The sequence below is a fragment of the Parapedobacter pyrenivorans genome (assembly GCF_014636865.1).
In the GTDB taxonomy this organism is placed as follows: domain Bacteria; phylum Bacteroidota; class Bacteroidia; order Sphingobacteriales; family Sphingobacteriaceae; genus Parapedobacter; species Parapedobacter pyrenivorans.
In genome coordinates, this window is record NZ_BMER01000007.1 from 6,921 (window position 1) to 119,225 (window position 112,305).

The following is a 112,305-nucleotide window of genomic DNA, read 5'->3' on the forward strand; positions in this document are numbered from 1 at the left end:
GGGTGCGCTGTTCGACATGGGCGCGGACTTCCAGTTCCGGCCGAGCGTGCTGGTGACGTACGCGGAGAGCCTGCGGCCGCAGGCGGAGGCCTCGGCGCTGGTGTTCATCAAGCGGACGTTCGGCATCGGTGCGAACGTGCGGAGCTACGGGGAGTTTGCGGGGATGGCGCAGTTCCACTTCGGGGGCTTCGGCCTGGGCTACAGCTACCAGTTCAACCCGGGCAATGAGCCGCTGAACCGGCGCATCGGCAATACCACCCACGAGATCGGCCTGCAATACCGGTTTGGAGGGGCCGTAGGTTTACTTTAAGCGAGGTGTAGACACCGCCACGTGTGGCAACGCCTCTTGCTCGCATATATTAAGCCATCCACATCGGGTGGCTTTTTTTGTGCCCATTAACTTCCTTTTTTCCAAACCATAGCAAAGACCTTTTGTTAACCTATTACTACCCAGCATGTTTAATACTTACCTATGATAAACATCGGAATCATTGACCCTGATTACGCTTCGCGGAAATGCATCCGCACCCTACTTACGAAGCAAAATCAATATGAAATTGTGATCGCATTCGAGGTTGACCGCATCACGTTGCCGCTTCGGATTGATATCAGCTATCCGCCACACCTGATTCTCGTCGACTTTAAGGGACATCCACCACGGATTATCCGAAAGATCAAAGAACAGTTTCCGCATGCGAATATGTTAGTTTTGAGCGACAATCTCCAAATGGATGTGGTGCAGGAAGCTATCCGCAATGGGGCCCTTAGTTACCTGTGCAAGGCTACGTGCTTGCCGAACCTTCTTCTAGCGGTTTTGACCGCAAAGGACGGTGGCTCCGTGCTGAGTCCACCGATTTCGAAACATGTTTTAGGTCGGATATTCCGGGCAAACTTGGATGAAGAGCTCCTTACGGCACGTGAGCTACAGATTGCAAGGGGAATCGCCGCAGGCCTAAGCTACCAGGGCGTGGCAAGTGAGTGCCAAATCGCCCTCGATACCGTGAGGGCTTATGTGAAGCGGATCTATCGTAAACTGAATATAAACAGCAAAGGCGAACTCATTGTTAGGTTCCGCTGGTCGGTCCAGGCCGGTGGTTGATGGCAAATCAGCGAAACAAATGGCCATGGTATGGTAGGAGCTATTTCTCGTTTTTGGATTCCCCTGTTTGCGCTCACCTTACTCATCTGCCCAACCAGCATGTATGGGCAAGTTGGTTATGGCGTGACATACCGATTTGAATCCGATACGGTAGCGGTGAAAGCGGGCGAAACCTTCAGCAACCGTCTATGGATTCACAACCATACCAACGCCACGGTCGCTTTGGCGTCCAACGGCGGTGATTCGGTATCGGCCCTGATCGGACTTCCGTCGACCTTAACAATCGATGCAGGCGATCGCCGATCCTTTCCGGTGAAATATTTCGCAGATGCGCGCACGTTCCGGTCGCACATGCAACGGTTCCCGGTGGCCTTACGCGCCGCCGAGCCACATGTTACCGTGCAGCCGCAAGCTGCCTTCTATGGGAAGCTTGAGGACGAAGGAACACTTCGGCTGGACACCGAACAGCCGATCTATTATTTCGATCAGGGCGCTGACCAACTGCAGCTTATGCTCATATGCGCTAATACCGGCATTGTGCCGGTTCAGTTTCGGCTTCAAATCACGGATCTTCCTGCCGGATTTGAATTGATTGGTGAAAAGCTGACCATCTCGCTACCGCCGCGAGGGGTGCGCCAAATACCGTTTACGATCCGTAAACAGCGTAATGGTAGGCAACGTCTGGATTTTCGCCTCACCATTCGGGGCGTTGACGATGCGGGCAATATACTGGCGGCAATCAGCACACAGGTACAGACGCTAAGTAGCGTCGGTAACTTCATGAACACAGCACCTTTCGGTGCGGTGCCGAACAATGCGGCGTCGCTTCGCCTGCTCAACATCAACGGATTCCATACGATATACCAACTCCATTCAAACGGCAAGCTGCCTGTACACGATGGGCGCGAGTTGCAATACCAAGTGAACCTCGACTACTACAAGCAGTTGCAGGGATTTAATCTGTATGACACCTACATCGATTACACCACCAACCGGATCGGGGTGAAATTAGGCAACATTTATGAAAATATAGATTATCCAATGAGCGGGCGAGGCGGAAAGATCAGCTATTTTCCAGGCGAGGGAAAGGAGCTGAGCGTATATGCGTTGCAGAATAATTACATGTTGGCCAGTCAGGTATACCAAGGCATACCCGGTGAAAATATCCTTGCGGCAAACTACACGTTCAACCGCGATGAATTGCCCGCCAGGGTGACTTATCTGTATAGCCGCCATGGTTACCATGCATTAGAAAGCCAGCAGTTCAGCGCACAGCTGCCCATTCGCCTAGAGACCGATCAACGCTTGGTATTCGAGGCGGGTTATAGCCGCGAACGGTTTGATGATGCCGCGCATGCGGAAGATGCCGCAGCTTTTGGCATGGACTACGTCTACTCAGGAGAGGGGATTGATGTTACTTCAAGTCATTACATCAGCACTCCCTATTACACGGGAATGCGGCGCGGCATCTTGCAAAGCGACACCCGCGTAGCCCGGACGGACGGCGACCGGCAGCTCGCTGCCCGAGTGAGCCTGTTGGATAATCAACCCAAATTTCAAGGGCGTTGGTACGATGGCTTTACCCCGTTTCGAAACAGTCTTTTTATCGGCGAGCTTGGGTACGGTAAGCGTATAGGAGGTTGGCACGTCGAAATCAAGCCCTATTTTTTGGGTCAGCAACTGTCGGGTATCCGGTTGCCGCAGCATGCAGACCAGGGAAGCAGATGGACATCCGCTTCCCTTCGCTCGCAGGTGAACGTGAACTATACTACACCTATTCACAGCGTTTATGTGCAGGCGGACTACGGCTATACGTACAGAAATACGGTTGCGATACCTGCTAGGGCGTTTCACTCGGTACGGATGAGTTGGAACTACACATCACCGGTTGTCGGCGTTATTGGTTTTATGCAAGTCAATCCGTATTACTTGAGCGACGTGTACTCCATTGTGCCCGGAGCATCTTATACATTGGTTTCCATTGGCCCTAACAAACGGTTCACCGTGTTCAATGGAAAATTGACCGGACAGCTAAGCGCTACGTACAACTACTACGGATTTTCGCGCAACCACACCTATGCTGCCACCGGCAATTTGCGGTGGAATTTCGGTAACCATTGGGCGCTTGCTGCCGATGGCTTTTATACGCTTTCCCACCTCCGGGCCGCCGGTGCCTCGCCCGGCAGGGGAGCCCCAAGCGCATTCTACGATACAAGGCAACTGCGGGTGGGCATTGAAAAGCAGTTTGCCGGAATGAGCGGCCGGCGCGAGCGGCGGCTAAGGTTGTTTTACTACGAAGACCTGAACAGCAACGGGGTGCACGACGCCAATGAGGCGCCGGTACCAGGTGTGCGGGTAACCATTGCAGACAAGTCCGTTTACACCGACAAGGATGGCAAGGCCGAGTTTCGGCGGATGCCACAGGATGGTTACCGCATAGATCATGTCGTGGCAGCTGGCGGGCGCTACGCAGCACCGGTAACTATTATGCTGGATAAAAACATGGCCCTTGAGATACCATTGATGAAGATGGAGACCGTGAAAGGCCAATTGATCGCTGTGGGCCAGCGCTATGCCACGACTGCACCAAACCTGTCGGGGATTCGCATCCAGGCTGTCAACGGCGAGGGCAAGCAATATGAGGCGCTAACGGATGCAAGTGGCCATTACATGCTGTTCCTTCCCCATGGAACGTATCAGTTGTCTGTTGCCTCGGATGAGCTACCGCTTGCTATCGAGAATAATCGACAGCAGCTGGATATTACGGCGCAACAGGTGCCGTATACCGTCGACTTCAGGTATCGCGATGAGCGCAAGCGTGTGCATATACGTCGTTTTTAAAGTGCGGTGAAGCTATAAATCACTTCTGCCGTATACACACCGGGTGGCTGGCCAAGTAATTGGGATACCGCTGCCGCCGGAATACTGTAACGTAATCCGATAGGCCGGTCGATAACGGGATCGGCGCTGGTCACCAGGCGTTGCGATGTGGTAGAAAGCGTGATTGTGCCCACGCCGGTCTGCGCGGCCGTTGGACCAATCCGCAATACCCCGACCGGAAACTCTCCGGACGTGGACGTGAAATTCGAGCCGGTGGCGCGCACGTAGATGTCGTAAGGTGTCGTTTTGCTCACCCGAAGGTGATTCGCCATTTCAACCGCCACTCCCTGCCGGTAGTCAGCGGCGGCCGTGAAAGCCAGTGATACCTGCTGCTGGTTGGCGGCCAGCTCGCTCATATCGCTTACTACGACCTGCAGCGTGCTCGTGCGCGGTACCGTGATGGGCGTATTTGTCGGATAGGCCGACGGCAATTTACTCCATGTAAAGGTAATGGGGACGGTATACGTTCCGGCTTGCACGAAGCCCGTTCGGAGGTTGGTCTGCGAAATGGAAAAGGCTGCGGTTAGCGTTTGGTTATTGGCAGTTGGAACAGCGATACCCCCGGCGGGCGACAGCGACTGATCGGTACTGGACAACGGAATCGTTCCGGCCGACGGAATATTCGGCAATGTGCCGTTTACCAAATTCACACCGGTGGTGGGCAGCTGATTATAGGCTGTACCCGTGGAAAAGCTGAATTGAGCGGTGCCTGCCCGCAACTGGAGCTGATACGGCACGGTGGTAGAGACAGCAATGGCCGTATTCGCAACGACACCTGTTGCCGCTCGGAACATCGCTAATGTATTGATGGGAATGCTCACGACCGGCAGGGTGGCCTGCGGGGCAATAAACGCCGGCACTGATAACACCAAGGTTGGCGTAGTAGGCGTGAGCTGATTGGGGCTCAAGGCCCCCGTCCTGAATTGGATCGGCGTGCTGAAGATGCCGGCATTCCAGGTGTGGCTGCTGGTTACAACCCGGTAGTCGGCCGTCACCGCGCCACCACCGAGATTGGCAAGTGCCGTGTATAGTGTGCCATAGGTCGTACTGAGCGTTACCTCGTTGCCTAACCCCACCAACGAGAGCGAACCGATGCTACGCAGCCTGATGCGTACGGCATTCAAAGGCACCGTTGCGCTGGTCCCTACCGTACTGGAGAACGCCGCTGTGTTTGCCCGTACTGAAAACGTAGGGAGCAGCGTTACGATGCTCGAGTAGGTGCCACTGGCAAGCGTGGCCGTGAAATCGGTACGGGCGCTGATGTTGGCCTGAGGCAAGTTGATGGTGATTTGTGCGGTGACGATCTGCACGCCCAATAGCCAACAAAGCAAGCAACCGCAGCGGCGAAGCTTAATATGTGAGTTCTTTTTCTGCAACTTTCAAGTCGTAACTGCTCCCGGCATCTAGTATCGCAACGGCCAGGTAGCGTCCATCCAGGCCAGCATCCGCATCGATGTATACCCACTGCTCAGCGCCCGGCAGCATTGCGATCGGAACGGTGGATACCGGCAATTCTTCGCCCGTAGTCATGTCGGTGAGCTCAAAACGCAGGTGGGCGTCCTGATTCAGTTCCCCGCTATTCTTGATTTTAACGCCCAATCGTCTCACCGGCCCGCTCGCCGCTGTCGTAATGCCGAAATCTTCAAAAGCAATGAAGTTTAGCTCGCCTACGGCCAATGCACCGGGATCGTGGTAGGCTTGCACGCCCAATTCAAGCAATACATTCACCCCGAGTTGCGGGGTCTCCGATATGGTGGATTGCCGGGCCTTCGTTTGTGTGAAAAAAACCATGCTGTTGGTCAGCCGTTTCGGCACGCCCTCGGGCACCGTCATCGTGAGCATCACCTCTTGTGTAGCACCCGGCTGTAAGGTCACTGTGCTCGTGGAAAGCGTGATCCAATTACTGTTTGAATGCTCCAGCGTCGCGGCCGGAAAATAAACTTTTCTGCCCAAACTGTCGCGTTGCCAGTCTTTGATGGAAGCACGGAGTGTAAAGGGCATGTTGGACGTGTTGGAAAATGTGAGTGCCTGTACGACCGTTTCGCCGGGAGCTCCTTCAAAGAACACGCGGGAAGGACTGACAGCGATGCCTTGCGCCTTTGCCAAAGGTGCGAGTAATATCAACCCGAGAACCAATGCTAATAGATCGACCCGGCGTCTCAAAGCTGTGTGGCTGTATAAACAACGGTTGTGGAATACACCTGTGGGAATTTGTCCAGCAATGGCGTTGCATCCGGGATGGTATAATTGATGTTGTATAGCGTAGCTGTAGTCGCCGGTGCATCGGTAGCCAGGATGGTCGCGTCGCTGGCCGCCGTGGTAAGCGGCACGATCTCGGTGGTCCCGGCGCCTGTGGTGGAAGGATCGACCGCTACCTGCACCACCTCGAGCGGAATGGGATCATCATTTGCCGCATTTACCGTAAACTCGCCCTGGGCAACTACAGAAATTTCATAGTCCTGATTGCTTACCACCGTAAAATGGCCAGGTTTGTTTACCACCTGGGGCGTAGTGTAATCTTCAGGCGAGTCGTATACAAAGGTCACATTGGGATCTGCGCCGAGCGTGATGGAAATTACGGGTGCCGTCAGATCGATCGAAACGGTGACGGGGGCCGTAGAAACCTGCGCAAAAACGTGATTGACTGCCGATGTGGCAATGAGCGCAGAAATGCCAACTAATAAAATGAGCTTCTTCATAGGATGTTACAGATATGTTAGACCATTGCTTGCATGTCATTGCAAGCGTTGCAATGAGATAACACTTGCAGCTAGGTGGCTTGTCACATACTCATGTTATAAATTCATTTGATGCCATTTATCTGGATTAGTGAACGACTGCGGAAATGCGATGTTAATAATTGTCGCCCCGGGTTGGCTGGACCAAATAAATGGACGTTTGCGGATCGCTGGTATTCCCTTCCTTCACGACGGAAAACTGCCCGTTTGGCTCCATGACAACCGCTTTAACTTCGGATAAATGCGCAATACCCTGGCTGCGGATGACCGATCGCACTTCTTCCTCCAGCAAACGCTCCTTTTTCATCGACTCTGGCAGGAACTGACCGTTGTAGAACAGGAGGGATGGAGAAGAGCTGCTCAGTTGCTGAAATTTCTTTGATTTTAGCGACAACCGCGCCACGAGCATCTGAAGCAGTACCAATACAAGAATGGCCAATACGCCTTCAATCAGGGCAATGGTTTTATCCAGTATCACGGCAGACAATGCAGAACCCAGGGCTACCGAAACGATAAAGTCAAACTCCTTCATCTGTGAAAGCGTGCGCTTCCCGGAAATCCGGAGGATGGCAATCATGATCACATATGCGAACACGCCGATAATCAGTATCCGTAGCAGTGCTTGCCAGTTGTTGAATAGTATATTTTCCATACGCAGGACGATTATATGCCACGAAACAAGCCGTAACTTTTTTTATATACTAACGGAATAAGGCGTTGTAGGTTTGAACTAGTCGCTTTTAAACACAAAACAGGCCATCGCGAGCGGCATTGCCAAGGATGTGCTGACGGAAATTATCGAGGACGGCTTAATTTTTCAGCGAATTTTGGTATATCCCTTGATTAGTACCGGTTTTTATTCGACATAGACTTTGACAGAATCGGTGTTGAGCCGCGATCGGAACCATCCTGCCAGCTTTTCCTGATCGGCAAGCGTCTTGCTACGGTTGGATGAGGCCAAGAACAGCGCTAAATACCGATCGGCTTTTAACGAATCATCATAAATCACCTGTTCGGCAGCCCCACAGGCGGTTATTTCCGGATATAACGGCCTAAGTTCCTGCAGCAACTGCATGCCGAGTTGCTTGCGTTGGGCGGCGCTGTCTTGCACCTGTAGGGTGCGGGCTAGCTCAGCACGCAACCTATTGATCTCAGCCTGCTGCGTATTGATAGCCAACAGATTTTCATTGGCGTCTTCATGGTCGAGCGAGAAGCCTTGTTGGATACTGATTTCGCTAGTCGGGAGGTCGTAGTGCCTCGCTTTGGCAATCACCTCCGCTTTGACATTGTCCGGAATCAATCGACCCCCATAGATTAAGCGAATGGTGCGCTTCGCTGGGTCTACCTCAGTTTTCAACAGGTAGTCACCATCGATGTGTGTTTCATTGCGAATGTAAGCAGCGGCGTTTCTTGCAAATCGCTCTTGCTGAACCAAGATATAACCAAAATAGATACTCGGAAGAATGGTAATCGTGGCGATGATGCTGACCCACCTGTTTGCGGTCTTTTTCATGTTTTCATCAACGCCCTGCCAGATCGGATATTTCAGGAAGCGGACTATGAGAAGCGTAGCCACCGCAATAAATACCGAATTGATCGTAAACAGGTAAAAGGCACCAAAAAAATAGTTCCACGTGCCCGTGGCAAGCCCATAACCCGCTGTGCATAATGGTGGCATGAGCGCAGTGGCGATAGCCACCCCGGGGATGACGTTCCCTTTCTGTTTGCTCGAAAGTGCGATAATTCCCGCTAAACCACCAGCCAACGCAATAATTACATCGTATATATTCGGTTGAGTGCGGGCCAACAGTTCGGAGTGGGCTTCCCCAAGCGGCGTTACCGAAAAGTATACCGTTGATGCTACCAAGCCGGAGGCTACGGCAAACCCGAAATTGACCAAGGATTTGCGGAACAACGTGAAATCATAGGTGGCCAAACTATACCCTATTCCCAAAATAGGCCCCATAAGCGGTGAAATCAACATGGCGCCGATGATTACCGCTGTGGAGTTAACATTTAGGCCTACGCATGCGATCAGGATGGCAAAAATCAGGATCCAAAGGTTGGTGCCTTTGAAAAATATGCCCTTTTCTACCGTGTCGTGGATAACATCGTACGCCTCTTGTTCAGACCGGATGTTAAATTTCGCCGTGAGTTTTCGCAAGTCCATGAAACGAAAATAGGATAATTCTGATAATGTAGGCAAATGATTTTTAGGTTTTGGGCGAAATGTTTTTATAACCGGTCAGTTCTTTTTATTTTGCGGCCGAACTATCATTTCTTTAGGAAAATCCCAAATTTTTATGTTTTTATTTGGAAAGACTAAGTCTGTATCATTATTTTTTCTCGCTTTGCTCCCTGGCTTACTGCTGCCAAGCCCCGTTTGGGCCATCGGCATTGATAAGCAGATCGACGAATGGTTCACACCGGTTGCTGACTGGTGGGAACAGGTCGTCTTCTTTACCATCCCCTTCACCGATGATATTGCCATTCCTTTCGTACTGATTTTATTGGTATCGGGCGGTGTTTTTTTTACAGCCTATTTCAGGCTGGTTAATATCCGAAAGATACCGGTCGCCCTGCGTACCATACGTGGTAAGTACAATGCGATAGAACAACGGCCTGCTGCCGACGGAACGCCGGCTGCCGGCGAATTGACACATTTCCAAGCGTTGACCGCCGCGCTCTCCGGCACGGTCGGGCTGGGTAATATCGCCGGGGTTTCCGTGGCTATTGCCATCGGTGGTCCGGGAGCTACCTTTTGGATGATCGTTTCTGGCCTGTTGGGTATGACCACGAAATTCGTGGAGTGTACCCTCGGGGTGAAATACCGCGACGTGGGTGAAGATGGCCAGACTTATGGCGGCCCGATGTATTACCTCACCAAGGGTTTCAAGGAGTTGGGCGCAGGCCGCCTGGGGAAGGTTTTGGCGGTGATATTTGCGCTTATGTGCGTGGGCGCATCATTTGGTGGTGGGAATGCGTTGCAGTCCAATCAGGCGATTGCACAGCTTACCTCTACGATGGGTATTGAGGGCAGCTTTGTGAAAACCCTGCTTGGCGTTGTTTTGGCCCTGCTGGTCGGTGTCGTCATCATCGGGGGCATAAAGCGTATCGGCCAGATTACGGAAAAGCTGGTGCCTTTCATGGGGATAATCTATCTGCTGGGTAGCCTTGCCGTGGTGGCGGCGCACTACGAATACGTCGGCGATGCATTTGGTTTGATTATCGGGCAGGCATTTTCGCCCGTTGCTGGCCTTGGCGGATTAGTAGGGGTTTTGATCACCGGATTCCGGCGGGCCAGCTTTTCTAACGAAGCAGGAATCGGCTCCGCGGCGATCGCACACTCGGCCGTAAAGACGCAATACCCGGCAAGTGAGGGGCTGGTGGGCCTGCTGGAGCCCTTTGTCGATACCGTGGTGGTTTGTACATTGACGGCATTGACCATCATTTTCTTCAACAGTGAAGGCATTTTTACATATGGTGTGCAAGATCAATGGGGAAACGTACTGATTGGCCAGGAGCAAGAAGCCGTGGGCGGTGTTGAGCTGACCAGCAGGGCGTTTGAAAGCGTTATTCCCCATTTTTCGGTGGTGCTTACTGTTGCGGTCTTTCTATTTGCATTCTCGACGATGCTCTCTTGGTCGTATTACGGCATCCAATCCTGGAAATTCCTGTTCGGCCGGTCGAAGTGGGCGGATATGTCGTATAAAATCTTGTTCTTGGCGTTTGTTGTTATCGGAGCAGCCGCCACCCTGGATTCCGTAATCAAGTTTTCGGATGCGATGATTTTGGCCATGGCGTTTCCGAACATGATCGGTTTGTTTCTCCTGGCGCCAAAGGTAAGAGGCGAGCTGAGGCGCTACTTGAATGCGATCCGTGTGCCGAAGCAGAAAGCGGCGGCACAGGCAGGCGACGATTTGAACGGGTGACAAGTTTGCAGCAAACCCGTCGTTGACAGGCGCGACTGACATATTTGCGGTTTCTCTTTCCGGAGTTCCAATTGAAGGGAGATAGCCGTGTTTACTGCATTCAGACATACCCAAGAATACGACTCAGATTTCCAGTTAAACTAACAATCTGTCAACGATTGGCATACCTGCATGAAGGTTGTGGCAATTAGGGCGAACATTAATTTTTTTAAGCTAAAAAAAAGAAAAAATGAACGTACTTGTAATTGGCGGAGGTAACATGGGAATGACGTATGCAGCGGCGATTGCCACGTCCAATTTTTTAACCGATGGAAGTTTGATGATTTTTGATAAAAGCGAAGAAAAGCTCAATGAGTTGCGCAGCAAGGGGCTTTTCGATGTGCATGATCAGCTCGCTACCTGTCTGCCCAAAGCCGATGTGGTGCTGATTGCCGTGAAGCCGGTGCATGCGCCGGGCCTGATGGCGGAGATGAAGCCCATGGTTTCGGATGAGCAGCTGTTTGTATCGATCATGGCCGGGGTAACCATAAAAACGATCAGAAAGGGGCTTGGCGTGGGAAAAGTGGTGCGTGCCATGCCCAACTTGCCGGCATTGGTGGGGTTAGGGATGACTTCCTTTACCGCGTCGGAGCAGGTGTCGCGGCTGGAACTCGCAGCCATCGAACGGCTGCTGGATACCACTGGGCGCTCCATTATGCTGCCTTCCGAATCCAAGATCGATGCCTCTACGGGAATATCAGGCAGTGGGCCAGCGTATATTTTTTATTTTATGCAAGCCTTGATGGACGCAGCAACCAAAATGGGCTTCCTGGAAGCTGATGCACGCCTACTGGTCAGTCAGACATTCGCCGGGGCTGTGGAGCTGTTCAATTCATCGGCCTTGAGTCCAGAAGACTGGATGGCCAAGGTGGCCTCCAAAGGTGGTACCACCCGTGCCGCACTGGATTCGATGGACGGCAACAACGTCAATGCACTCATTCAAGAGGCGGCTTATGCCGCTTTCCGCCGTGCAGAAGAACTGGGGAAGCAGAGCGAAGGTAAGGAGGTGTCGCATGCTTAAACAGGCGTTGAAAGGCAAACCCGTACAGCGCATTGTCATCAAAGTCGGCACCCACGTGATTACCAATAAAGATAATCGCATCGTGGGTAAAATCCTGGCGAAGCTTGTGGAACAGATTGTCTACCTTTATGAACAAGGAATAAGCTCGGTACTGGTTTCGTCTGGTTCGGTCATCGCCGGCAAGGAGGTAATGAGCCGCGGATTGAAAGCTTCGGATCCAATTACCCGCCGGCAAGTATTCTCGGCCATCGGGCAGCCGCGCATGATGCGGCACTACTACAACTTGTTTCAGGATCACGGCATGCGCTGTGCTCAGGTATTGGCTACGAAGCGCGATTTCGACCTCGGTAAACACCGCGACAACATGGTGAACTGCTATGAGGGGCTGTTGGCCGAGGGCGTTATCCCCATCGCCAATGAAGATGATGCGGTGTCGTTATCGATGTCGACCTTTACCGATAACGACGAACTCGCCAGCCTGGTGGCCGAGCTGGTCAATGCCGACCTACTCATTCTGCTGACGGATATCGACGGCCTGTACGACGGCCATCCGGAAGATCCAAACAGCCAATTGATCCCACACTTCACGGTCGATGACCCGGTGGAACAATACATCCGAAAGACCGACAAGGGAGAAGCGGAGGGCCGCGGGGGCATGGAGTCTAAACTCCGGGTGGCCAAACAAGCCGCTAGACGCAATATCCCGACGTTTATCGCGAACGGAAAAAAGGACAACATCATTACCGATATCGTATTTGGTGTGCCAACGGGTACACTGATTACCCTTTAAAACAGCAAGTAGTTATGGAATTACTCAAAACAGCTCAGAAAGACAGTGTGCTGTCATCGATGATAACCATCATCGATGGTAGCCGAAAAGCCATATTGGACGCCAACCGACTCGATCTGGAGGCATTTGAACGCGACGACCAAGCGCTTTACGACCGCTTGGTGCTCGATAACGCTAAAGTGGATGGAATGATTGCAGCCATCCAGACCGTAAAAGGCCAGCCCGATCCGATAGGCCGGGTACGGTCATCGGGCGTGCTCGACAATGGGTTGCGTATCGAAAACCGGACAGCCCCGTTTGGTACCATTTTAATCATTTACGAATCGCGGCCCGATGTAACCATCGAAGCTGCGGTACTGGCGTTCAAAGCCAATAACAAAATCTTGTTGAAGGGTGGGAGAGAAGCGGTGCATACCAACCGGGTGCTTGTAGACTGTTGGCACCGGGCGCTTGAAGAAAACGGCTTGCCGGCGGATTGGATACAGCTGATCACGCTGGACCGCCAGGCCACGCGCGATTACCTGAAAAATCCACCCCAACCCATTGACCTGATCGTACCCAGGGGCGGTGAAAAGCTCATCAGTTTTGTTAAAGAACATGCGAGATGCGCCGTGTTGGTGAGTGGCCGCGGCAATAACTTTGCCTACATTGCTGCCGATGCCGACTGGCAGCAGGTATTGCCCATTGTGATCAACGCGAAAACCGATAAAATAAGCGCCTGCAATGCCTTGGATAAAGTGTTGGTTGATGAGGCGACGCCCGGATTGCCTGCGAAGCTGCAGCAACTGGGCGAGGCGTTACGTGCCAAATCCGTGCAGCTACTGGCCGAAGATCCGCTCTTGCCGCTATTGGAAAGTGCGACGCCTATCGCGGATGAGTCTGTGTGGTATGAGGAGTTCCTTGCTCCCAAAATCTGCTTCGGCCAGGTTGCCGGCCTAGAGGCTGCGATAGCCAAAATCAACGCGTACAGCGGTGGGCACTCGGCCGCTATCCTGACTTCCGACGACGCTAAGGCGTTCGTCTTTATGGAGCAGGTAGACAGTGCAGCGGTTTACCACAATGCATCAACCCGCTTTACCGATGGCGGCGCCATGGGCGTCGGCGCCGAATTGGCCATCAGCACCGATAAGCTGCATCACCGCGGGCCGTTGGGGTTGGAACAGTTGGTGACAAATAAATACTACGTGTATGGCGACGGGCAGATCCGGACAATTTAATTAATTGAACAGGCATTTTTTATAACACATTACGGCGTTAAACTTGTTTGCTATTCATGCGGAAACTAGCAAGAAATACTACATTCAAGAAAGGAGTGGTCGTACCGAGCCTGGTGTTTATCCTTTCTGTGTCTTTCATTTCGAGTTTTTTTCCAAACCGAATGGCTGCGTTGCTCAGTCAGGTTCAAGGATTTATATTTACCAATCTCAATTGGGTTTATATCTGGACAGTCACGGTCTTCGTGTTTTTTTTGTTTTTCCTGGTGGTGAGCAAATACGGCTCGATAAAACTGGGTGACAACGATGAGAAGCCCGAATATTCATTTTTCTCCTGGGTGTCCATGCTGTTTGCGGCGGGCATGGGTATCGGACTGATGTACTTCAGTGTGGCTGAACCGATTTCTCATTTTTCGGAGCAAGCATTCGGGCAATACGACGAAATCCGGCGGGCGAAAGACGCGCAGCTATATACGTTTTTTCATTGGGGCATTCATGCCTGGGCAATTTATGGCGTGGTGGGATTGTCGCTGGCCTATTTTACATACCGGTATAAATTGCCCCTTTCCTTGCGAAGTTGTTTTTACCCGATCCTGAAAGGCCGAATAAACGGGTATACGGGTGATATCATTGATACGTTTGCGTTATGCAGTACGTTTTTCGGCATCACGACGACACTGGGGTTTGGGGTAGTTCAGCTGAATGCGGGCCTTGTTGAGGTCGGCGTCATGGCTGGCCGGGGCTTCGGCTACCAGATCGCCATCGTGGCGGTGATCATGGCGATTTCGATCATTTCCGCAACGTCTGGAGTAAACAAGGGCGTGAAATTTCTGAGTCAGACCAATATCGTGGCTGCCGTGATATTGATGTTGTTTGTGTTGGCGTTGGGGCCGACTGTGTTTGTACTGGGGTCGTTTTCCGAAGGATTGGGGAACTATATCAATGAGTTTTTTGACCTGACATTCAACACGCATGCCTATGAGCCCGGGGTGCATCCCTGGTTTTTTAGTTGGACCATCCTATATTGGGCATGGTGGATCTCTTGGTCGCCGTATGTCGGCTTATTCATCGCTAAAATATCGCGTGGCCGCACGATCCGAGAGTTTATTGGTGCCGTGCTCATTATCCCTACTGCGTTCAATTTTCTTTGGATGTCCGTATTCGGTAACAGCGCCACCTGGTTGGATCGGAACCGGTTGAATGGTCTGCTGAGCAGTATGGCCGATCGGACCGACGAATTGCTGTTTCGGTTTTTGGAATTCTTTCCGGCAGCAGGGGTAACCCAGCTACTCGCTATATTTATCATTTTTATTTTTTTTGTGACGTCGGCGGATTCGGGGATTTTTGTGATGAACAGCATCGCGACAAAGAATGCGGTCAGGTCTCCTAAGTGGCAGTTGGTTTTCTGGGGGCTTTTGCTAGCCGTCTTGGCGCTGGTGTTGCTTAACGCCGGTGGCTTGAGTGCCCTTCAAACCATGACCCTGATTACGGCGCTTCCTTTTTCCCTGCTCATGCTGTTGTTTTGTTATAGCCTGATGCAGGGCCTGATCGCTGATAGCAACTACTATGGAAAGGGATTTTCGCCCGCGACCATCAATTGGTCGGGTGTGCGCTGGAAAGAACGTCTTCATCGCATCTTATCGTTCAAAGACCGGGACGCCGTAGCGGATTTTATCCGGAATACGGTCGACCCGTCGCTTCGCGAACTCGCCGAGGAGTTTAATCGACGGGATGTAGCCGCCAGTGTAACCGCGGCCGGCGACCATACATGGGTGGAGCTGATGATACGCCATGAGCGCATCGACAATTTTAAGTATGGGGTACGCTGCCAGCAAAAAGAAGTGTCTGATTTTTTAGTTAGTGAGGAAAACCTCCCCGATCTCGATAAACACCGCACGTACATCCCTGAATCGTATTTTGGCGACAACCGAATTGGTTACAACATGGAGTATTTTGTTCAGGAAGAAGTGATCGCTGATGTGTTGCGGCAGTATGAACGCTTTCTGGGGCTCGCCGCAGAGGTCAAAAACGAACTGTTTACGGACAATAGTTTTAAGAACACGCCGGATGACGAATGAATCCGAAAAAATAATATGAATTGCTTTACCGGTGTTGCTTTATATTAAAAGTCTTATCACATCAGCTAAATTATTTAAATCAACTGTAGGGTGCTGTGCAGCCATCGCTTTCGGAATCCACACCAGTCGCAATGAAAACTCGCCCGCACTCAGGAATGGGTATGAGCTCGATGTAGAGCCCTGATAGACGATTCCGAAATAATAGGTGTGGAAGGGGGTTCTGTATACCATAGCCGTAACCATGCTCGCTGTTGGGGTATTATACCAAGTCGGTCTCTTCATCGAGTGCCGGTGCCATGCTGGCCAACCTCACGCCAAATTCCTCAAAAGAGGAAATGGGCGCGATCTCTTTTACGTGGACTGTTTCTGTGGGCATCATGTTAATGATTGATAAGCGGACACCATCCAAGCCATGCGTACCGAATAACAAACTTAGTTTAAAAAAGCAATCTCCGCAAGCGAAAATAATGCGGTATATGACGGCCTGAGCTCTTATAGCGACTGCGTGCCCAAGTGTTTCTGCTGGTTTTCCCGTGGTACAATGAAAAGCGCTGTTAGATGCCTTTCTTGAAAAATGGCAAGCGCACAGATGGATTCGGGACAAATCGGTAACTCATCGGGAACTATGGGTAACAGGCGCGCGGTCTTATCGTGCGATATTTGTCATACTCAGAAAGGAGAACTATAGTATGTACAACAAACAACTAACCGGAATGTCCTTGATCGCGCTGCTGGCACTGGCCACATCGTGTAAAAAAAGCGGTGAAGACATGACCGGAACAACGACAATGATTACCGTGGAAAATGTGTTGGATTCGAGGCCGCTTGTGCAGACAGGAACCTTTCAGAACACTGGAGAAGTACCCGTTATTTTACCGGGTGCGTCTATTTCTTTTCAGTTTTCAGCGGCGAAAGGTCAGGCGGTGAGCTTTGCCACGATGTACGGATGGTCAAACGACCTGTTCTTTGCGCCCGCAAACCCGGGTATCGCCTTATACAACGAAGCGGGGATGCCGATGGAGGGGGATGTTTCGTCTGCGATTAAGCTGTGGGACAACGGTACGCGCATCAACCAGGCGCCCGGCGAGTCGGTGAGCCATCCAGGCATGGCGGAAAGTGCGTCAAAAAACGTGATGGAAGTGAGCGGAACAGATGCGCAGGGAAATACCTACGCACAGGCATCAGCGATGATGAAAGCCACGCTGAAATATGACGGCAACTCGATGTTTACGCTGACGATCGCCAACACGTCTGGCAATACGGCCAATGCAACACCCTTCAGCCCCGGGGTATGGGCGATCTCTTATATCGCCGGGAGCGACCTGCTGAGCCCGAACCCGCTTTATGAACCAGGAAAACCTACCGCAAATGGCCTGACCGAGCTGGCCGAAATGGGTGATAATAGCACTTTAGGGGACTATCTGGCGGAGCAAACCGGTATCTTTACACCGTTTTCGCCGATCTTGGTTGTGGTGTATAAAGGGGCGGAAAATCCACTGTACAAAACCGGTGAGAAAGACCGTGGCAAGGGGTTGAAGGCGTTGGCACAAACGGGAGACGCAGCGATGCTGGCGGCTTACCTGAAAACGGTGGACGGCGTACGTGATGTGTACGTACTGCCCGCGGAAAACACCATGGTATTGCTCCCCAAAATCGGCGGCCAGCCGGGAAGCAGTGTTTCGCAGCAGCTGCAGGTAGCCAAGGGCGATCGCTTGGCCATCGCAACCATGTACGGGTTTTCGAACGACTGGTTTTTTGCATCCAAGGATAACGGGGTAGATGCAACCCAGAAAGGCGATATATCGGAGTCCATCGGACTGTTTGACAACGGAACGGCCGTGAACCAGTTTCCGGGTGCTGGGATCACCCAGGTCAATTTGGCCGGAACGCCACTGGAAGAAAGCAAGGCCATTGAGGCGGTGCCGAATCCGAATGCGTTTACCACACTGCCCGAAATTGGGGATATGTTGAAAGTAACCCTTCATTAAAATGAACAAAAGAACCTTAATGTATGGGATAGCGGCTTTAGTGATGGGCCTGCTATTCATAAATGGTTTGCATGCGCAGCAAGCGGGTCAGCACGTGGTGCAACGGCCGGAAGACATCAGCCCGCTGCTGTATGGTGAGAAGATACCCCAAGCAACGTTGCAGGGTGCTTCGGCTAAGGAGGTTGACCTGCTCGAAACCGTAGCGGCCAAGCCCACCGTGCTGGTTTTTTACCGCGGGGGGTGGTGCCCGTACTGCTCCCTGCAGTTGGCGGGATTGCAGGAGGCCATGCCCGAACTGGAAAAATTGGGGTATCAGCTACTGGCAATCAGTACCGATAGCCCTGAGGCGCTCCGGGAGTCGGCCGTGAAGGAAAAATTGGGCTATACCCTGCTGTCTGATGCGGACCTGCAATTGGCCAAGCAGTTTGGCATTGCCTACAAAGCGCCGGAAGCCTATTGGAGCATGCTGCCGAAGACAACCGGTGGCAAGAATACCGATTTATTGCTTCCGGTTCCGTCGGTTTTCATCGTTGATCAGGCCGGCGTCATCCAGTTTGAATACGTCAATCCGGATTTCAAGCAACGGCTGAGCGCTGCGTTGCTCTTGGCAGCGGCCAAAAGCATCCGTAGTGAACGCTGAGGTAGTAAGGTCGTGGGAATTTCGGCACGGCTGTTGACGTAATTTGGTTGCTTATCACCACATGAACCAAAAGATGGTCCGGCAATACTTGGAAGAAACGACAAACGGGTGCTTTGTGATGCACAGCGGCAACAGCCTGTTTTCGGGGCAAGGCTTAAGCAATCCCGCCCCGCACCCCATCAATACCTTTGTTTTCAATAAAGGCGCGGAACAAAGCGTGGTCATTGACGAGATTCCCTATACGATGCCTGCGCAGAGCATCCTGCCCTTGGTATCCAACCAGCATTTCGTATTTGAGCATCCCGAAGCGCTGGTTGCCTGGCAGTTCAACCGCGAATTTTACTGCATCGTTAATCACGATGCCGAAGTGGGGTGTGTGGGCTTCCTGTTTTATGGTATCCACCATCCGATGTTCATCCGGTTGGATGCAGCGGATGTGAGCGACATAACTTATATGGAAGGTGTTTTTTCCACGGAGCTGATGCTCCGGGATAATTTCCAGGGTGAAATGCTGCGGACGTTGTTGAAGCGGGTGATTATCAAAGCGACACGGATGGCGAAACAGCAATGCGAAAGCTATCGGCTGTTTCCGGATGAGAAAATGGACCTGATCCGCAATTATGCGTTGCTGGTAGAAATGCATTTCAGGCGGGAGCATGAGGTTAGTTTTTATGCGGATGCATTGAATAAGGCGCCCAAGACACTGAGCAATGTTTTTGCATTGCTGAAGCAACCCACGCCTTCCACGGTAATCCGCAACCGGATCCTGCTTGAAGCCAAGCGGTACTTGCATTATACCGACAAGTCGGCCAAGGAAATCGCTTATGAGCTGGGTTTTGAAAACCCGGCGCATTTCAGCCGGTTTTTCAAGGCTAACGCCGGAAAGAATATTTCGGAATTTATCAAAAAGAGTTGCACACCCGCTTCGTTATGATGTTGTACGGGGACTCAGTAGTTGAAAGCTGGGTATTAAACGATTGGATTGATGCAGTTTATTTCTGCTATCCGTTCAAAATCTTTTAAATTGCGGGTATATAAATCCAAGTGATGTATAATTGCTGTTGAGGCTATAACGCTGTCGCCCAACTTTAAGTTATATTGCTGTCGTATGTCAATCGCTTTGTCGAAAATTGCATTATCGGGAGCAATGATAGAGACGTAGCTAAATACGTCCAAGAAGTACTTTTTATGAACATTTTTCAAACCATGGTAACCGAGCACCTCAACACGGGATATTTCAGAAACATGGCAAGAATCTTCTACCAGTAAGGCTCTTAGATATTGAAAATCTTCTGAAAGTGAATAGATTATAATATTACTATCGATAAGAAATCCCATAAGATGGTCTAGGAAAAAGGCAATTCACGGTCTTCCCGCTCATTTCGTTCCCACTCAGCTGCATCGCCAAATGGATTTTCGCTCTTCGCTTTAAACTTTAAAATCCGGGTCTTTAACGCTTTTCGTTCTTTGTCGTCTGCACTGACCTCTCTGCGCTCAACACTCATATTCAATTTCTTTGCTAAGGCTAAGACTTTGGCAATACTCTGCTCGTTGCTGGATTTCAGAATTAATTCCATAGCTTTATCTATCGATATTTACAAAAGTAAAAAATGCGACTAACAAAAGCAAGGCTTTAATACTCTGGACTTACCCCGAAATTTAGAGGGCCGGGGTTTTGAAAACCCGGCGCATTTCAGCAGGTTTTTCAAAGCTAATGCCGGAAAGAATATTTCGGAATTTGCCAGAATGCAACATAAACATGTACGAGTTTCTGGTATATTACACATTTTTATGTACGAGTTTGGTTGAAGGTTTACGCCATCCCCGCCATCGCACCAGACAGCGAAGCAATCAGGTAGTTTGCCGCGTATAGGGCAACCATGATTACCAAAGCAGCTGGCGGCTCACTGCCGAACGTAATCCCGAAATCGTAGTTGAGGTGATTCCAGTTGATTTTCGGATCAAACGCAATCAGCTGTTCGCCATCCCGGTTTTTGACGGTGTACGTATCGTGGAGGATGCCCTGGGCTTTGAGGGTATACGCCTGGCCGTCATGGAACGCAAACACGATCCGGCCGCGCCAGTCCATGTGCAAGGTGGCTATTTCCGCCCCGCCTTCCGATATGCTGATCCGCGTGCCGAAAATGCCGACCGGTTTGATGGCATACACGCGGGCGTCGGCGAGCTTGATTTCGGCGCTCAGGAATAGCCGGTTTCTGTAAACCAGTTCGCCTAGCGGCTGGCCGTCCGCGGTAAGGCGGAAGGTGGTGCTGTCTGTTAATTTTACTTCCATGGTTATGCTTCGTGTTGTAAGGTTTCCATTTCGGCAAGGGTGCGCTTCAGTCTGCTGAATACACGGCCGTACATCAGCCGCACATCCCATTTGTAAATCCGGTCGGAAAACCAGAACATGAGCAGGACGACCGCTCCGGCGATGGCCAGCGCAGCGATGGGCACATTGCCGATAACGGTTAGCTCCGGAAACTTCTCACGGATTTTGGCGCCCGGTCCCTCCGGTCCGTTCCATGCGGACCAGACTATGCTTAGGGCAATCAGAAAATAGAGCGGATACGAGAAGCGCGCTACTTTCACGCTCCGGGCCAGTACGTCGTTGAGCCATTGATCGAATGCCCGGAGGTATGCCAGGCTGGTGGCGCCCTGATCTAGCGTGGACAGGCCACGGAGCTGCCGGTGGTTGTACCATGCCGTAAGCAGCAGCAATGCAGACACGGCAAGCCCCTGCCAAAGCGCATGCACCGCATAGGAGATGACGGGCAACACAATCGCTAAGACGATGATCAGCACAAAGTTGATGCGGAACATCCGTTTCACCCGGTCAACGACATGGATGGATTTCCGGTTGTACAGGTCGTTTATTTGCGGAGCGACCAGCTGCTTTTCATTCAGAAAGCCTTCTTTCCAAATGGTTTCAATCGAATTCTTCATGGAGTATTTTCTTTAAACGTTCTTTAATCCGGCTCACGCGGACACCGATATTGTTTGCATTGGTGCCAAGCACCTCGGCGATTTCCGGATACGATTTTTCATCGAGATACAGCAGGATCAATGCCCGGTCGACTTCGGACAATCGCTTGATGGCCGCATACAATTGGTTGAGTGGCTCGTTGTCGAAAGCCCGGTTATTAACGGTGGCCACATCCGGCAGCACATCCGGAGTAATATACCGCCGCGCGTTGGTTTTCTGTTTTTTGAGTAGCGTGAGGCACACGTTTAACGAAACGCGATATACCCACGTAGACCAGGTGCACTGTTCGCGGAAATTAGCCTTGCTCCGCCAGATTTGCAGGCATACCTCCTGGTAATAATCTTCAAAGTCTTCCTGCGAATGCGTATATGCCCGGCAGATCTTGATGATGATGGCGGCGAAAGGTAAAATCGATGTTTGGTAAAAATCTGTACTCACGTTGTTTGCTGCTGCATGCTTTCCTTAGTTAGTGGCTCCACCTGATCAAACTTTACACTTCCTTTGTTTTTTTCCTTTCCCGAGCCGACGCCGTTTTAAAGGGATAAGCTGATCCAATACTCAAGATACATAAACTTGTACGCGTTTCTTGAATTAATTTTTCATGACTACCTTTGAGGGTGATGGAATTCCACAGATTCGCTCCAATACCGCCGCTAGTTCCTTATGTGCAGTATTTCTGGACATTGGCCAATGCTGACGAGATACCGGCACCCTACACCTTTACCACCATTGCTGATGGCTTACCGGGGCTGATTTTCCATCGGGGTACCCCCGAAATTGTTTTCACGGATTTGTCAATTTCAGGCCGCCATGCAGCAATTTCGCGAAGGCGGATCGAATCGATTTACCGACTTGGCGTTTGCACATGGCTATGCCGACCAGCCGCATTTCATCCGCACATTTAAGGCCTTTGTTGGTTACTCACCACGGCACTTCGCACGTGCTTTCGCCGAACAGCTACCCAATTTCCCCCATTTAATCAGCTGAGTTTCCCACGGTGGTAAACTAAAAGAAAAACTTGCGCAAGTGAATGCTTGCTCTTATATTTGCAAGTATATACTTGCATATTATGGAAGCCCGAAGGGATGTTTTTCAAGCCATAGCTGACCCGACACGCAGGGCAATCATCGGGATGATTGCCAAGCAACCGACCAACGTGAATACCATCGCTGAGCAGTTCGACGTTAGTCGCCAGGCGATTTCCCTGCACTTAAAGATACTTGCCGAATGTGGCCTGTTGGCGATGAAGCAGCAGGGACGCGAGCGCATCTGCGAAGCCAAGTTGGATAAGCTTGCGGAGGTAAACGAGTGGATAGCACAATACAGGCAATTCTGGGCACAGAAACTGGACGCCCTGGAAAATTACCTGAACGGCATTAGTGATAGTAGTCATGCGGACGATAAACTAAAAATACGATGAAAGCTCCATTAGGAAAATTAGCAAAGGAAAAGGACGGCTATCAAGTCGTTTTCGAACGGGTGTTCAATCACCCCATTGAAAAGGTTTGGAATGCCATCACCAACCCTGAGGAACTGAAATTCTGGTTTACGGATATCAAACTGGATTTCCGGCCGGGGGGTGCCATCACGTTTCAGTTCAGGGATGAGGAAAAGACCGCGTCTTATGGCGAGATCGTGGTCATTGAACCGCCCAACCGGTTTGCGTGGACATGGGAGGGTGAGCTGGCCGTTTGGGAATTGGCCGCGCGGGACGAACACACGACACGGTTGGTCTTCACGTATAGCAAGCTGACGGCAGATTATGCGGTAAACGCCCCTGCTGGTTTCCACGACTTGCTTGATCTGCTGGCAGAACGGCTTGATGGTAGCGAAAAAATGTACCCATTTGGCGTAGCGGATACGGCTGGTGAGCACAATAAGGCGCAGGTCCATTATGCCGACGCCGCCTATGCGGCCTATCCTGAACTCCTGAAACATCAACCGGTAGTGGTTGAAAAAGTGCTTGATAAGCCTGTTGAACAGGTTTGGCGGGCCATTGCCGACAAAGCTCAGCTAAAACAGTGGTACTTTGATCTAGATGACTTTAAACCCGAAGTCGGTTTCCACTTCACGTTCCCGGGCCAGGGCCATAAGGGAGCACAGTACATCCACCGGTGTACCGTTACCGAGGTGGTTCCCCAAAAGAAGCTGCAATACAGCTGGCAATATGAAGGGCATCCCGGTTATTCACTGGTGACATTCGAACTGGCTGAAATGGGAAATAAAACGAAGCTGAAACTTACTCATCACGGACTGGAAACCTTCCCGCAGGACAATGCCGATTTTGCATGGAAGAGCTTCACGGGGGGCTGGAATGAAATCATCGGCAAAATGCTGCCGGATTTTTTGAATAACGTAAATAGATAAAGTCATGGAAAATACGAAGTTACCGATGGTAGAAACCCAAATGATGATCAGGAAGCCCGTCGCAATCGTTTTTGAAGCATTCATTGACCCGGCTGTAACCACCAAATTCTGGTTTACCAAATCCAGCGGAAAACTGGAGCCGGGCAGGACGGTTACCTGGGGATGGGAAATGTACAACGTAGCTAGTGATGTGCGGGTAAAGGAAATCATTCCCAACGAGAAAATCTCCATCGAATGGGACAACACGCCAGGTACCACAACCACGGTTGATTTTGAGTTTACGGCCCTGACCACTGACACCACCTATGTGGTGATCAAAAATTACGGCTTCCATCAAACCGGTGATGAACTGATCGAAGCCATCAAGGACAATACCGGCGGATTCACCACCGTACTGGACGGACTGAAAGCCTGGCTGGAATTCGGTATCGAATTGAGCTTAGTAAGGGACAAGTTTCCCAATACGCCACAAAAATGATGGACATGAAAAATCAAATCGCTACATTACTGCAACTACGGATGCAGTCCGAGATTCGTTTGGATCTCCAATAAAACCCACTGACACCCAGCTTTCCTGAAGGGTGTTTATGCAACATAGTTGCGAAAGTTGAGAAAATCATTGTTGTTTTAAAAGTTTTAATGCAACTTTGATGCAAAATTTATGAGGCGTTATTTTCAGCTATCGGAAGTATTGATGCGTATCGTTGCGATGGCCGTACTCGTTGCGGTTGTCGGCATTTCGCTGATGCGGGCCACGCATACGCATGCTCACGAAAAAGAACAGGTTGAAGATCATAACCATCACAACCCTGATCATACGTCGGATTGTGATTTTTGTGCGTGCTACGTCCATTTCGCCCCAAAGGAAGCCGGTGCCCGCGTATCCTTTACGTTTTCCATCCCTGCTCGTTCGTTCGTTGCGCAGCTAGGGCAGCTTAGCCATAGAAAGATCTGCACTGGGCCCCGAAACCAATACATCAACAAGGGACCGCCAGCCAGTTCCAACCTGATTTAACCATTCCCCGTTAATCAGTACATCAAATTCTTATCGGTCGTTTTTTCCGACGTGACCATAGCTAGGTGACGGCAGGAGAGATGTGTCCATTAGTCAATCCATTATCTCACAATAAAAATCAAATTACAAATGAAAAAGCAAAACAAATTAGTAGCATTTGCCTGGGTAGCCTGTGCGTTCTTTTTACTGGCATCCTGTAACAAAGACGACGGCGGCGAACCGATCCCCGGGGGCATCCAACGGGCGGAATTGATCCTCACCGAAGTGAGCGGCGAAACGGTGGAAGCGCACGGCGACCATTTCCATGGCCTGGATGGCGGCACGGAGGGCGAATCGATCGTAATCAAATTTGACGGAAACGGCACCGCCACGGCCAACGGTCACCTGCACCTGGAGGTCGACGCTGCCTACAAAATTGAGCTGAAAGCGTGGGATTACACCGGCAAAGAGGTACAGAATGATTTCATTGCGAACAAGGCGACCGCCGACCTGCACAAAGCGTTTCTGATCGGCGGGGATTTTATCCTGAATCCGGATTCTGACGACGAAAGCGGGGCCATCTTCCAGCCGCGTGAACAAACCTACGGCGATGGTGCTGCCGTGGAGGGGAAATACGAAACGACGGGTATCCTGAGCTACTTTACCATTGGGCATGACAACGAAGGGCCAACCAAGGCGGTGACCTACGTGCTGCGCAAGCTGAACGCGGGTGTAAAGGCAACGATTGAACGCACGGACTGGAACCGCGACGATTACGCATCGGCTTTTGCGGGCGAAAATGTGCTTGAACTGAAATTCGAGATCCATGCCGAACACGGGCACGATCACTAATTGACTGTTGTGTGTTTGTAGGGGTGATGGATGTTTTTTCTATCACCCCTTTTTTATATCCTCGAAGCTGCCCGTCTTAGCCACGGCTTGGAAAGACTCGAACAGATCAAGTATGCCGTGCTGGAACGGGACGGGCAGATTTCGATCATCCCCGAATAATGCGTACGCCTACTTTCTGAAAACGAACCAGAAGATGAGGAGTGTTAAATTTACAAGTACCGAAAATGCGTTTGAGAGTATAATCGGGATTTCATTTTGCAGGAAACCATAGTAAACCCATAGGCTGACACCGGTTATCAGCACACAAATCATGGTGATAGACAGGTCAGCTGTTTCTTTGGTTTTTATCACTTTAATCAGCTGGGGTAACATGGCTGCAGAAGTAAAGGTCCCCGCTGCAATCCCAATTATCGTTTCGTAAGTCATTGATGATAGTTAATGGCCGTTACTCACCAGTGCCGGATCAGCCCGCCAAAGGCGTATGTATTTATTACAAGTAATAAACCAACGGCCCGCTGTTTTGATTTGAGTTTTTTCCAACAATTCCAGGTGTTTGTTGTCATTCTTGAATGAAACCAAAGCAGCAAACACCATGGAAATCGCTAATCACGTGAAAATGCCGTTGTATGTGATGTTGTTACTGGCAACATCGCTGCTCTTTTCGTGCGGCGAGCGCCAGACAGCCGACGACGCTGAGCGGCACGAGCCCAAAGAAACGGCACAACCGCAGCTAACCGCGGACCAGATTGCGCTGACCAAAGCCATTTCGTACAACCGGTATACGCTGGAAGACGAATACGCGTATGAAGATACTGTGCGCGTATTCCAATGGGATAAGATCAAGGAACAGCTGGCGATCATTGAAAATTTACAGCTGGACAGCAAGCGCTTCGCCGTATTGCAAAACTACAACAACATCAATGGGAAAGCTCCCGCAGTGGCCACACCCGTGCAGGATGACCATGATCGGCTTTCGGATACGCTGGGCACCGCACGCGACCAGTCGATACCCTTATATAAGCCGGGAAACAGCGATGCTCCCCTCATCTATGGCCGCGACGGATGGCTCGTGGAGCTGTTGAGCAGCGATACCGCGGCCCGCATAAAGGTGGCCGGCCCGTCATTCGATGGAAGCTGGGAGGTACCCAAACAGTACGTAACCCCGCTGAGCGACAGCGCACGGTTTGACCAAGTGGTGGTTGTGGATGTCACCAACCAAAATATCGCCACCCTCGAACGTTCCGATGGGGGCGCTTGGCAGATCTTGAGTATGAATCCGGCCACATCCGGCAAGCACGACCCGCCCTATGCGATGGAGACGCCGCTGGGCATCTTTGTGCTCCAGGAGAAAAAGCCCAAAATGCTGTATACGGAAGATGGCACCAAAGTCATCAAAGGTTATGCTCCGCATGCCAGCCGCTTTACGAATGGGGCTTATGTACATGGTGTGCCGACAGAGGATCCGGAAGGTGAAATCATCGAACATAGCCCGACGCTTGGCACTGTGCCCCGGTCGCACATGTGCGTACGCAATGCGACATCACACGCTAAATTCATATACGATTGGGCAAAAGCGCTGCACGCCTTGGTCATTGTGATTGAATGACATTTATTTAACACTTTGATTTTCAAAATATTGGTATCTTTGCAGCGGAGCAGAGAAAAGTGCGTATGAAAAAGTTATTATTGGTGATGATTGTTGCGGTGCTGACGACCTTAGCGTTCCATCCCTTACCCATAAAAGAAAAAGCAGTCGCCCAGCCGACGGATTCCATCGGCACGCGGCTGCCAGAAGTGTCTGAAACCAAACAGCTCTACGATAGCCTGAAGCTTCAATCCATCCTCAAGTACGAGGCGTTTGAACAAGCAATGGTGGGCTACGCAGCGATCCCGGCGGCCAATAAAAACCTGCTTACTGTCATCGACTTCTCCCTGCCGTCTACCGAAAGGCGTTTATATGTGCTAGATATGAAGCATAGAAAGCTGCTGTTTCACACCATCGTATCGCACGGCCGCAACAGCGGCGGTAACTACGCCACCGAATTTTCCAACATAAACGGCTCGTTGCAGAGCTCACTGGGGTTTTACCTCACCGATGCGACCTATCAGGGGCGCAACGGCTATTCCCTTCGCCTGGCGGGCCAGGAGCCCGGCATCAATGACCAAGCCATGGCCCGGGCCATTGTGATGCACGGTGCGGATTATTGCAGTGAAGCGGTTATCCAAGCTACAGGCAGACTGGGAAGAAGTTATGGCTGCCCCGCATTGCCGCGTGCGCTAAACAAACCGATCATCGATACCATCAAAGGCGGCAGCCTGCTATTTATCTATGCGGATAATGAAGATTATCTGGCAAAAAGCGCGATCCTGAAAGACCATACCGCGCTGCCTGAGATGTTACTCGCTCAAAAAGGGCAGTAGCATGCTTACATGTACTCCCGCTTAAATGCTGTGGGGGATTTGTTGGTCCATCGCTTGAAAGCCCTTATGAATCCACTGACTTCCGCATAACCCAATGTGTCGGCAATCTCTTTTATCGACATGAAATCATTTCGCAGGTATTGAATCGCTAACGATTTACGCACATCTTCTACAAGCTCGAAATAAGTAAGGTGTTCTTCTTTTAATTTCCGTTGAAGGGTTCGTACACTGATATTGAAATTATTGGCCACGGATTCCATTGACAATGTGTAAAGGTAGGAATTACTGAACAGGTAATTATATATCGTAGTAGCGAATGCGCCCTTGTTGGAAACCCGTTCCTTCAATAGGGGAATCTGATCCAAAAAGGTTTTTTGCAATCCATAATTTGCAGTGATAATTTTCGTATCCAGGTATGCATTGTCAAATTCCAGTAAATAGCGATCTCCCTTTCTTACAGGGCCTTGTAAAATTTCGTCATATTGGTTTGCAAACGCTTTATTATAAGTTGGTAAGGTTACAAGAATCGGCTTGGGCCGCTTAACGAGTAATCCCCGCAGTTCATGGAGCGTAAAGGCTGTCAAAAAGTCGCCCATTTGATGATTGGCGTTGATCAGGGTTTTATGCCTTTCATTTCTTGTGTAGCTAATCTTGAATGTCTTTTCGCCTTCTTCGATACGCATGGTATAAAGATCGGTAAAGAGGTGTAATAACGAACTGACCATCATTAACGCATCCCTAACCGTGTTGCTGGTTAAAATGACCTGCCCGACGAGGTTTAACGCGGCTACTTGCATGGTGTATCCGAATTGAAGCCCGATAGCCTCATTGTTTGAAAGTTTGACGATGTTCTTCCACAACGTTTCTGTTTCGGGGTCAGTCAGTGTGAAATTACAGTCGGAATACAGGTCGCGCAAGTCAAAGCCGGAACTTCTTGCCAGGTAGGCCGGGTCGATATTCCTTTCTTCGCAAAATATAATTAGTGCCTGAAAAAAGGTTTGTTTGTAATTCATAGCTACAAACTTAACTAAATTTTTCTTCGCTCCGCTGCCGCTGAAAGACGACGCGTTTGTCGTAAGATGGTAATATTTTGTCGCAAAGTGAAAAAAGCGAAATCGTTTTTCGGGGATACCTTTGAAAAAAAACAATTGCTATGAAACTAAAGAACATTTTGCTTTTAAACGCCATCAGTTCAGGAATCACCGGTTTACTTTTGGCTGCAGTACCCCGTGTATTTGCCGACATCTTCCAACTGGTAAGCCTGGCGCCATTTACAGGTGTCGGGATATTCTTGGTACTCTATGCACTCCTCGTCGCTGTTACGGCGTTGGCAGTGCCCATTCGAACGGTATGGGTGCGGGTAGTTATCGCACTGGATATGATTTGGGTAGTGGCGAGTGTGGTTTGTGCGGCAGCGGTGTTTACCATGATTAGCTTGTGGGGTACCCTGTTTATCCTTGGAGTAGCGGCATGGGTAGGCGCAATGGCTTACCTGCAAAACAAGGCATTGATTACCGGGCGATAGAAACTGGCGAACGGGTAGAAATCGGTTGAATATGCATGATTTTTCAAACATCTGTGCCTTAAGGTTGTCTTTAACAACAGATAACTATGGCGTATGGATATTCTTTTGAACGACGGATATGAAAGCCCGACTGATGTTTACCGCAATGCGGTGACCCTGCTGCGTGACTGTGGCTGCGAATTTATGATAGGCGGTGGCTTTGCGATATCGTTTTATACCGGCATACATCGCGATACGAAAGACCTCGATATCTTCTGCCAGCCAAAAGATTATCCGCAATTACTAAAATGCTTTGCCGATAACGGGTACCGGGTGGAATTGACGGATTCGCGGTGGCTGGCCAAAGTATTTAAAGGGGACCATTTCATAGACATTATTTTCGATACGGTGAACGGGATATGCAGGGTTGACGAATCCTGGCTCGATCACGCTGAAGAAGGCGACTTCTTTGGTGTGACGGCACCTTTCATGGCTCCGGAGGAGTTGATTTGGTGTAAAAGCTACGTGCAGAACCGTGAACGGAACGACAGCGCAGACATCAACCACATGTTCCTGAAAACGGGGCATCGCTTGGATTGGGAACGGTTGTTGCAGCACCTCGATGCGCATTGGCACTTATTATTGGCACAATTGCTCATCTTCCAATTCGTCTACCCGTCCGATTACCGGTGCATCGTGCCCGACTGGCTATTCCAGGAGCTGATGAAGCGCGCAAGTGCGCAGTATGAGTTGCCCCCGTCGGTCGAAAAGGTATGCCGGGGCCCGCTCATCGACCAAACGCAATACGAAGTGGATATCAAAGAATGGAATTACAAATCATACACCATCAAGACGGTGTGAAGAGAAAATAAGGATGGAAGAAAAAAAAGAACAGATACGGATAGCGGCGGTGGGCGATTTACACGTCCGTGAGACGGACCGCGGAAAATGGAAGGAATATTTTGCTGCGATTTGCCGGGAAGCGGATATATTGGTGCTGGCCGGTGACCTCACCGATACCGGCGACGAAGATGAAGCCGCATTGCTGGTGGATGAGCTAAAGGGATGCACCATCCCCATGGTAGGGGTATTGGGCAACCACGATTATGAAAAGGGACGCCAGAAAATCATCAAAGAGACGCTGGCGCATGCCAATATACAAATCCTGGATGGTGAATCGACCATCATCAACGGGGTGGGATTTGCCGGAGTGAAGGGCTTTGGCGGTGGCTTCGATGCGGCGATGCTTTCGAAATTCGGCGAAGAGATGATGAAACTATTCGTACAGGAGGCAGTGGATGAAGCGTTGAAATTGGACCGGGCATTGGCGCGCTTGGGGCAACATGGGGGCGAAGTGCATAAGATAGCCATTATGCATTATGCACCGATTTCGGCTACCGTAGAAGGGGAGCCGTTGGAAATCTACCCCTTTCTGGGGTCGTCCCGGCTGCTGGAACCCGTGCAACGGCATAAGGTCGAAGCGGTATTTCACGGACATGCCCATAAGGGTAAACGGGAGGCCCAGACACCCGATGGAATTTCTGTATGGAACGTTTCATTGCCGCTATTAGCCCATCAGGATAAGCCTTATCCATTCCATCTACTGGAATTGGAAGCCACTGATTTGCAACATTCATCATAACGAAACACGTAGAACATGAGCCGCAAATTCGCCAAAAATGTGAGTACCAGCGAACGCATAGTATCCGTAGCGCTGGGGTCTTACCTGTTGTACCAATCGTTGCGTACCATCAGGCATCGACCGTTTATAAAGTTGGGCACCGCTGGTTATTTATTGGCTAGGGGGATAGGGGGCTATTGCCCGGTTAACCGGTGGATGGGAAAGAAGGGAACCCATAATCCGGCCATCAATATTCAAACCATCGTAACGGTGAATAAGCCTCGGTTTGAAGTGTATGGCTATTGGCGGAAACTGAGTAATCTGCCGAATTTCATGGCCCATCTGTTGAAGGTGGAGGAGCTGAGTGATAAGCGGTCGCACTGGCTGGCAAGGATGCCGGGCACAAGTGGGACGATTGAATGGGAGGCCGAAATTGTAAAGGATGAGCCCGGCTACCTGATTGGTTGGCAATCTGTAAGCGGGTCGCCCGTCGAGAACGCAGGAAAAGTACAGCTGTATGATGCACCAGGTCGCCTGGGTACGGAAGTACGTGTGGTATTCAGTTACCATCCCCCAGCGGGCGGCTTGGGAACCGGCGTGGCCAAATTACTCAACCCGTTTTTTAAGCGTGTGATTGAAGAAGAGATCCGCAATTTCAAACGGGTGATGGAAGCTGATTTAGTTTCCCCGAATGCATCTTCGACGTAACGGTCTGAAGAATAAGTAATCGCCTTGTTCCAGATTTTGTCAATCAATCGTCGTCATCCAAATTGCCCGATGCGGTGCCGGCTAAGTCACCGCCTTCACGATCCACCTCATTGGGATCATTGGTTTCACGGATGCTCGCGTCATCATCATCCGAATTGTCATATTGCTGCTGCCGATCAAAGGCCTCATGGCCGGCCCGCTCGTTTTCGGCAATTCCTTTTTCCATGCGCTCCGGGTCGACCGGCGGCTGTTGTTTTTTGTTGTTCGTCATGATGAATTGTCCTCCTTTTTTGTTAGTTCAGTACGACTCTCGCCGCTATGATTTTACCTCAGCGGTAATGCCGCTTCCGCTTCGTGCATGTTTTGCGAAACAGGCCAATAAATAATCCCAACCCTGTTCGCCGTCCATCGCGTCGCTGTATTTTTCATATCCTTCTCCGTGGTTTTCGAAGTGGTCATGCCGGAGCTCAATCCGGGTTTGTCCGTCGGTAATCGTCCGGAAGCCGATCGTCACCTCGCTCGCCTTGTCTGGATCAGGTTCGGGCACACGGAAGGGACTGATTTGCCACATGACCGTGATATACTCACCATGTTTTACGGCTGAAACGGTTCCCCAGTCGCATCGAAAATCATTGGGCCCTTTTTCTGTGCAGTGCCCTCCGGGTATCGGGTGTATGCTGATTTCCACTAATTTATCTTTTGACCATGTATATGCTTTAGGCCACCACAGTGCCAGTTCGCTGATAAATGCATTAAACGCCTGCTCACTGGATAAATCTACATCGATCTGTTTACGTATTACCTTTCCCATGTTGCCGTTTTATCTTTGATGAGTACCATTGTATAATTAGATAACAGGTAGGGGAAGCGTATTGTTTGATTCCGTGGCATTACGCAGATGCTGACTTTAAGGCGTGGGATGCTCCATAAGTTGACGATGAATGATCTGGCAGAGATTGGAGGCGGCCGCCGCAATGATCTGCTGTTCGTCACCGCTAAACGTGCTACGGTCTGATACCTGCCAGTTTTTGGCTTTGATCGCCGTAAACATTGTTCCAACGGGCTTCTCCGGCGATTCGCTACCCCCGGGCTTCGTGAGCCCCGTGATGCCTACGTGGATGTCTGCGGAAATCATATGCGCCAGGCTTTCGGCAATGGCCGCCGAAACCTCCTCCGATTCCGGTGTAAAGCGCTCGAGAAGTGACGGCGATACGTTTAATACGTCTTCTTTTACGCAGGCGTCATAGCAGGTAACGCCCCCCTTCAACACGTCACCCGATCGGTTTGCCAATGAAAATAAAAAGGAGAGAAAGCCTGCGGTAGCACTTTCCGCAAAGGCGATGGTAAGCCCATGCTGGGCGAGGAGTTCACTACATTGCCCAACCTCGGCTTGCGCGTGCGCCAGGATTGCTGAAAATGGTGTGTCGATCATATGTTGACAGTTGCTTTGCTGTTGCTTTGTTGAGTTTTAACCGTCTCTGTACCAATTGTTGACAAGCAGCTCATTGCAGTCGCTTGAATGGAAACTGACCAACAATTTGCGTGTTGAGGTAACGCCCTTTCGACCGCGCCTGCCGCAAGCCGATGTACACAAATTCCGGAACATCGTAGTAATGGTATACAGCACCTGTTTGAAACGTGATTTTGAGTGTATTGCTGTCTTCCTGATATTCCATGAATTTAATGACGCTCGATGGCATATCGCTGTGTGATATCGCTATTAATTGGGCAGATCATCGGAGTGCTTATCCCAAGTGCTGGGCAATTCATCCATCGCGTCCTCGCTTTCTTCAAACGAATCCAAAATATGAATGTACCAGTCCTTGGCCTCCTCAAACACCGTAGCCAAATTGTCAGACACGTAACGGTGCACGATGAATACAAACCTGTCGATTTCGCCGTATTTGTTGATACGCTCCCATTCATATCGAGGGCTGATAGATGGCAGGAGCGGACTTTGAGCTTCCAATAGCTCAAGAACGGTATGCGTGGGAAAGTGGAAAATAACCACCCTGCCATTTAACGAATCCGGCGGAACCGCAGCCAGCAATGTAAAGTCGGGGATATTAAATTTCACAATTCCTTCCTTTCTATGCAAATCGGTTTGCATCTCTTTGAGGTTAACCTTACGATGGTCAAGTTTGTTTGGGTATATTCGCTTCAGAGCTACCCTAGTTTTTTTTGCGCGCGTTACCTCTTTTGCCTTTGGGTTTTCCATCGTCATCGAAAAGCAGTGCGTCCGCCGAACCTGGAGCACTGGCTTCAACGCCTTCGCTGGCATCGGCGCTCCCTGCGCCCGCATCTAAGCCGTCGACCGCTTCTTTCATGGCGTTTGCCGTCGACTCGGATTCCGTACCGATGCTACCGGTATCTGGCGGTGGTGACTTCTCTTCTGCCAACGGTTCGATACCTGCCGCTGCGTTGATGCCTTTCTCGGCCAGTTCGGTCAGGATACCATCAGTCTTTTTCTCTTCGGCCAGCGTCTGTTCGAACAGGCCAACCGCTGCTTCGCAGCCCAACGTTTTAGCCAATGTGCGCAAGCTGCCATAAGTGGCGATTTCGTAATGTTCTACCTTTTGTGCGGCCACGATCAATGCGGCATCGCGGTGGGCCGAGCCCGCTTCGGTTTCATCAATTACCTGCCAGCCTTCATCAAACAGCCCTTGCATTCCTAGGCAAAACACGGGCTGCGCACCCATGTTTTTCTGGTGAAAAATCTTCTCCAGTCGGCTTACGTGATCGTTCGTTTCCAAGCGATGGGTGTGGAATGCCGACTTTAGCTCTTCCGTACCCGCGCGCTCCGCCATGGTCTCCAACACATCGCGTAAATGGAGTTCACTCCAGTAGATTTCCTGCAACGTCCGCCGGAAAAAGAGTTCCAGAGCGGACGGTGATTGTTGTTCTTGAGTTGCCATATGTGCAATTTTTAGTTTTTTTGTTACTACCGTCGCCTAAGCTGGGCGACAGCAAATCCACCGACGACGGCCACAGCCGCGGCCACGGAGAAAATCAATGTGGCCTTGGGTAGACCCTCGGCGGCCGGAAGCCGCTTCACGCCTCGTTTATTGATTAGGGCCGGCCGACGGACGTACCTGCCGCTGGATGGCACAGCTACCGTTTGAAAGTTTCGGATCAAGTCGGCGAGCCCTTCGGTCAGTTCGCGACCGGCAAACGGCTTTCCATGCCCTGTAACCGCGATGGCCGGATTAAGCTCCTGAAGCTTTTTAACGGATGTCTTTGCCGTTTCCCAATCGTAGGTGAAATATTTCGGAGGACCGGACAGTTGTTTTCTTTGCAGTAAAACAGAAAAGGCCGATTCCTGATGGGTCGCCACGAAGGCGTCGCCCACGATAAGGACGCCATCGGCATCTCGGAATAGCGAAATGTGCCCAGGAGCATGCCCCGGTGTATGGATATACCGCCATTTTGTAAGGAAGGGAATGCTCCCATCTTTTGCAAGCGCTTGGACGTCATTATTTAAGTTTACGGGCTCGTTGGGATACAGAAACGACATCCAGCTCATCATCCCGCCGCCGGCACCCGGGTCAGGCGGGGGGTACGCCGCATGTCCCGTCAAATACGGTAATTCCATGGAATGCGCATAAACTTTGACATCCCAGATGCGAAGTAAGGAGGGCAACGACCCGATATGATCGAAATGGCCATGGGTGAGGATAATAGCTGCGGGCGGCTTATCCCCGAATAATTGGTTGGCCGTTTTCGCGATCTTGGCTGCCCCACTCTTGAGTCCGGCGTCTATCAATACCCATTGATCATCGTCCGTTGCCACAAAATATACATTCACAAAAAGTATCCTCAGGCGCCAAACGCCGGTCGCCACCTGCTCGCATCCCGGCGGAACGGTAGTCAGTTGTTTCGTTTCATGTTGATTCATCGTATCTCTTTTTTGTGGTAACCGATGGCAAGGCAGTTTGTTTTGGAATTCGTTAACGGCGGACGCTCCGTTTAATTAACAGGACGATTTATACGGTTTTCGCAACACCGGTATGTCGCATTTGTACAACAAATCCAACAAAAGTGGCCGGCAGCCAGCGCATCGCGATTGGATTGATTTGTGTAACGGCTATAGGTGTGACTATAACTGAACTGCAAACCGCAACATATGGGAAAACCACAAAGCAGCATATCGCCCTGGGCTATCCACTTGGCCAACGAATTGACAAGCCAGCGCGCATCGACCTGCTCAGAAAAGCAGATTTCTTCGAAGAACGTACAGGTAATCCTCACAGCAGACTCGTTGGTCATCTGCGTGAGCCGGATGGGAGGCGTGAAGCTAGCCTTTCGGGCGGCCTATACACCAGCCTCGGATTTTGAGGTTACCGATAGCGACAATTCGAAAGAAACACTGAAATATAAGCTCAATTCGTCGCTCGGCACCTACCGGGTGGCTATATGGCTAGACGAATACGAACAACTTAGCGGGCTGCATTATACCACACATTTTACACCGGCTGAAGATGTACAAATCCCATTCTGGCCGAAGGATATTGTGGCACTCAAGGATGACGGTATACTGGCAGACGGCGATGTGGACGTGCACGTAGCGCAAGAGGGGCTCCGCAGCGGGCTGGTGTATGTCAGCAGGACAAAGCCGGAGACTGGAGCAATGCTGTATTTTCAGAACCTGACGGCATTGAGCGACTACTGTGCGGCTACGGAAACTTCCGTAGCCAATACGGTAAACGGCGGGTGGCCGGAATTTGGCTTTGCACTGCCGGTAGCAGAGAAGAAGCCCATACTCCGGGGTAATGAATATACGCTGACCGATGCTTTCGTGACGTTTGCCGATGATGCGCCGGCTGACCAGTTTGAGACGGCTAAGCAGTTTATGGATATGCTGGCGTATATCTACCTGCAATTGCCCAAACCTGCCGTGCGCTATCACGATTATCCGGATATCGCAGCAAAGGCGCTGCCCGAATTGGCTAACCACAAAGGATGTTGGACACACCACCGGGGCCACAGCTACCTCAACGCCTACGTGTGTGACTATAAAACGCCGCCCGAAATCATGGTGCAATTGGCGGTAGTGCTGCCGCTGAAAGAATACGAGGAATGGACCGGGCAAGCGATCCCCCTGATCGCGGAACTTGAAGCCGGGCTCACCGCGTTCTACGATGAAGATATCGGTACCGTGCAGCGTTGGTTGCCTGCTGCCGAGCAGCAACTGGACGGCGAGGAGGAGCAAAAGAAACCACTGATCATGGATTCGTGGTACCTCCATCACCCTTTGCTCAACCTGTCCCGGATGGCACTCCATGGCAATGAAATGGCAAAAGACCTCTTTCTTAAGTCGCTGGATTACACGGTTAAAGTAGCGCATCATTTCAATTACAAATGGCCGGTTTTCTATAAAATGGATACCCTGGAGACGGTAAAGGCCGAAACCAAACCAGGAGAGGGCGGCGAAAGGGACGTGGCCGGTATTTACGCGCTGGTAATGATGCAGGCGTGGGAGCTTACCAACGCGGATAAATACCTGGATGAAGCTAAGAAGGCCGCGAAATCTGTGGCTTCGGATGGATTTAAATTGTTTTATCAGGCCAATAATACCGCCTTTGCAGCAGGGGCCATGCTACGACTGTGGAAAGCAACCCAAGACGAACTGTACCTTGATTTGGGCTACCTCTTCTTGGCCAACGTTTTCAGGAACCTTGCACTGTGGGATGCCCGGTACGGACATGGGCTGCATTTTCCGCTTTTCTTTGCGGTATTCCCGCTGAACGATGCACCATATACCGCCGTTTACGAAGAAGTGGAAGTTTTTTCGGCTATTTATGAATTTCTGGAACAAGCAGACGAAACGCCAATCCGGCGCTCCTACGCATTGCTGCTCGCCGAATTTGTGCGCTATGCGCTGCATCGGATGGTCTATTACTATCCGACGGTGTTGCCGCGACATATGCTCGCCGACGAGGTGAAAACCGGAGAAGTAGATCGAAAACTATGGATTCCACTGGAAGACATCTATCCCGAATGGGAAAAATCGGGGACGGTGGGGCAGGAAGTATATGGCGCCGGGTTTCCCTTTGCCGTTGTTCCTCGGCACTTTATCCACATCGCGGATGCCACCTATTTGCTTTTTATTGACTACCCCATTTCCGAACTGCTAGTGGGAAGTCAAGAAGCGCGCTTCAAGGTGTTGGGCGACGGGCAGCTGGCCTGCAAGCTGTATGTCATGAAGACGGGCAGCGGTGGGCCATTGGAGGTTACGGTTTCCGGAGAGCGGCAGGGTGCCATCGATCCGCAATCCGTTGACGGCGAACGGCAGTGCTTCGAGGTAACGGGCGACCAGCACGTGGTGCTTAATTGGAGTTAAGGCAATCGGATGATCAGTGGTTGAACGATAAAAATAGAAAGATGGAAGCAGTCAAAGCAATATACGAAGAGAAACTTATCCAACCAGTGAAGGATAGGCGGATACTGATTACAGGTGGAACCACTGGCATCGGGCGGGCAACAGCGCATCTGTTGGCCCGTGAGAACCACGTCATGATCATCGGGAGGCATCAACCGGAAATGGATGACGCACTCGACAGTTTTGAGGGTCACCAAGCCGGAGGCCGGTTAATGGGCGCGTTGGGTGATTTGGTAAATCCGCAGGATATCGATGCGCTGTTCCAGCGCGTAGATGAGGAGTTCGGTCAACTAGATATATTGGTCAATAACACCGGACTTGGCTTTAACGGTATCGCCGAGGGTGAATACAACGATTGGGAATACATCCTCCGCGCGAATCTGTTGTCGTACCTCGCATGCAGCCGGCAGGCGATCGATCGGATGCGTACGCGCGGCAGCGGGCATATCGTCAACATCGGCTCGATGAGTGCCGATGTGCGGGAAAAAGACAGCTCGGTCTACGTCGCCACCAAATCCGGCATTCAGGGATTTTCGGAGTCGCTCCGCAAAGAAGTCAACGAGCTGGGCATCAAGGTAACGTTGATCGAACCTGGGGCCGTTGGAACAGACATGCAACCCCGTGAAGGGCAAGCCGAAAAAGAAGAGAAGCTAGAGATGATGAAGGCGGAAGACATTGCGGTAGCGATATACTACTGCCTGTCAACGCCGCCGCGATGCGACGTGGTGGAAATGCGGATCAAGCCTCATAGGCAGCCGATATAAACCGTAACAACAGTTGATTAGTAGTGGATGATTAAAATAGATCGTTATGTTAGCAATGAATTACCGAGGTCCGCGCCGTGTACGGGTGGATCATAAGCCTTACCCCGAAATCCTGCATCCCAATGATGCCATCGTGCGTGTAACGCGCTCCTGTATCTGCGGCTCGGATTTGCATCTGTATCACGGAATGGTACCAGACACACGCGTTGGAACGACGTTTGGCCATGAATTTATCGGCATTGTTGAGGAGACGGGGCCTTCCGTGCAAAACCTAAAGAAGGGCGATCACGTAATTGTACCATTTAATATCGCTTGTGGCACCTGTGCATTCTGTAAGCAGGAGCTGTATGGCAATTGCCACGAATCCAATCCGGAGGCGACTGCTGTAGGTGGGATATTCGGTTATTCGCATACGGCAGGTGGCTATGATGGCGGGCAGGCGGAGTATGTACGTGTGCCATATGCTGATGTCGGGCCTACGGTTATCCCGGAGGACATGGATCCCGACGACGCGGTAATGCTTACGGACGTGGCGCCCACCGGCTACCAGGCAGCGGAGATGGGCGGCATTCGGATCGGGGATACCGTGGTGGTCTTTGGCGCAGGGCCGGTGGGCATCATGGCCGCCCGGTGCGCATGGCTGTTTGGCGCGGGGCGTGTCATCGTTATCGACCATATCGAATACCGACTGGAATTTGCGCGCCACTATGCACCATGCGAGGCCTATAACTTCCGCTCATTGGAAGATCCGGTATTGTTCCTGAAAAAGGAAACCGGCTGGTTGGGTGCTGATGTGTGCATCGATGCTGTTGGAGCCGATGCGGCCGGAAGCGCCCTGCACACCATTACCGGTAAGAAGCTGATGTTACAGGCAGGTTCGGCGATCGCGCTTCATTGGGCCATAAATTCGGTCAAGAAAGGTGGTATCGTGTCTGTAGTAGGCGTATACGGCCCTACGGGCAACCTCGTACCTATTGGTAATGTAGTGAATAAGGGGATCACCATGCGTGCAAATCAAGCCTCAGTAAAGCGTTTGCTTCCGCGGTTGATTAAGCACGTTGAAGACGGCTATATCGACCCCAAGGCACTGATTACCCATCGCATGCCGCTCGCAGAGGCCGCCGATGCGTACCACATTTTTTCGTCCAAGCTTGATAATTGTATTAAGACCGTACTCATTCCGTAAACGGCAGGAAATTAATAGGAGGAACCATCATGAAAAATAATCGATCAGAAAATTATTCGCGCATCAAGGGGTGGGGAGTGGATGCCGACCCGGAAAATGACCCTACTTATCCCATGAAGCTTTATTCGGGCGATGATCATCAACGGTTCAATTGGAAGCGTCCTCCGCAGCAGCCAGAAACTGTGGAAGTGCTGCATTCCAACGAGCGGCCCAGGGTGTCTGCTGTGTTTGGTACATCAATTCCGCCGTCGGGATTAAGCGGTGTCATACGCCGGCAGGCATTTAAATACAGTGAGTCGAGGTTTGGCCATTGGTTGCCGCTGCTTTTAGCGGATCGCGTGAATGTCGTGGAAGGCTTCTTTGATGACCTCCGTCGCGGCCATATCCCCAACATTTTCGCCGAAAAAGGCTGGAAGGCTGCCTGGAAGCATAATCGCAAAGGCGTGCTGATGCGGCTCGCGGTCGGTACGGTATTGGCGGCGGGTACTGTCGCCCTGTTACTCGCGAGAAAGGCCAAAGGGAGGGCGTGAGTACAACGAGTCCTTTAAGAAGTATTGCAAGTCTTCGATAGATTGGATCAATTGCATGCGGCGGGTGCCGTAGTTGATAGCATAAACTTCGCTGTCGCCCGCTTGGCTGGCATCGGTGGGTAAATATTCCTCTACGCCAAGCCATGGCTTGGCGTAGAGGATGAAAAACCGGTACATCCGGCCATTGGAGAAGCATGGGCCTTCCGGCGGACTAAATCCCATCGATTCAAGTTGGTACCTATCAAGCGTTTTCATAATGTTGCTGGCTTGTTTGGATTTGCTGATTATGCGGGCACCTTTCGTGGTTTTTCGCGGTCCCAAAAGCGATGGCTGGCTATCGCCTTCTTGAATTGCTTAACCAGCTCGGCACTGGTCGATTCCAAGATGATCCCCTCCCGCTCAACGGTTTGGGGCGCATTGTCCGCGGGGAGCTTGTAGGCAAAATAGGTTGCATCAAGCACTTGCCGCGCCCCTGCATCAACCGCGATCGCCTTGCAATGTTTGAAGGCCTCATTCAGGAAGTGAATTGCATCCGGCTCGCCTTCGATGGTCGCTGCACTGTTAGTCCCTCCCGGCACATATACCGCATCGTATAAGACGGAAGCTGCTGTTAATAGGCTATGGTCCACGGCGATTCTTACATCGTTTGCGGAGATCAAAAATCCCTGCCTGGGCGCAATGATTTCCACGATGGCACCCGCGCTTTCCAATGCTGCTCTTACCGCGTTCAAAGCGACGTCATCTACTCCATCTGCGGCCAGCACGGCAATTTTCCGGGTGGCGATGGTATCTTTGCGTGTGCCTGCCATGCTCAACGCTTCTGATCTGGTCAGCGTAGCTTCTACTTGGATAGGCTGGTATTCGGCTGGATCAGCGTCTGCCGGAAAACTATGGTTTACCGGTTGCTCCGGTGCGTCCGGCACCGGAAGCCGTAACGCATGAGCCACCGCAGCAGCCAGTGATCGGTCGACCAGCGATAGGATGCCAATCATCCGCTGACGTACTGCTACCGTTTTTACTTTTCCCAATTCAAAACTGAATGCATCAATCAAGTGATTTTTCTCCGGTTCAGACTGGCTGTAGTAAAATAATCGCGCTTGGCTGAAATGGTCGAAAAAGCTCTTGCTCCTTGCCCGTATTTTGTGCGCATCTATCCGCTCCGGATAGGAGGTAAAGCCACCGTCTGCAGCAGGTGCCTGTGCCGGGTAGCCACCCCCCAAACTGTTGGGATCGTAGCTGGACTTGCCCTTGTTGATAGTCTGCCGCATATATCCATCCCGCTGGTTGTTGTGTACCTGGGCGATGGGGCGATTGATGGGGATTTCCTGAAAATTCGGCCCACCCAGACGGATCAGCTGGGTGTCGGTATACGAGAACAGCCTTCCCTGCAAAAGCGGGTCATTGGTAAAATCGATACCCGGCACCACATGGCCGATATGAAATGCGGCCTGTTCGGTCTCAGCAAAGAAATTGTCTGGATTGCGGTTGAGCGTCAGTTTGCCTACCCGTTGCACCGGCACAAGCTCTTCGGGGATGATCTTCGTGGGATCAAGCAAATCAAAGTCAAACCGGTGCTCGTCTGCCTCGGGTACCACTTGTATCCCCAGCTCCCATTCCGGAAATGCGCCGCGTTCGATAGCATCCCACAGGTCACGGCGATGGAAATCGGGGTCTTTGCCCGATATGTTCTGCGCTTCGTCCCACGCCACGGCGTGTACGCCCAGAAGCGGCTTCCAATGGAATTTTACAAAATTCGATTCACCCTGTGCATTTACAAAGCGAAAGGTGTGTACGCCAAACCCCTCCATCATCCGGTAGCTGCGCGGTATCGCCCGGTCACTCATCAACCACATGACCATGTGGGTAGACTCGGGCATTAATGAGATGAAATCCCAGAAGGTGTCATGTGCGGAAGCAGCCTGGGGTATTTCATTATCTGGCTCAGGTTTCACGGCATGCACCAGGTCCGGGAATTTCAGCGCATCCTGGATGAAGAAAATTGGCATGTTGTTGCCTACCAGATCGAAATTGCCTTCGCGGGTGTAAAATTTGACGGCAAAGCCCCGCACGTCCCTCGCCAGGTCGGTAGAGCCCCGCGAACCCGCAACGGTAGAAAAGCGGACGAATACAGGGGTTTCCAATTCCGGATGTTGGAGGAAATCTGCTTTGGTTAAATTCGAAAGTGATTCGTACACCTTGAAAACACCGTGTGCGCCGGATCCCCGGGCATGGACTACCCGCTCGGGGATGCGCTCGTGGTCAAAGTGCGTAATTTTTTCCCGCAGTATAAAATCTTCCAGCAGTGATGCGCCACGTGCTCCTGCTTTCAGCGAATCCTGATCATTGTTTATCCGCACGCCGTGGTTGGTAGCCATAAATTCGCCTTCGGCGAACTCGCGGTTCATGTCCATCTCCTTGGTCTTTGCATTCTCGGGTTGTTTCGCCTGTCTTGTTTTCGTTTTCTTTGCCATTTTTTTTGTCTGTTACTGGGTTTCGCTAAGCTATGAATCCGGCTCAAGCCTTTTTCGATTTTCCCATAAGTATACTGGTCGCCATTTCCGAAAGCAGCTTATCGGTACGCTGTTCTTCCGTTTGGGTTTTCTGCAATAGGGTAGCTACGTTATTGAACCCTAAAGTGCTTGCCAGGAGATGTGCTCCGGTGTAGCTCGCAATCTCGTAGTGTTCTACCTTTTGGGCGGCGAAGATAATACCAGTGTCTCTGGCGCGCGTTCCCTTGGGTGTAGTTTCGATGACCGACTCACCTTCTTTGGCCAGCCCTTCCATGGCATCACATTTTTTGGCAATCGCCTTTTCACCGAGTTCCTCGAAAATTTTTTCCAAACGGTTTACGTGTCCTTCGGTTTCTGAAAGATGCTTGGCTAGGGCTTTTTTCAGCACCTCGGATGAAGCCGACGCAATCATTTTGGGTAACGTTTTCACCAGGTGGTTTTCTGCCCAGTACAGGTCGCGAACCGTATCCCGAAAGAAGGTATAAAGTTCAGGTTCCGCTGGATTGGGTGATGTTGCTTTGGCCCCTGCTTGAGCCTTTGTTTGCTGTTTCATGCGTTGTTTTTTGCTGGGTAATCGGACTATACTGCGTGATAATTGGACAACAATGCGTAAAGTCATTTGTTTTGACGGTTTTTTTGGTCTTTATTTACGCGGCTTCGCCAAACTTTTGTAGCCTATCGTTGGTTGTTTCGTTAGCAACTTGGGGTTTATGGAAAATTTGAATGAATACCTGATTTCGGCAGCCCGGCAAGGCCTTACCGAAGTGATTGAAGAACTAATGAAGCAAGGTGCAGACGTCGACACGCAAACGAAAGAGGGTTACACACCACTGATCCTTGCTTGTTATCACCGTCATTATGACGCTGCAAAATTTCTTTTATCCGCAGGCGCAAACGTTAATGCCAAAGACCATGGTGGCAATACCGCGCTGATGGGTGTATCGTTTAAAGGTTATGCAGATTTGGCAGCTTTGCTGATAGCGCACCATGCCGACCTGGATATGCAGCATGGCAATGGCGGCACCGCGCTGATGTTTGCCGTATTGTTCGGGCGAAACGATATGGTCAAACTGCTGTTGGAAAGCGGCGCAGATTATACAGTATGCGATGTGCGAGGCTTTTCTGCAGCCGACCTGGCCGCGCAGCAAGGCAATACGTTGGCCGCGGAATTGATTGGGTCGTATCCCTGATTTCTCTGTGGCGGCTTTTACGATTTATTAACCGGTTCTTGCTGCTTTCGCATATTATCGGTCGCTTTGCTATCGGGCGTCACATTGCTCATCGCAATCTGCACTTTATTTTTGAATCCGGAAACGACCATGTCCTTGCCCGCCATCATGGCATCATACCCATCCTTTGCCACATCTGCTGGGTTGGCTAGATCGCCTTCCTGAACAATTTTTGCAGCCTCCATATCCGCTTTGTTGAAAAAATCGGTGTCTGTTGCACCGGGTAACAAGGAGGTAATCGTGACGTTGGTTTTCCTAAGCTCATTACGGACGGCCTCACTGAAGAAATGGACAAAGGCCTTCGTACCGTGGTACACGGCCTGATAGGGCCCCGGTACTTTTCCGGCGATTGATGATACATTAAGGATTCTGCCCGTATTAAATGCGATCATGTCTTTTAGGAAAAACTTGGTCAGCATGATGCAGGCGTTGATGTTTAGCCGAATGATGGCCAGTTCCCGCTCCAGGTCGGTATCCGTGAATTCGCCGTAAACACCTTGGCCAGCGTTGTTGATCAAGATGTCGATGGTAATGCCTTTAGCTTTAAGGGCTTCAAAAACTTCACGGGGCGTCTCGTTGTCCGATAAGTCTTTTTGGATCGTGAGCACTTCGATTGGGTATTGCGTGGTAAGCTCACTGCTGACCTGATCGAGTTCTTGTTTATCACGCGCGATAATGACCAGGTTATAGCCATCTGCGCCGAGCAGCTTGGCCAATTCCAACCCGATCCCGCTGGTGCCTCCTGTTACCAGTGCAAATTTTTTTGTATTTATCATATGGACCTTTCATTAACCTAACCTTGTCTTGCAAATAACACACCACGTAGCGCGACGCCGGATATACGTCAGCAAATGTTACCACGATCCACTTTTCTAAACACCGACTCCTATTATGACGACAAGGCGAACCGTGAAGCAGGTAGCTGCCATACGCCGGAGCTATAAAAATTATTAAACAAATAAAGTGTTACCGCTGTTAGCACAGTAAAATTTGACCATGAAATCCAATCCGATGATCGACAGTAAGTCCCACCCCTCAAGAGACGGCGTGCTGCCGAGCCTATGGCAAGAGCACCGCGCCGCCACCATCTTAACCGCCAACGATGAGCGTGAAATTGCAGACCAGGTATGGGATGTTATCGTAGTGGGTGGGGGAATAACCGGCTTGACCACAGCACTTCGCCTGCAGGAGGCCGGAAAGCGGTGTATCGTCGTGGAGGCGTATCAAATCGGGTTCGGTACCACCGGAGGAACAACGGCGCATATCAATACCATGCTAGATACTCCGTACCATACCATTGAAAGCGATTTTGGCGCTTCGGGTGCTAAGTTGGTGGCAGATGCGGCACGTGCAGGTCGGGATATCATTGCCCGCAATGTATCGGCCTATCAGATAGGGTGCGATTTTGAATATAAGGATGGGATTTTATTTGCTCAAACCGAGCAGGAAGAAGCAGAACTGCAAAAGATATTTGCGGCTTCTCAACGTGCGGGCGTGGAGGTTTTGCCTGCCGAGGCGATACCGGTGCCCCTGGATTTCCGCATGGCTATCAACTACCGCATGCAGGCGCAGATCCATCCGCTGAATTACTTACTGGGGTTGGCTCAGGCATTTACGGCAGCGGGGGGCATCATCCTGCAACATACTCCCGTATCGGACAGTAAGCGGCAGCAGGGTGTCCATGAAGTGGAGACGGCGGGGGGAACCATCCGGGGGCATCAGCTGGTGTACGCCACCCACATCCCGCCCGGTGTAAATGTACTCCATTTCCGGTGTGCGCCCTATCGGAGCTACGTACTGGGCGCGCAGCTCGCCACCGATTTGTACCCAAACAACCTCGCCTATGACATGCAGGAACCCTACCATTACTTCCGGACACACCAGTTGGATGGTAAACGCTACCTGATTTTTGGCGGTGCCGATCATAAAACCGGCCATGGGGATCCCGATGCGGCATTCCGGGAGTTGGAGGCTTATCTGCACAAACACTTCGACGTGGCATCCATTGATTACCGCTGGTCTGCGCAATATTTCGAGCCGGCAGATGGATTGCCCTATATCGGGGAGCTGCCGGGCAGCGAAGAGCACACGTATGTGGCCACCGGATTTAGCGGAAACGGCATCCTGTTCGGTAGTTTTTCAGCCTTGCTGCTCACCGATCTTATCCTTGGAAACGAGAGTCCTTACGAGAAGCTGTTTTCGCCGCTACGCATCAAGCCGATTGCGGGCTTCACGAATTTCATTAAGGAGAATGCCGATGTGGTGTACCGGTTCGTGGCGGACCGGTTAAACGTGGACAGGCTTGAAGCATTAGTGGAACTGGCCCCGGAGACCGGGGCGGTGGTCAGTTATGAAGACCAGAAGGTTGCCTTATATAAATCGTCTGAAGGGAAGATAAGCGCATTAAGCCCGGTATGCACCCATGCAGGCTGCATCGTTGCCTGGAACAACGCAGAAAAAAGCTGGGATTGCCCATGCCACGGCGGCCGTTATGATATCGCCGGAAAAGTGCTTACCGGGCCCCCGCGAAAGGACCTGGAAGCCATTTCGCTTGGTTAACCCATTTATTGCGACCGATAGTGGAGATTGACCACGTCGATAACGTCATAGATGTCGAACGGCTTGCGGATGTAGGCATTCGCTCCACATTCTTCGGCTATTTCATCGACGTCTTTCAACGCTGAAATGAGCACGACAGGGATGTCGGCCGTTTCTTTATTGCCTCTTAATGCTCGGCATAGATCGCTCCCCCAGCCCCAGCTTAGGTTTTCGTCCAACAGGATCAGGCCAATTTCGTGCTGCTCCAGTTTTTTTTGAATGGTTTTGCCGTTGTCGGTTATTACCTCATAATCTTCAAATTGCATAAATTCCGAAACGATATCCAGCATATCGCCATCGTCTTCCGCATAAAGGATTTTCTTTTTCATCATGGCTATTCATGTAGTTTTACTGACATGATCACCCACAAATATAATACTTATGCAGCTTATTTGCGTAGCAAGAGAAAATATGTTTTTTTTACATGGAAAGATGGGGGATTTTGCAAGAGACCGCTGTATGCGCTGATCAGCTTGGCTGTCAGTTGATTTGTTGCTCTATTCGCGTAACAAAGTTGTCGATGTCAAATGGCTTGGCGATAAAATCTTGCGCATCACATCCGGTAGGAAGCTGATCGGAATGCGCCGACATCACGATAATGGGGGTTTCGCGGGTGGCTCGCTCAGCCCGCAGCTCTTTGCACAGGTCGATCCCGTTGCCATCGGGAAGCATGACATCCAATAGATACAGATCGGGAGCGACCTCGTTCATGGAAGTACGGAAGTTGCTGGCGGTACCAAACGAGATGACTTCAATTTTGTGATCTTCTAAGATATATTCGATCAACTCCCTGATACTGCGATTGTCTTCAACGACGACTACTTGTTTTTTCATAGTACATGGGTTTGGGGCCGCCTCGTACCACGGCCCGTTCGCTGTTTATCCCTGCACAGCTATTCCTGTTTCTTTGGATAACAAAGGAGCATGTTTTTTTGTTGGCATGTTTTGACGGATATTTCTGTGAATTTTCGGGTATATATGTAAGTTTGTATGAAACATGGTTACCTAGATGGAAAATAATGACGACTCCGTTCTAGCGGCGAGTCTCGAATCCAGTTTATTGGATCTGCGGCGTGCCGAAGAAACGATCAAATACCAGCACCGGCAACTCTACCGGATGGAAGTGCGGTATAATGAGTTGTTTAATTCACTTGGAGATGCGTTTTGTGTAATCGAAGTTCTGTTTGACAACGACGACCATCCGATGGATTACCGGTTCCTGAAGGTCAATAGTGTCTTTGAAGAGCAAACAGGTATCAAAGACCCGCTCGGAAGAACGATGCGTGAAATTGCCCCCGAGCACGAGCAGCACTGGTTTGATACATACGGTCGCATTGCGCTGACGGGCGAATCGCTTCGCTTTGAACACCGGGCCGAAGCATTGGGCCGTTTTTATGATGTCTACGCCTTTCGTATCGGCGACCCCAAGGACGCGCAGGTTGCTATATTATTCAAAGACATCGCCGAACGCAAACGACGGGAAGAACTACAGGCATACCTGCTTCGCTTAAGTGATACACTACGTTCGTTGTCTGACGCGGTACAAATTCAGGAAGCGGTAACCCAACTGGCTATGGATCAGTTGGCGGCCGACCGGTGTTATTATTGTGAAATCGAAAATGGAAACGCGATTATCCGGAGTAACACAGTACGCAGTAATCTGCCGTTGTCATCCAATGCCCCGTTCAGTAATTTCACGATAGTAACGAATGCGATAAATGCCGGACAGCCATTTGTTGTTTACGATGCACACACCGAACCGGCATTGGATGAGGTGTCGAGGCAAGCCTGCATCCAATTTCAAGCAATATCGCTTATCGTCATTCCGGTAGTAAAAGAAGGCAAGCCTCGGGGTGGGTTGGGTGTAGCGTGTTGTGCGCCTAGAAAGTGGGATGCGGGAGAAATAGAGTTGGTAAAGGAGACTGCCGAGCGCACGTGGATTGCTGTGGAGCAAGCCAAGGCGGGCGAAGCCTTGCGCGAGTCCGAGGAAAATTACCGATCCATCGTAAACCAAAGTATAGCCGGCATCCTGAAAGTTTGTCTTAGTGGAAATATTATGTTCACCAACGACCAGTTTAGCAGCATGCTGGGATATAGCGGCAGCGAACTGCTAAAACTGAACGTTAACGACCTCATTTATGCCGAAGACCAAGAACGCAACCGATTAGCTTTTACGGCGCTGGTGTCTGCAGGCACGGCGTATGAGATCGAAAAGCGATTGGTGCGGAAAGACGGTGGAATGGTGTGGGTGAACAACCATATTTCGCCCATTTTTGACAAAAGGGGAAAAGTAGAAGCTGCTACCATCGTCTCCATAGACATCAGCCGGCAGAAAGAGCTGGAGCGGCAAAAGGACGAATTTATCGGTATTGCCAGCCACGAGCTAAAAACACCCATTACCAGCATCAAAGCCTATGGCGAGATTTTGGCCGGATTGATGGACAAATCTACGGCACCGATAATCGTACAGCTCGTTACAAAGATGAACGCACAGGTAATCCGCTTGGTTAAGCTCATTTATTCGCTCTTGAATACGAGCCGGATATCGGGCGGGCAGCTGACGCTGCAGCTTGAACCCGTTGACCTTAATGCATTGCTCGGCGAACATGTGCTTCAGGGACAATTGACCACCTCGAAACACCATATCGCGTTTGTCGAACAGCAGCTTCCATTAGTGTTTGCCGATACAGAGCGATTGGGGCAAGTGGTGGATAACTTGCTGTCCAATGCAATCAAATACGCTCCAAAGGGAGGGGATATCTTGGTGCGGACGGAAAGCCGAGACGATTATGTCCGCGTGAGTATAGTGGATTTTGGTATGGGTATACCGAAAGCGGCGCAGGAAAAAATATTCGATCGGTTCTACCGTGTTAAGGAAGCATCCACCGAGGCGGTTTCGGGTATCGGACTCGGGTTGTATATTTGTCGTGAAATCATTGAAAAACATCAGGGACGTATGGGCGTGGAAAGTGTCCAAGATGAAGGTTCTACATTTTATTTTGAATTGCCGATATATAGGATAAGCGAATAGCCTATGAAGACTATTTTTTTTGTTGAAGACGATGAAAGCCTGCAGGATATTGCCCAGTTGGTGTTTAGTAAGCCGGATTTTGCCCTTCGTGTTTTTAACAGCGCGGAAGAGCTGCTGGACGAAAGCAAGTATCCGCACGTATACGTGCTGGATAAGCAGCTGCCCGGAATCGATGGGCTGGAGCTGTGCCGCATCCTAAAATCCAATGCGCAGACAAAAAATATTCCCGTAGTGATGGTGTCTGCCGATCCGGATATCAAAGCCCTCGCCGCATCCGCCGGGACAGATGCAGTACTCGAAAAGCCATTTTCAATCCATGAACTGATGGCGGTTGTGACGGAAGCTGCCATGTAATCCTATTTCAGTTAACCACAGGCAACACGACAGACATCGTGGTGCCACCGCCCAACACGCTTTCGACTTGGATGGTGCCGCCGTGGTCGCTGATGATACGTGCAGCGATATAGAGCCCCATGCCCAAACCACTATGTGATTTGGTGATCTGAGTGGCCCGGAAAAACTTATCGAAAATATGTGATTGGGTGTCTTCAGACATACCCATCCCTTCGTCGATGACGGAGATCGTCAGAAATCGTTGGTCTGCTCTGGCTGTTATTCTCACAGGCCCGGATTCGGAATATTTCACTGCATTGGAAAGCAGGTTGTTGATCACTTGCTCCAGGCGGATGGGATCGATCAGCAGGTTGCACGCACAATCGACATCGAGGATCAACTCATGTGTAGGGAAGAGCAAGTGTCCGGCCTCCATGCATCCCCCAAGGAAAGCCGACGCCGAAGTGACCTCTTTTTCATAAGTTAGTTTTCCGTTTTCAATCTTAGAAATATCTAAAAGCTGGCCAATGAGCTGTCCCAGTTTGATAGACTGAAGTTCGATTTTCGATAAGTATTTAGTGAGCGGCCCGTCCTTGCTTTCTCGTAAGGCGATTTGTGCGTAAGCGCGTAATATCGTTAGCGGCGTATTGAGCTCGTGGCTTGCAACGGAAAGGAATTCATTTTTTTGCTGGTCTAAGTAGGTTGCATTCATCAATGCCAATTCTTGTTGTTGGCTTTGGCGAAACAGTGCCGCATTTCTGATTTTGACTTCCTCATATGCACTGATAGGCCCCTCTTCGTCCATTTGCTTATTCACGGCTGCTATTTTAGACTGATCTACGCGTGCGGAATGAGGGATGCCCAGTTTCAAAACGATCTCCAGACCGCTTTCACCAAGTAGGATGTCCAAGACGGGCACCAGCTTTTGTGCATATTCGATACCCGTAGCGTTGCGGGGAAAATCGTCTTCTACCCGGGCGGTAATCGATGCGGTGATAAAATAACGGTTATCAATCTTCGTTGTCCCTAAATGCAGGAGGCCATCAAACGCTTTGTCGATCACTTCCCGGCACACCTCGGAAACCGCAGTGGCGAACGCAGTCTGCGTGGATTTGGTAAGCCCCAGCAATTCAGCGGTACGGATGGAACGCTTGTATGCTAAGGTGAGGTCCATCTCATTTTCGAGGGTGATCGTGGCGAGCTCCTTCATGGAATGAACCTTGCTATTAATACTGCCATATCATCGGTGCGCCTACCAAATTCCTTATAGACTGCCGCCGCTTGTATACTTAGGTCGTGGCGCATAAGCGCAGCGATTTGGTTGAGGTCCCAACGGGACCGTATTCCATCGGAGCAGAGCATGAGTTGTTGGTAGGCGTCAAAGTCGAATACTTGATCGCGCATGGTACCAGGGATGTTGTGCCCGATAATACCGTTGTAGGAAATCGGACTTCTTGAATGGGTAGCACCGACTAATCTTGCCGAGATATTGCCGACACCAGCGATATGAAGCTGTTTCAGGTGATCATCAATGACTACCATGGTGGCTACGAGCCCGCGGGTTTTCCGAACCTGCGGATGGATGAAACGAATGATCTCAACCGGCGACAGGTGAGGACATTCCTTAAACGCATTGATCGCCTCATTTGTAGCAATATTGGCCTCGATACCGTGTCCCAGCCCATCGGCGAGGATAATTTTGGTATAGCGATCTGAACAGGTTGCATAGTAGCCGTCTCCACTGTGCATTTCTTTGGGTTTTGCTACAACAACCGGTCTGATCTGGGTGTGCCGCCGCGGTGTACCTGCTGCCGGCTTGCCGTCGCGAAAAATCCGCACGAGCAGTACGGTGCCCCAGTCTTTCAACGAAAAGATATCAAACGTGTCGGCAAGCCTTTTGATGCTTCCCAGTCCGTGTCCCAATGTGTTTTTTGTGGAATAACCATCGGCCATCATCCGGTTGAGGTCTGTCATGCCGGGTCCTTGATCAACGCCGATTAACTCGATGTAGACCAGCCCTTCTTCCCGGAAGCAGCCGGCCAGCACTTCGCCGCCTTTGGCATGTTTGTAGAAATTAGAGGTGATTTCGGCCACCACGATGTCGAGCTCTGCACGGCGCTTTTCCGTAAATTGAGCGGCAATGGCGAGCCGCTGCATTTCCCTTTTTAGGATTGCATGATGACTCCTATCCGAAGCGTCGAAACTTTTATGTGTCGCGTCAACCATTTGCCCATCTGATAATCGTTACGCTCGTACCCTTGCCCGGTTCGCTGGCAATCTCAAATTCATTAACCAGTCGTTTGGCACCCGGCAACCCTACACCCAGACTACCGCCGGTAGAAAAGCCGTCTTTTAACGCGAGGCCCACATCTTCAATTCCCGGTCCTTGATCTTTAAACATCAGTCGTATACCTGTTTCCCCGTCCCGTTCGATCGTTTCGATGAGTACGATGCCACCATCGGCGTACTTTAACATATTACGGGCCAATTCGCTTGCAGCCGTAATTAAATAGGTTTGATTGACTAAACCCATTTTGATGCCGGCTGCGCATTCCTTTACCCGGTAGCGAAAGGGCACCACATCCTCCTCACGCAATATGGACATGTGTTCCGTAGCCAGTAGAATCGCCGTTTTAATCATTGTTGGGGTCGGTTTCACCAGCTATCCCCGCTATCTTTGACCTCAACAACGCCATGCCTTTTTCCACATTCAAGGCCGTATGAATACCGTTCAACGGTAATCCAAGCTCCACCAGGGTGATGGCCACCGCGGGTTGCATACCGACCACAACAGTTTCGGCAGCTATCAGTTTGGCCATCGCACCGATATTACTTAAAATACGACCCATGAACGAATCGACGATATCCACGGCAGAAATATCAATTAAAATTCCACGGGCGCCGGTTTTGCTTGCCGTTTTTACCAGATCAGCCGCGAGATCAAGCGCTAGCCTATCGTATAAATCTATTTGAATGGTTACAAGCAAAAACTGCCCCATTCTCAATATTGGGATTCGCTCCATACCAGTTGTTATTCGGGTTTAACATGGGATGCGTTGGCAGGGGTACGCTTGTAGACTTCGAGCCGAAGCAACTGGAACGCATGTTGTAGGGCGCTTGCCATGGTAGATTTGGTAACGATCGAGGAAAGATCAATCCCAAGGTGAACAATGGTCTGTGCGATCTCCGGCCGTATACCGCTGATGATGCACGTTGCGCCCAACAGTCGCGTGGCACTGACGGTTTTCAACAGGTGCTGCGCTACCATCGAATCGACGGTAGGGACGCCGGATATATCCAGGATTGCGATGTCACTGCTTGATTCCACGATTTCAGTCAATAAGGCTTCCATAATGACCTGCGTTCGGGCACTGTCTAACGTGCCGATAATGGGTAGTGCCAATATACCGTCCCACACGCGTATCACGGGGATAGAGATCTCTGCAATTTCATCAGTTTGTGCTAGGATGACTTCCTCACGCCCTTTGATATAGGTTTCAAAGGTAATAATCAAAAGGTTGTCCATGAGCCGGTGGATTTTTAAGCTCAGGTCAACAAGCTGCCGAGGATCTTTTACTTCTTCTTGAATAACAGCAATAAGCACCTCTTTGAGACCAACGATGAATAATCCGGTTTCACGTGGGCTAAATCCCTGTTTTGCGCGAGAAAAAGAGATGCTGCCCAGCAATTCGGTGATGGGGTTGAAATCTGCAGAATCTGTGTCGTTGAGACTTTTTTCCTTCAGATTGCTTACCAAAGCGGTGATAAGCGCTACAGAATCTGCACGCAGATCGTCGCTGCTGATTAAGTCTTCGCGCACGCGCGCAGGTGTTAATTGGTTTTCCATCCAGCGTTCGAGGATGATAGCCTGTTTGTCCTTTAAAAGTTTGATAATTTCGGTTGCCATATTCTTTAAGAAATAGCTGGCCCTAACTCAGCTCAGCGACTTTTCGTGAATCCAAATCGTACAGATCGGCCCTAATTGATCACATCAGTTTCTGTGAGCGCGATTACAAAGCATGACCAAACAAGAAGAGCGACATGTCCATAAGAAATGCCGCTCCTGTACTAACGGGGAGCATTAGCTGCCCTTCGCATATGTTTTGAGTTTTTTCTTCAGTTGTTGTCGCGCAACGTGGATTCGGGTCTTCACCGTGCCAATCGGAATCTGAAAATGATGGGCAATCTCATGGTATTTGTAACCCTCGTAATACATGGTGAACGGCTCGTAATATTCGGCGGAAAGTTTGGAGAGTGCATGCTCGATGTCATTCATCACAAATTTACCTTCGGCACCGTTCCGGAATGAACTCTGATACAGGTCGGCTGACGAAATCGAATCGGTCTTGATGATGAGGGCGTTTGTTTTGACCTGCTTCCGATAATAGTTGATGAACGTATTCTTTAATATCGTATAAAGCCATGCCTGTAAATTGGTGCCCGCCCTGAACTTGTTGTAGTAAGAAAAGGCCTTGACCATGGTATCTTGGACTAAATCATAGGCATTTTCATTATCCCGCGTGAAATGGAATGCATAATTGTTCAAAGAAGCTACTTCTTGTACAACCTTGTTACTAAATTCAACTCTGTTCATAAATAACGATTAAGTGATGGCGCAATAACGTTTTAAAGTTACATAATTTTTATTCTTAAATGCGATGTGCATTAGCTAAGCATATCTGGTGTAAGGACGACAAAAGAGGTGGAAAATTGTTTTAATTATTTTAAAAAAGTGTAATAGGCACGATCATACCAGGCACGATGTGGTTACCGCATCATTGCACGTAAGCGGGGTGCGGGGTATTATGGAATTCTTCAAACAAAACCTTATGGGTCAATGTTGACTTTTGAACAAGTAATTAAATATATATAAAGGAGGAACTAATGGCAAGGAAAAATCAGAATGGCGAAATGCCTAATGCCCATCTTCATGAACTGTTTCTGGATGAGCTGAAAGACATTCTCGGTGCGGAACGGCAATTACTCAAAGGGTTAAAAAAGATGGCGACCGCTGCCAAAAGCGACACCCTGAAATCGGCGTTTGAAATGCACCATTCCGAGACGGAAGAGCACATCAATCGGCTCGCAACCGTGTTTGAGTCGATGGGAATGGCAGCGCGTGGTAAGAAATGCAAAGCGATGGAAGGACTGCTGAGCGAAGCGGACGAAATCATGGAAAGTTTTGAGGGCGACCCGGCATTGGATGCTGCATTGATTGCGGCAGCCCAAAAAGTCGAGCATTATGAAATTGCGTCCTATGGCTGCTTGGTTACCTACGCTGAACTCATGGGGCATAACGAAGCAAAGGAGACACTTGGCGCCACATTGAATGAGGAGAAGGACACCGATGTGAAGTTGACGGAAATTGCGTTGACTGAGGCGAACGTTTCAGCCTAAATAGAAGAAGCCCGGCCTAGGCCGGGCTTCTTCTATTTGTTTAAACAGGCGGTGGAAATCACTAATTTGCTATATTCGAATAGGTCTTCAATTTTTTCTTCAATTGCTGGCGGGCCACATGAATCCGGGTTTTGACCGTTCCGATCGGAATGTGGAAATGGTCGGCAATTTCATGATACTTGTATCCTTCGTAATACATGGTAAACGGTGAATAATACTCTTCGGGCAGTTTAGTCAATGCGCGCTCGATGTCGTCCATCACAAATTTGCCTTCAGCGGCGTTGCGCAACGAACTCTTAAATAAATCCGAAGAAGAAATGGTGTCGGATTTAACAATAATGGAATTGGTCTTGGCTTTTCTCCTGTAGTAGTTGATAAACGTATTCTTTAATATCGTATAAAGCCAGGCCTGAAGATTTGTACCCTCTTTGAATTTGTTGTGGTAGGAAAATGCTTTTAATACGGTGTCTTGTACCAGATCATTGGCGTTCTCTTCATCGCGTGTAAAATAAAACGCATAACCGTTTAATGAATTGACTTCTTTTACAACCCGGGTATTAAACTCGATCTTATTCATAATCCACAGAATTAATCGTTTACATGCTCCATAGTGACGTTACTGTCTCTTCGATTTAATGACGGACTGTTGTTTTATATCTGGATCGTTTAATAATTAGGGTACCTGTTTCGTTGAGGTGCTAACAAAGGGGCGTCTTTTTTGTTTGAATTATTTTAAAATTAAATCCTATCCTCCATTATCAATCGTATAATAACAACGCTTATAGGCGATTATTATGCGCTAACCTGCTATTTGTAACTGATTTATTACTTTTTGGCAGGTGGGATATATTTCAATTCCTTTTCGGTTTCGCGCTCTTCGACATGTACGGCAAACTCTGCAGGGGCGATCCGCGACCCCTTGAATTCCGCGTACGCCCGGGTAAATGAAGCCCCCATGTAGAGAATTGCTGCTGTATAGTAAATCCATAGCAATAGAATGATAATGGAACCTGCTGCGCCATATGTCGACTCCTGGCCGGTGGTTTGAATATAAAAGCCGATGACAAACCGGCCCAACATGAACAATATCGCCGTGAAAAACGCACCTGCACGGACATCTTTCCAACGGATGCGTACATCGGGAAGAAATTTAAAAATGACGCCGAATAGTGCGCTGATGACCGCAAAGTTGATAACCGCATCGAGCGCAACGGATAAATAGACGGCGAGGTCTGATAGCATTCTTTTTACCAAGTCCATAAAGATCATTAACAGGCCATTGATGATTAACGATACAATCAATAGGAATCCCAGCGATAAGATAAGCGACGAGGAAAGCAGGCGGTCTGTGATCAACTTTACCCATCCGCGCTTTGGCTTTGGTTTGATTTCCCATATCCTGTTGATGGAATGCTGCATGTCGCCAAAGACGGTGGTAGCACCGATCAGCAGCGTGCCAATACCGATCAGGAGCGCGAGCGTGTTGTCTTCCTGAAGTCGGACATTCTTGAGCATTGTTTGGATCTGTGCAGCGGCGCTATTGCCCACCAATCCGTTAATTTCTTCAAATACTTTTCCTTCGGCCGCCTCCTGGCCGAAGAACAGTGCCGCTAACGAGATGGTAAGCACAAGCAATGGTGCCAGAGAGAAGACCGTATAATACGCTAACGACGCGCTGAATTTAAGCCCGCGTACATCCATAAAAATGGTGAATGTATTTTTCAGGATGGTAAACCAACGGGAAAAAAAGCCTTTTGATTTTATGTTTTTAGTGTTTTCCATCATTGTTCCAACAGTTAGCTGCGTGGTTTGTTGGCATTTTTTGCTGTCGTCAGCGAAGTATCCAGCCGCGCAGGGGCTGCTCCACCATCAGGAAATCCTTGTACTCAGCAGTGACGTTGGTGCGCTGGCCGCTTTCCAGTTCGGTGATTCGGGCGGCCATTGTATCCGGCTGGGCATATACGATACGCGGTTTGGTGAGTTGCATGGAGCGTAAATCGGTTAATGCGACCAGTTGCCGGGGCTTTAGTACGTGCCTGCTATCGTCTGGGAGGACCACGCGATAACCGCTGGCGGTTGCAGCCTCCACACGCACCGGGATATGGCGTGATGCGTCGGCAAGGAGCGGCTGTACAGTACGCAACGTGTCGCCGATCCGGTTTACATTTGCCGAAATGTCCGGCGGTACCGATTTGCCGGGGCGGACAAACGGCATCGGATCGACGGCTCCGCCGATTCCGTAGATTCCGAAATGAAGATGTGGTGGCGTGGTGCGCGCATTGCCGGTGTTGCCCATGAGGCCCAATGTATCACCGATGACTACCTGCTGGCCGGGAGCCACCAGCTGGCTATCGAGGTGGGCATAATATAAGTTGATATCGCGGCCTTTGGGCCGTAGCCACACCACTTTTCCGCCCAACCGGTTATCTCCTACACGTCCAACTGTGCCATCTGCCGCGGCAACAACCGGCGTGCCGTGCGCGGCAAAAATATCAATCCCTTCGTGTTTGCGCCCTCCGCCGTCACGCGCATCTCCGAATACACTTCCGATATGCTGCTTGGCGGCCGATGCCACCGGGTTGGCAAGCGATGGGTCTCCGGTGAGCCGGAGCACGAATGAAACTTCGGCTAGCAGCTCAGGCTGTATGCGAAGTATGTAGTGCCCATCTTTCCGGAAATCCCAGGTAAGGGCTGTGGTCCCTGTATCGGCAGAGGCCACGTGCTTGTATGCGGCAGCGGTATCTAATGGTGCCTCAAAGAGGTCGATGAACAATGCCACGGTATCTATACTTTGGGTGGTGACTTCGACCTGAAGCCGCTCACCTTGCCGCGCCGGAAAAATATAACCGATAGCGGTAGGTTGGTCGGGGGGCATATATGCCGTCTCCTGATGCGGAATACGGATAGCCGTTGGGTCGGAAAGGCTTCGAACGGCGGCTTCCTGCCATTGCCGGTAGAGGGCAGTACGCTCAATGCCGGCGTTATCGAGTTGCTTTGAATACCGTTGGTGTGGATACTGGCCTTTGAACAGTGTGCGGGTGAATTGGTCACTGCACGCGACAAACAGACTTATTATCGCGAGTGCGCACGGCATGCCATATAAATGCTTCTTCATATGCTTAGTGACAAGTATATCGGTTCATTTGTTTGTTTATCCAACAATTCAAGGCCTGAATTGTATGTTTTTACGGACAACTTAATGATGATGGAAAACACCACAGTAACTTTTGTCGGTTGCGGCGATGCCTTCGCAACAGGCAAGCGACTACATACTTGTTTATACCTTAACGCACCGCATTCGGGCTTGCTGATAGACTGTGGGGCAACCGCTTACTACGGATTGAAGACGCATGGCATCAATATTCGGGATATTGATACGATCGTGATTTCCCATTTTCACGGCGACCACTATGGCGGAATTCCCTTTTTGCTATTGGAGGAAGCTGTACAGCAACGGCAGCAACCATTGACAATCATCAGTCCGCCAACGGGGCATGAGCGGATAGCCCAGCTCCTTGATCAGCTCTATCCGGGCAGCGACGTATTGGGTAAACTTAATATCCTATTTAAGACCTATATTCCGGGCAGCATGCTAGCGGCGGACCATTTCGAGATTATGGCCTTTCCGGTAGCACATGCTGCGGAAGCCTTGCCCCATGGGCTTCGGATAGCGGTTGGCGGTAAGGTAATCAGCTTTTCGGGCGATACGGAGTGGACACCAATATTAATCGAATTGGCACGGGATGCGGATCTATTCATCTGTGAGTGCAATTTTTTTGATTCGGAAGTGGAAGGCCATATGAATTACAAGGCGTTGCAGGCATACGATGACCAGCTTGATTACAGGCATATGATTTTAACGCATCTGGGTCCGGAAATGCTGCGGAATCTTAACCGCATAACGCATCAATGTGCGGAGGACGGACTGGAGATCGTGCTCTAAATCAGTTGATCCGCTTGGTATCGATGGCCTTTACCCATTCGTGGTGCTGACAGCGCTTGCATTCGTGACGACCGGTCTGCAATCGATGCACGGTACCGCAATAAATACAGGCATATAGATCTTCGTCCGTAATGACCGCTGTGTTTTTATTATATGCCTTTGGAAGAATCGGCAAGCCGTGCTTTACTTCTTCGTTGGGGAAGAAAAAGACACTGATACTACCATCTGTTTCCAGGATAGCAACTCTTACCTGGCCAAGATGCTCCACGCCCTTTTCACGCAGTTCGGCAAAAAATTCATATTTGGAGAGACTATCCTTGCTATCATCCTTAACCGTTATTACGCTATCTTCTACGATGTACATCGGCCGGCCTTCCAACGCCTTTTCAATCCGCTCATTTTTTGTGGTCAACCACGTAATGCCACGGTACAAGCCGATGGCTGTAAAGCAAACGATCACCGCCGTAAGAATGCCGACATCCTCATAGAACATGGAATCGCCCACAGCAGACCCCAAGCCTATGATAATCGCTAATTCAAAAATGGAAAGCTGGCGAATACCCCGCTTGCCGGATAGCCGAAGGACAACCAGAATCACCGTAAACATGACTGCGGTGCGAAAGATGATCTCCAGGACGTATAGCCCATCGAGTTCATCCAATACTATTTTTTCCCAATCCAATGTATTTGTTTTTAGTTGCGAAATAATTGGGTGACCATCAATCCATGGACACCGCCATCCAGTACACCGATACCCACCCTTCCGAATGCCGGACGGAGGATGTTTGCCCGATGCCCCGGCGAATTCATTAAGCCCTCGTGGGCCAAAGGAAGTGTCTGGGCGATTGCCAGATTTTCTCCCGCCGTGAAAAAGGTGATGCCAGCTTGGCGGATACGATCGAAAGGCGTACCCCCTTCTGGGGAAATGTGCGAGAAATAGCTTCTTGCAAACATATCCGCCGAGTGTCGCCGAGCCACAGGGGTCAGTTCCTGATCGTGCTTCAATGGAGGGAGATCGGCTTTCGCCCGTTCTTCGTTGACCAGCTGGAGCATCTCGCTTTCCAGTCCGGGCCGGGGGTCGGCGTGGGCAACAGCGAAGGGAAGGTCAACGCGTGCTGACGATTCCGGTGCAATCGTCATACGGTTGATTGAACGATTTACAGCCTCCAATGCGGGCGCGAAAGGCCGCTCAACCCGCTCCAATTCCATAGTGAGCCGTTGTGCAACCGCGCTTTCGCGTGTATGTGCAGTAACGGTATCGGATATCGGCAATAGCAGTAACAACGCGGCGGCAATGGCCGCATACAGCACGCCGACGACGGCACCGGGTACCACCCCCAAAAGTTTATTTAGCTGATTACGATGGATGCTGTGGGGAATGGCATAAATGACTTGGTTTGCCAGCAAGGACAACAGCGAGCCGACGAGCAGCAGCGTAATCAGGAACGACAAGGGGACCGCCCATACGTTGGCCATGATCGTAGCCGTTAAAAATTCCGCGATGTGACGATACAGCCAAAACGTGAGCAAAAGGCCCACCAACCAGGAAATCAGCCCAGCCACCCCCACGATGAAGCCCTTGGATATGCCGCTCCATATCGCGAATAAAATAATAAGGATGAGTATGATGTCGACTACGTTCATGGGGCTCCGATCAATAATACAATCCACGCTCGCGAATGTTTTAACGCGAAGAGTCAACAATTGACGGGGATGGCTGTTAGCGTTAATAGAAAGGCCGTGTGTGTAGCCGGCTTACTAACGCATAAAGAGATATATTATGGCAGCAATAACAGCAAAACAGCTGGATCGCATAGGGGGTGATCACAAACCGCCGGTTTTTTCGGTGTATATGCCAACCCATCGCAAACATCCCGACAATGCCCAGGATCCTGCTATTTTTAAGAAGCTGGTTCAGGAGTTTGAACCTGTGAGAAGCGAATATGTTGGCGACGAAGCCATTCAGGCCATATTCGCTAAGTTTGAAAAATTGGCCGACGATTTCCAATTCTGGCAGCATACAAGGGAAGGGCTCGCTGTTTTTGCAACACGGGAGTCGTTTGACGTATACCGGCTGACAAGACCAGTCAAACCGCTTGCGGTCGTAGCTGATAGCGCACATACCAAGCCGTTGCTGCAATACCTGCAAACCAGCGATAGATACCACCTGCTGGTTTTGTCGACCAATACGGCACAGCTTTATGAGGGCGATCGATACCAATTGGATGAAGTTGACCTATCCGAAGTGGATGTGCCCGAATCGATGATCGATGCCTTGGATCATGAACTGCGCGACTTGCACGCTACGCTGGCTGCCTATCGCACGGCTACCAATGAAGATTGGAATGCCCGCCAAAATCATGGATTAAAGAAAACCGATATTGATAACGATATTGAACAGTTTTTTAGAGCCGTGGACCGGGCTGTTACCGTAAACTATTCCATCCCTTCGCAGCTTCCGCTCATTCTAGCCGCATTGCCTGAGCATCATCACCTGTTTCGGCGTGTAAGCCGCAATAAAAAGCTGGTAACTGATGGCATAAAAACCAATGCAACAGGTTTGCCTAAGGACGAACTTCGGAAGCTGGCTTGGGAAATCATAGAACCGCACCACACTGCGCGGCTGAACGATATCATTCAGCAGTTTAGGCAGGCGGCCACGCACGGGGTGGGCGCTGATCAAATCGAAGCGATCGTCAAAGACGCCTATGACGGTAAGGTAGGCGTGTTACTGCTTGAAGCAGATCGCTTTGTCCCCGGGCGCATCGTTGGTCGAGATCATGTGGTATTCCATACCGAGAAAGCCGATCACCTCGTAGACGACGTACTGGATGACCTGGCAGAACTGGTGCTCCGTCAGGGTGGCGAGGTATGGATAATCCCGAGGGATAGGATGCCCGCCAGCACGGGGGTCGCGTCAATCAACAGGTATTAGGTGCTGGATCGAACCCCATGCCCCGTAGAAGAAAAGTCAACCGAAACGACTTTATCCCGAATCACAAAGTACGGTTACTTTTGGGAGGTAAGGCGTATTTTGATTTGCTTATTGAGTTGATCGAGCATGCGCAGGAGCATATTCATTTGCAGATTTACATTTATGAGGCAGACGCGACAGGTCAACTGATAGCGGATGCACTCATTGCAGCTTCGAAGCGCGGTGTTGCGGTGCACATATTGGTAGACGGGTATGGCTCGCAAGACTTGGATAAATCTTTTATTGCTCAATTCAAGGAAAATGGGATCCACTTCCGCGTTTTTGAGCCCTTGCTGCGGAGTAAGAAATTTTATGTTGGTCGTAGGATGCATCATAAGATAGTGGTCATCGATGCACGGTATGCAATAGTCACGGGTGCCAATATCGGTGACAAATACAACGACCTGCCCGGCCAATCTGCGTGGCTTGATTTTGCGCTATGTATAGAGGGGGAAATCGCAAACCGCCTATGTAGGGTTTGCTGGATGACATGGAAGAATTTTCAGCCACTTAGGCGCGTACCTGATAAATGGTGTACACCGACGCGTACGGTAGTTGATTTTGGATACGAGAACAGCTGTGGCGTGCGGATGCGTCGAAACGACTGGGTACGGCGTAAGTACGAGATTACCCGCACGTACAGAGAAATTTTCAGACAGGCCAACGACCAGGTAATCTTGGTTTCCAGTTATTTCCTGCCGGGCCGTACCGCAAGGAAATGTATTGAAACAGCGATCAGGCGGGGCGTGGTAGTGAAACTGGTTATTTGCAGCCGCATGGATGTGCCGCTAGTTAAGGACGCCGAGCGATTTATGTATGATTGGCTCCTGCAATTGGGTGTAGAAATCTACGAATATGCCGGAACCATGCTGCATGGTAAATTGGCTACTTGCGATGGACGCTGGATGACGATTGGCTCATTCAACGTCAATGATCTCAGCGCCCGCGTGAGTATTGAGCTAAACCTGGATGTAAAGGGCGATACGTTTGTACGGCGGACCATAAATAAATTAGAGCACGTTATGAAAAACCAATGCGTGCGTATAAAAAGCGAAGATTTCGAATCTCAAAACAGTCCCTTCAATCGAATGAAGCGTTGGGCATCATTCAGGATTTTACGGTTCATTTTCTTTCTGGGCACATTTTATATGAAACAGGAGAAGCGGGGACGCGATTGATGGAACGCCTATTCAAAATTTCTCAAACAATCATCGGGGTCGATTGTCAACACTGTAAGAATGGACGCCCGAGGATGGGATCCGAGTAGTCAACAATTATTTATTAAAAAAAGCATAATCATGGAAGATTTAAAAAAAACAGCAGAAGTATTGAATGACCTGATTAAGATAAACAACGACCGCATAGCCGGCTATGAAAAAGCAATTGCGGAACTGCCGGTTGCAGATGTAGACCTTAAAGCCCTGTTTAGTGGGTTGATTGAGCAGAGCACACAACTTAAATCAGAATTGCAACAACACATCAGCGGTTGGGAAGACCGTGCCGGTACGGAGACAACCACATCCGGAAAAATATACCGTGCGTGGATGGACATCAAACAAACATTTGCTACCAATGATCGCAAGGCGATTCTAGAAAGCTGCGAGTATGGGGAAGACGCGGCACAGAAAGCTTACCGCCAAGCGGAGCAGGCAGATGACATATCAATGTCGGCCAGAGCACTTATTTCCAATCAGAAAACGCAGTTATTAGCTTCTCACGATCAGATCAAGCAATTGAGAGATCGAGAAAAAATAGGATAACTTCTTGCTGTAAGTAGCAAATAATCAACATATCAGTTATGGAAAACCTAGCAATAACCATGGAATGCCTCCGCGATTTGGTGGCATTCCATACCGAGCGAATAAGCGGTTATGAGGCCATGCTCAACGGGCTGACACCGGATGAGCAATACTTAAGCACATTATTTAATGCCTTCATTAGGCAAAGCGCTAATATGAAAGGTGAATTACTCCAAATGGGGACGCTTTGGGGTCTGGATGAAGAACAGTTGCAGCATCCTGGCCGATATGGCTTTGCATGGGCAATGGTAAAGGCGGTCTTCAGCAGCAGAATGCCCAGCTACCCGTTGGATAAATGTAAGTCGGGTGAAAACGCCCTTTTAATCGCCTATCACAGTGTTGAAGGCACCCAGGGACTGCCGAATCCTGTCAGACTCTTGATTAACAGGCAGAAACGGGAGGTGATAGGAGCAAGGGATTGGATTGCACATTTTGCAACGCTCCCGGGCCAAACCGAACGCACGCAAGAGCTGGTGGCGGTCTCTTAATATTTCATATGGTTATATTATTCTCATGAATGTGAATCTGACATTGGAAGTGCTCAATGACCTGATCGAGATAAATGGGCTGCGAATATGGAATTATCAATTCATTTTTGAGCGACCAAACCGTGAAATTAGTGCAGAATTGTGTACACTATTTAGTCAGATGATCGACCAAGGGCAACATTTACAAAATGAATTGGAATTGTAGTTTGTGGAAATAGCCCAAGACCTTCCGCCCGGAGGCTGCTCGCCCGGCGTAATTCTCCGCGTGTGGGCGGTGGTCAAATCTGCTTTCCCACACGATGGCGCAATGCCGCTCAGCGAATTTCTTGACAAAGGCGAACGCGCAGTTCTTAAAGCCTACGATTATGCTGTTAAACTGCCTGATATCATAAAGACGTGCCGCGAAACCCGCCCGCCTACTTCCCCATAGTGGTTTGTACAAGCATTTGATGATTGGCAAAACAATCGTAATTTTGCTTTTCACCTCAGGAAGGGAGCACTTATCCTCAAGATCGCTATATGTTTATGGACGACGTGCCTGAGTGAAAAGATTAGCGATGAGATGGATAACCGTATTTTCGAAGAACTATTTTCGGCATCGCCAATAGCGAGCTATATCTGTGACCAAGAGGGCTATATTGTCGCATTTAACGACGCTGCGGCCGCGCTATGGGGGCGCAGACCTGAACTAGGTAAAGAGAAATGGTCGGGCGCATATGCTACGTACGGCCCTGACGGCCGCTCCATCGAATTGGAGGAGACGCCGATGGCTTTAACCGTACGGCGACAAGAAACGTCTAGCGGACAGGAACTGGTCTTTGAGCGCCCGGATGCTACGCGCCGGACCATCTTGGTATTCCCTAAAGTTATGCGAACGGATGCGGGTGAGATAAGGGGTGGTCACAACACGTTGGTAGACATCACCGCTTATAAGCAATTTGAGGAAAAGCAAGCCATACTTTCTGAAATTGTACAATCGTCCGAGGATGCCATCGTTAGCAAGGACTTAGATGGTATCATTAGGAGCTGGAACCGCGGCGCGGAGCGGATTTTCGGTTATGGCGAGGCGGAAATCATCGGTAAATCAATTTATACCCTGATACCGTCTTACTTAAAGACGGAAGAGGAATCAATTATCCGGGAAATCAAGGAGGGGCGGAAAGTAGACCATTATCAGACCATTCGGCTTACCAAGTCCGGAAAGGAAATACCGATTTCGCTTACCATATCGCCCATGCGGAACAAGTTGGGCCAAATCATTGGAGCTTCTAAAATCGCGCGCGATATTTCGGATAAAATACAACGTGAGCAAACCATCCAGTTTCATGCACAAAAACTGGAAACGCTACACGCGATTGGAAAGATCATATCCGAACAATTGGATACGCCCTCGATCATCCAAACGGTTATTGATTCCACTACGCACCTTGCGGATGCCGATGTCGGTATTTGTTTTTATCGGGTGTCCGACGAGCAGGGTCGGACTAGGTTATCTGTCGCGCTGGCGGCGACCCGGGAAGAGGCGGCCGATTACGATAACCTTCATTTGGAAGAAGGCGCAATCCATACGATTTTCGCAGGTGAAAACTCCATGAAATTCGAAAATGTATGTGAAGTCCCGCACATTCTTTCACTGTTCCGTACGCGGGATGGGTCTAAAGCACCAGAGATAAAACATTGCCTTGCGCTCCCCATCCGTTCTGCCGATAAATTATTGATCGGTGCCATGTTTTTCGGGTATACGCAACCTGAGGCCTTCATTGCGGCTGATGAAGATACAATGCGTAGTATCGTCTCATTGGTAGGGGTTACCTTGGATAATGCACGATTGTTTGAAGAGGTGAGTACATTAAACCAAAGGAAGAATGAGTTTATTGCGCTGGCCAGCCATGAATTGAAAACCCCCTTAACCACTACGAAGGGATATCTCCAGATCCTGGAGCGCTCCGAAATCGATCAAGTAGGCCGACGGTTTCTGACCAAGGCGCTGAAGCAATTGGAACGGATTAATTTACTGGTTGCAGAATTGTTGGATATTTCAAAAATCGAGGCGGGTAAGCTGAGTCTACATTTGGAGGCATTTGACATGAGTGAACTGGTGCTCGATGTTGTAGAAACATTTCACATCAGCAGCCGGACTCACACGATTTTCGTTGACAACATCCACGGCGATTACACCGTAGAGGCCGATCGGCAACGGATTGAACAGGTGATCATCAACTTGATTACCAATGCAATCAAGTATTCGCCCGAGGCAAATCGCGTACATATTTCTCTTGAATCGTCCCCTTTTGAAGTAGGCGTACAAATAATCGATGAAGGAATGGGAATGAGCCGCGACCAACAGCAAAAAGTATTTACCCGATTTTATCAGGTAGAAGGAACCTCAAAGATGGCCGGTTTGGGTTTAGGCTTGTATTTGAGTAAGGAAATCGTGCAACGCCATGGCGGCCATATCGGCTTGAATAGCGAATTAGGAAAAGGATCTACGTTCTATTTTTCTATCCCTAGAAATCCCCCTGCAGATTAGCCGTGATTTAATCAGCGCCCCCGCAACGATTATCTGGTTGATGCCAGATGGTCGGCAATTGCTTCACCCACTTGTTGGATGGAATGGACAGACAAATCTCCCCACAGCTGAACCCATTCGCCCGAAGCCTCCTGCCGCAACTGGCTAATGGATGAGCCGTCTAGGAAACAATGATAAATGGGCACGCCATCCGTGGTCTGTTCCGGCCGGACAACCAGTTGCTTTCGCAGTGACCCTGTTCCTGCTCCCAAGGTGACTTCAAAAATTCCTTCTGAGGTTTTCATTTCCGTTCTAGTTATATCAGTTTAACACACCTTGCTGGAGTGCCATCCGGATAACGGTGCCAATATCCGGTGCTCCGGTCTTTTGAAGTAAGTTTTCACGATATTTCAAGATCGTACGTTTGTTGGTAAAGAGCTGGTAAGCAATTTCCTGATTAGAATAGCCTTCCAAGATAAGTTTGAGGATTTGCTCTTCCCGCTCCGAAAACTCTACAGTCTCTCCCTTTCTTCCGACATCCATGGCGGCGATAGACTCCAGCACCTTTAGGTATAAGGCCGTACAGATGTAAGTATTGCCGGCAAGGATGTGCTTGATTGCGAAGATAAGCTCATCTTTGTTGGCCTCATTGACAATATAGCCATCTGCTCCCGACTTCATTAAGCTCAGGATATCTTCGTCATATTCGATTCCCGATAAAACCAACACCTTTATAAGCGGAGCGATTTCCTTTAACATCGGAAGATACCGTTGGTTATCGGCAAGGAAAAGGTGGTCAACTACCAATAGATTAGTTGAAGGCTGTATTGAAAGCGTAGGCACGATGTCTTCCCACGTAGAGATTGTTTCTGCAAAAGTAAAATCGGGCTCTTGCTCCAAAAGTGCGATAATACCGTCACGGGAAAGGGATGGGGGAGACGCCCAAATAATTTTTGCTGGATTTTCCATAGTCTTGCTTTTCGATTTCAAATGGCTACTCTTTTAACCGTTGAATTGTAGAGAATACGTTTCAACCATTGGAAAAGTTTTGCTTTTTTTGAAATACTTTCCTTTTATGGACATTCCGTGCTGTTTTTAGTACAGCTCGTATAGCAGACTGAACCTCCCGACTACGCGAGGATTTTAGTAAATGTGGCTGGATACCAGGCTTAACGTTGCAATTTGCCGCTGGCGGATCGGTCTTTAATCAAAAAGAATGTTAACGCAGTAAGAAACAGACATTGGATAGCAGCATCCAATAGGTAAATACGGTTAATAACCTGACTTGCAACATACGTAATATCCATGACAAGGAAACTCACCGAGGTAGCATAACCGAGAACGAGGGGCAAGCGTTGCTTACGCAAGCTAGCTACCAGGTAAGTTAATCCGATCGAAGCAGACAAAAGCCCTACCATCTCAACCAACCAAGTATCCTGCTTGGGCCCGGTAGCGGTAATGAAGCTTGCCATATTAAGTACAGGCCATATGCCAGTAACGACAAAGTATGCTCCCTGAAACAGAAAGATAGTTGCCAGTGCTTTATTTTGGGCGCGGTTAGCCATCAGTAATCCTTTCCGATAGTAAACGCATAGACAATGCCATGTTTGATCAGGGGTCTGTATTTTCCTCGGTAGCGTAAGGTAGGTAAGCTTTTTGCAACATACCATGTGAAATATCGATTATTTATGGAATTCGAGAATTTTTATGAGCGTTTGGAGAGTTGGCTTGTCCATCAGGCACCGCGCGTGCTATTGGGTATCCTTATCCTTATCGCAGGAATGTGGCTGATCCGACTTTTGGTACGTTGGATCAAGCGAAAAATCGACCAAAAGGATTGGGATCCCACCTTGGAAGTGTTTATCTCCAATCTGATTGTAATGGCGCTACGCGTACTGCTTATCCTATTGGTGATTCAGGTAATGGGTTTGCAGATGACCCTATTTGCCGCACTGGTAGGTGCATTTGGAGTGGCGGCCGGTTTGGCATTGTCGGGTACGTTGCAGAATTTCGCCAGTGGCGTGCTCATTTTGATGCTCAAACCTTTTCGGGTAGGCGATCAGATCCTTACGCAGGGACACGAGGGGGAAGTAGTTTCCATTCAGCTGTTCTATACCGTGCTCCTTACCCGCGACTACCGGACGGTGATTGTTCCTAATAGTAAGCTATCGAACGAAGTGATTGTTAATATGAGCCAAGCGGGCAAACGCCGGCTCGATATCGAGTTAAAGGTAAAATATGAGGTAGATTTTGAGCATGCGAAAAAAGTGCTTACCGATGCACTCCAGCGGTCGGGCGACTTGCTGGTCAGTAGGGACTACCTCATTGGCATCAGCCTGTTGGAACCAGACGGTTACCGGATTTCGGTTTCGGTATGGGTTGATGAGGGAGGTTATCCCGATACACGTTTGAGCGTGCAGGAAAAACTCCTGGATGCCATCAAACTGCTTTATTGAAGTGTGCGGTTTTGCAAACACCTATACTACTATAGGAAACAGCGGTGTCTACAATAGTTGAGGGACGACAGCTAAATACAGGGGAAAACAGCTGATTGCCTTGGATTGGGCCAAAATTAAATGACTGGCGTAATATGTGAAGTTGATTAAGGGATTAAAAAGGTAAATCATGATACGAAATACGAAAAACCCACCGATCATCCCTTTGGATGATGGAAGTACCGATGAAAGTAGGGAGCCCACAGGAGAAGACCTCAAGTTTAACGAAAACGAAAACAGCTTTGAGCTTGATGTCGAGAGTGAGGATGACGAATATCAGCATCCTGAGCCCTATGATACCGCTGCACCAAACGGCGAAGATGATAACTCAACCTATGATGAGGAAAACCCCTACACACCCAACGAGTATCGCGATAAGGAAAGTGAATTGAAGGGTGAGCTCGAAGAGCTCGATGGGACGGTTGAAAACGATAACTTAATCCTTAATGAAAGAGACGAGCGATTGGCAGAAACTCCTGAGGATGGACGTGGGGACCTGGACGAAGAAGGCTATCCACGGCGCGATGACGCCGGTGGCGACGACAACCCCATTTTAGTAGGTCCGGATGAAGACGATGAACCAATGGAAGACGACCCATCGGAAGTGGAAGTACCGCCGTATGAAGACCCGAGGCGAGCCGATGATGAGCCCGTTGGGGATGACCCTGATCGCCCGATTCTGCCAGAAGAAGTGCCGCCTGTAGACGAACGTGACCCCTTGGGCGACAAGCAGATCCAATCAGACGACCCGACAGAGACTACAGGTTAATTTGGCTTAAGTAAAAAACACGGCAATGAATAGCAAAACAGCTGCATCACCCTCAATACCCCCGCAACATACGGGCAAGCAGGTTGATCTAGAATCACGGATTATGTTGCCTGATGAGGAGAGCGCCAAAAGCTTCCTTCAGTTGGCGAGGGGTCGGTTATTAGATGTCAATAACTGGTACGCAACGGCAGAGATACCTGCGGCTTCCTTTGTACTTGCGGATGAGCACGGTGGCGAAGCCATTAGATCCGTAGCCGCCAAAGGGGATAAAATAAGGATCGATATTCCAGGGCCTGGACCTGCTTCAGGCGATGGCTATGATTGGGTTGTTGTAACCGACATCACAGAATTGGCTGATCAGTTGTATTCGATTACACTTCAGCCAACGACTAATCCCTTGAAATTGAACGATGATACTGCTCATTTTTTTAAGGATGTAGCGAGTTCGACATTGGTCGTAGAGCGAAAAGGAAAAGAAATTATTGCGCGGTATCATGGAAGGAATGAAACGGTAAACACTGAAACGGATTCTACGATCGACAACGTAAGAAATGCATTGGTAGGCGTGGGTGCGAAACTTGGGCTTTCCTATCCGCAATGGAAAAGTTTAGTGGAAGGTTTGGTGAAGCGGCCGTGAATGAAATTGGATAATGAAATTGGATATCATAGATTAATTCAGCAAACTTAAATTGAAACATTATGAAAGCGTTACATTTTTTTACAGTAGTAGCCGCCTCGGCAGCGTTTGCCGTGGCCTGTAATAACCCGCGGACTGCCGACAACAGTGTCGATCAGGCACAGGATGTAAACGATACCACGGCAATGACCAACGAGGATGATGCCGACTTCGCCGTTAAAGCGGCAGATGCTGGCCTAGCCGAAGTTGAATTGGGTAAATTGGCACTAGAGAAGGCTACCGATCAGCGGATAAAGGATTTTGCGAAGAAGATGGTCGATGATCACCAGCGGGCCAATGATGAGTTAATGACTATCGCCACTCGCCATAACATTACCTTACCTCCGGTGATCAGTGAGGAACATGTCAATAAGCAAAGAAAACTTATGGAAAAGTCAGGCAGTGAATTCGATCAGGAGTATATCGACTTGATGGTAAAGGACCATGATAAAGTAGTGTCGATGTTTGAGGACGCGTCGGATGATGCGCAAAATGCAGATTTAAAAGCGTATGCCGCAAAAACTCTTCCGGCCTTGAAGATGCATCATGAAGAAGCTCTGGCGCTCCGGGATTCAATAAACCCAACGGATACGACTACAATTCAGCGAATTATGCCCTAGGGTTATCACATTGTCTATACAGCAAAAAAGCCCGCGGACGGATGTTTGCGGGCTTTTTTTGTATATAGGGATGTCATATTACTTCAATTCAAGTGTATTCCACGTCATCGTACGGCTAAGGGATGACTTGACCTGCATGAGGGTGCTTTCAGAAAGCAACGGGGCTTCTTCTTCTTTGACATGGTTTTTGAATAGCTGTCCATATTGCTTGCCGATTTTTGGCCAACGGAGCGAGCACCCATACTTAAAGGCATTCTGCTTAAGTTTTTTCCATTCCGTAGGGTTATCCAACAGCCTGTTAATAACGACCGAAAGCTGTTGGTGATCGTTAAAGTCAAATAGCATTCCACGGTTGTTCTTCAGCAGCTCAACGGCATGCCAGTAAGGCGTAGAGACGACAGCCGCTCCAGCACCCACCGCATAGGATAACGTGCCGCTGGTGATCTGTGCTTCGTTCGGATATGGGGTGACATAAATATCACATGCCGATAGGTAATTATGGAGTTCTTTTTCGCTAACGAAGTTTGAGATGAAAACCAGATGATCTTCCACGCCGAGTTGCTGGGCGAGCCGTATCAGGCTTTCCCGGTAGCTCTCGCCGGAGTTTTTAAAAATACCCGGATGGGTTTTTCCTAAGATGACATATCGTGTATCGGGATGTTTTGCACAGATTTCCGGCAGCGCTTGTATGGTGGTTTCCAGCCCCTTGCTAGGGCCGAGCAAACCGAAAGTCAGCAATGTTTTGCCTTTGGGAAGACCAAGCCGTTGTTTGGTGAGTTCAGCATCGGGCTTTTCGAAATCGGGTACGCCATGTGGAATACATTGCACACGGCTTGTGGGGATTCGGTAGATGTCACGTAACATCCGAACTGCTTTTCGACTCATTACCACTACTTTGGCGGCTTTGTCGGCCAGTTTTTTGGTGATGGAAAACTGTTCTGGGTTTGGCGAGAGAAGTACAGTATGGAAGATAATCGTGTAAGGAACCTGCAATGCGCGGACCAAAGCGAGCAAATGCATACCATTTGAACCGCCGTAGATGCCAAACTCATGCTGGATGCAGCACATCTCCACACCGCTGCTATTAATGAACGACGCCGCAGAAAGGTAATCCGAAACACGCTCTTGGCTGATGACGAATTTTACGCGATCGTCATAATCGTATTGGTACTTGTCTTCCGAATCATTGAGCGCTACGATAAAACTCCCTGAGCTGGAAAACGGAATGTAGTGGTCTACTGCTTGAATTAAATTTTCGTTGAATGTGGCCAATCCGCATTTGCGCGGCTGGCAGGTGGATATATATGCAATTCTCATTTAACTATGTGTATTAATCGTAACGCAAAGTAGGTCGCGGTCTATCTTCCTCCAACCGTAGATGCTAACAGTGGAATCAGGATTATTGTTTTGCCCGGAACGGGGACCGATGGCGGAATGTGAAAAATATACGATAAATTTGGGTGATATCGCCCTCGGAAATGGCACATATCTAAAAAACGACAATGTTATGACGATGAATACAGACCACCGACCCGACCTGCTGTCGCTATACCAACGGATGTTTCCGGCGGTGGCGCGCCATGTGGCCAAATGGGGCGGCACCGTGGAGGAGGCGAAAGATATTTTCCATGATGCCTTGATTGTCTACTACGAAAAGGCCACGCTTGGAACGATGGTACACTGCCGTAACAACGAGGCCTACGTATTCGGCGTAGCACGGCATCTCTGGATAAAGCGGTATGCCCAAAACCAGCGTCATGCCTCGCTCGATCAACTGATGGCCGGGTACGAAGTGACGGATATCGGTTTGGATTGGCAAAGTGATGGTGCGGAGGAAGAAATGACCGCGACTACCGGCAAACAAATTATGCAGGTATTGCGCGCTGCCGGTCAAAAATGTATGGAACTGCTCACTGCTTTTTACTATGAAAAGTTGGATATGCAGACTTTGGCGGACCGCTTTGGGTTTTCGGGTACACGTTCCGCGACCGTCCAGAAGTTTAAATGCCTGCAAAAGGTAAAAAAGGTTGTCAAAGAAAAATCATTACAGTATGAAGACTTCGTTGGATAGCATGCAGGCAATGGAAGCTTGTTTGTTGGGGCAGGCATCTAGTGAACAGCGTTTGCTTTTCGAGGCCAACATGCTGTTGGACCCGATGCTTCGTAAGGATGTCCATTGGCAACGACAGACCTATCGTATCATCCGTGAGTACGGTCGCGAGCGGCTGCGGAGTGAGTTGGAACAAGTACATCAGACGCTATTCACAGCTTCGCAACATCGTAAGTTCCGTAATAAGATACTGGCTTTTTTCCGAACGTAACCACTGATTTCCTGTTCAAAAGTAACGAATGACATGCCCTTATCGCGGGTGTGCAAGGATGGCTGTGTGTAGTTTTTAGTAATCATTAACATTGAAATTATTAAGCGTATGAATATCAACAGTAATGAATTCCGGCAATATGCTGTGAAAAATCACGGCATCAATGGCATGTATGTAGACCAGTATGCATCTTGGATACCGAGTTATGCAGTGCCCACCGCCATGACACCTTACATCACCGAAGAGCGGCAGCTCAACGTGGCCCAGATGGATGTTTTTTCGCGTCTCATGGTAGATCGTATCATTTTTCTCGGAGAGCCGGTAGACGACCGTGTGGCCAACATTATCCAAGCCCAGTTGCTGTTCCTTCAATCGGCCGACCGGAAGAAAGACATCCAGTTGTACATCAACTCGCCGGGCGGCTCGGTATACGCCGGACTGGGTATCTATGACACGATGCAGTACATCGGGCCAGACGTAGCGACCATATGTACAGGAATTGCCTTGTCGATGGCGGCGGTATTGCTGTGCGCTGGTGCCAAGGGAAAGCGAGCAGCATTACCCCACGCGCGCGTGATGATCCACCAAACCTCAGGCGGTATGCAGGGTACGGCGGCCGATATGGACATCAGCATCCGGCAGACGCTGAAGATCCAGGAGGAGCTTTACCGGATCATTGCTGTCCATAGCGGGCAGGACATTGGGTTAGTAGATAAACTGTCTGACCGCGACCATTGGATGACCGCTCCGGAGGCCAAGGAATTCGGTATGGTGGATGAGGTGTTAGGGGGGGAGTAAGGCTTCGAACAGTTGTCCGGTAAAAATGCAGCTTGGTGCACTACTTTTTCTTACTTTTGATGCACCGTTGCAACTGCTTTGTCGCCGATGGTTGATACGAATGCGCCTATTACATTGGATTTTTATGCTGTGTTTACCTTGCTTGGGATTGCACAGGCGCTTTTTCTATCGCTGTTTTTCCTTGGTACAGGTAACCGGGATAAGCCTTTTAATGTATTTCAGGGGGGTATGCTGGTCTGTATGGCGCTCAGCTTGGTAGAAATTTTCCTGTTGTATACCGGTTATATTGTCAATGTATTGTTCTTGGTGGATTTCTCTGAAACCCTCAGCTTGTCGATCGCGCCGCTGTTTTACCTATCGGTTAAGTCGCTTTTGAGGGGTAAGATTAGCAGGAACGAGGTCATCGCCCACTTGGTTGTACCTATTCTATATTTTTTATCGTCCTTGCCCTACCTCCTTTCTTCGGAAGATGTCAAATTCAATGCATGGGTAGTATCGTATCAGCTAAACCTTCCCCTACTTGAATTCGACCTACCATGGTGGTGGTCTTCCCCGTTCTTTCGTCTCACACTCTTCCATACAGACATCCTGGTGGCTTTTTTCTGCCTATACTTCGTGATGGCTGCTTGGTTGCTGGTAGTGGCCTTCAAGAATAGGAACGAGCGACTGTTCGCGCCGAAAACGCAGGCCCTTAAAACAGCCCGGGCATCGGCTATCCAGTTTTTCGTCTTATTGTTGATCGTCATTACGGTAAAGTTGTTAAACCCTAATGATACGGGCGACCAATTCATTGCAACCTGTATTTCCCTGAGCATTTATTTTACCAGTTTTATCGTGGTGAAGAATTCCGGCTTTTTCAGACAGGTTCCGCTTACCGAAGAAGGGAAATATAAAAACTCCAATTTGTCTGCTGATGATAAGAAGCGGATAGCGGACCTGCTATCCCGGATAATGGAAGAGGGAAAATTGTTTACTGCGGGGGATGTCAGCCTGACTAAGCTCGCTACCGAAATCCGGACGACACCCCACGTGGTCTCGCAGGTTATCAACGAACAATTTGGTAAGGGGTTTTTCGAATGGATCGGTGAATACCGCATCGAGGAATCCAAAGTGTTGCTCAAACAATACCCCAACTATAAGATTGAGGAAATAGCTGACCGGGTAGGATATAGTTCTAAATCGTCATTCAATACGGCCTTCAAGAAAATTACCGGTATGACGCCCTCTCAATACCGACAGCGCTAGAAAAGCGGTGTTCGACTTTATAAATCCGTACGCCTTGCCGATAAAATCGTTCTTCCCCAGCGAATGGAAGCATTTCCTTTGGTGAAAAATTAAAGGAAAGATGCAAACTACAATTACACTTACACGGCGGCACGACCTGGATTGGTTGAGGTTTCTGGCCATTTTGATTTTATTGTTTTTTCATACGGGCATGTGGTTCAATACTTTTGGATGGCACGTGAAAAATACGGAACTGAACTCCACCTTTGACTACTGGATGATATGGTTGCATTTCTGGCGCATGCCCTTATTGTTGTTTATCTCCGGTGCGGGAACGTACCTGGCATTGGGGAAACGGTCGCCCCGCCAATTCGCCGGTGAGCGTGTCAGAAGGTTACTCATTCCATTGGTGTTCGGCATGTTTGTCATCGTCCCGCCGCAGATTTATTTTGAACACATCGACCGATACAACAATTATTGGGATTTCTATCAAACCGTGTTCGATTTCGTTCGCTATCCACAGGGCAACTTCAGCTGGCACCACCTGTGGTTTGTCGCTTACCTACTAGTGTATAGCCTGGTGGCATTGCCTTTACTCGTTTTTGTGAAATCACCGCAATCTGCTGGATTTAAGGCGATGCTTTACCGTGTGCTCGGCACGCCATGGGGAATGGTTACGGTGCCTGCCTTGTTCATTTTGTCGACCCAGGTCGTGTTACGGCCTTATTTCCCGGAAGAAACACACGGATTGATGAATGATTGGGCCTTTTTAACGCTCTATGGTTGCTTCTTCCTTTTCGGCATGGTATTCTATGCCACGCCCAAGCTGTGGGAGGCTGTGCGACTGAATCGTTCCTATTTATTGGTTGCGGCTTTGTCGATGTTGATTCCTTTCTATGGGTGTTTCTTCGGGATGCGGGAAATCATGGTATTGCCCTTCACTTTTCAGACGACGGAAGTGGTGTTTGACGTATCGGCTATCTTATTGAGTTGGTTTACGGTGATGGCTGTTGTGGCGTATGCGCAGCAATACCTAAACCGACCCCACTCTTGGTTGAAATACGTGAATGAAGGACTCTATCCATTTTACATCCTCCACCAAACGGTTATCATCTGGATCGGCTATTATATTTGCCAATTCGATTGGAGCATTTTTGCGAAATTCTGGGCAATTAGCCTTTTGACGTTGTTCGCATGCCTAGGTTTTTATCTGCTATGTATCCGGCCGGTCAATGTGTTGCGCTTGTTATTTGGTATGAAGTGGAAAAAACGCAACGGCAGGTAGCCCTTGCCATGATTCACCTGGTGCATACCGATTTCCGGAAAACGATAGTCACCGTAAAAGATATGAAAAAACTAGCTAACGAGCGCGAGCATTAAATAAAAAGGGTGTCCAAAATGGACACCCCTTTTAACAGATTTTTCAATCCGGTTTAGTTAGTTTGCCAAAGAATCCAGGGAGTCGATAGCAGCTTCACCGATAGAATCGATAGAATCAGTCACAGAATCAACTTGAGCTTCGATTTCAGTAGACAACGAATCCGCAGTTTCTTCACTTTCGGAAGTAGTGGTGTTGCAAGCAGCGAAAGCTACTGAAAGCGCTAAACCTAAAAAACCGAATTTAAATGCATTTTTCATGTTAATTTTCTTTTTTGGGTTAAAACAAACTTGTTTAATTTAACAACCTTAATACATCCCCATAAAGAAAGGTAACCCAAAAAATAAAAAAAAATCGAGATAAAAAAGAATGCCGTATCTTGTGAACCATGATAAACCTGGAGTTTAACCAAAATGAGGACCTGAACAAGCAGGCGGTATCCGAATTAAAAAATCGGTTGAAAAAGGTGCGTCTGGGAGGAGGGCCAAAGGCTTCGGAAAAGCAAAAGGCTAAGGGAAAAATGCTGGCGCGCGAGCGGATTAATTACTTGTTGGATGCGGACACGCCGTGGCTCGAGATCGGGGCAACGGCTGCGGAAGGGATGTACGCGGAACAGGGTGGATGCCCTGCTGCCGGTGTGGTGGTTGGCATCGGCTATGTGGCTGGTAGGCAATGCGTGGTCGTGGCCAACGACGCGACGGTAAAGGCAGGGGCCTGGTTTCCGATGACAGCCAAAAAGAACCTCCGTGCGCAGGAAATCGCAATGGAAAACCGATTACCGATCATCTATTTAGTGGATTCTGCAGGCGTGTATTTACCTTTGCAGGACGAGATTTTTCCCGACAAGGAACACTTCGGCCGCATCTTCCGTAATAACGCTCGGATGAGCAGCGAAGGAATTGTTCAGATCGCCGCCATCATGGGCGCTTGTGTGGCTGGTGGCGCTTATCTGCCCATCATGAGCGATGAGGCCATGATCGTAGCGGGTACCGGCTCGGTATTTTTAGCCGGATCTTACCTGGTCAAGTCGGCCATTGGTGAGTCGGTTGACAATGAAACATTGGGGGGAGCAACCACCCATTGCGAAATATCGGGGGTGACCGATTACAAGCACCAGGATGACCAGACTTGCTTGGATTCCATCCGCAACATCATGGGGATGCTTGGGAAACCGAAAGATGCGGGCTTCGACCGTATAAAGCCAGCCGCCCCGAAATTAAATGAACAGGAAATCTATGGCATATTACCCGCATCGCGGGAAAAGCCCTATGACATGCGGGAAATCATCCTTCGGTTGGTCGATCATTCTGAATTCGAGGAATACAAAGCACGGTATGGCCAGAGTATCATCTGTGGTTTGGCGCGTGTTGATGGGTGGGCCGTGGGCTTCGTGGCCAACCAGCGGAAGGTTGTAAAAAGCGCGAAAGGGGAAATGCAGTTTGGCGGTGTGATCTATTCGGATGCTGCTGACAAAGCCACCCGATTCATCATGAATTGCAACCAGAAGAAAATACCGCTGGTATTCCTCCAAGACGTAACCGGCTTTATGGTGGGCAGTAGGGCCGAACAGGGTGGCATCATCAAAGATGGTGCGAAAATGGTCAATGCCGTCGCAAATTCGGTGGTGCCTAAAATCACGATTGTGATGGGCAATTCATACGGAGCAGGCAACTACGCGATGTGCGGTAAGGCTTACGACCCGCGACTGATCTATGCTTGGCCTTCGGCGAAGATTGCGGTGATGGGCGGGGGGCAGGCAGCCAATACACTGCTTCAGATCCAAAAGGCATCCCTCCAGGCAAAGGGCACGGAAGTTGGTACTAACGAAGAAAAAGCGTTACTTAGGGGAATTACGGAGCGATATGAGGAGCAAACCACCCCATATTATGCAGCCGCGCGACTTTGGGTGGATGGCCTCATTGACCCATTGGATACGCGGAAAGTCATCTCCATGGGGATTGAGGCTGCAAATCAATCACCCATCGAAAAGCCGTTTAACGTAGGGGTGATACAGACCTGATTAAGGAGTTGCTGATTTGCCAATTGGATGCGTAATTGGACGAATAGCAAAATAGCATAAGGCGAAAAGCAGAAGAACAAAAAGCAACGATATGTTTTCAAAAATCAGAAAAGCCTATCAATTGTTCAAAAGCATTGATTTTGAGCAACTGGATAAACTCTCGAGAAAGGTAGACCTACCGAAAGTAATGGATTCCTTTTCCAAACTGGATGAAAAGCAGCTCAACGGTTTAATGAAGATGCTGGAGGGAGGCAAGCCGAAACGGGAATTGCCACCGATCAATGGCGATTTCTACGAATTGCATCTGCGGTTGAGTGAAGAGGACCGTGCATTGCAACTTAAAGTGCGCGATTTCATGGAGCGGGAAATACGTCCCTTGGTCAACCATTATTGGCTGCGCGATGAGTTTCCGTTTGAGATCATCCCCAAATTGGCCCAGCTGAATATTTGCGGGTTAACCTACGAGGGGTACGGCTGCGCAGGTAGATCCTCGTTGATGGAGGGGATCATTGCCATGGAGATTGCACGGGTAGACGCCTCTGTGGCTACTTTCTTTGGCGTACAGAGCGGTTTGGCGATGGGCTCGATATACCTGTGCGGTTCGGATGCACAAAAGCAGGAATGGCTACCTGCTATGCAGCAGATGAAGCTGATCGGCGCATTCGGCCTTACCGAACCCGAAGTGGGCTCGGGTGCGGCAGGCGGACTAACCGTTACCGCCCGTAAAACGGAAAAGGGCTGGGTATTGAACGGACAGAAAAAATGGATAGGCAACGCAACGTTTGCCGACGTGACCGTGATTTGGGCTAAAGATGTGGATGATGGCGAAGTGAAGGGGTTTTTGGTACGGAAGGGCACGCCGGGTTTTGAAGTGGAGAAAATCAAAGGGAAAATGGCATTGCGTATTGTCCAGAATGGGCTGATTACACTGACGGATTGCACGGTAGACGAAAGCGACCGACTACAACATGCCCATTCATTCAAGGATACGGCAAAGGTACTGCAACTGACGCGGGCGGGTGTGGCTTGGATGGCGGTAGGATGTGCAAGGGGAGCTTATGAAAACGCCCTCGATTATACCCGCAAACGCAAACAATTCGGTAAACCGATTGCTTCTTTCCAGTTGATTCAAAACCACCTGGTAGAAATGCTGTCGAACCTGACGGCCATGCAGACGCTGGTATATCGCCTTTCCGAACTACAGGATGCGGACATGCTCCGTGATGAGCATGCTTCGTTGGCCAAAGTGTTTTGTACGCTTCGTACCCGCGATATCGTGAGCCAAGCCCGGGAGGTGATGGGCGGCAATGGTATCTTACTGGAATATGACGTAGCCCGCTTTTTGGCCGATGCGGAAGCGATTTATTCGTATGAAGGCACGAAAGAAATCAATTCCCTCATCGTTGGCAGGTCCATTACCGGCTTCAGCGCATTTGTGTAAATAATAGGTCAGTATAAATAAAAGAGTATTTTATCTTTTATTAATCATTTACTACCTTTGTACCCATATTAATCCATCAGATGTTTTCAAAAACGTGCGAGTATGCAATAAGGGCTATGATTTTCATCGCGCAGCGGTCGAAAAAGGGGGAAAAAGCGGGGATTAAGGAGATCAGTAAAGAGATCGATTCACCCGAAGCCTTCATTGCCAAGATTTTGCAGGACTTGGGCCGGAGGGGATTGGTATTATCGACCAAAGGACCTAACGGCGGATTTTACCTGGACGATAAATTGCTGGATGGTTCTTTAGCTGCGATCGTGAAGGCCGTGGATGGTGAAAAGATTTTTTCCGGCTGTGGGCTTGGCTTGAAACAGTGTTCCGAAGTACATCCTTGCCCGATACATACTGAATTTAAGTCGATCAGGGAAAGTATGAAACGGATGCTTGAACAGGCTAAACTTGGCTCATTTACAATGGAATTGGAGAAAAAGCTAACCTTTCTAAGGCGGGCTTAAATTTTTTGGAATAATAAAAGATAAAAAGGTATTAATATAGTTTAATGGTATGGGAAGTAAGCTAGTCAAAACCACATCTTCAGTGGGCGGCGTTGCTTTGGCACTGTGGCCCGCTGTGCTTGTTGCGCAGGGAGAGATGCGTCCGTTCACCTTTGCGTTTGATGTTAACGCATTGGTTATCTTAATTTTGTTATCCATTTTGGTGCTAATGTTTTTTTTGGCCATTTGGTTGTTGCACCGTATCGAAGCCATCAAGCATGTTTGGGGTGGTAAACGGAGCGAGGGACGCGACGCGAAGTATGGCAAGTACATCCAGCAGCTCGATGCATACCAAATTGACCGATTGATTACGGCTATCCGTAAAAAGCGCGTGGCCAAAAGGAAACGTGGAAGTGGCGCTTTACGTAACGTGCCATTGGTCATCTTGTTTTCGGCTATAAGTATTACTACAATGGGGCAGCGGCTGGATGGGAATAAGGTGGTCGGAACGCTATGGGGCGAAGCCGGGATTATCATTACGATTGCATTGCTTTTGATACCGATCTTGGCGGGGTTCTTCATCATGGTAGGGAAGGCTTCACGTATACTGAAGCAGTATAGGCAAAAAATGCAAAGCGGGGAAGCGGAGGCATTTGCCGATTACCTTAGCCATGTGGAAGATGAAAATACCGAGGGCGAACTGCTTGAGCGAAAACAGGCGCTGGATTACCGGCTGACGAACGCAGAATTGTCTGGAACGGAGACAGCGGCAGATCGGATGGGGATCATCAATATCCGGGAAAGCTCCGGACTGCCATTTGTGGCGGTCAAGAAGAAGGCACAGAAAAGGCCTAATATCGATCCGAAGTTGAGTAAATTGATCGTTTGGTACCTGGTTGCGGCGACTTTCTGGTTGCTTTTCGGTACCACAGTGGGGCAATACCTGGGCATCAAGTTTGTTGCCCCTGACATAGACCAACTCAGTTGGCTCAGTTTTGGCCGATTGCGCCCGGTGCATACCAATATGGTTTTTTGGGGGTGGGCATCTCTTGGGATGCTGGGGCTGGGATACTACGTGGTGCCCCACGTGAGTAATGTGGGGATATCGAGTCTGAAGAAAGGGTGGTACAGCTTTTACTTGATTAACGCGGCCGTTGTACTGGGTACCCTCTCCCTGATGGCCGGTATCAATAACGGGGGCGGCGAATACCGTGAGTACATATGGCCGATCATGGCGTTGTTTGGTATCGGCTTGATCATCACCTTGCTTAATTTTCTGCAAACGGTGGCAAAAAGGACCACTCGTGAAATCTATATTTCCAATTGGTACATCATATCGGCAGTGATTTTTGCATTGGTGATCACGATCGTAGCCTACGCACCCTGGTGGCAGGATGGACTGGGCGAAACGATCATCCAGGGGTATTACATGCATCAGGGTGTGGGCATGTGGTTCATGCTGTTCATGCTGGGAGTTGTCTATTACCTGCTGCCTCAGCAACTAAACAGACCCATTTACTCCTATAGCTTGGGTATCTTGGCTTTTTGGACGCAGATACTCTTTTATACCGTTATCGGTACACACCATTTCGTATTCAGCGCCATCCCGTGGTGGTTGCAAACCGTGGCAATTGTGGGGAGTGTCGGAATGGTGATTCCTGTTGCAGCAGGAACGGCTAATTTCCTGATGACCTTCAAGGGGGCTTGGTATAAGATAAAAGATAGCTACACGCTTCCCTTTTTCCTGATCGGGATCGTCTTCTATTTCACCGGTTCATTGCAGGGCACGGCCGAGGCCTTCAGGTATACAAATCTGCTCTGGCATTTTACAGATTTTACAGTAGCGCATTCGCACTTGACGATGTATGGCATCATCAGTTTTTTCCTATGGGCGGGTATCTATGCACTGGTGCCCAGACTTACCGGTCGCGAGGCACCGCAATCGACCGTCGGAGCACACTTCTGGCTAGCACTGATTGGGCTGATGTTTTATACCATACCCTTGATGTATGGCAGTACATTGAAGGGGATGATGTGGATGGATGGCAAGCCATTTATTGACGGCGTATCGATGATGATGCCGTACTGGCTATGGCGGGCCATCGGTGGCAGCCTCATGTGGCTTTCACATCTGTTTTTTGCTTACAACATGTATAAAATGCTGGTGGTAGACAGGGCATTGGATATCAGGGAAGCGGCCATTCAGCAGGTGGCGAAAGACGACAATAAAACGAATTAACATACAGCTCAATACTACAGCGATGGAATTTCTGAATAATCATAAAAAGCTATTTACCGCGGCATTTCTGTTCTTTTTGTTGCTGACAGTGTGTGTAGCTATCATGCCCGCGATAAACAATCAGCAGCGGAATGCTCCCTTGCCGGGTTATACCCCGTTGAGCGATGACGCCAGAAAAGGTAAGTCACTCTTCGTTGCCAATGGCTGTGTGGCCTGCCATACCCAGCAGGTGCGTAATGTGGATATGGACCGGCCTTGGGGCCGCCGTCCGAGTGTGGCGGCCGACTATGCAGGGATGACCCGGATGGACTTCTGGCGTAATACGGCCACCCTGATGGGTACGGGGCGGACCGGTCCTGACCTGACCGACGTCGGTAACAGGCAGCCTAGCTTGGAGTGGAATCTCGTGCACTTATTTAACCCGAGGATTGTGGTTGAAGCTTCTATTATGCCGGCATATCCTTGGCTATTCCAATTCAAAAAAAAACCTACCGAAGCGGATGTGGTAGTCAACGTGCCCGAGGCATACCTCAAGGGCGGCGAGGGTAAAATAGTGGCTACCGACGAGGCATTGCAACTGGTAGCCTATTTGCAGTCGCTTAAGCAGGTAGCACTTCCTGATGGCCGCCCGACACCTGAATTCCTTTATGCACGGGAGGCAGCCAAGAAAGAAGGAACCGCTAGCGAAGCGATGGATGGAGCACTGCTCTACGCGACACATTGCCAAAGTTGCCACCAAACGAATGGCGAAGGACTGCCCGGAGCGTTCCCATCGCTGAAAGGAAGCAGCGTGGTAGGGGGTGATAACCTGGAATTATATGTTGATATCATCATGAACGGATACGATGCACGGCCGGAATACGGGGCCATGCCCGGCATCGGAACCATGATGGAGCTTACGGCCGATGAGGTGGCGGCGATCATCAATCACGAGCGGACGAGCTGGGGGAATGCCGCACAAGAGGTGACCCCGGAGGAGATTAAGGAAATTATGGATTTTCTGGCGATGGGCGCCAACAAATAAAACGGATTATGGTAATGGAAAAGTATAGTCTGAAAGTAGTGCCCCTTACCTTACTGCTGGTGTCGTTAACGATTGAGGGATGGGCGTGCCCGGTATGCGAACGACAGCAACCAAAGGTGCTGCGTGGGGTGGCGCACGGGGCTGGGCCTGATAGCGGCTGGGATTACATCATCATAGGTATCATCGCGATTATCGTACTTATCACATTGTATTTTTCGGTAAAATGGCTGGTACGGCCCGGCGAGGGCGTGCCCAACCACATCAAGCGAAATGTATTAGACTTTGATTGAACATGGAAGGTAAAAGCAAAATACGGATTTTTCTGGATGACAGCCCGCAACCGATCGCTGAGGTGACGTCGCCCATCAATTTCGAATTGGATACACGGCGGCTGGTAGACGGACCCCATACGTTAAAAATCGTCGGCAGGGACCCCACCGGTAAAGAGGGTATCCGCATCATACCGTTTATCGTCCGGAACGGGCCGGCTATCGAGGTGGAGGGAATAGCGGAAAATGCGGTAGTGGATGGTGTGGTGCCCGTGATGGTTAACGCCTATGGCAAAGGGGACCAGCGCTTATTTCTTATTGAAGGCAGCGAAACACCGCAGAGCATTCCCTCATGGGTGTGGGTATTGATTATTGGTTTTGCGGGGTGGGCACTTTATTACCTGCTCCGTTACCTGGGGATGCCTTAAACGGGAAAGCGTCAAAAATCTGATGACTTTTGACGCTTTCCCGCTTTTTGAAATACTTATTTTTTCCCTTTGCCTTTGCTTTGTTGCTGACGCATGTAATCTTCCATACGCTGCTGGAATTTTGATTTCTTTTGCGCCTCGGGCTTTTTCTTATTGGCCTCGATAATGCTTAAGATTTTGTCGTCGTTGACGAGCTGGCGAATGACCAGCTGCTGGCCGAACGTGAATACCGTAGACAGCAGGTAATAGTAGTTCAATCCTGCTGGGAAGCTATTCAATACGAAGAGGAATATCAGTGGCATAAAATATCCAATGTATTTCATCTGGGCATTGGCAGCTCCCGAAATCGAATTGTTATACCAGGTAGATACCAGAGTGACTCCGGTCATCAGGATACACATCAAACTGATATGATCCATCCCGATCAGCGGCAGTGGTGCGAACGTTATCGGTGAGTCATACGTGGAAAGGTCTTTTACCCATAGGAAACTCTCGCCCCGCAATTCGAACAAATTGGGGAAGAAAAAGAAGAATGCGATGGTAAATGGCATCTGAAGGAGCAATGGAATACACCCACCCAACGGATTGACACCGGCTTGTTTATACAATTTAAGGTATTCTTGCTGCAATAATGCAGCATTATCCTGGCCTACCTTTTCCTTGATCTGGTCCATCTCCGGTTTGAGTACCCGCATCTTGGCCATCGACACATATGAACGGTAGGTGAGGGGGGATAGTACCAATTTCAGCATGACGGTAAGGATGAGGATGACCAAGCCATAGCCCCAATGGAAGCCATCGAGGAAATTGAATACGGGTATCGTAATGAAGCGGTTGATCCATTTCATAGGGCCCCATCCCATATCGATTTGTTTTTCCAACCCGTACCCATGCGCTTTCAGTACCTTGTATTGATTTGGCCCAAAGAAAAAATGCATGGGGTAGGTATTGATGTCCTGTCGATTGAAATCGAGACGGAGGTTGGCCGCGAACAGTTTGACGATTTGATTGTCCGCACTGGTATACACATTGATTTTTCCGCCTTTGAAGCCATTTTCAGCAATCAATACATTGGAGAAAAAATGTTGTTTGAAGGAGACCCAATCTAACTGGTCCTTGATATCTTCCTCGTCATCCTTGGCCGTGTTGAGGTGATCCACTTCATTGTCGCCATGGGCATAATACAACGTGGAACGTTGCCGCTCGCTATCCATATCTTTCTCTTTTTGGGAAAGGGCGGCTTCCCAATTGAGTACGAGTTGGCTTTCGGTTGGGGCGACTACATCCTGCATGCCTTTTGTGACGATGGTCAGGCCAAGGTTATGGTCGTCACCCCGGATGGAATAGATATAATCAATGTATTTGTCATTGGCATAAGCCAAGCGGAACGTGATTGCAGCAGAGTCCTGTCCGGTGACGTGGACGTTATTGCCTGTGGTGCTGAAAAACAGCTCGTTGGTCATGATGTTTTTCCCGGCGGCCGAGAAAAAGAGTCCAAACTTATTGTGATCGCCCTCAAACAGCATGAGCGGCTGCCCATCGTATGTTTTTTCGTCCTTGAGCTCGACGGATTTTACCCGCCCGCCTTTCGTGCTTACCGTGGCTTTGATGTGCTCATTCTCCAGGGTAATTAGCCGTTCGTCACCAATGCTTGCCCGTCCGAATGGACTGTTTAGCAGTGCCGAATCAATCTCGGTATTCGCGGCCGCTGCCAGGCTGGTGGTATCGGTGTCTACCTGCTCGATGCCCGCACGTGCGCGGGCGAGCGAATCCTGTAATTGGCGCTCGCGCTTAATTTCTTCGTCTGAAGGTTGCAACAAGTAAAAGGAACCCGCTATGATGACAAAAATTAAAACGAGGCCAGTCAGTGTATTTCTATCCATTTCTTAATCTGCGCTATTTCTGTTTTACCACTTTGCTATGGGCTAAAGAAGCGGCTACAAAGCTAACAAAAAGTGGGTGAGGATTTGCAACTGTTGATTTTAATTCGGGATGGAATTGTCCGGCAACGAAAAACGGGTGGTTTTTAAGCTCAACGATTTCCACCAAATTGTTCTCAGGATTGATGCCGGAGGCTATCATACCAGCCTCTTCGTATTGCGCGAGGTAGTGATTGTTGAATTCATACCGGTGGCGGTGCCGTTCGGATATTTTACTTTTTCCGTAAATGGCAGCCGCTTTGGTGCCCTTCTTGATTTCGCAATCATACGCGCCTAAGCGCATGGTACCACCCATGTTTTTTACGTGCTTTTGCCCTTCCATCAGGTGGATGACAGGATGTTTGGTTTTGGGGTCCATCTCTGAACTATTGGCATTTTTGAGTTTCAGTACGTTCCTGCCGAACTCAACGACCGCGCATTGCATACCAAGGCAGATCCCGAAGAAGGGGACGCCATGTTCTCGGACATATTGGATAGCGACCAGTTTGCCATCCAACCCACGCTCACCGAAGCCGGGTGCGACCAATACGCCTGCCACCCGCTTGAGTTTCTCCTTCACGTTTTCGTCGTTGATGCTTTCTGCTGCAATGCACTTTACCCGCACCTTGCATTCGTTTATCGCTCCGGCCTGTATAAATGCTTCGTTGATGGATTTATATGCGTCGGGTAGCTCGACGTATTTGCCGACCAGGGCAATGGTGATTTCGGCCGTCGGGTTCTTCAGTTTGCCCAGGAAGATTTTCCAACTATCCAAATCAGGTTCATTTTTCGTGGAAAGTTTAAGCTTCGTCAGCACTGTCTTATCCAACTGTTCTTTAAGCATCAACAGTGGAACATCGTAAATCGAAGGTGCATCGATGGATTCGATGACCGCGTTGATGTTGACGTTACAGAATAATGCCAGCTTCTTACGGATGTCGGAATTGAGGTGGTGTTCCGTACGGCAGACCAGTATATCCGGTTGGATGCCGTATTCCAGCAGGGTCTTTACAGAGTGCTGGGTAGGCTTGGTTTTGAGCTCGCCCGCTGCCGCCAAAAAGGGTACCAGCGTAAGGTGGATCACTAATGAATCGTTTCCGCCCAATTCCCACCGCAACTGCCTAACGGCTTCAATGAAGGGCAATGATTCGATATCACCCACGGTGCCGCCAAGCTCGGTGATGATGATGTCATATTTTTCGTCTTCGCCGAGGAGGCACATCCGCCGTTTTATTTCATCGGTAATGTGCGGCACTACCTGTACGGTTTTGCCGAGATAGGCACCTTCGCGTTCCTTGTCGATGACATGTTGATAGATGCGGCCGGTAGTAACGTTGTTCGCTTGGGACGTCGCGGTATTGAGGAAGCGCTCGTAATGTCCGAGATCCAAGTCGGTTTCCGCGCCGTCTTCGGTGACATAGCATTCGCCATGTTCATAGGGATTGAGGGTGCCGGGGTCGATGTTGATATAGGGATCGAATTTCTGGATGGTCACTTTGTAACCCCGCGCTTGCAGGAGTTTGGCCAAGGACGCCGAAATAATACCTTTCCCTAACGACGAGGTGACGCCGCCCGTAACAAAAATGTATTTAGTCATGACAAATTTTGGGTGTATGCTATATGCTGTATGAGCCAAATAAAGCTCCAAACATCACGTTTGTGTACGGGATACAAAGGTAGGGTTTTTTCTGGGATTACGGTCAAAAGAATTTTCGTGCCTTTCCGGGTAACTTTCCTATTACTAATTCGTTTTTTTTCGGTGAAATTGAAATAACGGACTAATTTTGATGAGCGCTGCATGAGTTTCGATTCAAAAGCAGGTTTCATGAAGCAATGTAAAAAAACAAACTTGGCGGTGCAAACTCACTGATGCCGCAAAAGAGAAATATTGAATCAATAATTATCTTCGAATGAAATCAATCCTAAAATGAAGAGATACATCCTATTCATTTGTTCCTTACTGTTTGCAGGTCTGGCTGTTGCCCAAGAGACCTATCCGGTAAATGGCTCACATGACGAGCGGCCGCGATTGTTTGCTTTGACAAATGCCAACATCGTGGTGAAAGCGGGGAATATCATCCGAAATGGCACCCTGTTAGTGGATGGTCAGCGGATAGCCGCATTGGGTAAAAGCCAATCCGTTCCAAAAGGCTACGTGACCATCGATTTGCAGGGCAAGTTCATCTATCCGTCGTTTATAGACGCATTCAGTGAATATGGGCAACCCAAGGAAAGCCAGGGTCGACAGCAGGGATCCGGCGGTCGCCGTACGCAGCTATTCGAATCAACGAAAAAGGGTCCGTATGGTTGGAATGAAGCCATAAGGCCGGAAACGACTGCTAAAGCACGTTTTACGGTAGATCAGAAACAAAGTGAAGAATTAAAGAAAATCGGATTCGGTGCCATACAATCCATCGTGCGCGATGGCATTGCACGGGGAAGCTCCGTCGTAGCCACATTGGCTGAGGCCCGGGAAAATGAGGTCATCATCCTCCCAGAAGCCGGCGCGCATTATTCATTCAGTAAAGGCTCGGCACAAACCAGTTACCCCTCCTCGTTAATGGGAACCATTGCATTGCTGCGGCAAACCTACTACGATAGCCAATGGTATGCAACCCAACAGAAGGAGTACAATATGTCGTTAGAAGCTTTTGGTAAGCTGCAGTCATTGCCTCAGTTTTTTGAAGTGGATGACGTTTTGGATATTTTCCGTGCCGATCAGATTGCTAAGGAATTCGGAAAAAGCTACATCATCAAAACGGGCGGTGACGCGTATCAACGGTTAGCCGACATCAAAGCAACCAATGCCAGCTTGATTGTGCCGCTTGATTTTCCGAAGGCCTACGATGTGGAAGATCCCGCTGATGCCCGGAATGTCACATTGGCCCAGTTGAAGCACTGGGAAATGGCACCCGCTAATCCGGCGATGCTCGAAAAGAGCGGTATCCGCTTTGCCATTTCGCCCATTGGGCTGGACAATCTTCGTGATTTCTGGATTAACCTGCGGCTCGCATTGGACCATGGGCTTTCTCAGGAATATGCTTTACGTGCGCTTACCGAAATCCCGGCGGAAATGTTGGGCCTGTCCGATAAACTCGGTACGCTCGAGAAAGGGAAACGGGCTAATTTCATTATTGCTAGCGATACATTATTCAAAGAAGGTACGGTCATTTACGAAAATTGGGTGCAAGGGAAGGCGTTTGTAGTGACGAGGAGCAATGCCAAAGATATTACGGGTGAATATGCTGCCAACATACCCGGTATAGGCCCAGCAAGATTGTTTATTGATGAGGGAAAAGGTAAATTGACCGCCCACCTTACAACAGGAGGCGACACAACGGAAACCAAAGTGACCGCCACCCGTACCGGCGATTTGCTGTCGTTTAGCTTCAATCCGAAAGGACAGCAGGGAAGTACGCGTATCAGCGGCTACATCGCAGATGACGATCCCTTGACCCTGAAGGGAGAAGTGGTAGAACCTGACGGGACATCTTCGTCCTGGATGGCAGCCTATACGGATTCCTATACCGCCAAGACGAGCGGCAGCCAACGTAAAAAGGAATCCGTTGGTAAGGGCGAGGTGATCTATCCCTTTGTCGCCTATGGCGACGCTGCATTGCCCCGAGCAGAAACGGTATTAATAAAGAACGCAACCGTTTGGACAAATGAAGGCGAAGGCACGCTGCAGCATGCCGATGTGCTGCTCGCCGACGGGAAGATCAAAGCCGTTGGACAAAACCTGTCGGCGGCCGGCGCCAAGGTTATTGACGGTACGGGAAAGCACGTAACTCCCGGTATCATCGATGAGCATTCCCATATTGCCATCAGCCGGGGCGTTAATGAAGGTTCGCATTCAGTCACCGCTGAGGTACGGATAGGAGATGTAATCAATTCAGAAGATATCAATATTTACCGACAGCTGGCCGGCGGGGTAACGACATCGCATTTATTGCATGGCTCCGCCAACTCGATCGGTGGCCAATCCCAATTGATCAAACTGCGTTGGGGGCAGAATCCGGAAGGACTGAAATTTGGCGGAAATGATGGGTTTATCAAGTTTGCATTGGGCGAGAATGTGAAGCAAAGCAACTGGGGAATCACGGGCACACGGTTCCCTCAAACGCGGATGGGTGTAGAGCAGGTGTTTTACGACGCCTTTACCCGGGCCAAGGAGTACAAGGCACGGGTAGTGGCCGATGACCCGACATTGCGGCGTGACCTCACCTTGGAAACATTGGTTGAAATATTGGATAAAAAGCGCTTTATTACCTGCCATTCCTATGTGCAATCCGAAATCAATATGCTGATGCATGTAGGCGATAGTATGGGTTTCAAGGTGAATACGTTTACGCATATCTTGGAAGGTTATAAAGTGGCTGATGAGATGGCCGGCAGGCAAATTGCGGGAGCGTCTTTTGCTGATTGGTGGGCATACAAGATGGAAGTGCAGGAAGCGATTCCGTATAATGCCTACCTGATGCATAAACGTAACGTGTTGACGGCAATAAACTCCGATGATGCCGAAATGGCGCGCCGACTGAATCAGGAGGCCGCCAAGGCCGTAAAATATGGCGGGGTAAGTGAAGAAGAGGCGTTGAAGATGGTTACACTCAACGTGGCAGAAATCCTTCACATCGATGACCGCGTGGGGAGCCTTGCTCCCGGCAAGGATGCCGATGTAGTGATATGGAGTGATAAGCCGCTTTCTATCTATGCCAAAGCAGAGAAGACATTTGTGGATGGGGTAAAATATTGGGACATCGACGAAGATGCCGCAAAGCAGCAGGCGGTTAAAGCCGAAAAAGGGCGGCTCATCCGAAAATCACTGCAAGCGAAAATCAAAGGAAGCGTTACCCAGCGTACCGTTGCCCAACCCAATATGGAATACCACTGCGACACCATTGGAGAGATCGGGGAGTTTGAAGAATATATGGACTAACAGTTTCAATCAGCAAAGAATGAACTCGATTAAAACATATCTGTTAACGGGCATGATAGCCGTATTGCTTGCCAACAATTCGGTGTTTGCCCAAGCGACTATTTATCCGGCCAAGGCACAGGAAAAGCCGGTAGCTATTACAGGTGCTACCATCCATGTGGGAAATGGACAAGTGATTGAACAGGGTACACTGGTATTCGATCAGGGAAAAATCACTTATGTCGGTGCAACGGCAACCGCTCCCCCCAACGCACTAATCATAGATGCATCCGGCAAACACGTTTACCCCGGCTTCATCGCTCCCAACACCAATCTCGGATTGGTTGAAGTAGAGTCTGTAAGAGCTACGATCGACTACGCCGAAGTCGGCGAAAACAACGCCCATGTCCGTTCGTTGATCGCTTACAATACGGATTCCAAAGTTATCAATACGCTGCGGTCTAACGGTATACTGCTCGCCCAGGTAACACCCCAGGATGGACTGGTGGCTGGCCAGTCATCCGTTGTCCAACTAGACGCCTGGAACTGGGAAGATGCGGCCTATGAGATAGACGAAGGTATCCACATCAATTGGCCAACCGTACGTTCCACTCGTTTTGATGGAGGCGCATCTTCAAGCACTGATAACCAGAAAGAACACGTGCAGGCAGAAATTACGAAGCTTGACGATTACTTGCGGCAGGCAAAGGCATACACCGAATTGGACGGGCAGGGCACAAGCAACGCGAGATTTGAGGCGTTTAAGCCTGTGTTTAGGGACGATCGGAAAGTATACGTACACGCGGATAAAGCCACGGATATGATCGCTGCGATTTCTATGCTTAAACGACACGGCGTACATCCGGTATTGGTTGGAGGTACGGAAGCCCATTTGGTGACCGAATTGCTCGTTGATAATGGGGTGCCGGTCATTATCCGTCAGTCGCATTCACTTCCATATGCTAACGACGAAGATGTTTATTTGCCCTATAAACAGGCTAAACTGCTCACCGATGCCGGTGTATTGGTTGCCTATAGCATCGATGGGTTCTGGCAGCAACGCAATCTCCCCTTCATGGCCGGGACAGCTGCTGCGTATGGGCTTGATAAGGAACAGGCATTGGCTACCATTACCAGCAATACGGCCAAGATACTGGGTATCGACGACCGCACGGGTACATTGGAGGTGGGGAAGGATGCGAATATAATCGTGTCTAAGGGTGACGCATTAGATATGCTCGGCAACGACGTACAACGTGCCTTTATCCAAGGCCGAGACATTAACCTGGATGATTTGCACAAGCAGTTGTTTGAACGGTATGAATTTAAATACGGCCTCTGAAACACAGAACCATCTTGATGGAAGAAGCATAAAAAAAGCTGCCCTATAAGATAGGGCAGCTTTTTTTATGCTTAATAAGGAACGCTTAGAATCTCTTCGATTTAATACGTGCAGCTTTGCCGGTAAGCCCGCGCAGATAATACAGTTTTGAACGACGTACTTTTCCGTGGCTGTTTATTTCAACTTTCTCAATGTTCGGCGAGTTTATCGGAAAAATACGCTCCACACCAACGCCATTGGAAATCTTACGTACCGTAAAGGTTTGGTTGATGCCAACGCTATTGCGCTGGATAACAACGCCTTGATATACCTGGATACGCTCTTTGTTTCCTTCGCGAATTTTATAATGAACGCTAACAGTGTCCCCAGCCTTGAATGCGGGAACCTCATTTTTTGTTACCGCCTGTTCTTCTACAAATTTTACTAAATCCATGATTCTGAGTAATTAATGACGATTATTATCCCGTAAAAATCGAGCTGCAATATTAATGATTATTTTCCGAATATGGAAAGCGTTTTTTAAAAAATAATTATGAAGTTCTTTTTGGAATTTGGATTTAATTTTTACCTTTGCAAACCCTTACGGGAACGGGATGTATCGAAGCCCGGCATTGCATCCCGACATTTGTTGGGAAGGTAGGGAGCCGGAAAGAGGGGAAGTGCCGGTAAGGAAAATAAAATACAAGTTCGGGGTGTAGCGTAGCCCGGTATCGCGCCTGCTTTGGGAGCAGGAGGTCGTAGGTTCGAATCCTGCCACCCCGACGAACTAAAATGAAGCCCTTGCGAAAGCAAGGGCTTTTTTCATGCAAGGGGGCGGCTAAGCTTGCTTGAGAGACCCCTTACATGAAAAAAAGCAAGGTGCGAAGTGCTGGCTCCATTTTAGTTGAGACCTCCCGAAGGATGGCTGTGGCATCGCGTATGTGGAATGCGGGACACAGCCAACTATTCTCGCTGTGGCATCGCGTATGTGGAATGCGGGACACAGCCAACTATTCTCGCTGTGGCATCGCGTATGTGGAATGCGGGACACAGCCAATCCTGGTACCTAGCTAATATGTTGTCTAGCTCCAGTGGGATTTATAATTTTCGGTCTAACCAGTGTATAATATTGAGCAGAAATTGGGCGTTTTGTGTGGCCCAAGGATGATTCATGCCCCGTTTCTCACTTTTGATACCTTGGAGCTGAGCTGAAAAAGATGCCCCGTCTCCAAATATGACGACTCTGCCCTTACCAAATTCTAAATATGCGCCATTAACTAATCCCCTTCCGGAAATATAAGGAATAGTAGCTTTTAACCTTTTTTCTATCTGGGAAGCCTGACTGGGCAGGTAGATGCGATAGTCGTCACCCAGCACGGAAATAACATGGGAATGGGGCGGAACAATAAATCCTGTTCCACCCCAGCACATGATGCTATCGATTCTTTTGCCGCGAGCACTGGTAATGTCATTTGATATCAATGTTTTCTTTTGTTTTGAAAATACCTCAGGCCGGCCGTCCTTCCGAATAGCGAAGCCATTTATGATGTTGATTCCAAATCTTCCTGCCAATTCATTGACAGAAGCTCCGCAGGGCATGTGATCAGTGACAAGAAATAGGCTTCCTCCATCGGCTACCCAATTGGCGAGTTCAGTTATTTCGTCTGGGGAAAAAGCCGATCTCGCTGGTAGATCCCAGTCTTCCATATCATACATGGCATTTACGGTTACATAGATCTTTGCTTCTTTTAAAAGCTCGGAAGTCACCTTTTCCCTGCTACTTACTACTTGATACCCGTCACTTGCAAGCAGTTTTCCGAATGGGGCATAAGCTCCCCGCAATGTCGAGGCGTTATTATGCGCTTCATCAAATACGATTAGCGGACCGCTCCCTGTCTTGTATACCGGCACAGTAACTGGATAGTCAAAAGTTTCGTCCGCCACTTGCTGTGCACTCCCGTTTGGCGCCCAAAAGACTAGTGTATACCAAATGAAAAAGCATCGGCTAGCTAACTTCTGCATGCTCATCACCGCCTATTTTGCTTTGAGCCATATATCGTCTTTAAAACAGGTGACCTGCACGGCTTCTCCATCGCTCAATAAAAATGTCAACGGGAATGTGCCATCTTCATTCAGGAAAAAAGTCTCCGATCTTGGCGTAAAGGCAACCTCTTTTTTGTCCCATAGCTGTTTTATCGTCAATCCGTTTGCGGACGATCGGATGTCGATCTTCAGGCTGTTGTCGTCCGTCAAACTGTAAGTTCCTTCGAGCCTTTTAAGTTGTCCTGCCGATAACGGTTTGACTTTTTTGGGATCAAATCCGACTTTTACCGTGATGATTCTTCCCATAAGCTTAGCTTGACTAAACTGACCGGAATTGTCTTTTAGGAATTCGACTTTGTGACCTTCTTTTTCCGATTCAAAGTCTGTTTCGTTGACCTGGATGAGCTGATATTCTTTTCCATCCCATAATTGTTTGGCAACTAGCACATCGTCTTTTGGCTCAAATTGAATAAAACCTGCTTTACTGGGAAACTGGTAGTACCCTGAAAACTTTTCCAGCGGTACCTTTCTAGCCGACTGGCTATCGCCTTGTGCGAAACAGTTCGTTGAAAGCATTGCGCTTCCGAATAAAATGCTACCGATGATCCTACGGATTTTTGGGCCGATTGTGGACTTGAATGGGTTCATTGTTTTCATAATATTTTTTTATGATGCAATGATAAGGATCCAATGATTGGCAGAAGTTCGGATGGATGCAAACGAACAGCATTGCGGTCAACTAGCCGCTGAATTTGCTTTAATGTATTCTTTAGGCGTGAGGTTGGTTGCTTTTTTAAAAGTGGTATAAAATGTCGTTTTGGAGTTGAAGCCAGCTCTGATCGCAACACCGAGCATATCTAAATGCTTGGTGTCTTCCGATAATAGTAGTGATTTTGCTTCCTCAGTTCGCAACTCATTGACAAACTGATAAAAATTCTTACCAAGTCCGTTATTAAGGACGTAGGATAGTTCATGTGTGCTGATGCCAATTTTAGCTGAAAGTACCGAAAGTGTCAGGCTCGGGTCGAGATATAGTTTCTCGCCGACGGTTTTACGCATGACGATATCATTGAGTTCTTCAACTTGTTCAACAGTAAGCCGTTCATTCATTGCTTTTTTGGGCGCTGTTTCGTCTTTTTCTGCCGGTCGATAAGGTTCGATTGCATAAATTGATTTTTGAGTAAGTGTTGAATAAGCCAAAAGGATGATCCCCAAAAAATATAGGATGGGGGAATAATAAGTTACGTGGATGTTGGATATACTCAGTATACGGATGAGTATCAAGAACAACACGGAAACCAATAAATACCTTAGCCATTCCAGATCTATTTTTTCGGTAAATGAAGCCACCATTTTTAGGTTTTTCTGGTGACGACGGAGCAGCGTGAAACAAACGATCCAATAATAGACCGTCTGGCCAAAGAAAAAATACCGGACGAGAAACCGTATCCAGGGGGGCAACACGGGCAGATGGTTTTGTTCATTAAAGAGATCCGGCATCAAATAGACCAGCGAAAATACAAGGAAAAGCAGGAAAGGCACGAAATGAAGAAACCAATCCTTTTTGGGTAATGAAGGCGATGCGTAATGGCTGACCGCCATATAAAGGCAGGGGAGCATCGCCCATCGTGGCAGTTCAAGCAGATGGATCAGGAAACCTCCGCCAATTTCAAATCCTTCCAAGAAAAGTTGAGTAAAAGTGCACGCGAGGATACAATAGAATGCCGCAAGCCATCGGTTGGCTTGTGTATTCACTTTATCAAACCCGATAAAAAGCAGGGAACCCAATAGCCATACCGCTCCGCCTGAAAAGGCATAGAAAGCAGCTAAGGTATTTGTTTCAGACATCAGATATTTCGGATTGTGCCCGTAAATTTATGGTATTTGAGTGAAAATTGTAAATTACATATGCCAGATAGGAATCCCGATCCAACCGTGTATTGAAAATAACACCACCAGATAAAACAAGAATATCATATTGAAAGCCAAGGGGAATTTTATCCATTTTTCACTTATCTGCCGCCAGCGTTTGTACAATAAATAGGCTCCGATCACCACGCTGATTCCGAAAAAAAGCATGCCTGCAAAAATGGAAAAACTTGTCGTGTTCAGCGTAATAAATAGTTCCTTGTTCACGGCATCCGTCAGTCCCATTTTGCGATAGGCGAGCAAGAAACATATTGTTCCGATGGCTGGCAAGCCCGTGATGCTGAGATCAATTGCTTTCATTTTTCTGAACAAGACTAACGGAATCCCTACGATTGTGCAGATAACCGACAGCAGTGCGGCGAGCAGCCCAAGATAAATAAGTGTTTTTTGGAATAAGATCGGTCCATAAGCCGTTTTGCTATAAAACCCATTTCCATAGCCTTGAAAGAAAGGACGCCCGTCATTATTCTGACCAATAATATATGAAGGTATTATATTTCCCTTCAATCTAAAAATACCATTTCCTGTGTGAATTAAGGAATCGATCTGTCCGTTTCCTTTATCAACGACCAGTTTGTCGGCATCAATAGACAAAAGATTGATTCCGCTGAATATTCGCTTGAAAAATTCCCATCGTTCATTCTTGGGATTCATAAATTGGTAATACCCCAGCATTGGTTCTATTTTTGACCGATCTATCGTTACACTATTCATCGTTGGGTATTTGATATCCTTGGTTAAAAGATCTTCGATAAGTTGGGATACAGGCCAAAGGTTTGTGTTGCAATTGGTGGAAATGGCATATGCCAAACCAGCCTCCCGGTTAAAAAACAGCCAAGAGCTAAAGCCCTCACCTTTGCCATTATGCCCTCTAAACGTTACTTTTTTGTTGTTCGGAAACAAATCGTTGCCCAACGCATATCCCGTTTGTAGTCCGCTCTGGCTAGCTAATGTGCTGTGAACTTTTTCCATCTCCAACATATCATTTCCAGCAAGTAGATCAACGTTGGTGTTTTTGTCAACATTTAGGAGGTAATGCATAAATTTCGCCATATCAGTCGCATTCGACACCAACGCGCTCGAGGCTCCGTTGCTACCTGGCCCATACAGCGGCAGCAGAGCCAATTGCTCGCCGTTAAAGTTATAACCTTTAGCATACGACGGCAGTCTTTCGCCACTTAGATCGAATAGCGTGCTATCCATACCCAGTGGTTTAAGCAGAACTTGATCAATATAGTTGTCCCAAGGGATGCCCGATACTTTCTCAATTACATATCCTAAAACATTATATCCCGGATTTGAATAGGACATCATTTCACCGGGTTTCCAACGGGAATTCAGGGAGCTCGCTACAGCTTTTACTCCGTCTATCCCTGTTAACGGCTTTCCGGTAGTGTTTACCATCTTGTTCAACTGAATATCCTCGAACCCTGCCGTGTGTTCTAATAAATGAACAAGCCTGACCGGATGCGTAGACTCCCACCTGTTCGTGTAGGGAATTTCTGGTGCGATCGCTTGCAATCGATCGTTGAGCTTCAATTTACCTTCGGCTATTAATTTCTGGATACCCATTGCCACAAAAAATTTTGTGACGGATGCTAAGTGAAATTGCGTTGTGCTGTCAACAGGTATTTTTTGTTCCAGATCGGCATATCCCAATCCTCCCGAAAACAAAATACTGTCCTTCTTTACGATGGAAATCATCAATCCCGGTAGGTGTTCCTTTTGCAAAACCGTGTCAATTTTTTTGAGCAATTGACCGATTTCAGCTATTGGAGAATCATCATGTTGCAGCTGGGCGTTTGTCGTATTGCATAATAATGCCGTGAAAAATAGGATTAAAAATGATGTGATATGCTTGTTCATTGCCGTTATTTTTTGTTAAAGTAAATATCTCTCGTCCTACTTTGGTTCGCTGTTATCCAACCGAACTAGAAATGCAACGGGTCAATGGAGCCCCCATATACTTTTCCTCCGATACTTCTTTATGCTATTCTTATTAATAATATGGAAATAAAACGGGATTTATTCGGGGTTTGTTCGGAGTTTATTCGGATTTATCCGAATAAATTCCGAATAATTTCAGTATAATTTTATAATTAATTTAAAAGAATAAGTAACTTTGGATTAACGGAATTATAAACCAAAAGTAAATCACGATGGGAAAGTTGATGGATGGTATCCATGGCCATGTGCAGGGACAGGTAGGGGGTGTTGTTTTTTATACCGCTAACGGACAGAATATTGCACGTTCATTACCGCGCACCCCGCGGAAAAAGCGCAAACCAACGGCGCTGCAAGCATTACAACGGGAAAGGTTCAAGGTCGTGCAGGAATGGCTGAGGCCATTGCTCAGAGTGGTGAAGGTTGGATTCGGCAAGTACGCGCCGCCGCAAACGGGGCACAATGCAGCGATGTCATACAACCTTACCCACGCCGTAGTCTACAACGAAGAGGAATCGCGTTACGAAATCAATCCCGCGGCATTTGCTTTCAGCGGAGGCCCGCTCCCCGCGCCTATGGAAGCTATCGCTACACAGAATGGGAATCAGGTGCACTTTTCATGGAAGAATCCCGGCGGCCGGGACATCCGGTATACTACCCGGACAATGCTGGTATTGTACAAGTTGGGCGGCAACTTCTGCCATTACAAAACTTATGGGCATACAGCCGGTCGGGGCGAGGATTTCCTGAATGTCAAAGGGTATTACCTGCCGGGGGATACTTGTCACGCCTACATGGCTTTTATCGATGAAGAAACCGGAGCGGTATCGGATAGCGTCTACGCCGGTAGAATCCTCTTGGGGAATTTTGAAAGCTGATTAGCGATTTACGGGCTCGGCTTGTATAAGAAAAGCGAGTTTACTAGGTTTGTAGGATAATAAGTAACCGTATTCACCAGATGCGCGTTCCATTATCATACATTGTGATTTTCTTCCACGTTGCGGTGTGGGCGGTTGTCTTACTATTCCCCTTCTTGATATCAGATGCCGGTACGGACTATGCGATAGGAGTTGTCCCCGGTATTTTTTTTACCATGGCCGGTATTATCCATTGTTTGCTGTTCTACACCAATGCGTATTACCTCTTTCCGCGGTTCTTCAATAGGCATAGCTGGTGGTTGTACATTTTATTGTCGATTGTACTGGTAGGCGTTTCGTTTTTGCTCAAGCACATTATCCTGTATCGGTGGTTTTCTGAGACACTGGTCAACCCAATTACCCATCGTATCGTCTTTGCACCCAGCTTTGTTTTTTTTGCCATCAGTATCGTTTATCGTAAGATATTGGATAATATCCATCGTGAGCGTTTACAGAAAGAGGAACGAGCAGAACGATTAGCTACCGAGCTGAAGTTCCTGCGTTCGCAGATCAATCCCCATTTTTTGTTCAATACGCTTACCAACCTGGTATCGCTGGCGCGGAAGGATTCCAATTTGCTTGAACCTGCATTGATCCAGCTTTCCGACTTGATGCGCTATATGCTGTACGATACGCAGGGTAAGCGCGTGCCATTGGCAAAAGAAGTCGCCTATCTGCGTGATTACATCGGATTGCAACGACTTCGTTTTGAAGAAGACATTAATATAACTACCACCATTGAATTGGCACCAGACACCGACCAGCATTGCCTTATCGAACCCATGCTGCTCATCCCTTTTGTCGAAAATGCATTCAAGCACGGTAGCAGTCATATAGACCAACCGGAAATTATTATCCAATTGACGGCGCAACAGGGTCGACTTACGTTCCGTGTCAAAAACCGGATTGCGCCGCCCGCCGTGGGAACCAGTAAGGACAGTGACTCCGGAATTGGCCTTACAAATGTTAAAAAAAGGCTGGAGCTTTTGTACGGTAACGCATATCGACTCGATATCAACCAACAGGCGGGTTGGTATGAAGCGATCCTAAAACTCACCTTGTCATGATGCGATGTCTGGCAGTAGACGATGAGAAGCTAGTCCGCGAGCTTCTCGAGGATAATATCCGGAAGGTTCCGTACCTTCAATTAGTAGCCAGCTGCAAGCATGCGATGGAAGCGATTGAGGTGCTTCAGCGAGAATCCGTCGACCTGATATTCCTCGATATCCAAATGCCGGGTCTTAGCGGTCTGCAGTTCCTTCGTTCACTTCCGCATCCTCCCCTGGTGATTTTGGTGACAGCCTACGAGCAGTACGCATTGGAAGGATTTGACTTGGATGTTGTGGATTATTTGTTGAAACCGTATGCTTTCGACCGGTTTCTCAAAGCCTGCAACCGGGCATTGGAACGCCGCCAGCTCCGGCAAGGCGATGTACATGCCCCTGCATCCGGTATGGATGACTTTTTCTTCGTCAACGTCGAGTATGTTCAGGTAAAAATCAACTTCATAGATATCCGTTACATTGAAGGGCTTAAAGACTACCTAAAGATCCATTTGATATCGAACAGTAAGCCTGTGCTCACGCGGATGACGATGAAATCAATGGAACAGCGTCTGGCAGGCGCGCCATTCGTCCGCATACACAAATCATTTTTGGTGTCCATTCCTCGTATCACCGCAGTCAAACGGGATACCATCTACCTCGGAGAGAAGGAACTCCCCATCGGCGATGCTTATCGGGAGCAGGTGGAGCGCATCGTCCGGCCATCCACCGACTAAGCGCATCTACACATTCCGTCCGTTTGTCGCGGTAATGTGCCCGTTGGTCTACACATCCATAATCGGAAGAATATCTGCTATAGTTTTGCTTCTGGATCAAACGGAACAACGCTATGGAAACTCCAGGAATCACAGGCCTTTTGACAATCGCGATGCTGCTCCCGCTATCAAGCACCCAATGGGCGTTGAGCCAAGAGCGGCGCACGGACAGCCTCGTGAACAAAGCAGATACCATCACCAAAAGTACGAAGCCGCGGATATTGCAAGAGGTGCAAGTCAGTGCGGGCACCTTTGAGGCAAGTGACAAAGCGAAGGGCGCCTCCCTCACCCCGATTGATGCGGTGACCGTTGCCGGCAGCAATAATGACTTGGCGCAAGCGCTCCGCGCATTGCCGGGCGCACAGCAGATCGGCGAACGTGAAGGGCTTTTTGTGCGTGGTGGTTCGGGTGAAGAGGCCAAGCAGTTTATCGACGGTATTTTGGTGAAGAATCCCAATTTCCCAGCTGTACCGGGCATCCCTCAATATTCCCGTATCGATCCGTTCCTATTCAAAGGCATCCTATTCAGCACCGGGGGCTACTCCGCCTTGTACGGCCAGGCGATGAGCAGCGCCCTGATTTTGGAGAGCATTGACATTCCCGAAGAGACCGAAGCTAGCTTCAGCCTGTTTCCGGCGAATACCGGGCTAGGGTTCCAGCGGAGTGCTGATGACGGCAACAGCGGCTATGGCATCAACTTAGCGTACAGCAATCACCGGTTCTATAACGCCGTCATTCCTCAAGCTCCTGAATATTTCGCCGGCCCCAGCTATTTGCAGGGGACTGCTCATTTCCGGGTCAAAACGGGCGACCGGGGAATCCTGAAGTTCTATACCAACTGGAACGGTAGCGAAGTGGGCCTCACTCAGCCGGATGTCAACAATCCTGACCACCGCTCCGCATACTCCGTGCGTGGACGGAATACGTACAACAACCTGAGTATAGTCCGCTATTTTGGTAATAACTGGAAAATGGATGCCAGCGGCGGATACAGCTTCCTCCGTACGGTTATTCATTCGGATGATAACGGGCATTCTGATAGGGATGAACACTTTGCGCAGCTGCGCACTGTTTTCGCCAAAGGCTTTGCCCGTAACCAGGCCATCCGTTTCGGTGCGGAACATTTTTTTACCCGCGAAGCGGGGACGTGGGAAGACCGTTCTGTACGTTTTACGGACCAGCTTACAGCGGCATTTGCCGAAGGTGACATTTACCTTACCCCGCAGATGGCGGCCAAAATCGGCGGGCGTGTCGAACACTCGTCGGCATTGCAACGTTGGGCATTCGCCCCCCGCGCCAGCCTCGGTTACCGATTGGACGCGGACAACCAGCTGAATGCTGCATATGGTATCTTTTATCAAACACCATCGTCGATTTATTTATATGATCATCCCGAGCTGGGGTTTTCGCGGGCTACGCATTATATCGTCAATTATACTTACAAGGCCCGCAACCGATTTTTCAGGGCAGAAGCGTATTACAAGCGCTATCGCGGATTGTTACGGACCGAACCCGAACTAGCTACCTCTGGGGTGGGTGATGCCAAGGGGCTCGAATTCTTTTTCCGCGACAAGCGTACGTTTACCAACCTGGATTACTGGGTTTCCTATACCTTTATCGATACCAAACGGCAGTTTCTGGATTACCCCGAACTACTGAAGCCGACCTTTGCAGCGCCGCATACGGGTACGCTGGCGGTGAAGAAGTTTTTCCCCGGCCTTTCCACCAATATCAATGTATCCTATGCATTCGCTTCAGGGAGGCCGTACTACGACATTGCGTCGTTTTCCGGGTCGGAAGGGCCAACGATTAGGCACGCTGGCACGACGCGACCGTACAGCGTGGTGAACTTGCACATTGCCTACCTCACCAGTTTCTTCAAGCTTTCGAAGCTGAAAAGCTTTTCAGGAATCGGTATGGGCGTGAACAACCTGCTGGGTACCAAACAGGTATTCGGCTATAGCTATAGTGCTGACGGCCGACACCGGCAGGCCATTAGCCTTCCTGCACCGCGTTATTATTACATCGGCGTGTTCATGAGCTGGGGGGTAGATCGTCGGAACGACTTCATGGATAACCAACTTCTTTAATTCTATCATACACAAAATTACAAAAGCAATGAAAAAAGTAATGATCATGCTTGTGGCGCTGATTCCAGTCGGCGGCTTCGCCCAACAGCAGGGCGACCCAAGCGCACTCGAACAATTGGTGGCCAAATTGGATAACGCAACCACCGTGGCAGACTACGAAGCACTGGAAACCCAGTTCGTGACGCTTTCAGCAGCCGATGAACAATGGTTGCCACCTTATTACGCGGCATTGTGCGATGCCAATATCGGCTTCCTGTTGGAAAAGGAAGGTGAGCGGATTGAACCCTATAGTGACCGTGGCCTTGAACAATTGAAGGAGGCCCGATCGCGGATCGACACAGCGACGCAACAGAAAGAGCTGGCCGAGGTATATGTCGTTGCCAGCCTGCTGTACCGTACCAAGGTGTTCGTCAATCCGATGACCATGGGGCGTAAATACGGGCCGACAGCAGGGAAGTACCTCCAACTGGCATTGCAGCTTGATGCTGGTAATCCCCGAGCCATTTACGTAGATGCGTGGAATAAATACTATACACCGAAAGCGTGGGGAGGCGACAGGAAATTGGCGAAGGAGCTCGCCCAAAAGAGTTTGGCACTGTTGGCCAAGGAGCAGCAGGGCGTTCAGCCACATTGGGGAGTTCGCGAGAATACAGCATTATTAAACGATTAATCACATTAAAAAGTACAGCTATGTTTTTTCCATTCATCATCGTCGTGCGACTGCTATTTGCAGCCTGCATGGTTTTCATCATTGGTTATATTTTTGGCGGGTTTTCGAAAAAAAGATCATTGACCCGGCTGACAAAAATTGCAACGATATTGATTATCCTCGTGTTTATTGCCACAAATATCTTTTTTATGCGGCAAGCGTTCCACCGGGCAAATGGCAGTCACTTTAGTGGCACGTGTGTCGAACAGTCACATACACCCTGATCCAATGATCGAGCAGCCGCATCCGGCGGCTGCTATTATAATCAACCGCCAAACAAATCAGTGGTTTGCAGTGTTTTTATTCGAGAACATCAGTTATTGCCATGAAAGTCATTTTCCAAATCAAACCGGTTTTGTTTAGCATCCTTTTCTTCGGTATTGTTGCCGGATGTATTGCCCAAGGCAACGATAAACAACGCGAACTCGATGAGCGCGTGCAAAAGTTTCTGAAGGAAAACCAGCAGCAGTGGCGCGACTTAAACGTACCCTATGAAGATGGCCAGGTGCTTCACGACCTCATTATCGCTAACAACTATCAATCCGCACTCGAAATAGGCACATCTACCGGGCACTCTACAATCTGGATCGCTTGGGCACTCAGTAAAACAGGCGGTAAACTGATAACTTTGGAAATTGACAAAAGCAGGCAAGCGGAGGCGGTCGCGAATCTGAAAGCGGTGGGGCTATCTTATCTGGTGGATTTCAGGTTGGGCGATGCCCATGCGCTGGTCAAGGAGCTGGAAGGGCCATTCGATTTTGTCTTTTTGGATGCCGATAAAGACTGGTATGTGCAATATTTCAAGGATGTGGATGCCAAATTTAAAAAGGGTGGTTGCTTTACCGCTCATAATGTACTTCAAAACATGAGGGGGATTTCTGAGTATATGGATTTTGTCCAGGCACACCCCGGTTACAAAACTACGATCGATAAGACTAGCGATTCAGGCATTGCCATCAGTCGGAAAAGATAAATACAATCTCCATATTAAAGGTTACGGCAAAATTTGTTGGATTTTATGAGCAATTATAGTAGGTTAGCTGCCCATGAAAGCCGAGAATAATTTAACAGGACAGCTCAAACCACTGCTCTTTTTTCTGTTTTGCTGCTATATAGCTATTGCGGGATGCTCGGGTGGCGCGGAGGAGGAGAACGACCCGAGGCGACCATCCTTTACTCCCATTGTAGGGATTGATTTCTATGAAGCGAGACGTTCTTTTGATAATGGATTGGCGTATGATTCCATTGGTTTTGTGCAGGAACCCGAATGGCATGTCAAATGGACGCATGAGGATTCCATCCAGATCTATGTTCCTGGAAGCGACTCGTCTTTCAATTTCGCCATCACACACGACCACGATTCGTTTTTCCATTTTGCCCGGGAAAGCTGGAAGGTAATTGATTTGAACCGGGATAGCCTGATGCTCCAACGGCTAAGTCTGGACGGACTGAAAGTGAATAAAATACGCTCCAATGTGTACATGCGATTTTATTCCAAAGACTATCTTGGCCAATTGGGTAAGCCCTTGATGGAACTCAGGAAGCCGCGAAAGCAGGATACGTTGTTTGTGCAGGAAATGGTGCAACGCGCCAACCGAAACCTCAATAATGTGGATAGCTCGTTCTCTTCAAAAACCTACCCAAAACTGGTTAGCAAAAGCCCGATGCTGGAAATCAAACGCCGGCAGCAAGACACCAGCGAGTTGATCAGTCAATCAGCTGCCTACGAATACCTGTATCCCGAATATGATATTGTAATTCACAAGGCATACAAGGATTTTAACTATACGTTTTCCATATTGGTTGGTCCGGACGGAAAGCTGCGCTTGGGAAAGTTTTTTGTGATGCCCGAATTTTGGGAATCCAGGAAGCGGGTGCTGACTGGTGTCGTCGACGTATATCTTCAGCATCTTTTGGCGATTACGCCCGCTATGACATTGGGGCTGCCTCATAACAGCGTCGTGTATCTAAAGGTAAGAGGAAGGATGGATAAAACATAAAATAGCTATATTTGGTAGTTATTTACCGCAGTATGATGAACGCCATCCGTTATGGAGTCCTTTTTGCCTCGGCCATTTTCCTATGGGCAGTTGTCGAATGGCTGATTGGATTGCATGGTCCGTATATCCGATACCATGAATACTTGTCGTATTTCTTTGCAGTACCGGCAGTTGGTATCATGTATTGTGGAATAACCCATGGGGAAAACGGACAAAACAATCGCGTTGGTTTTCGTAGAGCATTCAAAAAGGGATTAGGTATTACATCGGTGGTTGTGTTACTATGCCCGCTGGTATGGTACACCCTCTGTACGTTTGTTAGTCCCGATTTTTTAAGCAATATGGCGCGCCATGCTATCGAAACCGAAACGATGCCTGCCCCGTTGGCAACGAAGCGATTTTCATTAGCCAATCATCTGCTGGTATCCTCCCTTTCAACGGCTGTCATCGGCGTGGTGATCTCGCTTGTAATTGCCGTTATAGTCGCTCGCCGAAAAAAATAAAACAAAACGTATGGATTTTGTATCTTAGTTGCCATAAATAAAGCGAAACGATGTTTGATAAATTAATAGCGGCGCGGCAAAAGGCAGAAGAAATAAAGAAACGGCTGGACAACATCACCGTGGTGGGAGAGGTAGAAGTAGAAGGGGGAATCATCAAAGTTACTGCAACCGCTAATAAAGAAGTAACCGCGGTGGATATCGATCACGTATTCCTAGCTAATGCCGACAAGGAGGAATTGGAAGAACTTCTTGCGGTAGCGATCAATCATGCGATAAGACAAGCGGACAACATCAGCCAAACGGAAATGCAGGGAGCTGCTAAGGATATGCTCGGTGGATTAGGGGGGCTATTATGAAAGCGATTTATTACGGACACTCTAGTGTGGCGTTGCATTTGGAGGGGGCGACCGTTTTATTCGATCCCTATATCACACCCAATCCAAAAGCCGCGAATATCGATATCCATAGTCTAGCTCCCGATTACATCGTACTAAGCCATGCCCATGATGACCATGTGGCCGATGTAGTGGCCATCCAGCAAGCCAGCAAGGCCAAGGTTATGGCAGTGGTGGAGACTGCAATGTGGGTCAACCGGCAGCATATCCCGGAGTCGGATATTATTCCTTTTAATTTCGGTGGCACGGTTCAGACGGATTTCGGAAATATAAAGATGGTATATGCATTGCATACCAATTGTGCACCCGATGGACAATATGCAGGGGTTCCGGCTGGATATGTGTTACAAAGCGGAGGAAAAAAGATCTATTATGCCGGAGATACGGCTTTAACGATGGAGATGAAATTATTGGAGCATGTGGGCCTCGATTGGGCGTTTCTCCCAATAGGTGGGCATTTTACCATGGATGTGGATGATGCCATCACAGCTAGCCAGTTTATAAATTGCGCCAATATTGTCGGTATCCATTATAATACCTTTCCGCCCATTACCATTGATACGGAAGAAGCCAAGCAGAAATTTTCAGAGGCGGGGCTCAAGCTGCACTTACTCGAAATCGGAGGGGAATTAGTTTTATAGACTGCTTTGCTATCAGGTAAATAAAAAGGGCTAGAGATCACGTTCTCTAGCCCTTTTTGTTGCATTTGTTATAAACGTTTATTAACTCGTTGTTGACGAGTTGCTGATATGATATTGCACCAAGTCATCTATCGGGGAACGGACTATCCGCCCCACCTTCATTTCATATTGACTGGCCGTCTCCTCCAGTACGTTTCGGAAAGTGTATCCTACAGACCCGATGCAGTTAAAGGTGTAATGCTGGTAGTTAGGATAGCGAGATACCAGGTTGCGGAAAAAGTCGTCGAATGCAGCCTTGACGATACCGCGCGAATAGTTGATGTTTACAGACACATCATATACAAATTTACTGAAGCTTGCGCAAAAGCGATTGGCCAATGGTTTGGTATACACCGCATCCATTACGTCGTCTGGAGTAAGCTTATAGGTTTCCCAGAATATAGCCCGGACATCTTCGGGCATATAACCACGGATGTAATCTGTAAGTAATTTTTTACCGATGTAGCAACCGCTACCTTCATCCCCTAAAATATAAGCGGCCGAATCAATATTATGGATGATTTCCTGTCCATCATAGATGCAGGTGTTTGTACCTGTGCCCAAGATAGCAGCAAAGCCGGCTTGATCTCCGAGCAATGCGCGAGCTGCCGCGAGCAGATCATGACCCACAAACACTTGCGAATTAGCAAATACCTGTTTCAGTGCTTCCACGACGATATCCGCTTTTTCCTGGTTGTGTACACCCGCGCCGTAATAGTTCACTTCATTTATCTGGTCATATGGTATATCCTGGGGCAACCCCTTTTTCAGCGAATTTACAATATATTCGCTATTCACGAAATAGGGATTATAACCTTCGGTGTTGAAATACACTTTTTTTCCCGCGTTATCCAGCAAGCACCAATTGGTTTTGGTTGATCCTCCGTCTGCAATAATAATCATTTGTTGGGTGTTAGTTTGTTGGTATTTTTTTTAGTTAAATGATATCCACTCAATTACACGCGCCGAAAATACAGTTTTCTGTTAAGAAAATAGCATGATCGATCGGCTTATTTCAAAAATCTTACAGATGGGTAGGCGCTTTCATTTAATGTCCGCCTTCCGCGTTGATGCTTTCGATGTCGTATCCTTGCTTTTTCAGTATGGCCGATACTTTCCAGGCAAAAAATGCGAGATAAGCGAAACAGGCTACCGGCACCCAATACGACAGGTGTATGTTATGCATCACGTCTGCAATGCTTCCCTGCAAGGGGGGGATGATAGCTCCACCTAAAATCATCATGATTAATAGGGCCGACCCCTGGCTGGTATACTTTCCTAATCCGGTGATACTCAACGCAAAAATGCTGGGCCACATGATGGAACAGACTAGCCCGCCGCTGATAAATGCGAAAATGCCTACTTTACCTTCCGTATATAGGCCGATGAGCATCGCCATTACACCCAAAATGCCCAATGCCATTAACAATTTGGCTGGTTTTGCCTGCGCCCAGAAATTCGCAGCGATCATCACGGCAATGCAGACTACATAAATATACAGATCGGATACGTCGCGCCCGCTGAACCAATTCACGAATAGGATGACTCCAAAGGCGATGTATGGTACCAATACATTCAGTACTATGCGCATCCGTTTGCTCACTTTAAAAACGGTAACGGCGCCCATCCAACGCCCGATCATCAGGCTTCCCCAGTACAGGGAAATGAAATGTGAGATCTGGGATTCGTCGTAACCTCCGAATTGGGGAGTTTTCAAAAGTGCTCCGAGATTGCTCTGTATGGTTACCTCTACACCCACATAGACAAAAATGGCCAGCATGCCCAATGTAAGCTGCGGATATTTCATCGCGCCCCACCCGTTGCCGTTTTTCTGGGCGGCACCGTTGGAAATAAATAATATGACTACGACGGCTGCCAAGGCAATGATAAGCAAGGCCAACGTACCTTCATGTCCGAAACGCTCGGGAAGCATAAAACCCACGATAATAAGTGCCAGCAGCGAAACTGTTATCGCTAATAAAGCCCTGGTGAGCTTGCTGCTGCGTTCGGGTTCTTCATCAGAGGTGACGCGGGGCATTTTCCGGATGGCAAAAAAACCGGCAACTAGCAGAAACACGCCGGCCAAAATAATATATAGGATATTGATGGAGCTAATCGGCGCATTGGCGACCTGCTCTGGAGTGGCTACCACCGTGCCAAATAGGATAAGTGTGATGATGATAGGCCCAATGGTAGTGCCAAAGGAATTGACACCGCCCGCTAGACTTAGTCGGTGTGCACCGGTAGCTGGATCTCCCAGGGCCACAGCAAAGGGGTTGGCAGCTGTCTGCTGCAAGGAAAAGCCGAGCGCAATCACAAAAAACGCCATGAGGATAAACAGGTACTGCGAACTGGTAACTGCAGGAATCATGCATATCGCACCAACCACAGAAATAAGAAGACCATAGATGATGCCTTTTTTATATCCAATCCGGTTTAAGAAGTCATAACCTACACCACTGGAATAGAGATAAAGCAATAATGAACCGATGTAATAAGCGCCGTAGAAAGCCGAGTCGATTAATTGCGACTCAAACTGTGTAAGGTCAAAATGCGTTTTGCAGAATGGAATGAATACACCGTTGGCACCTGCTAAAAATCCCCAAAAGAAAAAAACCATGGTCAGCGAGTATAAGGCTGATGCATAGCTTTTATTGGATGTAGTTGTCATATTGTGTGGAGATTAGCCGAAAAATTTCGCCTAACATAGGGGTTTTCGTAGTAATAATTCAAACTTTTTGGAGACTTTTATATCGCTAGGTATAGTAAATCGTTTTACCTATTTGATAAACAGCATATTAATTTTGTGTGAGCATAGGCAACTATGAGGTGTGATGGGAGGGAAGTTAACTAAGGCGGATAGCGGGTTTTGGGGTATGGTTTTTATTTTTTTTAATATTTTTTTGAAAATCCAAATGTAATCCTTTACTTTGCGCAGTATTCTCAAGATTTATCCTAACACTTCATCGAAACTCTTTGATTTCTGAAGACCAAATGCTGAATCACTATTGTTTAAAGATGCGCGGCTGAACGAGGTGGATAAATTTCTGTATATAAACAGCAAAAATCCTTATATTATTTATATTATAATTGAATGAATATTAATGAACTGAACGCAAAGCTCGTATCCGAGTTGCGTGAGATAGCGAAGTTAATCGGCATCCCGGACGTAGATAAGCTTCGAAAACAAGAGCTAGTCAGCAAGATTGTTGAAACTGGTGAGGAAGAAGCAAAGAGTGCGGCGCAGGAAGAGAGCAGTGTGGTTGCCGACAACGCAGAAGCGGTTGATGAACGGCCACGGAAACGCACCCGTACCCTGAAATCTTCAGAGCCCGTCAGCGTGAGAAGCACGAAAGAAGATTACTCAGCCGATAGCCGGG

General features: G+C 49.1%; 119 protein-coding genes, 1 tRNA gene and 1 pseudogene (1 of these 121 cut by a window edge). 71 read left to right on the top strand and 50 right to left on the bottom strand.

The genetic code is table 11. The features are described from left to right. From IEV98_RS22960 to IEV98_RS22970, 3 genes are all read left to right on the top strand, one after another. Positions 1–310 (top strand): type IX secretion system membrane protein PorP/SprF (locus IEV98_RS22960; protein WP_188508406.1); only part of this gene is annotated, 310 nt, incomplete at its 5' end. 162 nt (positions 311–472) lie between these two features. Beyond that, positions 473–1,099 carry a response regulator transcription factor gene (locus IEV98_RS22965; protein WP_188508407.1) on the top strand — a complete coding sequence of 209 codons (627 nt, stop codon included), beginning with the start codon at positions 473–475 and terminating at the stop codon, positions 1,097–1,099. Between the two features lie 30 nt (positions 1,100–1,129). Beyond that, complete coding sequence (locus IEV98_RS22970) at positions 1,130–3,940, top strand: carboxypeptidase-like regulatory domain-containing protein (protein ID WP_188508408.1); 2,811 nt, start codon at positions 1,130–1,132, stop codon at positions 3,938–3,940. Here IEV98_RS22970 and IEV98_RS22975 read toward each other — a convergent pair. The 5 genes from IEV98_RS22975 to IEV98_RS22995 form a co-directional block, all read right to left on the bottom strand. Then, complete coding sequence (locus IEV98_RS22975) at positions 3,937–5,355, bottom strand: hypothetical protein (RefSeq protein ID WP_229738930.1); 1,419 nt, start codon at positions 5,353–5,355, stop codon at positions 3,937–3,939. The two genes, IEV98_RS22970 and IEV98_RS22975, sit on opposite strands and share 4 nt — an antisense overlap. Next, on the bottom strand, positions 5,330–6,085 hold the full coding sequence (locus IEV98_RS22980) for a fimbrial biogenesis chaperone (RefSeq protein ID WP_188508410.1): 756 nt from the start codon (positions 6,083–6,085) through the stop codon (positions 5,330–5,332). Before IEV98_RS22980 ends, IEV98_RS22975 begins: the two co-directional genes overlap by 26 nt. Positions 6,086–6,138: 53 nt before the next feature. Further along, complete coding sequence (locus tag IEV98_RS22985) at positions 6,139–6,678, bottom strand: hypothetical protein (RefSeq protein WP_188508411.1); 540 nt, start codon at positions 6,676–6,678, stop codon at positions 6,139–6,141. Positions 6,679–6,832: 154 nt separating this feature from the next. Next, entirely contained in the window at positions 6,833–7,369 is a 537-nt protein-coding gene (locus tag IEV98_RS22990; RefSeq protein WP_188508412.1) for a DUF421 domain-containing protein, read from the bottom strand. A gap of 204 nt (positions 7,370–7,573) precedes the next feature. Continuing rightward, positions 7,574–8,887 (bottom strand): DUF389 domain-containing protein, encoded by a 1,314-nt coding sequence (locus tag IEV98_RS22995; RefSeq protein ID WP_188508413.1) that lies wholly within the window; start codon positions 8,885–8,887, stop codon positions 7,574–7,576. Positions 8,888–9,020: 133 nt separating this feature from the next. On the opposite strand from IEV98_RS22995, the gene IEV98_RS23000 reads away from it, so the two are divergent. The 8 genes from IEV98_RS23000 (at position 9,021) to IEV98_RS23035 (ending at position 19,353) form a co-directional block, all read left to right on the top strand. Beyond that, the gene (locus IEV98_RS23000) at positions 9,021–10,649 is read left to right on the top strand and encodes an alanine/glycine:cation symporter family protein (RefSeq protein ID WP_188508414.1); all 1,629 of its coding nucleotides are present in this window, start codon (positions 9,021–9,023) and stop codon (positions 10,647–10,649) included. A 229-nt stretch (positions 10,650–10,878) separates the two neighbouring features. Further along, positions 10,879–11,709 carry a pyrroline-5-carboxylate reductase gene (proC, locus tag IEV98_RS23005; protein ID WP_188508415.1) on the top strand — a complete coding sequence of 277 codons (831 nt, stop codon included), beginning with the start codon at positions 10,879–10,881 and terminating at the stop codon, positions 11,707–11,709. Beyond that, the gene (proB, locus tag IEV98_RS23010) at positions 11,702–12,499 is read left to right on the top strand and encodes a glutamate 5-kinase (RefSeq protein WP_188508416.1); all 798 of its coding nucleotides are present in this window, start codon (positions 11,702–11,704) and stop codon (positions 12,497–12,499) included. The genes proC and proB overlap by 8 nt, the downstream gene beginning before the upstream one ends. A 14-nt stretch (positions 12,500–12,513) precedes the next feature. Next, positions 12,514–13,716 (top strand): glutamate-5-semialdehyde dehydrogenase, encoded by a 1,203-nt coding sequence (locus IEV98_RS23015; protein WP_188508417.1) that lies wholly within the window; start codon positions 12,514–12,516, stop codon positions 13,714–13,716. 56 nt (positions 13,717–13,772) lie between these two features. After that, entirely contained in the window at positions 13,773–15,791 is a 2,019-nt protein-coding gene (locus IEV98_RS23020) for a BCCT family transporter (RefSeq protein WP_188508418.1), read from the top strand. A 689-nt stretch (positions 15,792–16,480) separates the two neighbouring features. Continuing rightward, complete coding sequence (locus IEV98_RS23025; protein ID WP_188508419.1) at positions 16,481–17,779, top strand: spondin domain-containing protein; 1,299 nt, start codon at positions 16,481–16,483, stop codon at positions 17,777–17,779. Between the two features lies 1 nt (position 17,780). After that, positions 17,781–18,419, top strand: a complete 639-nt coding sequence (locus IEV98_RS23030) for a peroxiredoxin family protein (RefSeq protein ID WP_188508420.1) — start codon at positions 17,781–17,783, stop codon at positions 18,417–18,419. Between the two features lie 61 nt (positions 18,420–18,480). Next, positions 18,481–19,353 (top strand): helix-turn-helix domain-containing protein, encoded by an 873-nt coding sequence (locus IEV98_RS23035; protein ID WP_229738931.1) that lies wholly within the window; start codon positions 18,481–18,483, stop codon positions 19,351–19,353. A gap of 35 nt (positions 19,354–19,388) precedes the next feature. Here IEV98_RS23035 and IEV98_RS23040 read toward each other — a convergent pair whose 3' ends face one another. The 5 genes from IEV98_RS23040 to IEV98_RS23060 all read right to left on the bottom strand — a co-directional run bounded on the left by IEV98_RS23040 (position 19,389) and on the right by IEV98_RS23060 (position 21,843). Next, positions 19,389–19,757 (bottom strand): type II toxin-antitoxin system VapC family toxin, encoded by a 369-nt coding sequence (locus IEV98_RS23040; RefSeq protein ID WP_188508421.1) that lies wholly within the window; start codon positions 19,755–19,757, stop codon positions 19,389–19,391. 8 nt (positions 19,758–19,765) lie between these two features. Beyond that, the gene (locus IEV98_RS23045) at positions 19,766–19,996 is read right to left on the bottom strand and encodes a hypothetical protein (protein ID WP_188508422.1); all 231 of its coding nucleotides are present in this window, start codon (positions 19,994–19,996) and stop codon (positions 19,766–19,768) included. 236 nt (positions 19,997–20,232) lie between these two features. Continuing rightward, the gene (locus IEV98_RS23050; RefSeq protein ID WP_188508423.1) at positions 20,233–20,712 is read right to left on the bottom strand and encodes a hypothetical protein; all 480 of its coding nucleotides are present in this window, start codon (positions 20,710–20,712) and stop codon (positions 20,233–20,235) included. A gap of 2 nt (positions 20,713–20,714) precedes the next feature. After that, complete coding sequence (locus tag IEV98_RS23055; protein WP_188508424.1) at positions 20,715–21,365, bottom strand: hypothetical protein; 651 nt, start codon at positions 21,363–21,365, stop codon at positions 20,715–20,717. Further along, on the bottom strand, positions 21,349–21,843 hold the full coding sequence (locus IEV98_RS23060) for an RNA polymerase sigma factor (protein ID WP_188508425.1): 495 nt from the start codon (positions 21,841–21,843) through the stop codon (positions 21,349–21,351). Before IEV98_RS23060 ends, IEV98_RS23055 begins: the two co-directional genes overlap by 17 nt. A gap of 182 nt (positions 21,844–22,025) precedes the next feature. Between IEV98_RS23060 and IEV98_RS24555 the strand changes: the two are divergent. From IEV98_RS24555 to IEV98_RS24615, 8 genes and pseudogenes are all read left to right on the top strand, one after another. Continuing rightward, positions 22,026–22,286: pseudogene (locus tag IEV98_RS24555) on the top strand (DUF6597 domain-containing transcriptional factor); the annotation flags it as partial. Then, entirely contained in the window at positions 22,216–22,392 is a 177-nt protein-coding gene (locus IEV98_RS24775; protein WP_371870702.1) for an AraC family transcriptional regulator, read from the top strand. The pseudogene IEV98_RS24555 and the gene IEV98_RS24775, both read left to right, overlap by 71 nt. Positions 22,393–22,474: 82 nt before the next feature. Further along, entirely contained in the window at positions 22,475–22,825 is a 351-nt protein-coding gene (locus IEV98_RS23070) for an ArsR/SmtB family transcription factor (RefSeq protein ID WP_229738933.1), read from the top strand. Further along, positions 22,822–23,772, top strand: coding sequence for an SRPBCC domain-containing protein (locus tag IEV98_RS23075; RefSeq protein WP_188508428.1), 951 nt, complete (start codon positions 22,822–22,824; stop codon positions 23,770–23,772). Before IEV98_RS23070 ends, IEV98_RS23075 begins: the two co-directional genes overlap by 4 nt. A 4-nt stretch (positions 23,773–23,776) precedes the next feature. Beyond that, positions 23,777–24,250, top strand: coding sequence for an SRPBCC family protein (locus IEV98_RS23080; RefSeq protein WP_188508429.1), 474 nt, complete (start codon positions 23,777–23,779; stop codon positions 24,248–24,250). Positions 24,251–24,433: 183 nt separating this feature from the next. Then, positions 24,434–24,787, top strand: a complete 354-nt coding sequence (locus IEV98_RS23085) for a hypothetical protein (protein WP_188508430.1) — start codon at positions 24,434–24,436, stop codon at positions 24,785–24,787. Between the two features lie 129 nt (positions 24,788–24,916). After that, the gene (locus IEV98_RS23090) at positions 24,917–25,618 is read left to right on the top strand and encodes a hypothetical protein (RefSeq protein ID WP_188508431.1); all 702 of its coding nucleotides are present in this window, start codon (positions 24,917–24,919) and stop codon (positions 25,616–25,618) included. Between the two features lie 30 nt (positions 25,619–25,648). Further along, the gene (locus IEV98_RS24615) at positions 25,649–25,777 is read left to right on the top strand and encodes a hypothetical protein (protein ID WP_262892497.1); all 129 of its coding nucleotides are present in this window, start codon (positions 25,649–25,651) and stop codon (positions 25,775–25,777) included. A 9-nt stretch (positions 25,778–25,786) separates the two neighbouring features. Here IEV98_RS24615 and IEV98_RS23095 read toward each other — a convergent pair whose 3' ends face one another. After that, positions 25,787–26,044: a SemiSWEET transporter gene (locus IEV98_RS23095; RefSeq protein ID WP_188508432.1), complete on the bottom strand. Its 258-nt coding sequence runs from the start codon at positions 26,042–26,044 to the stop codon at positions 25,787–25,789. Between the two features lie 166 nt (positions 26,045–26,210). Between IEV98_RS23095 and IEV98_RS23100 the strand changes: the two genes are divergently transcribed. Beyond that, positions 26,211–27,224 carry a L,D-transpeptidase gene (locus IEV98_RS23100; protein WP_229738934.1) on the top strand — a complete coding sequence of 338 codons (1,014 nt, stop codon included), beginning with the start codon at positions 26,211–26,213 and terminating at the stop codon, positions 27,222–27,224. 65 nt (positions 27,225–27,289) lie between these two features. After that, entirely contained in the window at positions 27,290–28,039 is a 750-nt protein-coding gene (locus IEV98_RS23105; protein ID WP_188508433.1) for a murein L,D-transpeptidase catalytic domain family protein, read from the top strand. A 5-nt stretch (positions 28,040–28,044) separates the two neighbouring features. On the opposite strand, the gene IEV98_RS23110 is transcribed toward IEV98_RS23105, so the two are convergent. Next, complete coding sequence (locus tag IEV98_RS23110) at positions 28,045–29,052, bottom strand: AraC family transcriptional regulator (RefSeq protein WP_188508434.1); 1,008 nt, start codon at positions 29,050–29,052, stop codon at positions 28,045–28,047. Positions 29,053–29,192: 140 nt separating this feature from the next. Between IEV98_RS23110 and IEV98_RS23115 the strand changes: the two genes are divergently transcribed. The 4 genes from IEV98_RS23115 to IEV98_RS23130 all read left to right on the top strand — a co-directional run bounded on the left by IEV98_RS23115 (position 29,193) and on the right by IEV98_RS23130 (position 31,872). Continuing rightward, the gene (locus IEV98_RS23115) at positions 29,193–29,564 is read left to right on the top strand and encodes a hypothetical protein (RefSeq protein WP_188508435.1); all 372 of its coding nucleotides are present in this window, start codon (positions 29,193–29,195) and stop codon (positions 29,562–29,564) included. A 93-nt stretch (positions 29,565–29,657) separates the two neighbouring features. After that, complete coding sequence (locus IEV98_RS23120; RefSeq protein WP_188508436.1) at positions 29,658–30,404, top strand: nucleotidyltransferase; 747 nt, start codon at positions 29,658–29,660, stop codon at positions 30,402–30,404. Between the two features lie 13 nt (positions 30,405–30,417). Then, a complete protein-coding gene (locus IEV98_RS23125) occupies positions 30,418–31,185 on the top strand; it encodes a metallophosphoesterase family protein (RefSeq protein ID WP_188508437.1) in 768 nt (255 codons plus the stop codon). A gap of 15 nt (positions 31,186–31,200) precedes the next feature. After that, a complete protein-coding gene (locus tag IEV98_RS23130) occupies positions 31,201–31,872 on the top strand; it encodes an SRPBCC family protein (protein ID WP_188508438.1) in 672 nt (223 codons plus the stop codon). A 43-nt stretch (positions 31,873–31,915) separates the two neighbouring features. Here IEV98_RS23130 and IEV98_RS23135 read toward each other — a convergent pair whose 3' ends face one another. From IEV98_RS23135 to IEV98_RS23165, 7 genes are all read right to left on the bottom strand, one after another. After that, positions 31,916–32,143, bottom strand: a complete 228-nt coding sequence (locus IEV98_RS23135; protein ID WP_188508439.1) for a hypothetical protein — start codon at positions 32,141–32,143, stop codon at positions 31,916–31,918. A 45-nt stretch (positions 32,144–32,188) separates the two neighbouring features. Next, positions 32,189–32,683 carry an SRPBCC family protein gene (locus tag IEV98_RS23140; protein WP_188508440.1) on the bottom strand — a complete coding sequence of 165 codons (495 nt, stop codon included), beginning with the start codon at positions 32,681–32,683 and terminating at the stop codon, positions 32,189–32,191. Positions 32,684–32,779: 96 nt separating this feature from the next. Further along, positions 32,780–33,304, bottom strand: coding sequence for a CinA family protein (locus IEV98_RS23145; RefSeq protein ID WP_188508441.1), 525 nt, complete (start codon positions 33,302–33,304; stop codon positions 32,780–32,782). A gap of 70 nt (positions 33,305–33,374) precedes the next feature. Further along, on the bottom strand, positions 33,375–33,572 hold the full coding sequence (locus IEV98_RS23150) for a KTSC domain-containing protein (RefSeq protein ID WP_188508442.1): 198 nt from the start codon (positions 33,570–33,572) through the stop codon (positions 33,375–33,377). 20 nt (positions 33,573–33,592) lie between these two features. After that, positions 33,593–33,982, bottom strand: coding sequence for a hypothetical protein (locus IEV98_RS23155; protein ID WP_188508443.1), 390 nt, complete (start codon positions 33,980–33,982; stop codon positions 33,593–33,595). 61 nt (positions 33,983–34,043) lie between these two features. After that, complete coding sequence (locus IEV98_RS23160) at positions 34,044–34,787, bottom strand: YciE/YciF ferroxidase family protein (RefSeq protein ID WP_188508444.1); 744 nt, start codon at positions 34,785–34,787, stop codon at positions 34,044–34,046. A gap of 26 nt (positions 34,788–34,813) precedes the next feature. Continuing rightward, positions 34,814–35,767, bottom strand: coding sequence for an MBL fold metallo-hydrolase (locus tag IEV98_RS23165; protein ID WP_188508445.1), 954 nt, complete (start codon positions 35,765–35,767; stop codon positions 34,814–34,816). 228 nt (positions 35,768–35,995) lie between these two features. Between IEV98_RS23165 and IEV98_RS23170 the strand changes: the two genes are divergently transcribed. Genes IEV98_RS23170 through IEV98_RS23185 form a run of 4 tightly spaced genes read left to right on the top strand, consistent with a single transcriptional unit; the run spans position 35,996 to position 40,731 of the window. Then, positions 35,996–38,212 carry a glycoside hydrolase family protein gene (locus IEV98_RS23170; protein ID WP_188508446.1) on the top strand — a complete coding sequence of 739 codons (2,217 nt, stop codon included), beginning with the start codon at positions 35,996–35,998 and terminating at the stop codon, positions 38,210–38,212. A 41-nt stretch (positions 38,213–38,253) separates the two neighbouring features. Next, positions 38,254–39,015 carry an SDR family oxidoreductase gene (locus IEV98_RS23175; RefSeq protein ID WP_188508447.1) on the top strand — a complete coding sequence of 254 codons (762 nt, stop codon included), beginning with the start codon at positions 38,254–38,256 and terminating at the stop codon, positions 39,013–39,015. Positions 39,016–39,061: 46 nt separating this feature from the next. Then, complete coding sequence (locus IEV98_RS23180; RefSeq protein WP_188508448.1) at positions 39,062–40,201, top strand: zinc-dependent alcohol dehydrogenase; 1,140 nt, start codon at positions 39,062–39,064, stop codon at positions 40,199–40,201. Between the two features lie 29 nt (positions 40,202–40,230). Then, a complete protein-coding gene (locus IEV98_RS23185) occupies positions 40,231–40,731 on the top strand; it encodes a hypothetical protein (RefSeq protein ID WP_188508449.1) in 501 nt (166 codons plus the stop codon). Here the strand turns inward: IEV98_RS23185 and IEV98_RS23190 are convergent. The 3 genes from IEV98_RS23190 to IEV98_RS23200 are packed head-to-tail and all read right to left on the bottom strand — an operon-like array spanning position 40,699 to position 43,794. After that, a complete protein-coding gene (locus tag IEV98_RS23190) occupies positions 40,699–40,986 on the bottom strand; it encodes a hypothetical protein (protein WP_188508450.1) in 288 nt (95 codons plus the stop codon). The genes IEV98_RS23185 and IEV98_RS23190 overlap by 33 nt on opposite strands. Positions 40,987–41,015: 29 nt before the next feature. Further along, positions 41,016–43,202 (bottom strand): catalase, encoded by a 2,187-nt coding sequence (locus tag IEV98_RS23195; protein WP_188508451.1) that lies wholly within the window; start codon positions 43,200–43,202, stop codon positions 41,016–41,018. A 43-nt stretch (positions 43,203–43,245) separates the two neighbouring features. Beyond that, a complete protein-coding gene (locus IEV98_RS23200; protein WP_188508452.1) occupies positions 43,246–43,794 on the bottom strand; it encodes a YciE/YciF ferroxidase family protein in 549 nt (182 codons plus the stop codon). A 157-nt stretch (positions 43,795–43,951) separates the two neighbouring features. On the opposite strand from IEV98_RS23200, the gene IEV98_RS23205 reads away from it, so the two are divergent. Next, positions 43,952–44,431, top strand: a complete 480-nt coding sequence (locus IEV98_RS23205) for an ankyrin repeat domain-containing protein (protein ID WP_188508453.1) — start codon at positions 43,952–43,954, stop codon at positions 44,429–44,431. Positions 44,432–44,448: 17 nt separating this feature from the next. Here the strand turns inward: IEV98_RS23205 and IEV98_RS23210 are convergent, their stop codons facing one another. Further along, positions 44,449–45,246, bottom strand: coding sequence for an SDR family NAD(P)-dependent oxidoreductase (locus IEV98_RS23210; protein ID WP_188508454.1), 798 nt, complete (start codon positions 45,244–45,246; stop codon positions 44,449–44,451). Between the two features lie 220 nt (positions 45,247–45,466). Between IEV98_RS23210 and IEV98_RS23215 the strand changes: the two genes are divergently transcribed. Then, the gene (locus tag IEV98_RS23215) at positions 45,467–47,029 is read left to right on the top strand and encodes an FAD-dependent oxidoreductase (protein WP_229738935.1); all 1,563 of its coding nucleotides are present in this window, start codon (positions 45,467–45,469) and stop codon (positions 47,027–47,029) included. Positions 47,030–47,034: 5 nt separating this feature from the next. Here the strand turns inward: IEV98_RS23215 and IEV98_RS23220 are convergent, their stop codons facing one another. Both IEV98_RS23220 and IEV98_RS23225 read right to left on the bottom strand, forming a co-directional pair. Next, positions 47,035–47,400, bottom strand: a complete 366-nt coding sequence (locus IEV98_RS23220) for a response regulator (RefSeq protein ID WP_188508455.1) — start codon at positions 47,398–47,400, stop codon at positions 47,035–47,037. 148 nt (positions 47,401–47,548) lie between these two features. Next, the gene (locus IEV98_RS23225) at positions 47,549–47,902 is read right to left on the bottom strand and encodes a response regulator transcription factor (RefSeq protein ID WP_188508456.1); all 354 of its coding nucleotides are present in this window, start codon (positions 47,900–47,902) and stop codon (positions 47,549–47,551) included. Positions 47,903–48,077: 175 nt separating this feature from the next. Here IEV98_RS23225 and IEV98_RS23230 point away from each other — a divergent pair, with 175 nt between their 5' ends. Then, the gene (locus IEV98_RS23230; RefSeq protein ID WP_188508457.1) at positions 48,078–50,099 is read left to right on the top strand and encodes a GAF domain-containing sensor histidine kinase; all 2,022 of its coding nucleotides are present in this window, start codon (positions 48,078–48,080) and stop codon (positions 50,097–50,099) included. Positions 50,100–50,102: 3 nt separating this feature from the next. After that, positions 50,103–50,453, top strand: a complete 351-nt coding sequence (locus IEV98_RS23235) for a response regulator (protein ID WP_188508458.1) — start codon at positions 50,103–50,105, stop codon at positions 50,451–50,453. A gap of 7 nt (positions 50,454–50,460) precedes the next feature. Here IEV98_RS23235 and IEV98_RS23240 read toward each other — a convergent pair whose 3' ends face one another. The 6 genes from IEV98_RS23240 to IEV98_RS23265 all read right to left on the bottom strand — a co-directional run bounded on the left by IEV98_RS23240 (position 50,461) and on the right by IEV98_RS23265 (position 55,026). Beyond that, the gene (locus tag IEV98_RS23240) at positions 50,461–51,642 is read right to left on the bottom strand and encodes a sensor histidine kinase (protein WP_188508459.1); all 1,182 of its coding nucleotides are present in this window, start codon (positions 51,640–51,642) and stop codon (positions 50,461–50,463) included. After that, positions 51,639–52,658 carry a SpoIIE family protein phosphatase gene (locus tag IEV98_RS23245; RefSeq protein WP_188508460.1) on the bottom strand — a complete coding sequence of 340 codons (1,020 nt, stop codon included), beginning with the start codon at positions 52,656–52,658 and terminating at the stop codon, positions 51,639–51,641. The genes IEV98_RS23240 and IEV98_RS23245 overlap by 4 nt, the downstream gene beginning before the upstream one ends. Further along, positions 52,651–53,073 (bottom strand): anti-sigma regulatory factor, encoded by a 423-nt coding sequence (locus tag IEV98_RS23250; protein ID WP_188508461.1) that lies wholly within the window; start codon positions 53,071–53,073, stop codon positions 52,651–52,653. The genes IEV98_RS23245 and IEV98_RS23250 overlap by 8 nt, the downstream gene beginning before the upstream one ends. Next, the gene (locus IEV98_RS23255; RefSeq protein ID WP_188508462.1) at positions 53,066–53,455 is read right to left on the bottom strand and encodes an STAS domain-containing protein; all 390 of its coding nucleotides are present in this window, start codon (positions 53,453–53,455) and stop codon (positions 53,066–53,068) included. The genes IEV98_RS23250 and IEV98_RS23255 overlap by 8 nt, the downstream gene beginning before the upstream one ends. Before the next feature lie 8 nt (positions 53,456–53,463). Continuing rightward, positions 53,464–54,339 (bottom strand): STAS domain-containing protein, encoded by an 876-nt coding sequence (locus tag IEV98_RS23260; RefSeq protein WP_188508463.1) that lies wholly within the window; start codon positions 54,337–54,339, stop codon positions 53,464–53,466. A 174-nt stretch (positions 54,340–54,513) separates the two neighbouring features. Then, positions 54,514–55,026, bottom strand: coding sequence for an RNA polymerase sigma factor (locus IEV98_RS23265; protein WP_188508464.1), 513 nt, complete (start codon positions 55,024–55,026; stop codon positions 54,514–54,516). 290 nt (positions 55,027–55,316) lie between these two features. Here IEV98_RS23265 and IEV98_RS23270 point away from each other — a divergent pair, with 290 nt between their 5' ends. Then, entirely contained in the window at positions 55,317–55,829 is a 513-nt protein-coding gene (locus IEV98_RS23270) for a YciE/YciF ferroxidase family protein (RefSeq protein WP_188508465.1), read from the top strand. A gap of 61 nt (positions 55,830–55,890) precedes the next feature. On the opposite strand, the gene IEV98_RS23275 is transcribed toward IEV98_RS23270, so the two are convergent. From IEV98_RS23275 to IEV98_RS23285, 3 genes are all read right to left on the bottom strand, one after another. Further along, complete coding sequence (locus IEV98_RS23275; RefSeq protein ID WP_188508466.1) at positions 55,891–56,406, bottom strand: RNA polymerase sigma factor; 516 nt, start codon at positions 56,404–56,406, stop codon at positions 55,891–55,893. A 248-nt stretch (positions 56,407–56,654) separates the two neighbouring features. Further along, positions 56,655–57,614: a YihY/virulence factor BrkB family protein gene (locus IEV98_RS23280; RefSeq protein ID WP_188508467.1), complete on the bottom strand. Its 960-nt coding sequence runs from the start codon at positions 57,612–57,614 to the stop codon at positions 56,655–56,657. Positions 57,615–57,660: 46 nt separating this feature from the next. Next, positions 57,661–58,944 carry a M23 family metallopeptidase gene (locus tag IEV98_RS23285; protein ID WP_188508468.1) on the bottom strand — a complete coding sequence of 428 codons (1,284 nt, stop codon included), beginning with the start codon at positions 58,942–58,944 and terminating at the stop codon, positions 57,661–57,663. 84 nt (positions 58,945–59,028) lie between these two features. Here IEV98_RS23285 and IEV98_RS23290 point away from each other — a divergent pair, with 84 nt between their 5' ends. Further along, the gene (locus IEV98_RS23290; protein WP_188508469.1) at positions 59,029–59,772 is read left to right on the top strand and encodes an MBL fold metallo-hydrolase; all 744 of its coding nucleotides are present in this window, start codon (positions 59,029–59,031) and stop codon (positions 59,770–59,772) included. A gap of 1 nt (position 59,773) precedes the next feature. Here IEV98_RS23290 and IEV98_RS23295 read toward each other — a convergent pair whose 3' ends face one another. Then, positions 59,774–60,454 carry a DUF421 domain-containing protein gene (locus IEV98_RS23295; protein WP_229738936.1) on the bottom strand — a complete coding sequence of 227 codons (681 nt, stop codon included), beginning with the start codon at positions 60,452–60,454 and terminating at the stop codon, positions 59,774–59,776. Positions 60,455–60,465: 11 nt separating this feature from the next. Continuing rightward, on the bottom strand, positions 60,466–61,416 hold the full coding sequence (locus tag IEV98_RS23300) for a CvpA family protein (RefSeq protein WP_188508470.1): 951 nt from the start codon (positions 61,414–61,416) through the stop codon (positions 60,466–60,468). A 136-nt stretch (positions 61,417–61,552) separates the two neighbouring features. On the opposite strand from IEV98_RS23300, the gene IEV98_RS23305 reads away from it, so the two are divergent. From IEV98_RS23305 to IEV98_RS23330, 6 genes are all read left to right on the top strand, one after another. Further along, positions 61,553–62,707 (top strand): baeRF3 domain-containing protein, encoded by a 1,155-nt coding sequence (locus tag IEV98_RS23305; protein ID WP_188508471.1) that lies wholly within the window; start codon positions 61,553–61,555, stop codon positions 62,705–62,707. Positions 62,708–62,724: 17 nt separating this feature from the next. Next, positions 62,725–63,924, top strand: coding sequence for a phospholipase D-like domain-containing protein (locus IEV98_RS23310; RefSeq protein WP_188508472.1), 1,200 nt, complete (start codon positions 62,725–62,727; stop codon positions 63,922–63,924). A gap of 120 nt (positions 63,925–64,044) precedes the next feature. Continuing rightward, complete coding sequence (locus tag IEV98_RS23315) at positions 64,045–64,506, top strand: PA2169 family four-helix-bundle protein (RefSeq protein WP_188508473.1); 462 nt, start codon at positions 64,045–64,047, stop codon at positions 64,504–64,506. 38 nt (positions 64,507–64,544) lie between these two features. Beyond that, positions 64,545–65,033: a hypothetical protein gene (locus tag IEV98_RS23320; protein ID WP_188508474.1), complete on the top strand. Its 489-nt coding sequence runs from the start codon at positions 64,545–64,547 to the stop codon at positions 65,031–65,033. Between the two features lie 25 nt (positions 65,034–65,058). After that, a complete protein-coding gene (locus IEV98_RS23325; RefSeq protein WP_188508475.1) occupies positions 65,059–65,238 on the top strand; it encodes a hypothetical protein in 180 nt (59 codons plus the stop codon). Positions 65,239–65,595: 357 nt separating this feature from the next. Next, the gene (locus IEV98_RS23330) at positions 65,596–67,563 is read left to right on the top strand and encodes a sensor histidine kinase (RefSeq protein ID WP_188508476.1); all 1,968 of its coding nucleotides are present in this window, start codon (positions 65,596–65,598) and stop codon (positions 67,561–67,563) included. Positions 67,564–67,592: 29 nt separating this feature from the next. On the opposite strand, the gene IEV98_RS23335 is transcribed toward IEV98_RS23330, so the two are convergent. The 3 genes from IEV98_RS23335 to IEV98_RS23345 all read right to left on the bottom strand — a co-directional run bounded on the left by IEV98_RS23335 (position 67,593) and on the right by IEV98_RS23345 (position 69,014). Continuing rightward, entirely contained in the window at positions 67,593–67,847 is a 255-nt protein-coding gene (locus IEV98_RS23335; protein ID WP_188508477.1) for a hypothetical protein, read from the bottom strand. A gap of 16 nt (positions 67,848–67,863) precedes the next feature. Beyond that, the gene (locus IEV98_RS23340) at positions 67,864–68,511 is read right to left on the bottom strand and encodes a LuxR C-terminal-related transcriptional regulator (RefSeq protein ID WP_188508478.1); all 648 of its coding nucleotides are present in this window, start codon (positions 68,509–68,511) and stop codon (positions 67,864–67,866) included. Positions 68,512–68,711: 200 nt separating this feature from the next. After that, the gene (locus IEV98_RS23345) at positions 68,712–69,014 is read right to left on the bottom strand and encodes a hypothetical protein (protein WP_229738937.1); all 303 of its coding nucleotides are present in this window, start codon (positions 69,012–69,014) and stop codon (positions 68,712–68,714) included. A 216-nt stretch (positions 69,015–69,230) separates the two neighbouring features. On the opposite strand from IEV98_RS23345, the gene IEV98_RS23350 reads away from it, so the two are divergent. The 4 genes from IEV98_RS23350 to IEV98_RS23365 all read left to right on the top strand — a co-directional run bounded on the left by IEV98_RS23350 (position 69,231) and on the right by IEV98_RS23365 (position 72,102). After that, positions 69,231–69,998 carry a mechanosensitive ion channel family protein gene (locus tag IEV98_RS23350; RefSeq protein ID WP_188508480.1) on the top strand — a complete coding sequence of 256 codons (768 nt, stop codon included), beginning with the start codon at positions 69,231–69,233 and terminating at the stop codon, positions 69,996–69,998. A 169-nt stretch (positions 69,999–70,167) separates the two neighbouring features. Continuing rightward, positions 70,168–70,806 (top strand): hypothetical protein, encoded by a 639-nt coding sequence (locus tag IEV98_RS23355; protein ID WP_188508481.1) that lies wholly within the window; start codon positions 70,168–70,170, stop codon positions 70,804–70,806. A gap of 25 nt (positions 70,807–70,831) precedes the next feature. Continuing rightward, the gene (locus IEV98_RS23360) at positions 70,832–71,443 is read left to right on the top strand and encodes a hypothetical protein (protein WP_188508482.1); all 612 of its coding nucleotides are present in this window, start codon (positions 70,832–70,834) and stop codon (positions 71,441–71,443) included. Between the two features lie 62 nt (positions 71,444–71,505). Next, the gene (locus tag IEV98_RS23365; RefSeq protein WP_188508483.1) at positions 71,506–72,102 is read left to right on the top strand and encodes a DUF4142 domain-containing protein; all 597 of its coding nucleotides are present in this window, start codon (positions 71,506–71,508) and stop codon (positions 72,100–72,102) included. Between the two features lie 78 nt (positions 72,103–72,180). Here IEV98_RS23365 and IEV98_RS23370 read toward each other — a convergent pair whose 3' ends face one another. Then, positions 72,181–73,419, bottom strand: a complete 1,239-nt coding sequence (locus tag IEV98_RS23370) for a glycosyltransferase family 4 protein (protein WP_188508484.1) — start codon at positions 73,417–73,419, stop codon at positions 72,181–72,183. Positions 73,420–73,609: 190 nt separating this feature from the next. On the opposite strand from IEV98_RS23370, the gene IEV98_RS23375 reads away from it, so the two are divergent. The 5 genes from IEV98_RS23375 to IEV98_RS23395 all read left to right on the top strand — a co-directional run bounded on the left by IEV98_RS23375 (position 73,610) and on the right by IEV98_RS23395 (position 77,730). Beyond that, entirely contained in the window at positions 73,610–74,173 is a 564-nt protein-coding gene (locus IEV98_RS23375; RefSeq protein WP_188508485.1) for an RNA polymerase sigma factor, read from the top strand. Continuing rightward, a complete protein-coding gene (locus IEV98_RS23380; RefSeq protein WP_188508486.1) occupies positions 74,154–74,423 on the top strand; it encodes a hypothetical protein in 270 nt (89 codons plus the stop codon). The genes IEV98_RS23375 and IEV98_RS23380 overlap by 20 nt, the downstream gene beginning before the upstream one ends. A 108-nt stretch (positions 74,424–74,531) precedes the next feature. After that, entirely contained in the window at positions 74,532–75,221 is a 690-nt protein-coding gene (locus tag IEV98_RS23385) for an ATP-dependent Clp protease proteolytic subunit (RefSeq protein WP_188508487.1), read from the top strand. Positions 75,222–75,308: 87 nt separating this feature from the next. Further along, on the top strand, positions 75,309–76,466 hold the full coding sequence (locus IEV98_RS23390; protein ID WP_188508488.1) for a helix-turn-helix domain-containing protein: 1,158 nt from the start codon (positions 75,309–75,311) through the stop codon (positions 76,464–76,466). 100 nt (positions 76,467–76,566) lie between these two features. Continuing rightward, a complete protein-coding gene (locus tag IEV98_RS23395; RefSeq protein WP_188508489.1) occupies positions 76,567–77,730 on the top strand; it encodes an acyltransferase family protein in 1,164 nt (387 codons plus the stop codon). 152 nt (positions 77,731–77,882) lie between these two features. On the opposite strand, the gene IEV98_RS23400 is transcribed toward IEV98_RS23395, so the two are convergent. Further along, positions 77,883–78,083 carry a hypothetical protein gene (locus IEV98_RS23400; protein WP_188508490.1) on the bottom strand — a complete coding sequence of 67 codons (201 nt, stop codon included), beginning with the start codon at positions 78,081–78,083 and terminating at the stop codon, positions 77,883–77,885. Between the two features lie 131 nt (positions 78,084–78,214). Between IEV98_RS23400 and IEV98_RS23405 the strand changes: the two genes are divergently transcribed. From IEV98_RS23405 to IEV98_RS23435, 7 genes are all read left to right on the top strand, one after another. Beyond that, positions 78,215–79,843 (top strand): acyl-CoA carboxylase subunit beta, encoded by a 1,629-nt coding sequence (locus tag IEV98_RS23405; RefSeq protein ID WP_188508649.1) that lies wholly within the window; start codon positions 78,215–78,217, stop codon positions 79,841–79,843. Positions 79,844–79,934: 91 nt separating this feature from the next. Further along, positions 79,935–81,284, top strand: a complete 1,350-nt coding sequence (locus IEV98_RS23410; RefSeq protein ID WP_188508491.1) for an acyl-CoA dehydrogenase family protein — start codon at positions 79,935–79,937, stop codon at positions 81,282–81,284. A gap of 80 nt (positions 81,285–81,364) precedes the next feature. Continuing rightward, positions 81,365–81,799 (top strand): RrF2 family transcriptional regulator, encoded by a 435-nt coding sequence (locus IEV98_RS23415; RefSeq protein ID WP_188508492.1) that lies wholly within the window; start codon positions 81,365–81,367, stop codon positions 81,797–81,799. Between the two features lie 49 nt (positions 81,800–81,848). After that, positions 81,849–84,017 carry a cbb3-type cytochrome c oxidase subunit I gene (locus IEV98_RS23420; RefSeq protein ID WP_229738939.1) on the top strand — a complete coding sequence of 723 codons (2,169 nt, stop codon included), beginning with the start codon at positions 81,849–81,851 and terminating at the stop codon, positions 84,015–84,017. Positions 84,018–84,039: 22 nt separating this feature from the next. Next, a complete protein-coding gene (locus IEV98_RS23425) occupies positions 84,040–85,041 on the top strand; it encodes a cytochrome c (RefSeq protein WP_188508493.1) in 1,002 nt (333 codons plus the stop codon). Positions 85,042–85,055: 14 nt separating this feature from the next. Further along, positions 85,056–85,331, top strand: coding sequence for a hypothetical protein (locus IEV98_RS23430; RefSeq protein WP_229738940.1), 276 nt, complete (start codon positions 85,056–85,058; stop codon positions 85,329–85,331). A gap of 2 nt (positions 85,332–85,333) precedes the next feature. Then, a complete protein-coding gene (locus IEV98_RS23435; RefSeq protein ID WP_188508494.1) occupies positions 85,334–85,738 on the top strand; it encodes a cytochrome C in 405 nt (134 codons plus the stop codon). 56 nt (positions 85,739–85,794) lie between these two features. Here IEV98_RS23435 and yidC read toward each other — a convergent pair whose 3' ends face one another. Together yidC and pyrG are read right to left on the bottom strand one after the other, a co-directional pair. Further along, the gene (gene yidC / locus IEV98_RS23440; protein ID WP_188508495.1) at positions 85,795–87,621 is read right to left on the bottom strand and encodes a membrane protein insertase YidC; all 1,827 of its coding nucleotides are present in this window, start codon (positions 87,619–87,621) and stop codon (positions 85,795–85,797) included. A gap of 13 nt (positions 87,622–87,634) precedes the next feature. Then, the gene (gene pyrG / locus IEV98_RS23445) at positions 87,635–89,254 is read right to left on the bottom strand and encodes a CTP synthase (protein WP_188508496.1); all 1,620 of its coding nucleotides are present in this window, start codon (positions 89,252–89,254) and stop codon (positions 87,635–87,637) included. A 330-nt stretch (positions 89,255–89,584) separates the two neighbouring features. Between pyrG and IEV98_RS23450 the strand changes: the two genes are divergently transcribed. Both IEV98_RS23450 and IEV98_RS23455 read left to right on the top strand, forming a co-directional pair. Further along, positions 89,585–92,596, top strand: a complete 3,012-nt coding sequence (locus IEV98_RS23450; protein ID WP_188508497.1) for an amidohydrolase family protein — start codon at positions 89,585–89,587, stop codon at positions 92,594–92,596. A gap of 19 nt (positions 92,597–92,615) precedes the next feature. Next, positions 92,616–93,917, top strand: coding sequence for an amidohydrolase family protein (locus IEV98_RS23455; RefSeq protein WP_188508498.1), 1,302 nt, complete (start codon positions 92,616–92,618; stop codon positions 93,915–93,917). Between the two features lie 85 nt (positions 93,918–94,002). Here the strand turns inward: IEV98_RS23455 and rplS are convergent, their stop codons facing one another. Next, positions 94,003–94,350 (bottom strand): 50S ribosomal protein L19, encoded by a 348-nt coding sequence (gene rplS, locus IEV98_RS23460; protein WP_188508499.1) that lies wholly within the window; start codon positions 94,348–94,350, stop codon positions 94,003–94,005. Between the two features lie 255 nt (positions 94,351–94,605). On the opposite strand from rplS, the gene IEV98_RS23465 reads away from it, so the two are divergent. After that, positions 94,606–94,679 (top strand) — tRNA-Pro (locus IEV98_RS23465). A gap of 315 nt (positions 94,680–94,994) precedes the next feature. Here the strand turns inward: IEV98_RS23465 and IEV98_RS23470 are convergent. From IEV98_RS23470 to IEV98_RS23485, 4 genes are all read right to left on the bottom strand, one after another. Continuing rightward, the gene (locus IEV98_RS23470; RefSeq protein WP_188508500.1) at positions 94,995–95,924 is read right to left on the bottom strand and encodes a hypothetical protein; all 930 of its coding nucleotides are present in this window, start codon (positions 95,922–95,924) and stop codon (positions 94,995–94,997) included. Between the two features lie 6 nt (positions 95,925–95,930). Further along, on the bottom strand, positions 95,931–96,596 hold the full coding sequence (locus IEV98_RS23475; protein ID WP_188508501.1) for a hypothetical protein: 666 nt from the start codon (positions 96,594–96,596) through the stop codon (positions 95,931–95,933). Between the two features lie 78 nt (positions 96,597–96,674). Next, positions 96,675–97,787, bottom strand: coding sequence for a helix-turn-helix domain-containing protein (locus IEV98_RS23480; protein WP_188508502.1), 1,113 nt, complete (start codon positions 97,785–97,787; stop codon positions 96,675–96,677). A 54-nt stretch (positions 97,788–97,841) separates the two neighbouring features. Then, a complete protein-coding gene (locus tag IEV98_RS23485) occupies positions 97,842–99,734 on the bottom strand; it encodes a serine hydrolase domain-containing protein (RefSeq protein WP_188508503.1) in 1,893 nt (630 codons plus the stop codon). Between the two features lie 293 nt (positions 99,735–100,027). On the opposite strand from IEV98_RS23485, the gene IEV98_RS23490 reads away from it, so the two are divergent. From IEV98_RS23490 to IEV98_RS23535, 10 genes are all read left to right on the top strand, one after another. Then, a complete protein-coding gene (locus tag IEV98_RS23490) occupies positions 100,028–100,690 on the top strand; it encodes a DUF6266 family protein (protein ID WP_188508504.1) in 663 nt (220 codons plus the stop codon). An 80-nt stretch (positions 100,691–100,770) separates the two neighbouring features. Then, positions 100,771–101,796, top strand: coding sequence for a sensor histidine kinase (locus IEV98_RS23495; RefSeq protein WP_188508505.1), 1,026 nt, complete (start codon positions 100,771–100,773; stop codon positions 101,794–101,796). Continuing rightward, a complete protein-coding gene (locus IEV98_RS23500; RefSeq protein WP_188508506.1) occupies positions 101,793–102,509 on the top strand; it encodes a LytR/AlgR family response regulator transcription factor in 717 nt (238 codons plus the stop codon). Before IEV98_RS23495 ends, IEV98_RS23500 begins: the two co-directional genes overlap by 4 nt. A gap of 113 nt (positions 102,510–102,622) precedes the next feature. Next, a complete protein-coding gene (locus tag IEV98_RS23505; protein ID WP_188508507.1) occupies positions 102,623–104,638 on the top strand; it encodes a TonB-dependent receptor plug domain-containing protein in 2,016 nt (671 codons plus the stop codon). A gap of 28 nt (positions 104,639–104,666) precedes the next feature. Next, complete coding sequence (locus IEV98_RS23510; protein WP_188508508.1) at positions 104,667–105,308, top strand: hypothetical protein; 642 nt, start codon at positions 104,667–104,669, stop codon at positions 105,306–105,308. A 364-nt stretch (positions 105,309–105,672) separates the two neighbouring features. Further along, the gene (locus IEV98_RS23515) at positions 105,673–106,320 is read left to right on the top strand and encodes an O-methyltransferase (protein WP_188508509.1); all 648 of its coding nucleotides are present in this window, start codon (positions 105,673–105,675) and stop codon (positions 106,318–106,320) included. Between the two features lie 73 nt (positions 106,321–106,393). Beyond that, complete coding sequence (locus IEV98_RS23520) at positions 106,394–107,347, top strand: hypothetical protein (RefSeq protein WP_188508510.1); 954 nt, start codon at positions 106,394–106,396, stop codon at positions 107,345–107,347. Positions 107,348–107,379: 32 nt separating this feature from the next. Further along, positions 107,380–107,850: a DUF4199 domain-containing protein gene (locus tag IEV98_RS23525; protein ID WP_188508511.1), complete on the top strand. Its 471-nt coding sequence runs from the start codon at positions 107,380–107,382 to the stop codon at positions 107,848–107,850. A gap of 50 nt (positions 107,851–107,900) precedes the next feature. After that, positions 107,901–108,206 carry a YbaB/EbfC family nucleoid-associated protein gene (locus IEV98_RS23530; RefSeq protein ID WP_188508512.1) on the top strand — a complete coding sequence of 102 codons (306 nt, stop codon included), beginning with the start codon at positions 107,901–107,903 and terminating at the stop codon, positions 108,204–108,206. Next, positions 108,203–108,886 carry a metal-dependent hydrolase gene (locus IEV98_RS23535; protein WP_188508513.1) on the top strand — a complete coding sequence of 228 codons (684 nt, stop codon included), beginning with the start codon at positions 108,203–108,205 and terminating at the stop codon, positions 108,884–108,886. Before IEV98_RS23530 ends, IEV98_RS23535 begins: the two co-directional genes overlap by 4 nt. An 81-nt stretch (positions 108,887–108,967) precedes the next feature. Here the strand turns inward: IEV98_RS23535 and IEV98_RS23540 are convergent, their stop codons facing one another. Beyond that, positions 108,968–109,828, bottom strand: a complete 861-nt coding sequence (locus IEV98_RS23540) for an N-acetylglucosamine kinase (RefSeq protein ID WP_188508514.1) — start codon at positions 109,826–109,828, stop codon at positions 108,968–108,970. A 145-nt stretch (positions 109,829–109,973) separates the two neighbouring features. Continuing rightward, positions 109,974–111,596, bottom strand: a complete 1,623-nt coding sequence (locus IEV98_RS23545; RefSeq protein WP_188508515.1) for an MFS transporter — start codon at positions 111,594–111,596, stop codon at positions 109,974–109,976. Between the two features lie 423 nt (positions 111,597–112,019). Between IEV98_RS23545 and rho the strand changes: the two genes are divergently transcribed. Beyond that, on the top strand, positions 112,020–112,305 hold the 5' portion of the coding sequence (rho, locus tag IEV98_RS23550) for a transcription termination factor Rho (protein ID WP_188508516.1). Its footprint extends 1,214 nt past the window's final position; only the first 286 of its 1,500 coding nucleotides appear in the window; the start codon lies at positions 112,020–112,022; its stop codon lies off the right edge, out of view.

Bases quoted from the DNA above. Each gene is read 5' to 3' on its own strand.
- IEV98_RS22965 (WP_188508407.1), top strand. From the start codon at position 473: ATGATAAACATCGGAATCATTGACCCTGATTACGCTTCGCGGAAATGC.
- IEV98_RS22970 (WP_188508408.1), top strand. From the start codon at position 1,130: ATGGTAGGAGCTATTTCTCGTTTTTGGATTCCCCTGTTTGCGCTCACC.
- IEV98_RS22985 (WP_188508411.1), bottom strand. From the start codon at position 6,678: ATGAAGAAGCTCATTTTATTAGTTGGCATTTCTGCGCTCATTGCCACA.
- IEV98_RS22990 (WP_188508412.1), bottom strand. From the start codon at position 7,369: ATGGAAAATATACTATTCAACAACTGGCAAGCACTGCTACGGATACTG.
- IEV98_RS22995 (WP_188508413.1), bottom strand. From the start codon at position 8,887: ATGGACTTGCGAAAACTCACGGCGAAATTTAACATCCGGTCTGAACAA.
- IEV98_RS23000 (WP_188508414.1), top strand. From the start codon at position 9,021: ATGTTTTTATTTGGAAAGACTAAGTCTGTATCATTATTTTTTCTCGCT.
- proC (WP_188508415.1), top strand. From the start codon at position 10,879: ATGAACGTACTTGTAATTGGCGGAGGTAACATGGGAATGACGTATGCA.
- proB (WP_188508416.1), top strand. From the start codon at position 11,702: ATGCTTAAACAGGCGTTGAAAGGCAAACCCGTACAGCGCATTGTCATC.
- IEV98_RS23015 (WP_188508417.1), top strand. From the start codon at position 12,514: ATGGAATTACTCAAAACAGCTCAGAAAGACAGTGTGCTGTCATCGATG.
- IEV98_RS23020 (WP_188508418.1), top strand. From the start codon at position 13,773: ATGCGGAAACTAGCAAGAAATACTACATTCAAGAAAGGAGTGGTCGTA.
- IEV98_RS23025 (WP_188508419.1), top strand. From the start codon at position 16,481: ATGTACAACAAACAACTAACCGGAATGTCCTTGATCGCGCTGCTGGCA.
- IEV98_RS23030 (WP_188508420.1), top strand. From the start codon at position 17,781: ATGAACAAAAGAACCTTAATGTATGGGATAGCGGCTTTAGTGATGGGC.
- IEV98_RS23035 (WP_229738931.1), top strand. From the start codon at position 18,481: ATGAACCAAAAGATGGTCCGGCAATACTTGGAAGAAACGACAAACGGG.
- IEV98_RS23040 (WP_188508421.1), bottom strand. From the start codon at position 19,757: ATGGGATTTCTTATCGATAGTAATATTATAATCTATTCACTTTCAGAA.
- IEV98_RS23045 (WP_188508422.1), bottom strand. From the start codon at position 19,996: ATGGAATTAATTCTGAAATCCAGCAACGAGCAGAGTATTGCCAAAGTC.
- IEV98_RS23050 (WP_188508423.1), bottom strand. From the start codon at position 20,712: ATGGAAGTAAAATTAACAGACAGCACCACCTTCCGCCTTACCGCGGAC.
- IEV98_RS23055 (WP_188508424.1), bottom strand. From the start codon at position 21,365: ATGAAGAATTCGATTGAAACCATTTGGAAAGAAGGCTTTCTGAATGAA.
- IEV98_RS24775 (WP_371870702.1), top strand. From the start codon at position 22,216: ATGCAGCAATTTCGCGAAGGCGGATCGAATCGATTTACCGACTTGGCG.
- IEV98_RS23070 (WP_229738933.1), top strand. From the start codon at position 22,475: ATGGAAGCCCGAAGGGATGTTTTTCAAGCCATAGCTGACCCGACACGC.
- IEV98_RS23075 (WP_188508428.1), top strand. From the start codon at position 22,822: ATGAAAGCTCCATTAGGAAAATTAGCAAAGGAAAAGGACGGCTATCAA.
- IEV98_RS23080 (WP_188508429.1), top strand. From the start codon at position 23,777: ATGGAAAATACGAAGTTACCGATGGTAGAAACCCAAATGATGATCAGG.
- IEV98_RS23085 (WP_188508430.1), top strand. From the start codon at position 24,434: ATGAGGCGTTATTTTCAGCTATCGGAAGTATTGATGCGTATCGTTGCG.
- IEV98_RS23090 (WP_188508431.1), top strand. From the start codon at position 24,917: ATGAAAAAGCAAAACAAATTAGTAGCATTTGCCTGGGTAGCCTGTGCG.
- IEV98_RS24615 (WP_262892497.1), top strand. From the start codon at position 25,649: ATGTTTTTTCTATCACCCCTTTTTTATATCCTCGAAGCTGCCCGTCTT.
- IEV98_RS23095 (WP_188508432.1), bottom strand. From the start codon at position 26,044: ATGACTTACGAAACGATAATTGGGATTGCAGCGGGGACCTTTACTTCT.
- IEV98_RS23100 (WP_229738934.1), top strand. From the start codon at position 26,211: ATGGAAATCGCTAATCACGTGAAAATGCCGTTGTATGTGATGTTGTTA.
- IEV98_RS23105 (WP_188508433.1), top strand. From the start codon at position 27,290: ATGAAAAAGTTATTATTGGTGATGATTGTTGCGGTGCTGACGACCTTA.
- IEV98_RS23110 (WP_188508434.1), bottom strand. From the start codon at position 29,052: ATGAATTACAAACAAACCTTTTTTCAGGCACTAATTATATTTTGCGAA.
- IEV98_RS23115 (WP_188508435.1), top strand. From the start codon at position 29,193: ATGAAACTAAAGAACATTTTGCTTTTAAACGCCATCAGTTCAGGAATC.
- IEV98_RS23120 (WP_188508436.1), top strand. From the start codon at position 29,658: ATGGATATTCTTTTGAACGACGGATATGAAAGCCCGACTGATGTTTAC.
- IEV98_RS23125 (WP_188508437.1), top strand. From the start codon at position 30,418: ATGGAAGAAAAAAAAGAACAGATACGGATAGCGGCGGTGGGCGATTTA.
- IEV98_RS23130 (WP_188508438.1), top strand. From the start codon at position 31,201: ATGAGCCGCAAATTCGCCAAAAATGTGAGTACCAGCGAACGCATAGTA.
- IEV98_RS23135 (WP_188508439.1), bottom strand. From the start codon at position 32,143: ATGACGAACAACAAAAAACAACAGCCGCCGGTCGACCCGGAGCGCATG.
- IEV98_RS23140 (WP_188508440.1), bottom strand. From the start codon at position 32,683: ATGGGAAAGGTAATACGTAAACAGATCGATGTAGATTTATCCAGTGAG.
- IEV98_RS23145 (WP_188508441.1), bottom strand. From the start codon at position 33,304: ATGATCGACACACCATTTTCAGCAATCCTGGCGCACGCGCAAGCCGAG.
- IEV98_RS23150 (WP_188508442.1), bottom strand. From the start codon at position 33,572: ATGCCATCGAGCGTCATTAAATTCATGGAATATCAGGAAGACAGCAAT.
- IEV98_RS23155 (WP_188508443.1), bottom strand. From the start codon at position 33,982: ATGCAAACCGATTTGCATAGAAAGGAAGGAATTGTGAAATTTAATATC.
- IEV98_RS23160 (WP_188508444.1), bottom strand. From the start codon at position 34,787: ATGGCAACTCAAGAACAACAATCACCGTCCGCTCTGGAACTCTTTTTC.
- IEV98_RS23165 (WP_188508445.1), bottom strand. From the start codon at position 35,767: ATGAATCAACATGAAACGAAACAACTGACTACCGTTCCGCCGGGATGC.
- IEV98_RS23170 (WP_188508446.1), top strand. From the start codon at position 35,996: ATGGGAAAACCACAAAGCAGCATATCGCCCTGGGCTATCCACTTGGCC.
- IEV98_RS23175 (WP_188508447.1), top strand. From the start codon at position 38,254: ATGGAAGCAGTCAAAGCAATATACGAAGAGAAACTTATCCAACCAGTG.
- IEV98_RS23180 (WP_188508448.1), top strand. From the start codon at position 39,062: ATGTTAGCAATGAATTACCGAGGTCCGCGCCGTGTACGGGTGGATCAT.
- IEV98_RS23185 (WP_188508449.1), top strand. From the start codon at position 40,231: ATGAAAAATAATCGATCAGAAAATTATTCGCGCATCAAGGGGTGGGGA.
- IEV98_RS23190 (WP_188508450.1), bottom strand. From the start codon at position 40,986: ATGAAAACGCTTGATAGGTACCAACTTGAATCGATGGGATTTAGTCCG.
- IEV98_RS23195 (WP_188508451.1), bottom strand. From the start codon at position 43,202: ATGGCAAAGAAAACGAAAACAAGACAGGCGAAACAACCCGAGAATGCA.
- IEV98_RS23200 (WP_188508452.1), bottom strand. From the start codon at position 43,794: ATGAAACAGCAAACAAAGGCTCAAGCAGGGGCCAAAGCAACATCACCC.
- IEV98_RS23205 (WP_188508453.1), top strand. From the start codon at position 43,952: ATGGAAAATTTGAATGAATACCTGATTTCGGCAGCCCGGCAAGGCCTT.
- IEV98_RS23210 (WP_188508454.1), bottom strand. From the start codon at position 45,246: ATGATAAATACAAAAAAATTTGCACTGGTAACAGGAGGCACCAGCGGG.
- IEV98_RS23215 (WP_229738935.1), top strand. From the start codon at position 45,467: ATGAAATCCAATCCGATGATCGACAGTAAGTCCCACCCCTCAAGAGAC.
- IEV98_RS23220 (WP_188508455.1), bottom strand. From the start codon at position 47,400: ATGATGAAAAAGAAAATCCTTTATGCGGAAGACGATGGCGATATGCTG.
- IEV98_RS23225 (WP_188508456.1), bottom strand. From the start codon at position 47,902: ATGAAAAAACAAGTAGTCGTCGTTGAAGACAATCGCAGTATCAGGGAG.
- IEV98_RS23230 (WP_188508457.1), top strand. From the start codon at position 48,078: ATGGAAAATAATGACGACTCCGTTCTAGCGGCGAGTCTCGAATCCAGT.
- IEV98_RS23235 (WP_188508458.1), top strand. From the start codon at position 50,103: ATGAAGACTATTTTTTTTGTTGAAGACGATGAAAGCCTGCAGGATATT.
- IEV98_RS23240 (WP_188508459.1), bottom strand. From the start codon at position 51,642: ATGAAGGAGCTCGCCACGATCACCCTCGAAAATGAGATGGACCTCACC.
- IEV98_RS23245 (WP_188508460.1), bottom strand. From the start codon at position 52,658: ATGGTTGACGCGACACATAAAAGTTTCGACGCTTCGGATAGGAGTCAT.
- IEV98_RS23250 (WP_188508461.1), bottom strand. From the start codon at position 53,073: ATGATTAAAACGGCGATTCTACTGGCTACGGAACACATGTCCATATTG.
- IEV98_RS23255 (WP_188508462.1), bottom strand. From the start codon at position 53,455: ATGGAGCGAATCCCAATATTGAGAATGGGGCAGTTTTTGCTTGTAACC.
- IEV98_RS23260 (WP_188508463.1), bottom strand. From the start codon at position 54,339: ATGGCAACCGAAATTATCAAACTTTTAAAGGACAAACAGGCTATCATC.
- IEV98_RS23265 (WP_188508464.1), bottom strand. From the start codon at position 55,026: ATGAACAGAGTTGAATTTAGTAACAAGGTTGTACAAGAAGTAGCTTCT.
- IEV98_RS23270 (WP_188508465.1), top strand. From the start codon at position 55,317: ATGGCAAGGAAAAATCAGAATGGCGAAATGCCTAATGCCCATCTTCAT.
- IEV98_RS23275 (WP_188508466.1), bottom strand. From the start codon at position 56,406: ATGAATAAGATCGAGTTTAATACCCGGGTTGTAAAAGAAGTCAATTCA.
- IEV98_RS23280 (WP_188508467.1), bottom strand. From the start codon at position 57,614: ATGATGGAAAACACTAAAAACATAAAATCAAAAGGCTTTTTTTCCCGT.
- IEV98_RS23285 (WP_188508468.1), bottom strand. From the start codon at position 58,944: ATGAAGAAGCATTTATATGGCATGCCGTGCGCACTCGCGATAATAAGT.
- IEV98_RS23290 (WP_188508469.1), top strand. From the start codon at position 59,029: ATGATGATGGAAAACACCACAGTAACTTTTGTCGGTTGCGGCGATGCC.
- IEV98_RS23300 (WP_188508470.1), bottom strand. From the start codon at position 61,416: ATGAACGTAGTCGACATCATACTCATCCTTATTATTTTATTCGCGATA.
- IEV98_RS23305 (WP_188508471.1), top strand. From the start codon at position 61,553: ATGGCAGCAATAACAGCAAAACAGCTGGATCGCATAGGGGGTGATCAC.
- IEV98_RS23310 (WP_188508472.1), top strand. From the start codon at position 62,725: ATGCCCCGTAGAAGAAAAGTCAACCGAAACGACTTTATCCCGAATCAC.
- IEV98_RS23315 (WP_188508473.1), top strand. From the start codon at position 64,045: ATGGAAGATTTAAAAAAAACAGCAGAAGTATTGAATGACCTGATTAAG.
- IEV98_RS23320 (WP_188508474.1), top strand. From the start codon at position 64,545: ATGGAAAACCTAGCAATAACCATGGAATGCCTCCGCGATTTGGTGGCA.
- IEV98_RS23325 (WP_188508475.1), top strand. From the start codon at position 65,059: ATGAATGTGAATCTGACATTGGAAGTGCTCAATGACCTGATCGAGATA.
- IEV98_RS23330 (WP_188508476.1), top strand. From the start codon at position 65,596: ATGGATAACCGTATTTTCGAAGAACTATTTTCGGCATCGCCAATAGCG.
- IEV98_RS23335 (WP_188508477.1), bottom strand. From the start codon at position 67,847: ATGAAAACCTCAGAAGGAATTTTTGAAGTCACCTTGGGAGCAGGAACA.
- IEV98_RS23340 (WP_188508478.1), bottom strand. From the start codon at position 68,511: ATGGAAAATCCAGCAAAAATTATTTGGGCGTCTCCCCCATCCCTTTCC.
- IEV98_RS23345 (WP_229738937.1), bottom strand. From the start codon at position 69,014: ATGGCAAGCTTCATTACCGCTACCGGGCCCAAGCAGGATACTTGGTTG.
- IEV98_RS23350 (WP_188508480.1), top strand. From the start codon at position 69,231: ATGGAATTCGAGAATTTTTATGAGCGTTTGGAGAGTTGGCTTGTCCAT.
- IEV98_RS23355 (WP_188508481.1), top strand. From the start codon at position 70,168: ATGATACGAAATACGAAAAACCCACCGATCATCCCTTTGGATGATGGA.
- IEV98_RS23360 (WP_188508482.1), top strand. From the start codon at position 70,832: ATGAATAGCAAAACAGCTGCATCACCCTCAATACCCCCGCAACATACG.
- IEV98_RS23365 (WP_188508483.1), top strand. From the start codon at position 71,506: ATGAAAGCGTTACATTTTTTTACAGTAGTAGCCGCCTCGGCAGCGTTT.
- IEV98_RS23370 (WP_188508484.1), bottom strand. From the start codon at position 73,419: ATGAGAATTGCATATATATCCACCTGCCAGCCGCGCAAATGCGGATTG.
- IEV98_RS23375 (WP_188508485.1), top strand. From the start codon at position 73,610: ATGACGATGAATACAGACCACCGACCCGACCTGCTGTCGCTATACCAA.
- IEV98_RS23380 (WP_188508486.1), top strand. From the start codon at position 74,154: ATGAAGACTTCGTTGGATAGCATGCAGGCAATGGAAGCTTGTTTGTTG.
- IEV98_RS23385 (WP_188508487.1), top strand. From the start codon at position 74,532: ATGAATATCAACAGTAATGAATTCCGGCAATATGCTGTGAAAAATCAC.
- IEV98_RS23390 (WP_188508488.1), top strand. From the start codon at position 75,309: ATGGTTGATACGAATGCGCCTATTACATTGGATTTTTATGCTGTGTTT.
- IEV98_RS23395 (WP_188508489.1), top strand. From the start codon at position 76,567: ATGCAAACTACAATTACACTTACACGGCGGCACGACCTGGATTGGTTG.
- IEV98_RS23400 (WP_188508490.1), bottom strand. From the start codon at position 78,083: ATGAAAAATGCATTTAAATTCGGTTTTTTAGGTTTAGCGCTTTCAGTA.
- IEV98_RS23410 (WP_188508491.1), top strand. From the start codon at position 79,935: ATGTTTTCAAAAATCAGAAAAGCCTATCAATTGTTCAAAAGCATTGAT.
- IEV98_RS23415 (WP_188508492.1), top strand. From the start codon at position 81,365: ATGTTTTCAAAAACGTGCGAGTATGCAATAAGGGCTATGATTTTCATC.
- IEV98_RS23420 (WP_229738939.1), top strand. From the start codon at position 81,849: ATGGGAAGTAAGCTAGTCAAAACCACATCTTCAGTGGGCGGCGTTGCT.
- IEV98_RS23425 (WP_188508493.1), top strand. From the start codon at position 84,040: ATGGAATTTCTGAATAATCATAAAAAGCTATTTACCGCGGCATTTCTG.
- IEV98_RS23430 (WP_229738940.1), top strand. From the start codon at position 85,056: ATGGAAAAGTATAGTCTGAAAGTAGTGCCCCTTACCTTACTGCTGGTG.
- IEV98_RS23435 (WP_188508494.1), top strand. From the start codon at position 85,334: ATGGAAGGTAAAAGCAAAATACGGATTTTTCTGGATGACAGCCCGCAA.
- yidC (WP_188508495.1), bottom strand. From the start codon at position 87,621: ATGGATAGAAATACACTGACTGGCCTCGTTTTAATTTTTGTCATCATA.
- pyrG (WP_188508496.1), bottom strand. From the start codon at position 89,254: ATGACTAAATACATTTTTGTTACGGGCGGCGTCACCTCGTCGTTAGGG.
- IEV98_RS23450 (WP_188508497.1), top strand. From the start codon at position 89,585: ATGAAGAGATACATCCTATTCATTTGTTCCTTACTGTTTGCAGGTCTG.
- IEV98_RS23455 (WP_188508498.1), top strand. From the start codon at position 92,616: ATGAACTCGATTAAAACATATCTGTTAACGGGCATGATAGCCGTATTG.
- rplS (WP_188508499.1), bottom strand. From the start codon at position 94,350: ATGGATTTAGTAAAATTTGTAGAAGAACAGGCGGTAACAAAAAATGAG.
- IEV98_RS23470 (WP_188508500.1), bottom strand. From the start codon at position 95,924: ATGAGCATGCAGAAGTTAGCTAGCCGATGCTTTTTCATTTGGTATACA.
- IEV98_RS23475 (WP_188508501.1), bottom strand. From the start codon at position 96,596: ATGAAAACAATGAACCCATTCAAGTCCACAATCGGCCCAAAAATCCGT.
- IEV98_RS23480 (WP_188508502.1), bottom strand. From the start codon at position 97,787: ATGTCTGAAACAAATACCTTAGCTGCTTTCTATGCCTTTTCAGGCGGA.
- IEV98_RS23485 (WP_188508503.1), bottom strand. From the start codon at position 99,734: ATGAACAAGCATATCACATCATTTTTAATCCTATTTTTCACGGCATTA.
- IEV98_RS23490 (WP_188508504.1), top strand. From the start codon at position 100,028: ATGGGAAAGTTGATGGATGGTATCCATGGCCATGTGCAGGGACAGGTA.
- IEV98_RS23495 (WP_188508505.1), top strand. From the start codon at position 100,771: ATGCGCGTTCCATTATCATACATTGTGATTTTCTTCCACGTTGCGGTG.
- IEV98_RS23500 (WP_188508506.1), top strand. From the start codon at position 101,793: ATGATGCGATGTCTGGCAGTAGACGATGAGAAGCTAGTCCGCGAGCTT.
- IEV98_RS23505 (WP_188508507.1), top strand. From the start codon at position 102,623: ATGGAAACTCCAGGAATCACAGGCCTTTTGACAATCGCGATGCTGCTC.
- IEV98_RS23510 (WP_188508508.1), top strand. From the start codon at position 104,667: ATGAAAAAAGTAATGATCATGCTTGTGGCGCTGATTCCAGTCGGCGGC.
- IEV98_RS23515 (WP_188508509.1), top strand. From the start codon at position 105,673: ATGAAAGTCATTTTCCAAATCAAACCGGTTTTGTTTAGCATCCTTTTC.
- IEV98_RS23520 (WP_188508510.1), top strand. From the start codon at position 106,394: ATGAAAGCCGAGAATAATTTAACAGGACAGCTCAAACCACTGCTCTTT.
- IEV98_RS23525 (WP_188508511.1), top strand. From the start codon at position 107,380: ATGATGAACGCCATCCGTTATGGAGTCCTTTTTGCCTCGGCCATTTTC.
- IEV98_RS23530 (WP_188508512.1), top strand. From the start codon at position 107,901: ATGTTTGATAAATTAATAGCGGCGCGGCAAAAGGCAGAAGAAATAAAG.
- IEV98_RS23535 (WP_188508513.1), top strand. From the start codon at position 108,203: ATGAAAGCGATTTATTACGGACACTCTAGTGTGGCGTTGCATTTGGAG.
- IEV98_RS23540 (WP_188508514.1), bottom strand. From the start codon at position 109,828: ATGATTATTATTGCAGACGGAGGATCAACCAAAACCAATTGGTGCTTG.
- IEV98_RS23545 (WP_188508515.1), bottom strand. From the start codon at position 111,596: ATGACAACTACATCCAATAAAAGCTATGCATCAGCCTTATACTCGCTG.